Source organism: Zhongshania borealis, assembly GCF_039539625.1.
Lineage (GTDB): Bacteria > Pseudomonadota > Gammaproteobacteria > Pseudomonadales > Spongiibacteraceae > Spongiibacter > Spongiibacter borealis.
In genome coordinates this window covers 56,627-171,969 of record NZ_BAABDM010000005.1, presented here as the reverse complement: position 1 = coordinate 171,969, position 115,343 = coordinate 56,627, and the positions used below count along the sequence as shown (strand labels likewise).

91 protein-coding genes (2 of these 91 running past the window's edge) are annotated in these 115,343 nt (G+C 49.4%); 34 read left to right on the top strand and 57 right to left on the bottom strand.

What is annotated here, in order from left to right; translation table 11 throughout:
• From ABD836_RS13845 to ABD836_RS13835, 3 genes are all read right to left on the bottom strand, one after another.
• Positions 1-215, bottom strand: the start of a protein-coding gene (locus ABD836_RS13845) for an acyl-CoA dehydrogenase family protein (RefSeq protein ID WP_344936970.1). Its footprint begins 931 nt before the window's first position; only the first 215 of its 1,146 coding nucleotides appear in the window; the start codon lies at positions 213-215; its stop codon lies off the left edge, out of view.
• Positions 216-272: 57 nt separating this feature from the next.
• Positions 273-1,049, bottom strand: a complete 777-nt coding sequence (locus tag ABD836_RS13840; protein WP_344936968.1) for an enoyl-CoA hydratase/isomerase family protein — start codon at positions 1,047-1,049, stop codon at positions 273-275.
• A gap of 334 nt (positions 1,050-1,383) precedes the next feature.
• The gene (locus ABD836_RS13835) at positions 1,384-1,677 is read right to left on the bottom strand and encodes a hypothetical protein (RefSeq protein WP_344936966.1); all 294 of its coding nucleotides are present in this window, start codon (positions 1,675-1,677) and stop codon (positions 1,384-1,386) included.
• A gap of 781 nt (positions 1,678-2,458) precedes the next feature.
• On the opposite strand from ABD836_RS13835, the gene ABD836_RS13830 reads away from it, so the two are divergent.
• Both ABD836_RS13830 and ABD836_RS13825 read left to right on the top strand, forming a co-directional pair.
• Positions 2,459-3,088: a hypothetical protein gene (locus ABD836_RS13830; protein ID WP_344936964.1), complete on the top strand. Its 630-nt coding sequence runs from the start codon at positions 2,459-2,461 to the stop codon at positions 3,086-3,088.
• Between the two features lie 416 nt (positions 3,089-3,504).
• The gene (locus tag ABD836_RS13825) at positions 3,505-4,905 is read left to right on the top strand and encodes a hypothetical protein (protein ID WP_344936962.1); all 1,401 of its coding nucleotides are present in this window, start codon (positions 3,505-3,507) and stop codon (positions 4,903-4,905) included.
• 207 nt (positions 4,906-5,112) lie between these two features.
• Here the strand turns inward: ABD836_RS13825 and ABD836_RS13820 are convergent, their stop codons facing one another.
• Positions 5,113-6,072 carry a DMT family transporter gene (locus ABD836_RS13820; protein WP_344936960.1) on the bottom strand — a complete coding sequence of 320 codons (960 nt, stop codon included), beginning with the start codon at positions 6,070-6,072 and terminating at the stop codon, positions 5,113-5,115.
• Positions 6,073-6,271: 199 nt separating this feature from the next.
• Between ABD836_RS13820 and ABD836_RS13815 the strand changes: the two genes are divergently transcribed.
• Positions 6,272-6,556, top strand: a complete 285-nt coding sequence (locus tag ABD836_RS13815) for a SemiSWEET family sugar transporter (protein WP_344936958.1) — start codon at positions 6,272-6,274, stop codon at positions 6,554-6,556.
• 348 nt (positions 6,557-6,904) lie between these two features.
• Positions 6,905-8,350: a coniferyl aldehyde dehydrogenase gene (locus ABD836_RS13810; RefSeq protein WP_344936956.1), complete on the top strand. Its 1,446-nt coding sequence runs from the start codon at positions 6,905-6,907 to the stop codon at positions 8,348-8,350.
• A gap of 396 nt (positions 8,351-8,746) precedes the next feature.
• Here ABD836_RS13810 and ABD836_RS13805 read toward each other — a convergent pair whose 3' ends face one another.
• The 3 genes from ABD836_RS13805 to ABD836_RS13795 form a co-directional block, all read right to left on the bottom strand.
• Entirely contained in the window at positions 8,747-9,949 is a 1,203-nt protein-coding gene (locus ABD836_RS13805) for an acyl-CoA dehydrogenase family protein (RefSeq protein WP_344936953.1), read from the bottom strand.
• Between the two features lie 50 nt (positions 9,950-9,999).
• The gene (locus ABD836_RS13800) at positions 10,000-11,124 is read right to left on the bottom strand and encodes an acyl-CoA dehydrogenase family protein (RefSeq protein WP_344936951.1); all 1,125 of its coding nucleotides are present in this window, start codon (positions 11,122-11,124) and stop codon (positions 10,000-10,002) included.
• A gap of 68 nt (positions 11,125-11,192) precedes the next feature.
• Complete coding sequence (locus ABD836_RS13795; protein ID WP_344936949.1) at positions 11,193-12,140, bottom strand: NAD(P)H-dependent flavin oxidoreductase; 948 nt, start codon at positions 12,138-12,140, stop codon at positions 11,193-11,195.
• Between the two features lie 709 nt (positions 12,141-12,849).
• On the opposite strand from ABD836_RS13795, the gene ABD836_RS13790 reads away from it, so the two are divergent.
• From ABD836_RS13790 to ABD836_RS13775, 4 genes are all read left to right on the top strand, one after another.
• A complete protein-coding gene (locus tag ABD836_RS13790; protein ID WP_344936947.1) occupies positions 12,850-13,791 on the top strand; it encodes a hypothetical protein in 942 nt (313 codons plus the stop codon).
• A gap of 137 nt (positions 13,792-13,928) precedes the next feature.
• Positions 13,929-14,327 carry a cupin domain-containing protein gene (locus tag ABD836_RS13785; protein ID WP_344936945.1) on the top strand — a complete coding sequence of 133 codons (399 nt, stop codon included), beginning with the start codon at positions 13,929-13,931 and terminating at the stop codon, positions 14,325-14,327.
• A gap of 120 nt (positions 14,328-14,447) precedes the next feature.
• Positions 14,448-14,855 (top strand): DUF4267 domain-containing protein, encoded by a 408-nt coding sequence (locus ABD836_RS13780; RefSeq protein WP_344936942.1) that lies wholly within the window; start codon positions 14,448-14,450, stop codon positions 14,853-14,855.
• 37 nt (positions 14,856-14,892) lie between these two features.
• Complete coding sequence (locus ABD836_RS13775) at positions 14,893-15,168, top strand: putative quinol monooxygenase (protein WP_344936940.1); 276 nt, start codon at positions 14,893-14,895, stop codon at positions 15,166-15,168.
• 17 nt (positions 15,169-15,185) lie between these two features.
• On the opposite strand, the gene ABD836_RS13770 is transcribed toward ABD836_RS13775, so the two are convergent.
• Both ABD836_RS13770 and ABD836_RS13765 read right to left on the bottom strand, forming a co-directional pair.
• Positions 15,186-15,449, bottom strand: coding sequence for a hypothetical protein (locus ABD836_RS13770; protein WP_344936936.1), 264 nt, complete (start codon positions 15,447-15,449; stop codon positions 15,186-15,188).
• The gene (locus tag ABD836_RS13765; protein WP_344936934.1) at positions 15,446-17,722 is read right to left on the bottom strand and encodes a molybdopterin-containing oxidoreductase family protein; all 2,277 of its coding nucleotides are present in this window, start codon (positions 17,720-17,722) and stop codon (positions 15,446-15,448) included. Before ABD836_RS13765 ends, ABD836_RS13770 begins: the two co-directional genes overlap by 4 nt.
• 148 nt (positions 17,723-17,870) lie before the next feature.
• On the opposite strand from ABD836_RS13765, the gene ABD836_RS13760 reads away from it, so the two are divergent.
• The 4 genes from ABD836_RS13760 to ABD836_RS13745 all read left to right on the top strand — a co-directional run bounded on the left by ABD836_RS13760 (position 17,871) and on the right by ABD836_RS13745 (position 21,761).
• Positions 17,871-18,356 carry a winged helix-turn-helix transcriptional regulator gene (locus ABD836_RS13760; protein WP_344936932.1) on the top strand — a complete coding sequence of 162 codons (486 nt, stop codon included), beginning with the start codon at positions 17,871-17,873 and terminating at the stop codon, positions 18,354-18,356.
• A gap of 245 nt (positions 18,357-18,601) precedes the next feature.
• On the top strand, positions 18,602-19,744 hold the full coding sequence (locus ABD836_RS13755; RefSeq protein WP_344936930.1) for a zinc-binding dehydrogenase: 1,143 nt from the start codon (positions 18,602-18,604) through the stop codon (positions 19,742-19,744).
• A 291-nt stretch (positions 19,745-20,035) separates the two neighbouring features.
• Positions 20,036-21,343, top strand: coding sequence for a spinster family MFS transporter (locus ABD836_RS13750; RefSeq protein ID WP_344936928.1), 1,308 nt, complete (start codon positions 20,036-20,038; stop codon positions 21,341-21,343).
• A gap of 196 nt (positions 21,344-21,539) precedes the next feature.
• Positions 21,540-21,761, top strand: a complete 222-nt coding sequence (locus tag ABD836_RS13745) for a hypothetical protein (RefSeq protein WP_344936926.1) — start codon at positions 21,540-21,542, stop codon at positions 21,759-21,761.
• Between the two features lie 91 nt (positions 21,762-21,852).
• Here ABD836_RS13745 and ABD836_RS13740 read toward each other — a convergent pair whose 3' ends face one another.
• From ABD836_RS13740 to ABD836_RS13730, 3 genes are all read right to left on the bottom strand, one after another.
• Positions 21,853-22,230 carry a carboxymuconolactone decarboxylase family protein gene (locus ABD836_RS13740; RefSeq protein WP_344936924.1) on the bottom strand — a complete coding sequence of 126 codons (378 nt, stop codon included), beginning with the start codon at positions 22,228-22,230 and terminating at the stop codon, positions 21,853-21,855.
• 215 nt (positions 22,231-22,445) lie between these two features.
• The gene (locus ABD836_RS13735; protein ID WP_344936922.1) at positions 22,446-23,678 is read right to left on the bottom strand and encodes an NADH:flavin oxidoreductase/NADH oxidase family protein; all 1,233 of its coding nucleotides are present in this window, start codon (positions 23,676-23,678) and stop codon (positions 22,446-22,448) included.
• Positions 23,679-23,776: 98 nt separating this feature from the next.
• Positions 23,777-24,661 carry a fatty acid desaturase family protein gene (locus ABD836_RS13730; RefSeq protein ID WP_344936919.1) on the bottom strand — a complete coding sequence of 295 codons (885 nt, stop codon included), beginning with the start codon at positions 24,659-24,661 and terminating at the stop codon, positions 23,777-23,779.
• Between the two features lie 145 nt (positions 24,662-24,806).
• Between ABD836_RS13730 and ABD836_RS13725 the strand changes: the two genes are divergently transcribed.
• Positions 24,807-25,826 carry an AraC family transcriptional regulator gene (locus ABD836_RS13725; protein WP_344936918.1) on the top strand — a complete coding sequence of 340 codons (1,020 nt, stop codon included), beginning with the start codon at positions 24,807-24,809 and terminating at the stop codon, positions 25,824-25,826.
• Positions 25,827-25,850: 24 nt separating this feature from the next.
• Here the strand turns inward: ABD836_RS13725 and ABD836_RS13720 are convergent, their stop codons facing one another.
• Positions 25,851-26,276 carry a hypothetical protein gene (locus ABD836_RS13720; protein WP_344936916.1) on the bottom strand — a complete coding sequence of 142 codons (426 nt, stop codon included), beginning with the start codon at positions 26,274-26,276 and terminating at the stop codon, positions 25,851-25,853.
• 170 nt (positions 26,277-26,446) lie between these two features.
• Positions 26,447-28,951: a TonB-dependent receptor gene (locus tag ABD836_RS13715; protein WP_344936914.1), complete on the bottom strand. Its 2,505-nt coding sequence runs from the start codon at positions 28,949-28,951 to the stop codon at positions 26,447-26,449.
• A gap of 458 nt (positions 28,952-29,409) precedes the next feature.
• Here ABD836_RS13715 and ABD836_RS13710 point away from each other — a divergent pair, with 458 nt between their 5' ends.
• Entirely contained in the window at positions 29,410-30,447 is a 1,038-nt protein-coding gene (locus ABD836_RS13710) for a helix-turn-helix domain-containing protein (protein WP_344936912.1), read from the top strand.
• 153 nt (positions 30,448-30,600) lie between these two features.
• On the opposite strand, the gene ABD836_RS13705 is transcribed toward ABD836_RS13710, so the two are convergent.
• The 3 genes from ABD836_RS13705 to ABD836_RS13695 all read right to left on the bottom strand — a co-directional run bounded on the left by ABD836_RS13705 (position 30,601) and on the right by ABD836_RS13695 (position 35,253).
• On the bottom strand, positions 30,601-31,878 hold the full coding sequence (locus tag ABD836_RS13705; RefSeq protein WP_344936911.1) for a cytochrome P450: 1,278 nt from the start codon (positions 31,876-31,878) through the stop codon (positions 30,601-30,603).
• A gap of 27 nt (positions 31,879-31,905) precedes the next feature.
• Complete coding sequence (locus ABD836_RS13700; RefSeq protein WP_344936909.1) at positions 31,906-32,226, bottom strand: 2Fe-2S iron-sulfur cluster-binding protein; 321 nt, start codon at positions 32,224-32,226, stop codon at positions 31,906-31,908.
• Between the two features lie 300 nt (positions 32,227-32,526).
• Positions 32,527-35,253 (bottom strand): winged helix-turn-helix domain-containing protein, encoded by a 2,727-nt coding sequence (locus tag ABD836_RS13695; protein WP_344936908.1) that lies wholly within the window; start codon positions 35,251-35,253, stop codon positions 32,527-32,529.
• Between the two features lie 226 nt (positions 35,254-35,479).
• Here ABD836_RS13695 and ABD836_RS13690 point away from each other — a divergent pair, with 226 nt between their 5' ends.
• The 4 genes from ABD836_RS13690 to ABD836_RS13675 all read left to right on the top strand — a co-directional run bounded on the left by ABD836_RS13690 (position 35,480) and on the right by ABD836_RS13675 (position 41,034).
• Positions 35,480-35,968 (top strand): styrene oxide isomerase, encoded by a 489-nt coding sequence (locus ABD836_RS13690; RefSeq protein WP_344936906.1) that lies wholly within the window; start codon positions 35,480-35,482, stop codon positions 35,966-35,968.
• Between the two features lie 39 nt (positions 35,969-36,007).
• Positions 36,008-37,453, top strand: a complete 1,446-nt coding sequence (locus ABD836_RS13685; RefSeq protein WP_344936904.1) for a coniferyl aldehyde dehydrogenase — start codon at positions 36,008-36,010, stop codon at positions 37,451-37,453.
• A gap of 83 nt (positions 37,454-37,536) precedes the next feature.
• On the top strand, positions 37,537-40,047 hold the full coding sequence (locus ABD836_RS13680; protein ID WP_344936902.1) for a TonB-dependent receptor: 2,511 nt from the start codon (positions 37,537-37,539) through the stop codon (positions 40,045-40,047).
• Positions 40,048-40,110: 63 nt separating this feature from the next.
• Positions 40,111-41,034, top strand: a complete 924-nt coding sequence (locus ABD836_RS13675; protein ID WP_344936900.1) for a metal-dependent hydrolase — start codon at positions 40,111-40,113, stop codon at positions 41,032-41,034.
• A gap of 331 nt (positions 41,035-41,365) precedes the next feature.
• Here ABD836_RS13675 and ABD836_RS13670 read toward each other — a convergent pair whose 3' ends face one another.
• The 8 genes from ABD836_RS13670 to ABD836_RS13635 form a co-directional block, all read right to left on the bottom strand.
• Positions 41,366-41,704, bottom strand: a complete 339-nt coding sequence (locus ABD836_RS13670; RefSeq protein ID WP_344936898.1) for a hypothetical protein — start codon at positions 41,702-41,704, stop codon at positions 41,366-41,368.
• A gap of 338 nt (positions 41,705-42,042) precedes the next feature.
• Entirely contained in the window at positions 42,043-42,468 is a 426-nt protein-coding gene (locus tag ABD836_RS13665; RefSeq protein WP_344936896.1) for a hypothetical protein, read from the bottom strand.
• A gap of 112 nt (positions 42,469-42,580) precedes the next feature.
• Complete coding sequence (locus tag ABD836_RS13660; protein ID WP_344936894.1) at positions 42,581-44,947, bottom strand: TonB-dependent receptor; 2,367 nt, start codon at positions 44,945-44,947, stop codon at positions 42,581-42,583.
• A gap of 406 nt (positions 44,948-45,353) precedes the next feature.
• A complete protein-coding gene (locus ABD836_RS13655) occupies positions 45,354-46,229 on the bottom strand; it encodes an enoyl-CoA hydratase-related protein (RefSeq protein ID WP_344936892.1) in 876 nt (291 codons plus the stop codon).
• Positions 46,230-46,266: 37 nt separating this feature from the next.
• Entirely contained in the window at positions 46,267-46,665 is a 399-nt protein-coding gene (locus ABD836_RS13650) for a hypothetical protein (protein WP_344936890.1), read from the bottom strand.
• Positions 46,666-46,823: 158 nt separating this feature from the next.
• Positions 46,824-49,325: a TonB-dependent receptor gene (locus ABD836_RS13645; RefSeq protein WP_344936888.1), complete on the bottom strand. Its 2,502-nt coding sequence runs from the start codon at positions 49,323-49,325 to the stop codon at positions 46,824-46,826.
• A 68-nt stretch (positions 49,326-49,393) separates the two neighbouring features.
• A complete protein-coding gene (locus ABD836_RS13640) occupies positions 49,394-50,269 on the bottom strand; it encodes a metal-dependent hydrolase (protein WP_344936886.1) in 876 nt (291 codons plus the stop codon).
• A 161-nt stretch (positions 50,270-50,430) separates the two neighbouring features.
• Positions 50,431-53,148: a LuxR C-terminal-related transcriptional regulator gene (locus ABD836_RS13635; protein WP_344936884.1), complete on the bottom strand. Its 2,718-nt coding sequence runs from the start codon at positions 53,146-53,148 to the stop codon at positions 50,431-50,433.
• A gap of 425 nt (positions 53,149-53,573) precedes the next feature.
• Between ABD836_RS13635 and ABD836_RS13630 the strand changes: the two genes are divergently transcribed.
• The 7 genes from ABD836_RS13630 (at position 53,574) to ABD836_RS13600 (ending at position 62,402) form a co-directional block, all read left to right on the top strand.
• Positions 53,574-54,692 carry an NAD(P)-dependent alcohol dehydrogenase gene (locus ABD836_RS13630; protein WP_344936882.1) on the top strand — a complete coding sequence of 373 codons (1,119 nt, stop codon included), beginning with the start codon at positions 53,574-53,576 and terminating at the stop codon, positions 54,690-54,692.
• A 71-nt stretch (positions 54,693-54,763) separates the two neighbouring features.
• Positions 54,764-56,410, top strand: coding sequence for a long-chain-fatty-acid--CoA ligase (locus ABD836_RS13625; protein ID WP_344936880.1), 1,647 nt, complete (start codon positions 54,764-54,766; stop codon positions 56,408-56,410).
• A complete protein-coding gene (locus ABD836_RS13620; RefSeq protein WP_344936878.1) occupies positions 56,401-57,834 on the top strand; it encodes an aldehyde dehydrogenase family protein in 1,434 nt (477 codons plus the stop codon). Before ABD836_RS13625 ends, ABD836_RS13620 begins: the two co-directional genes overlap by 10 nt.
• Positions 57,835-58,072: 238 nt before the next feature.
• A complete protein-coding gene (locus ABD836_RS13615) occupies positions 58,073-58,957 on the top strand; it encodes a metal-dependent hydrolase (protein ID WP_344936876.1) in 885 nt (294 codons plus the stop codon).
• Entirely contained in the window at positions 58,954-59,442 is a 489-nt protein-coding gene (locus ABD836_RS13610) for a styrene oxide isomerase (RefSeq protein ID WP_344936874.1), read from the top strand. The genes ABD836_RS13615 and ABD836_RS13610 overlap by 4 nt, the downstream gene beginning before the upstream one ends.
• Positions 59,443-59,697: 255 nt before the next feature.
• A complete protein-coding gene (locus ABD836_RS13605; RefSeq protein ID WP_344936872.1) occupies positions 59,698-60,738 on the top strand; it encodes a helix-turn-helix domain-containing protein in 1,041 nt (346 codons plus the stop codon).
• Between the two features lie 86 nt (positions 60,739-60,824).
• Complete coding sequence (locus tag ABD836_RS13600; protein WP_344936869.1) at positions 60,825-62,402, top strand: hypothetical protein; 1,578 nt, start codon at positions 60,825-60,827, stop codon at positions 62,400-62,402.
• A gap of 158 nt (positions 62,403-62,560) precedes the next feature.
• On the opposite strand, the gene ABD836_RS13595 is transcribed toward ABD836_RS13600, so the two are convergent.
• The 3 genes from ABD836_RS13595 to ABD836_RS13585 form a co-directional block, all read right to left on the bottom strand.
• The gene (locus ABD836_RS13595; RefSeq protein ID WP_344936867.1) at positions 62,561-62,995 is read right to left on the bottom strand and encodes a PaaI family thioesterase; all 435 of its coding nucleotides are present in this window, start codon (positions 62,993-62,995) and stop codon (positions 62,561-62,563) included.
• A 317-nt stretch (positions 62,996-63,312) separates the two neighbouring features.
• Positions 63,313-64,545 carry an iron-containing alcohol dehydrogenase gene (locus ABD836_RS13590; RefSeq protein ID WP_344936864.1) on the bottom strand — a complete coding sequence of 411 codons (1,233 nt, stop codon included), beginning with the start codon at positions 64,543-64,545 and terminating at the stop codon, positions 63,313-63,315.
• A gap of 75 nt (positions 64,546-64,620) precedes the next feature.
• Positions 64,621-66,174: a long-chain-fatty-acid--CoA ligase gene (locus ABD836_RS13585; RefSeq protein WP_344936861.1), complete on the bottom strand. Its 1,554-nt coding sequence runs from the start codon at positions 66,172-66,174 to the stop codon at positions 64,621-64,623.
• Positions 66,175-66,320: 146 nt separating this feature from the next.
• Between ABD836_RS13585 and ABD836_RS13580 the strand changes: the two genes are divergently transcribed.
• Together ABD836_RS13580 and ABD836_RS13575 are read left to right on the top strand one after the other, a co-directional pair.
• Positions 66,321-67,868 (top strand): cytochrome P450, encoded by a 1,548-nt coding sequence (locus tag ABD836_RS13580; RefSeq protein WP_344936859.1) that lies wholly within the window; start codon positions 66,321-66,323, stop codon positions 67,866-67,868.
• Positions 67,869-67,951: 83 nt separating this feature from the next.
• Entirely contained in the window at positions 67,952-68,395 is a 444-nt protein-coding gene (locus ABD836_RS13575) for a PaaI family thioesterase (protein ID WP_344936857.1), read from the top strand.
• A gap of 47 nt (positions 68,396-68,442) precedes the next feature.
• Here ABD836_RS13575 and ABD836_RS13570 read toward each other — a convergent pair whose 3' ends face one another.
• The 7 genes from ABD836_RS13570 to ABD836_RS13540 form a co-directional block, all read right to left on the bottom strand.
• A complete protein-coding gene (locus ABD836_RS13570; protein WP_344936855.1) occupies positions 68,443-70,815 on the bottom strand; it encodes a TonB-dependent receptor in 2,373 nt (790 codons plus the stop codon).
• Between the two features lie 309 nt (positions 70,816-71,124).
• Positions 71,125-72,780, bottom strand: coding sequence for a glucose-6-phosphate isomerase (pgi, locus tag ABD836_RS13565; protein ID WP_344936853.1), 1,656 nt, complete (start codon positions 72,778-72,780; stop codon positions 71,125-71,127).
• Positions 72,781-72,850: 70 nt separating this feature from the next.
• The gene (locus ABD836_RS13560; protein ID WP_344936851.1) at positions 72,851-73,771 is read right to left on the bottom strand and encodes a carbohydrate kinase family protein; all 921 of its coding nucleotides are present in this window, start codon (positions 73,769-73,771) and stop codon (positions 72,851-72,853) included.
• Between the two features lie 4 nt (positions 73,772-73,775).
• The gene (locus ABD836_RS13555; protein ID WP_344936850.1) at positions 73,776-75,314 is read right to left on the bottom strand and encodes a mannitol dehydrogenase family protein; all 1,539 of its coding nucleotides are present in this window, start codon (positions 75,312-75,314) and stop codon (positions 73,776-73,778) included.
• 75 nt (positions 75,315-75,389) lie between these two features.
• Positions 75,390-77,105 (bottom strand): purine-cytosine permease family protein, encoded by a 1,716-nt coding sequence (locus ABD836_RS13550; protein WP_344936848.1) that lies wholly within the window; start codon positions 77,103-77,105, stop codon positions 75,390-75,392.
• A gap of 160 nt (positions 77,106-77,265) precedes the next feature.
• Positions 77,266-78,225, bottom strand: a complete 960-nt coding sequence (locus ABD836_RS13545) for a sugar-binding transcriptional regulator (RefSeq protein ID WP_344936846.1) — start codon at positions 78,223-78,225, stop codon at positions 77,266-77,268.
• A gap of 57 nt (positions 78,226-78,282) precedes the next feature.
• Positions 78,283-78,954 (bottom strand): HAD family hydrolase, encoded by a 672-nt coding sequence (locus ABD836_RS13540; RefSeq protein ID WP_344936843.1) that lies wholly within the window; start codon positions 78,952-78,954, stop codon positions 78,283-78,285.
• Positions 78,955-79,464: 510 nt separating this feature from the next.
• Here ABD836_RS13540 and ABD836_RS13535 point away from each other — a divergent pair.
• Positions 79,465-80,736, top strand: coding sequence for a hypothetical protein (locus tag ABD836_RS13535; protein WP_344936840.1), 1,272 nt, complete (start codon positions 79,465-79,467; stop codon positions 80,734-80,736).
• Positions 80,737-81,009: 273 nt separating this feature from the next.
• Entirely contained in the window at positions 81,010-81,762 is a 753-nt protein-coding gene (locus ABD836_RS13530) for a FadR/GntR family transcriptional regulator (RefSeq protein WP_344936838.1), read from the top strand.
• A 121-nt stretch (positions 81,763-81,883) separates the two neighbouring features.
• Here the strand turns inward: ABD836_RS13530 and ABD836_RS13525 are convergent, their stop codons facing one another.
• The 7 genes from ABD836_RS13525 to ABD836_RS13495 form a co-directional block, all read right to left on the bottom strand.
• Positions 81,884-82,837: a sugar kinase gene (locus tag ABD836_RS13525; RefSeq protein ID WP_344936835.1), complete on the bottom strand. Its 954-nt coding sequence runs from the start codon at positions 82,835-82,837 to the stop codon at positions 81,884-81,886.
• 12 nt (positions 82,838-82,849) lie between these two features.
• Entirely contained in the window at positions 82,850-83,602 is a 753-nt protein-coding gene (locus tag ABD836_RS13520) for an SDR family NAD(P)-dependent oxidoreductase (RefSeq protein WP_344936832.1), read from the bottom strand.
• Positions 83,603-83,730: 128 nt separating this feature from the next.
• Complete coding sequence (locus tag ABD836_RS13515) at positions 83,731-85,014, bottom strand: MFS transporter (RefSeq protein WP_344936829.1); 1,284 nt, start codon at positions 85,012-85,014, stop codon at positions 83,731-83,733.
• Between the two features lie 10 nt (positions 85,015-85,024).
• Positions 85,025-85,372, bottom strand: coding sequence for a cupin domain-containing protein (locus ABD836_RS13510; RefSeq protein WP_344936826.1), 348 nt, complete (start codon positions 85,370-85,372; stop codon positions 85,025-85,027).
• Complete coding sequence (locus ABD836_RS13505; protein WP_344936824.1) at positions 85,359-87,548, bottom strand: alginate lyase family protein; 2,190 nt, start codon at positions 87,546-87,548, stop codon at positions 85,359-85,361. The genes ABD836_RS13510 and ABD836_RS13505 overlap by 14 nt, the downstream gene beginning before the upstream one ends.
• A complete protein-coding gene (locus tag ABD836_RS13500) occupies positions 87,541-89,757 on the bottom strand; it encodes a polysaccharide lyase 6 family protein (RefSeq protein WP_344936822.1) in 2,217 nt (738 codons plus the stop codon). Before ABD836_RS13500 ends, ABD836_RS13505 begins: the two co-directional genes overlap by 8 nt.
• Positions 89,758-89,845: 88 nt before the next feature.
• A complete protein-coding gene (locus tag ABD836_RS13495) occupies positions 89,846-92,887 on the bottom strand; it encodes a TonB-dependent receptor (RefSeq protein ID WP_344936819.1) in 3,042 nt (1,013 codons plus the stop codon).
• A gap of 716 nt (positions 92,888-93,603) precedes the next feature.
• On the opposite strand from ABD836_RS13495, the gene ABD836_RS13490 reads away from it, so the two are divergent.
• A complete protein-coding gene (locus tag ABD836_RS13490) occupies positions 93,604-94,557 on the top strand; it encodes a polysaccharide lyase family 7 protein (protein WP_344936816.1) in 954 nt (317 codons plus the stop codon).
• A 195-nt stretch (positions 94,558-94,752) separates the two neighbouring features.
• Positions 94,753-95,160, top strand: coding sequence for a methylglyoxal synthase (locus tag ABD836_RS13485; RefSeq protein ID WP_344936812.1), 408 nt, complete (start codon positions 94,753-94,755; stop codon positions 95,158-95,160).
• 108 nt (positions 95,161-95,268) lie between these two features.
• On the opposite strand, the gene pyk is transcribed toward ABD836_RS13485, so the two are convergent.
• Together pyk and gap are read right to left on the bottom strand one after the other, a co-directional pair.
• A complete protein-coding gene (pyk, locus tag ABD836_RS13480) occupies positions 95,269-96,717 on the bottom strand; it encodes a pyruvate kinase (protein ID WP_344936809.1) in 1,449 nt (482 codons plus the stop codon).
• Positions 96,714-97,757, bottom strand: a complete 1,044-nt coding sequence (gene gap, locus ABD836_RS13475) for a type I glyceraldehyde-3-phosphate dehydrogenase (RefSeq protein ID WP_344936807.1) — start codon at positions 97,755-97,757, stop codon at positions 96,714-96,716. Before gap ends, pyk begins: the two co-directional genes overlap by 4 nt.
• Positions 97,758-97,990: 233 nt before the next feature.
• On the opposite strand from gap, the gene ABD836_RS13470 reads away from it, so the two are divergent.
• Complete coding sequence (locus tag ABD836_RS13470) at positions 97,991-98,872, top strand: SIS domain-containing protein (RefSeq protein WP_344936805.1); 882 nt, start codon at positions 97,991-97,993, stop codon at positions 98,870-98,872.
• Between the two features lies 1 nt (position 98,873).
• Here ABD836_RS13470 and ABD836_RS13465 read toward each other — a convergent pair whose 3' ends face one another.
• The 4 genes from ABD836_RS13465 to edd form a co-directional block, all read right to left on the bottom strand.
• Positions 98,874-99,503 carry a bifunctional 4-hydroxy-2-oxoglutarate aldolase/2-dehydro-3-deoxy-phosphogluconate aldolase gene (locus ABD836_RS13465; RefSeq protein WP_344936803.1) on the bottom strand — a complete coding sequence of 210 codons (630 nt, stop codon included), beginning with the start codon at positions 99,501-99,503 and terminating at the stop codon, positions 98,874-98,876.
• A 90-nt stretch (positions 99,504-99,593) separates the two neighbouring features.
• Positions 99,594-100,298, bottom strand: a complete 705-nt coding sequence (gene pgl, locus ABD836_RS13460) for a 6-phosphogluconolactonase (RefSeq protein ID WP_344936801.1) — start codon at positions 100,296-100,298, stop codon at positions 99,594-99,596.
• Entirely contained in the window at positions 100,298-101,767 is a 1,470-nt protein-coding gene (gene zwf / locus ABD836_RS13455) for a glucose-6-phosphate dehydrogenase (RefSeq protein ID WP_344936799.1), read from the bottom strand. The genes pgl and zwf overlap by 1 nt, the downstream gene beginning before the upstream one ends.
• 98 nt (positions 101,768-101,865) lie before the next feature.
• Positions 101,866-103,671, bottom strand: coding sequence for a phosphogluconate dehydratase (gene edd, locus ABD836_RS13450; RefSeq protein WP_344936797.1), 1,806 nt, complete (start codon positions 103,669-103,671; stop codon positions 101,866-101,868).
• A 457-nt stretch (positions 103,672-104,128) separates the two neighbouring features.
• Between edd and ABD836_RS13445 the strand changes: the two genes are divergently transcribed.
• A complete protein-coding gene (locus tag ABD836_RS13445) occupies positions 104,129-104,920 on the top strand; it encodes an enoyl-CoA hydratase/isomerase family protein (RefSeq protein WP_344936795.1) in 792 nt (263 codons plus the stop codon).
• A gap of 69 nt (positions 104,921-104,989) precedes the next feature.
• On the opposite strand, the gene ABD836_RS13440 is transcribed toward ABD836_RS13445, so the two are convergent.
• The 7 genes from ABD836_RS13440 to ABD836_RS13410 all read right to left on the bottom strand — a co-directional run bounded on the left by ABD836_RS13440 (position 104,990) and on the right by ABD836_RS13410 (position 112,553).
• Complete coding sequence (locus tag ABD836_RS13440) at positions 104,990-105,841, bottom strand: universal stress protein (RefSeq protein ID WP_344936793.1); 852 nt, start codon at positions 105,839-105,841, stop codon at positions 104,990-104,992.
• Complete coding sequence (locus tag ABD836_RS13435) at positions 105,841-107,334, bottom strand: SulP family inorganic anion transporter (RefSeq protein ID WP_344936790.1); 1,494 nt, start codon at positions 107,332-107,334, stop codon at positions 105,841-105,843. The genes ABD836_RS13440 and ABD836_RS13435 overlap by 1 nt, the downstream gene beginning before the upstream one ends.
• Before the next feature lie 652 nt (positions 107,335-107,986).
• Entirely contained in the window at positions 107,987-108,808 is an 822-nt protein-coding gene (locus ABD836_RS13430; RefSeq protein WP_344936787.1) for a polysaccharide pyruvyl transferase family protein, read from the bottom strand.
• A 273-nt stretch (positions 108,809-109,081) separates the two neighbouring features.
• On the bottom strand, positions 109,082-109,999 hold the full coding sequence (gene rfbD / locus ABD836_RS13425) for a dTDP-4-dehydrorhamnose reductase (protein WP_344936784.1): 918 nt from the start codon (positions 109,997-109,999) through the stop codon (positions 109,082-109,084).
• Positions 109,996-110,535: a dTDP-4-dehydrorhamnose 3,5-epimerase gene (gene rfbC, locus ABD836_RS13420; RefSeq protein WP_344936782.1), complete on the bottom strand. Its 540-nt coding sequence runs from the start codon at positions 110,533-110,535 to the stop codon at positions 109,996-109,998. Before rfbC ends, rfbD begins: the two co-directional genes overlap by 4 nt.
• 67 nt (positions 110,536-110,602) lie before the next feature.
• Entirely contained in the window at positions 110,603-111,685 is a 1,083-nt protein-coding gene (gene rfbB, locus ABD836_RS13415) for a dTDP-glucose 4,6-dehydratase (RefSeq protein ID WP_344936779.1), read from the bottom strand.
• 67 nt (positions 111,686-111,752) lie between these two features.
• Positions 111,753-112,553, bottom strand: a complete 801-nt coding sequence (locus ABD836_RS13410; protein ID WP_344936777.1) for a glycosyltransferase family 25 protein — start codon at positions 112,551-112,553, stop codon at positions 111,753-111,755.
• Positions 112,554-112,843: 290 nt separating this feature from the next.
• On the opposite strand from ABD836_RS13410, the gene ABD836_RS13405 reads away from it, so the two are divergent.
• Entirely contained in the window at positions 112,844-113,983 is a 1,140-nt protein-coding gene (locus ABD836_RS13405) for a glycosyltransferase family 4 protein (protein ID WP_344936775.1), read from the top strand.
• Between the two features lie 37 nt (positions 113,984-114,020).
• Here ABD836_RS13405 and ABD836_RS13400 read toward each other — a convergent pair whose 3' ends face one another.
• Together ABD836_RS13400 and ABD836_RS13395 are read right to left on the bottom strand one after the other, a co-directional pair.
• A complete protein-coding gene (locus ABD836_RS13400; protein ID WP_344936773.1) occupies positions 114,021-114,716 on the bottom strand; it encodes a YrbL family protein in 696 nt (231 codons plus the stop codon).
• On the bottom strand, positions 114,713-115,343 hold the 3' portion of the coding sequence (locus tag ABD836_RS13395; protein ID WP_344936771.1) for a glycosyltransferase family protein. 413 nt of this gene lie beyond the right edge of the window; the window shows 631 of its 1,044 coding nt (coding positions 414-1,044); its start codon lies off the right edge, out of view; its stop codon occupies positions 114,713-114,715. Before ABD836_RS13395 ends, ABD836_RS13400 begins: the two co-directional genes overlap by 4 nt.

Sequence of the window (115,343 nt, the reverse complement as noted above, 5' to 3'; positions counted from 1 at the left end):
ATCATCATGCAAACGTCTACTTCTGCACCAGCAGTACCATATTGTTCCGGCATATCAACCAGCAGCAGCCCAGCGTCACCCATGGTCCGCCAAAACGCTTTTGGCATGATATGTTCGCGCTCCCAGTCATCATAGACAGGCACCACTTCCTGATTTAGGAAGCGCACCACCATGTCACGAAACATCTCAAGTTCTTCACTATTTACAGCGGCCATTATTATTTACCTCAATATTTTTCATTAAATCAACAGTACGCACCAGCAATAAACCGGCTAGCGAAACTCGGCAAGACGCGCGGCAGTATCGAGAATATCGGTGTACTCGGCTGACAACTCTTTATCCAGCGCCTCATCAATCGGGTATCCCTGCTGTGCCATTCGATACAAATCTTTCATCGCCGCGACGGCCCCGCGGGAATTTCCGGCAATTTGAGCAGCGCGAGCAGCAACTAACTCGTCCAACTCGTCAGGTCCGGCAACGGAACTGTTAGCGATACCGAGCTGCACGGCTTCGTCGCCTTTAACCACTCGCGCAGTATAGGAAAGCTCCTTAGCTTTGCGAATACCGATGGCTTGGGACAAGGTCTGAGACATACCCCAGGTCGGCCGCAGACCAAATCGAGTATGAGTGTCACCAAATCTTGTGGTGTCGGTGGTATAGATAAAATCACAGTGCAGCGCCAGCTCTAACGCACCGGTAAAGCAGGCGCCGTGAACCTTAGCAATCACCGGCACCCGGCTATTGCGAATAGCTTGATAGGCTTGCTTGGCCGGGCCGTCAAAAAGATCCCCGATGCGCCCAAACGCCGGCTCGATATCCTGCAGTACTTTGAGATCCACACCGGCAGAGAATGCGCGCCCCGCGCCCTGCAATACAATCACTGAAACTGATTCATCAGCACTGGCTTTGTCGACTAACGACGCAACACCAGCGAGCATTTCTGGGTGCAGGGCATTCATGGCTTCTGGCCGATTAAAACTGATGCTCAAAACGCCATTATTCGATTCGGTTAACAACTTCTCAGTCACTTTTTGATAATGTGTGCTCATGATATTTATTCCAATTTTATTGTTACCAATTCTGCTGGTGATTTGAAAAATTATTCAGCAAATGACTGGCAGTGGTCGATCAACGCGGAGCCATTCCACGCGTTAATTCAAAAAAATCAACAACCCCCTTGAGGATTATCCAACCTGTTTAAGCAGAGTAACCTCTGCATTTTAACTCGCCCATTTTTCAGCATGTATTTGGCCATACTAGAGATGCCGTTCAGGCGCCTGAGGCCTTACTAGGCACTAAATAACGTTAATATTCAGCTGCGGGCAACATAACACCATTGATGTCATTTTCAAGCGCCCAGCGCAAACCTGCCCTATTCCCCCATCACTCCCATATCCCCAATTGTTCCAAATCGAGAGATCTAAAATCCGGTACCCATTCGCGTAGCGCCAAGTATAAATCTTTTGCTTTATGGATAGGGATCGGCTCCATCGACATCGCTCGCTGCATAAACCACAACGGTGCCGTGTTGAAGTCGAAATCAACGAGATAGCACCCAGAGTAGTAATACCCCGAAGCCTCCCCCGGATCGAGGAGCATATACCCCGGATCGATTTCAACGAAACCACGACTCGTACCTTCCCGATAAATGTGCCAAATCAATAGCGTTACTAACATCGTCATCTCCTTTGTATCATGACGATATCAACGTAACGCTTTGAAAAACGCCGTCAAATTAGCGTGCATTCTGGCGCTGAGCCACAAATGACGGGGCCTAACTACATTCATTCAGCAGTCAAACAGGCCTCTCAGACTGGGCAACAGAACGAGAACATCTCAATAAGGATTGCTTAAAGCCGAATTGGTTAACAATTGCTTCGGCCGGATCTCGGATAGAGCGCCCAGATTAACTAAGAGTAAGACGCCTAAAATTCGAAATCCTCGGCTAAAAGTTAGATCAGTACGCTTATTTATCGATTGCAAGTATAACTATTGACCTGATCACATTCACTATGCTCATACACTGGCTATATGGTCAGCCGCGTATTGAATCACCCATCTCTTCAACTCCGGATAGTTATTTCCCTATGAGTTCCGTATTCTTCGGTGGCAAGGAAGGCGTGCGAAAACTTTGGGAGTCGCTGAGCTATTTAATTACAACCCCACATTGCGATTCTTCCTAAACAATACCATGGCCATAATAGCGGTAGCCAGGGTATGATCTCATGGCCTAAAAGATGGCGAATGAGCAACAATTCCGGCTGAGAGATTTCAACCCCAACCATCTTTCTAAATGGGGAAAAGCTTCCCCGGAGTCCGCAGGTCGTCTCAGCAATAGCGTTTGCTGTACCACTCGCGCGCATGAAGAATGGGCATCAACTGTGGTTAAATACTCAGTACACAAAATATGGAACTTCGCGACTAATACGCACTACAAACACACAAGGAAGGTGTGACTATGAAAAAGGATTTTATTCGACTTACATTTCTATTCTTACTATTTATCAGTGCAGCGAATGCACTGAACTGGAAGGACTTCATAACCGTCAACGGTAGGCCCCTTTCGCAATCAGACGAGGAGCCCGAAGTTCCCACGGTGGAAGGCGAGAAAATTAATGAGATGCCTTCGCCAGCTAGGCTAACCAAACACTATTGCTATACACTAACGTACAGTGATCGCCCCGATAGTCGCGACCCGCGCTGGTGTGAGGGAATGACGCTGGAAGGTGGGCAATGGCACGACGTACCCGATATAACGACCACGATTCCGGTCCGAGTTGATCTGTCTTACGTTCGTGCCAAGCGCTTTTTGAAGTTTGAAGACCCAGACGATCAGGCGACAAATGCGAATAGCAGATACAACAGTAACACGCACGAATGGGATGGAATCCAAGGCACGTATTACCGCGTAAAGGGCACTTACGGTGGACCTCGTACCAAAGATCCAATTCTCTGGCGTGCACCGTATGAAGTAGAGTTTGAGGCGGTTAGCGAAAAAGAAACCAAAGTGATCTTAAAATATAGAGTGTACGGCCGAGACGTCGAACCCAGCCTATTTCGCCACCAGCTAATGGATGCATTACAGTAGGCGTGAAGCGAGCATTGAAGTCGGGGCGGTGTACACTTTCATATTCAACATGATATGCCCAAGTAATTATCAACATAACCCGCCCCGCTGACGATTAAAATTGCCGACAATATATCGCGCGGAAAATTATTTCGTCGTGAAGGCCAATATTCAAACGCCCCCATTCAACCTAAGAATAATTTGGTTTCACACAACCAAACAGCTGTAGAGCCCACCATGTTTATGACTACCTAATTGAAAATCAACATGGCACTTTCAAAGATTAGCCTATTGCACAATCAGATCGCTCAAACTCTGGAATCATCCTAGCCCATAAACTACTATACTCTAGCCTTACCTGCGCGAGCAGTGAAGTGCAATATTGCGTAAACGGAAAGACTCTAATGATTTATGGATAAACAGAATACGGAGTATTTATGTACAGAAAGATGAATAACATTATGCGTGGCCTCACTTATTGTATAGTCATGACACTAACTCTCACCGCGTGTGGAGGAGGAAATAGTAATAACAATGCATCAGCCCCAGGAATAGATGAGACTGATGGATGGACCCCAGCTAGCACATTAACAGGAGTTTTTTTTGATTCGCCTGTTCAGGGGCTGACCTACGAAACGAATACGACCAACGGCATCACTAATGCCAACGGGGAGTTCACTTACCAGGCCGGTGAGTACATCAGTTTCAAACTCTATGGCAATTTGATTGGTACTGTAGCAGCGGGCGACATCATTACCCCGATGGACCTACAAAATGAAACCCACAATCAAGATTACTTCCTCAACATTACACGCTTGTTTTTGACCCTGGATACTGACGGGGATACAACAACGCTGCAACTGCCCAATGCGGAAAATTCCATCATTGATTTCGACCAAAAAACCGAAGACTTTGAAATTGATCCAGCTGTCACTAGCTTCGTGCAGGCCAATGCCAACACTTCCTTAGTAGGCGCTGCCGATGCCCGTGCGCACTTGGCGATATCGATCAGTAACAACGCCGGTGACTATGTAATCAATCTCGACGGGAAAAGCGCTGTCAGCTTATTGAGAAGTAGTAGATGCCTACACTCAGTCGGTGGCCTATCATATGAATTCAGCCCAACAACCGTCTCTGGCGAAATCGCGGACATATGGAACGAAACATGCGGATTGGAGGCCACACCAACACCATTTTCTGAAGCATACGATAATCGCGCGGATGCTTGGTATAACTGCGAGAATGCACCAATCTGCACCTATGAAGAATTAAACCGAACATACAGCGGCCTAGACGCTGATAATCGCGAAGTTGAAGTCCTAATTTCACATCGAAAGGGGTCGAATGGCATTCTCGTCGTAAAACAGTTTGTCGCTACCGGCCGTGAAAGTAGAGAGTTAATCGCATTTTCTCACGAGAGTGTTATGGATTTTAATGGCCGAACAGCACAAAGCATCATAACCTCCTCCAAATGCAACCCTGATAAAACGCAAGCTGGTTACACTTACCAAATTGAAAAAACAACCGTAGACTTCAGCGGAACCGACGGTTTTAACTCATATGGCGGCTATGACAACTGCACTCTAGCCCCAACGGAGACAGGGACTATAGATCTTACAAAAATTGGAGTTAGCCATAGCTTTCCGTTCGACTGCAACGACGACACAACCTGCACATTCACAGACCTTAATAAAGTTGTCACGGGCATAGATCCGGATGATCGACCGTTTGTTATTCGACGCCTGCACGTTACTGGCAGTATCTACATCACTCAAATAAAGGAATCGAAACGATCTGGTAGCCAGTCTTTTTCCGAAACAATCATATCTCTCCATTAACTCGGCATAACCATTTTTTAGATTGACTCTGCTCTGATTTCTCACGCGAGATCAGAGCATGAGACCTATTGCATATCACTCCATTAACCAACATCCAACTTAGGTATAGATCACGAATTAGACCGAACATGCGAGAGGCAAAAATCGTATAGGTTAATTACCCTCGATGAATACGCCGATATCGAAGCAGACCTAGAAAAACTCCAATCACGACCGCAGAACCTGCCGTAAAAACTGCTGTACCGCGCGCCCCCGATTTACGATCAACGCCAGAAAAATCAACAGGCAACCCACTAATTGTATTGCAGACATACTTTCCTTAAACCACATGGCCGCGATCAACGCTGTCCACACGGGCTCAAGCACCATAATGACCACACCATTGCTATAGGGAGAAAGACTCTGAGCATAGGTTTGTATATAAAAGCGCATCGCCGTGCCAATGGTGGCAGAAAGCATCACCCACAACCAAACCATTGGCGCTGAAACCAACGCTCCAACTTCCCACTTTTCCGTCAGCGCTGAGAATATTCCCGTAACGATACCGACAACCATCAGTACCAAGGTAGTCAGCAGGAGCACCGGTACTTGTGGCGTATTCCGTGTTAAGCCATCCCGCGCTGTTTGCGAAATTGGGTTTGCCGCGCGGGCATTGAGATTAAAATAGACCGCAAAGAGGCTTGCTGCTGACAGCAAAAGCAACTGAGCGCCCTCTAATTTCAGTTCTTGATTGAGCGACAACAGTGCAAGACCACAGCAGGCTATTGGCAACGCGAGCCAGGTGCTCTGCGGAACGGCCTCTTTAAAGACTATTCGCGCAATAACGGGCACCAGCACAACCGCCAAGCTAACTAAGAACGCGGCCTCACCCACATGGTTCGACGCCGCGAGTCCAAGGACCCATAAACTCATCGCAAAACCGAACACAACACCAACCTTGGCGCAGCGCCAAAGGATGGCAGAACTAAGCACACGTAACTGCTTTCGCGCCACCAGTGCCAACAATGCGGCGGCAATAAGAAAACGCGCCGACATAAACAACAGCGGCGGCATAATGGCCACAGCTTCCTTGGAAAAAATCCAGCTTATCGCCGCAAGCAAAGTAACCACAACGAAGAGCAGGTCTGCAGACATTGTGCCTTTAAAATCGGCGCGCATACGTTTCATAATCTACTGTTTAATCCCTGTAAAAAGGTGGGCCATTTCGCGCAATTCTGTTGACCTATAAATCGCCCATAGCGTGTCAGGCTTTTATTCCTACACAACATACTGCGCTTTGGCAAAAAGCCTGTAAATATGTCGCGATTCAGGGGCCGGATGGTGAGAAACTGGGATTTAATCAGCTTCTTTAATCAGGAACCAAATCTTGGACAACACCATTTCGGTCATTGGCATGGCGGCCGCTGCCTGCACAATCATTTCTTTCGTGCCGCAGGTCGTACATATACTAAAAAGCAAAGATACCGCCGGTATCTCAATTACCATGTACTCTATATTTACTTTCGGTGTATTACTCTGGATTATCTATGGCTTTGCTATCGGAGATATGCCGGTATTAGCAGCCAACCTAGCAACCCTAATACTAACACTTTGCGTACTGACCCTGACCCTTACCCGCCGGTTCGGCGCAGATCGCCGCCCAAAAGGCTAAAGCAGCCTAGAGGGAAGGATCTCGCCTGGGTGACCTAGCAAACGACGTATAGGTGCCCCCCAACCACCAGCAATTACCCGATTTTTCGGAACTTAGTGCAATATTTCGCGATTTTCTCGCATTTCTGTATTATTCACCAGATAGGCCAAAACACAGCATAGGCACCAATTAGCCTGCTTGCGTGTTACATTGCCTATCGGCGCTTAAAATCGCAATAAGACGAATTCAGGCCTAGTGGTATATCCGAGAAACGGCAGGGCTATGATCGAACTCGCTGGCACCGCAGTAATTGCTAGTCGCTCAGAGATCAGGCCCAGTTGATCATAATCAGAACGGGGGTTTAATAGCATGAACAGTAGTGTTGAGATATCCGAACATATTGAGCAAAAAACGATCCTGCAAACCGCATTCGATGCACAGCGAAAAGCCTATCTCGCCGCACCCGTGCCAGATTTCGCACAGCGCAAACAAGACCTGCTCGCCCTGAAGCGCATGATTAACGAAAACCGCGACGCAATAGTCGCGGCAATCTCCGAGGATTACGGCAATCGCTCGCGCCACGAAAGCTTGTTCGCCGAGATCATCACAGTCACCGACGGCATAAACGGCATCATCAAGAAAATGAAGGGTTGGATGAAGGTCCAGCGTCGCCACGTTGACATCATGATGTTCCCTGGCGCCAAAAACCGCGTTATTCCCCAGCCACTGGGCGTAACCGGCCTGATCATCCCTTGGAATTTCCCCATTAATCTAAGCATGACGCAAATTACCGCCGCCTTTGCCGCTGGTAACCGCGTTATGGTGAAGATGTCTGAAAACTCCATTGCGCTCACCCGCCTGCTCATTTCTTTGGTGCCGAATTATTTCCCGCCCGAAAAGTTAATGTTCTTTGAAGAAACCGGCCAAGTCGGCATTGAGTTTTCAACACTGCCCTTTGATTTACTTGTGTTTACTGGGTCAGGGCAAACCGGTCGTGCAGTCATGGCCGCAGCGGCCAAAAATCTTACCCCTGTGGTACTCGAGTTAGGCGGCAAAGCACCTGCGATTGTCGACCCCGATTACCCGCTAGAAAAAGCGGTTGATCGCATTTTATTTATCAAACAGTTCAACGCCGGGCAGATCTGTACCAACGTCGATTATGTGTTTGTTCACGAAAACAAAATTGAAGAATTTGTAAGCGCGGCACAAACCTGGGTGAACAAACATTGCCCAGATATAAACAGCCCTGACTACACCTCGATTATTGATAATCGCTCCTTGCAGCGTCTTGAAAGCACACTCGAAGACGCGCGCAGCAAAGGCGCGCGAGTGATCAATTTACACGGTGAGCAAACTAGCGACCCCGCAACACGCAAAATGCCGCTGCACTTGGTATTAGATACCAGCGCCGACATGAACATTCGTAGCCGCGAGACCTTTGGGCCATTACTCTTGGTCATACCTTACAAAGAACCCGCCGACGTCATTAACTATGTAAACGCCCACGATCGCCCTCTAGCGATTTATCCGTTTACCAATAAGCGGGCACTGCAGGATCTGTATATTGAGCGCATTATGTCTGGTGGCGTAACGGTGAACGACGCACTCTTCCATGTTGCCCAGCACGACATTCCGTTTGGTGGCGTTGGTCCTAGCGGCATGGGTCATTATCACGGCTACGAAGGTTTCGTAACGTTCTCTAAATTGCGTCCAATATTCTATCAAGCGTCGTTTTCGCCCATGCGCTTCTTGCGTCCGCCCTACGGAAAATTTGCCACGCAATTTTTCGACTTTATGGTGAAATTTAAAAGCTGATAGCTAAGTACTTATAATTTCCGCATACATACAGAGAATCTATTTTATTGATTACATCTTGATGTGATGGCGCCAATTAAGGCGCCATTTTTTTTGATTATTTAATTCCAATCTTGTCGCCTAAATCAACATTACACCCAGAACAAACCCTGAGTGCATTCCCAGCGATGCCGTTTCAGTACTCAAACGTTGAATTTGCGCAGTAAACTCTCTATTTTTTCGGCCTTCCAATAAAAGGCGAGTGGAATAGCCACCGTCACCATCACTAAACCGCAGGCTAAGAGTGCATTTAACATCGGCATATATCTCCTCTGTTTAGGGCTCGTGCCAAAAAATCCACAATCCAAGCTCATCATAGCGCTAAGTCCATCTACCCGAAAGAGCGACGCTCGAACGCTACTTCAACTCACTGGAGTTTTTGCCCAAAATCTGCCGCGCAATAATCAATTGCTGTATTTGCTGGGTGCCTTCGTAAATATCGATAATTTTCGAATCCCGCGCAAACTTCTCCAGCAACTCCGCTTGGCTATAGCCCAACTGCCCGCAAATCTCGACGCATTTTAAGCTTACTTCGTTGCCCATACGGCCCGCTTTCGCCTTCGACATAGAAGCGTTCATAGAGTTTGGCTGACGGTTATCGGCCATCCACGCGGCTTTCAATACCAGTAGACGGGCAGACTCCCAGTCGGCCTCTAGGCCATAGAGATCGTTTTCAATGGCAGAGAGCTGATGGTAGTTCTTGCTGTAGTCCAGTGTTAGGCCCTGTTCTTTCAGCAAGTCTAGTGTTAAATCTAAGGCCGCACGGGCCAAACCAACCGCCTGCGCGGCAACGATGGGCCGCGTGTTATCAAAGGTTTGCATTACCCCGCCAAAGGCCTTTTTGCGCGCTTCAGCGGTCTTGGCGATTTCAGGGTTGCCAAGCAAGTTAGCCTTGGGCACCCGGCAATTTTCAAACACGATCTGCGCCGTGTCGGATGCGCGAATCCCGAGCTTATGCTCTACCCGCGTTACTGTCATGCCCGGCGTCCCCTTGGGCACAAAAAAGGATTTAATGGCAGCCTTGCCCATCGTGGTATCAAGTGATGCCCACACCACAACTTGGCGGCAGCGGTAGCCATCCGTTACGAATATTTTTTCACCGTTAAGCACCCACTCCTCACCGTCTAGCGTTGCCGTAGTTTTAATATTCGCGGAATCCGAACCACAACCCGGCTCGGTGATCGCCATGGCGGCAAACAGCTCGCCCCACTCCGCTTTTTGTTCATCGCTGGCAACGGCCTCAACAGCCGCATTACCAAGACCGATGGTAGGCATGGCCAGAAACAATCCCACATCACCCCAGCACATTGCTTCGGTGGCTACCGTCATCCGCATATTATTGCCGTTGCGATTGCCCTCTGGTTTGCTGGCGCCCTCCTTCTTGCTTGACGATGATCGGCCTGCTTTTAACAGTGCACCTAGTTCCACCAATTCCTCGGGCAGTTCTTTTTGCTCCAAAGAGTCGTACTTACGGGAAATCGGCCGCAAACCGCCCTCTGAAAATTGGCGCATCAGTCCGGTTAAATCTTGTAAATCTTTAGGGAGTTCTAAATTAATCACGCGGTATTCCTTTTTATAATTAGGCAGGTCATGAACTCAATAAGTCCGACTCAAGCAACCACTAAACCAGTGAGAATGGCGAGCGCCCGTAAATTCCGGTACCACAATTCAACGGGGTGCTCTCGCGTAAAACCGTGCCCGCCCAATAACTGCACGCCATCGGTACCTATTTTCATACCCACCTTGACCGCTTGTCGGTGTGCAAGATACGCCATTCGACTGCAATCCAAGCCCTGCTCGGCTTGCGACGCCGCGCGATACACCATTAAGCGCAAACCCTCTAGCTCCGTGGCCATGTCGGCGACCATAAACGCGACTGACTGGCGATGTGAGATCGGCTCACCGAAAGCAACGCGCTCATTTACGTAGTCTTTTACGTAGTCCAATACCGACTGGCAGGTGCCCACCGCCAGCGCTGCCGTTGCGATACGGCTTAGCGACAGAAATTGCTCAAGATCAAAATCATCCCTTAACACGGCGTCGGCGGGTAGGGCGACATCGCTAAAGTTTGCGGCATACAGTGGCAACGGCCGCAGCCCCATATATTGCTCACGCGTAAAACTGCAACCCGCCAGCGACGGCGCCAATAAAAACCCGCGGGTTCCCAAAGACTCACCGGCAGTGCTCACCGCCTTAGCAAAAACCAGCAGAAGCTGGGCCTCAGGTCCAAAGGGCAGCAGACTCTTTTTACCGGACAAATGCCAAGTCCCATCAGGCTGCTGCTGCGCCGTCGCACTTAGATTTGCCGGATCACAGCTAAGGCCAGGCTCCAGTAAGGCGATCGCCGCCGGTGCAAATTGATCAAGTAATAAGGTGTCCGCCACGCGAGTTTGCTGAGCGCTAGTGCCCCATTTCATCACAGTGTTGATCACCGCGAGTGGGGCGAGAACCGCCAACGCCATCGACATATCACCCTGAGCGAGATCTTCAATCGTCAGGGTATTGGATATCGGCTGGTGGCCGGCGCCCACACCGCCAAGCGCCTCCGGCACGGGCATAAAATTTAAGCCCAGCTCTACCGTTTTTTGTAGGAAATCATCCGGCAAGCTCGCCGCCTCATCTGCCGCGCGCGCTTTGGGCGCCATTTCCTCTGCTGCGAAGCGACGCATTACTTCGCGCGTCATGAACTCTTCTTCAGTGGGCGTTAAATCAAACATCGGTGCAGATTCGCTCATTACTTAACCTCGGCGGCGCCCCTTTATACGGGGCTATTATTGTTAAAAACACTGCGCCTGCGATGGCACTAGCGCAAGTATTGGGTACTCAGCTGCTTCATGATCTGGTGAAATTCGGTCATCGTCTCACTCAAAATGGCTTGTGCGGTTTTAACACTGTCGATGCGGCCGGCCACCTGACCAGACAATGGAATTGCCGCTTCCATGTCACCACCAAAATACAATTCATTCACCCCAGCAAAATGCTCCATGGCATTAAATTTACCCAGCGGTAAAAGTTGCTCGGTACGCTGGGTTCTTAGCGCACGCAGGGCTGGACGCGATGCTTGATTAAGAAAAACCGTATCAGTTTCTTTGGCACTAACAACCGCATTTTTCCAATTGTCGTGAACCGGCGACTCAGCGCATGCCAACATCCGGGTACCCATTTGCACGCCCTCGGCGCCCATGGCAAAAGCACCGGCCATCGACGCGCCATCAGATATGCCACCAGCGGCGATTATCGGCACATCTACCCGGCTGCGTATCAGCGGCAGCAATACCATTGTTGATACCGGACTGGGATTTTTAAAACCACCACCCTCCCCGCCTTCAACTACTAGGCCATCCACCCCCGCATCGATGGCTTTAAGCGCCATATCGAGTGTTGGCACCACGTGAAAGACGGTAATACCCGCCTCTTGAAATGCCTTGGTACACACATTTGGGCTGCCCGACGACGTGGTCACAAACTTAATGCCCTGCTCGATCACAAAATCGACAATATTCGTGCCCTTCACATAAGACAAAGCGACATTCATCCCAAAGGGCTTGCTGGTGAGTTCGCGCATTTTGGCCACTTCAATTTTTATATTATCGAGTTCTCCTGACGAGGTTTCGATGATGCCCAGCCCACCCGCGTTACTCACCGCTGCAGCCAAATGTGCCCGCGCGATCCAGCCCATTGGCGCCTGAATAATCGGGTACTCGGTGCCGGTCATCTCGGTAACACGGTTTTTTATTGCCAAGTCATTCATACAAAACTCCAATGATTTTAATTCTAGACGCACTCAAGACTCAGTAAACAACGTTTCACAATCTGTGCAATTCAGTACGCAGCCAACTCGCGCAATAGTTTCACTAAAAACACGGTCACCACTGATTACAACGACTGCTTCGGGCGCGTTTACTGACCAAGCTCAGCACGAGCCTCTACCTTATTCGATTGCGCTTTTCATACCAAAAGCCAGAGCAAGCCTAGCCAATCAAAATTGTATTGTCACTACTAATGACAAATTATATTTCACGCAGAGCGAGTACACACCCCAAAGCGCTAGAACGCGACCTAGGCGAGCGCCGGAACTACCCCGGATCAATCACGCAAGGAAAGCTTTGTAAGTTTTAAATCGATATTCGCCCACAAACTAGCCAAATCGTCAGAAAAACGAAATCTCCCCTTTTTCAGTAGCCAGAGGCTCACTACCACGGATTGCGTGGCGCCAACTTATTGATTATTAATGCGGCAGGTATATGATCAATAGAAAGGGAATTCAAAATTGATAGAGGGAGCTTGCCTTGTTAACACCGCCAACTAATTCCTCGGTATCAACTAAACCCATTGAAAAATATGGCTCATTCCATTTCCGTCCAAAATTCATTTCTGTGATAGGAGGCCAAAATGATATGTGGCCTCTGTCCTCATAATAAGCTGTGATTGTCTGACAACGAGAATCTTCGAAGGTCTATATGAAGGAAAGAATTTTTAACTGCTTTCTCTACACTGACGGTGAAAGAATTAGCCAGCTCGGTGTTGCAGTGCATGAAATGGATGGCTCTGATGAAGAAAAAATGGAATTCCTTAGAAGATCCGTGTCTAGCGACTGCTTAATAGCAGATATTGCCAACGTGCAGTCATGTATGATTGGTACTTCCGATGGCATATTTAAGTACTCGTCCTACATGGCGTTGGTGAGGGCGGGGCGAAGTATGGAGGTTTTTGAGGAGTTTTTCGCTCGCCATGATGCTCCTGAAAGCCCACTTTGCTGCATTACTCCAATTGTAAATGGTGAGGCGCAGATAGATGTCGCGCACGGGTATGAGCCATTCTATGTGAGCTCATTCGAAGATCATCCCAAACTCGGCAAGGGTAAGATGGCAGATTACCTGGAGTCTTACATCACGCCAGATGGCTTTGATATGCCTCGACTGCTAAACGACGATTACTTTATAGCAATAAAGCTACTTTTTAACGCAAAGCAATATGTTTCATGTATGAAGCTTCTTGTCTCATTCATCGATACGATCGCATATCTTGAGCTTGGTGATGTTAGTGGAAATTTCGTCCAATGGCTAAAAAAGTATGCATCAGTTGAAAAACTGGGGATTACCGAGCAGCAACTGTGGGAGCTCCGGAATTCAGTTCTTCACATGTCAAATTTGGATTCCAGAAAAGTTCTTTACGGAAAAGAAAAGAGAATTAGCTTTTGTGTCGCGAGAAGTGGATACATTCCAAATCCCGACCTAGACACTCAATACTTCAATTTTAAAGATTTAATAGATGAAATAGCACAGGCATTATCTCTGTGGATTAAGACATTCCAAGAAAGTCCCAACAAGATGCTTGTCTTTATCGAGCGCTATGACCGAATAATATCTGATTCAAGAAACGCTATTACGCATGCTACATGAAAACACCCTAACAATACGTGCCAGTCGGACAGTTTGTTCCGTGGCTGTTTTGTACTGATCGCTACGCTAGCGCGAAGCACCACTCCACAAACTGCCACCGAACTCTTCGTTAAACGTTTCGAGGGAACCACAGATCAATGAGCGTAAAGATCGGAAATATCCAAAACAAGTTCATCGTACACTCCCAGAATAAGGACGCGTTTATAGAGAAAAATGACAAAACTCTCTACGAACGCATTGGGCAGAAATACGAGGGATTTCGTGGCCACGACCTAATCGCTGGCTACGAATTCACTTCAGACTGGAACACATGGGAGGTTCATCCCAAAGGGGATGAAATCGTCTTACTGCTATCTGGAAAAATCACTTTCGTGCTAAGGCTACCGGATGGAGAAGAATCAATCACACTAGACGAACCAGGCTCATATATCATTGTGCCCAAGGGCATATGGCATACAGCAAAAATCAATGTAAAAAGTAAGCTGCTGTTCATTACCCCTGGCGAAGGCACGCAAAACAAAGAAGAGCCCGAATAAAAAGAAAGTTTAACAAGGCGCAGCGCTGAGCACGCTCGCGTGCAAGACTCGCTACTGTGTGGTTCACTTGTGCGCCAAGCCTTGGATTTCGCCGCAGCTCAACACCTTGAATGGAATAATATGAATAAGACATATAGTAAAGTGGGAGCCGTATTGGTTTTGATAATGGCTCTCCTGCAGGGTTTTTATGCCATTTTTTCTTACCTAGATCCTGCGGCATTCTCCGTCGTGAGAGGCACTGAGTTATTCGCAGCGAAGGATTCAGATTGGGTACAAATATATGGTTCACGAACGTTGTTTATTACGCTAGTTCTAGGGTATTTGCTATATGCTCGAAACTATTCAGCATTAATGTGGTGCGCCTTGTTTGGTACAGTCATGCCAATTACAGATGGGTTTCTTGCTTATGAAGCACAGGCACCATTTAGCGTTGTGCTTAAACATATCGCTACAATTGTATTTCTATTAGTTACTTTCACTATTTTAAAGGTCGCTATAAGTCAAAAATATAACGAGACCAAGCACTAGGATGCTCGCGACGTTATGCATCTAGAAGAGTAATTACATGGCAATAATCGTTGCAGGAAAATTAAAGTTAAAACGTGGCACGCGGGAAGAATTTATCAAAAAGTCGCTTGAGGCTGTATCGAAAGCAAGAATGCTCGATGCATGCGAAGATTTTTCCGTTTCACCAGATCCTCTTGATGAGAACAGGGTAAATATTTTCGAGAAATGGATTGCACGCGGCCCATTGGATGAATTCAGAAATTCCGGCCCAGACAATGATTCATTTTCTCTGGTAGAAGATTTTGATGTGAAAGAATATGAGATCAACTCATAACACCTGAGCCAACTTCGCTATTTTTCCGCCGCGCTCCATACCTGATGACCACCCTCACCCCGCTGGTAGCGATCAAGCTCGTCTGGATCAAAGCCCTCATTGCCGTCGACAATCGGGTCACGCATAAAGTCTTCGTGGGGCGCACGCCGAGACACGCGGTCTACGATCAAACGGCAGAGACGATCTAATAATGATCGATTGCGCGAGGCGCGGTCTGCCAGCCAGATAAGGAGCTTAGCTGCACGCTCCCGCTTTCTCTCAGCTCTACTGAGTTTGCTCATAATGTGGCCTCTGTAGGAGCTGGGTTGGCGGCGCCCCCAGTAGGGTCTTTTACAATACGGCAGGGCACGCCTTTTAGGTGGGGTATGCCCTGCTCGCGGTCTAGATAATCTTCGTCGTCGCGACACAGTTGCGCGTCGCTGTATTGCAGCGCTCCCGATAGATGACCGGCGCCCTTCTGCATTTCTGGCTTCCACCAGCCGTGAGGTACGCGCACTAAGCCGTTGGGCATGGCTTCTTTAATGGCGACTTGCGCTGAAATTTTTCCTGTTTGGTTTTCAATAATGACCCACTCGTTTTCTTGAAGCTGATAGTCCTTTGCGGTATCTGGGCTCACAAAGATCATGGGCTCTGGAGCGCGCTGGCGCATTTCTGGCACCTGCCGTTGGGCAGTTTGAAAATAGCCGTCTTCACGTACGCCGGTAAACATTTGTAGCGGGTAATTGGGGTCGACTGGCGGATCTTCACGAAAGTAAGGCAGCGGATCAAAGCCAAGGTCTTCGAGAATAGAGGACTTTAATTCCACCTTGCCGCTCGGCGTGGCAAAGCCGGTTTTTAAGTACTTGCGAAACTCCGGCATATCGAAATAAATCTCCGTGGTTTCCGACAATTCTTTAAAGCTCATGCCAGTTGCTTTCAAACGGTCGTCATAGAAATCGGTTAGCGACGCCCACGGCACCAACTCCGGTCTACCCAAGGCATTGGCGATGCGTTTCCAGAACTCCCAGGTACTCAGCGCCTCGCCGGGGGGCTCCATCGACTGTTCTGAAGGACGGTAAGCCGACATCCAGCCAAAGGCATCGGTTAACCAAGGTCGTTCCAGCCAACTGTCGCCAGGCAATACATAATCGGCTAGCTGAGCGGTTGGGGTCATATGGTGCTCGTGGGCAACAATGAGATCCTGATTCATCATGGCTTTGATAATGAGCGGCATATTGGCGTAGCTCATTACGGTGTTATTGCCCATGGTAAAAAAGGCCTTTACTGGATAACTGCCCTCACCCGCCATGGCCCGGAAGGTGGCCGACGGATTGGCCATGTAACAGCCGGTAATTTGATTGGGGTATTCATGCCCCCACACGCGCTTAAGCGGTTCGCGCAGCGCCTCTTGCCCACGGTAGGTAAATGCGGGGTGGGTATCAGCGCCGAGCTGTTTGGCCTTTTGTGCCTCAGACAAAACTTCGTGCATTTCAATGGTCGATTCCGGTACCACGTCGGGATGAAAACCCTGCAGGGTTTCACCACCGGCAACATCAATGTAGCCGCACACGGCGCGCAAAATACCTTGCAGACGAATCGCCGAGGTACTATTGCGCTGCATGTCGGTGATTGGCGTCCAGGGAATAATCGACGGGCCGGAGTTCGCATACATGCGCGCCGCCTTAGCGATCATCTCTGGCTCACAACCCGTAAGCTTGGCGACGCGATCTAAGGGAAACTCATCTACGCGCTTACGCAATTCTTCAAAGCCCACCGTCCAGTTGGCCACAAAATCTTTGTCGTACAGACCTTCATCAAAAATGACTTTTAACCAGCCAAACATCATGGCGGCGTCGCTGCCCGCTTTTAAGGGCAACCAAATATCCGCGCGCTCTGCGCTCGAACTCTTGCGTGGATCACACACAATTAGCTTGGCGCCGCGCTGCTGTGCCGAGCGAATATAGTTATACAGCGGTGTCCAGCTGTGGCGCCGAGGATTGTGGCCCATAAGCACGATGCAATTGGTGTTATTAAAGTCCCCCATCGGGAACCAGCCATAGGTAAGCCGGTTAATGGCTGCAGTATTACCTGCACACAGGGCAACCCCACTGATCCAGTTTGGCGAGCCAACATGGTTCATGATCCGACGACCAAGACCGTGGTCTGTGGCGGTATTCCACTGACTGGTGGATACCGCCCACGCCTCGGGGCCGTGCTCATCAATCACTTTTTTCAGTCGCTGGCCAATATCGCTCATGGCCTCGTCCCAGCTAACCCGCTCCCACTTGCCAGAACCGCGTTCACCGACGCGCTTCATTGGGTGCAAAATGCGGTCTGGGTGGGCAAAAGCTTTGGGCGCAATAATGCCTTTCATGCAAATATTGTCGCGAAAGATAGGGTTATCTGAAGAGCGAACTTTAACAACGCGACCCTGCTTGCTTTCTGTTACCACGCTACAGGCGATATCGCAGGTCGCGCAGATAGTGCGCTTAACGGTGACACCGTCCTTAGCGGGACGCAGCTTATGCTTGGCATTGGCTATCGCACTTGGGTCAAAGGGGACGGGGGCAGGCATGGCACTCTCCAAAAGCAAATATTCTTGTGACTTTATTAGTTAGTCCAAAAACTGGACTTATTGATTAAAGTTAGTACAAAAAATGGACTTTGTATATACTTTGTGGCGAACTACCCAGAAATAAGCGGGATTATTAGAGGCAAATTAAATGCAATGGGAAGAGCTCGGCGCACAGCAATGTTCAGTTGCACGCAGCTCGGTCGTTCTAGGCGATCGCTGGACGCTTGTGATTCTTAGTGACTGCTTTCTGGGGGTACGGCGCTTTGAGGATCTGCAGACACGTCTACAGGTGTCACGCACAACATTGACCCAGCGCTTAAAAAAACTGGAGGCGCACAATGTATTGGAGCGCCGCGCTTACCAAAGCAATCCAGCGCGTTATGAATACCGTCTAACTGAAAAGGGTCGCGACCTGTATCCGGTAATTTCGACCCTGCTTAACTGGGGCGACAAATACTATTCCGATGCCGCTGGGCCACCGATTCTGCGCCAACATCAATCTTGTGGTCACGACATTCAGCCGATTCTTTGCTGCCCGGACTGCGGCGAGCCAATTGATCCCCGCCAAGTAAGTGCTCGCAAACGTCCAGACGCACCCGGTTTTGCCGAGGTCACCCGCGGCCCCGCCCGCTAATCTTAGCCCCACCCCCGCAGTAACGACTTAGACTATTTTACGGGGGTAGCGGCATGGCGCGGGCATCTAGCGCTATTCCCTGCGTTTACCCCCAAATCAGCTATTCTTCTTAGCAGCCACCGCGCCGAGCAAAAATTAGGCGGCGCCTTCGTGAGCCAATTCAATAGCATTTGTTATTTCTGTAACGCTAGAGTTACACTGACAGATACGATTACAAAAATCCAAATTTCGGGGAGAAACAAGGGATGAACAACGAAACACCTAGCACAGGTCTGCAATTACGATCACTGGTCACAGAAGACGGTCAGCTGAAGCTACTTCTAAAATCTGCACCTGTACCCGAGCCCGGCGAAAATGAAGTAGTCGTGCGCATTGAGGCCACGCCAATCAACCCCTCTGACCAAGCCATCTTGATTATGCCGGCAGATGTCTCTACAGGTGAAACCAGTGGCAGCGGCGCCGATACAACGTACACCGCTAAATTACGCAGCGGCATGGAAAGCCGTGTTAAACCCCGTATCGGCAAACCATTGGCGATGGGCAACGAAGGCGCAGGCACAGTCGTTAAAGCCGGCAGTAGCGCAGCGGCACAGGCACTGCTCGGTAAAACCGTTGCGGTAATGGACGGCGCGCTTTACTGCCAGTATCGCAAGGTCAATGTAATGCAGTGCATGCCACAGAACGAAGGCACCACAGCCAGAGAAGCCGCGTCGTGCTTTGTAAATCCGCTCACCGCCTTGGGCTTTGTTGAAACCATGCGCGCGGAAGGCTTTAAAGCGATTATTCATACCGCCGCCGCGTCGAACTTGGGTCAGATGCTCAACCGAATTTGCCAAAGCGATGGCATCGACTTAATCAATATTGTGCGCAAACAAGAGCAGGTCGACATTCTCAAAGCCATGGGCGCGAAATACATCTGCAATTCCAGCGATGCGAGCTTCATGGATGATCTGACCGCGGCCATTGAAGAAACCGGTGCCTACGTTGCCTTTGATGCGACTGGTGGCGGCGACCTCGGTAGCCGTATTCTCAGTTGCATGGAACGCGCCGCGCTAAAAGGCACCGAAGAACTGCCCGGCCCCTATGGCTCCACGACCTTTAAGCAGCTGTATATCTACGGCGGCCTCGATTTATCGCCAACCATTATTAATCGTAACTTTGGTTTTAGCTGGGGTATTAACGCCTGGCTCCTTACCCCCTTCACTCAGAAGGCCGGTATGGAAAAAATGATGGAGTTGCGCCAGCGCGTTGCCAATGAACTGCGCACTACTTTTGCCAGCCATTACAGCGACGAGATTTCACTGACCGAAGCCCTAGACAAAGATATTGTTGCGGCCTATAGCCAGCAGGCCACGGGCAGAAAATTCCTCATCAACCCTTCAAAGTAAAATAGACCACGGGTAAGAGACTACCCGCGCAGCCAAGATGAACACCTTGGCTGCGCGGGTCGCTAGCGTGGTTTAAATAAGCAGCTTAGCGATCGCTATCTACAGCAATAAATTCAGGAGCGTGGCGTCAATACTATTATTGCCGCCACGTCTCACCACTAAAACTAATGGCTAACACGCCAGCCAATAAGGATATTCTAGGTCAGTATAAACAGCGCTCGATTTAAGGCAGCCCCCTAGCCTTCAGCGCAATAAAACGCAGATAACAATAAATAGCGAGAACCGACTGATATGAGTGCTGAACACAACGCCAGTAACAATGCCAAGTCGCCAGAATCTACGCCGACCGGCGCCGCCTATTACGCATTAGGTGTATTGACCATTGTTTATAGTTTTAACTTTATCGACCGGCAATTACTCGCCATTTTACAAGAATCCATAAAAGCCGATTTAGGCTTAAAAGACTCTCACTTGGGATTGCTAACAGGCTTCGCCTTTGCCGCCTTTTATGTCACTGCGGGCATTCCCATTGCACGCTGGGCCGATCGCGCCAACCGCCGCAATATCGTCGCCTTGGCGGTATTCATCTGGAGCTTTATGACCAGTATCAGCGGCTTAGCCCAAAATTTTGTTCAGCTCCTGCTTGCCCGTATTGGCGTAGGCGTTGGCGAAGCCGGCGGCAGCCCCCCTTCGCACTCCATGATTTCCGATATTTTTCCGCCACAGAAACGCGCAACCGCAATGGGGCTTTACTCCTCGGGCGTGAATATCGGCATTCTCTTTGGCTTTTTACTCGGCGGCTGGCTCAACGAGTTTTTTGGCTGGCGAGTGGCGTTTGTGGTTGTGGGGATGCCCGGCATATTGCTGGCTATTGTCGTCAGGTTTACGCTATCTGAGCCAAAGCGTGGCCAGTCTGAAGCGCGGGTCGCCAGCACCACCCAACCGTCGCTTACCGAGGTGCTGTCCGTGCTCTGGACCCGGCCCTCATTTCGCTTTTTATCCATGGGCGCCGCGCTCAACGCCTTTGCAGGCTACGCAACCGCCAACTGGACCGCCTCCTTCATGATCCGCAGCCATGGCATGACCACCGGTGAACTCGGCACGTGGCTAGCCGTAATACTGGGCTTAGGCGGCGCAGTAGGGGTAATTGCTGGTGGGTACATCTCAGACAAGCTCGGCCGAAGCGATAAGCGCTGGTATATGTGGATGCCCACACTCGCGCTGATTGTAGGCCTGCCATTTACCGTAGCGGCCTTTACGGTTGATGAAAAATATACCGCCTTAATGTGTTTAATCATCCCCGGAATAGTGATGAACAGCTATCTCGGCAATGTTATCGCCATGACCCACGGCCTAGTTGGTTTGAGCATGCGCGCTACGGCTTCTGCAGTGCTTTTCTTTATCATCAATATTATTGGCTTGGGCTTGGGACCTTGGAGTGTTGGTATTCTCAGCGACGTGCTGACGCCGACCTTAGGAGCATCGGCACTCGGCATGGCGCTGTTTTATATTGTGCCGCCAATCATGGTGCTATCAGCACTGTGTTTTTACTGTGCTTCGCGCAAGCTACAGAAGGACTTATCTTTGGTACCCGATTGATTGCCGCTGCCCCACAGGCCTTGCAAGAGTGTTACAATGCGTTTGCAAGGCTAGGGTGCCGCTATGACACAAATAGCGCTTTAGCCGTGTTTTAGCATTGACAAAATCCGCCACTGTTTTCCAGCCCAAAATAGACTACAGTTGGCCTCCGGCTCCAGCAGCAAAGGAATAATTGACGATCATGGAACACAAAGACATGAACACAGTCACTGAACAAAAGCCCCTCAGCGTCTTCGAAACGTTTAAGCAGGGTATTTCTTTGTTATTTGCGCTACAAAATCAGTCTGGCCGCAAAAGACTCATGGACCTAGCCGAATCAAACCCGATGCCAATCATTTTTGCTGGCGTTTCGGCCATGGGGATCTTTTTCATGGTTTGCTTTCTGACATCGCAGCTAGCGCTCAAACTCCTAGGCTAATACTGAAAACTCTTCACCAATTGCGTAAGCCGCAACGATAAAAAGCGCCCGACCTAGCAATACTAGTGGGCGCCCCAGCGTAATAAAGTAATCAATCCCCGTAGCTATCGACAACTTCTCGCGCAACCCGCATGGCCGACAAGGCCGCTGGGTAGCCGCAGTACGCCGCCGCATGCATAATGATTTCGCGAATTTCTTCAGGACTAACGCCATTATTGAGTGCGCCCCGCACATGTCCTTTAAGCTCACCGTGGGCCTGCAAGGCAATAAGCATAGAGACGGTAACAATGCTGCGGGTTTTACGATCTAGGCCGTCCCGCGTCCACACACCGCCCCAAGCGTGTTCCATGGCAGCCTCTTGCAGCGGCATATCAAAGGCGTTGGCATTACCCAGTGAAGTATCAACATGGGCGCTACCCATGACTTCGCGGCGAATAGTCTCGCCGACTTTTTGATCATCAATACTCATAAAAGCCCACTATTAATAATTGTGTCTGTATACGAATGAACAGCCGATGGCAAAGCCATGACATTAGAGGGGAGTCTTGCTCGTTAGCAGAATCGACGGCTGGGTTTGAGCGCCTATTTTACGTCAATGCCTGCCAGTTAACTATTCCAAGAAGAAAATTGTACGCTCACGAGCCAATCGCATCTGCGCGATTAACTCGTGAAGACACCCGCGGGCTACACGCGCCGTTTTTGAAAAGCCAGCGCACCTAAAGAGGCGAAGGTTTTTAAAACAGATACCCACTCCGACAGATTCGGCTTTGGCGATTTACCTTTACCAATACGCTCAAGTTGGTGCTCATACCAGGTAATATCCAGCATGGTCATTGCGTCTAAGGCTTTGATGCCAGTGCTAAGCACCGGTAGCTGAATTGAATGTTTGTCGCTCGCGATCAGTTTATTGGCAAGGGCCGGATCTAAGGCCAGTGGCCTTGCGATACCGATCATATCTGCCGCGCCAGAAGCAATTGCGCTATTCATTGCGCTGGCGGAGCGGAAGCCGCCGGTAACAACCAGTGGCACATTCATTATTTTTTGCGCTTTCTCAGCGTAATCTAAGAAGTAGGCTTCGCGCTTAAGCGTGCTTTCACTCGCGCCACTGCCAACCATACTGGGGTTTTCGTAGTTGCCGCCAGAGATCTCGATTAAATCAATGCCCTCGTTCTGCAAGGCCTGAATAACCTCGATCGAGTCAGACTCATCAAAACCACCTTTTTGGAAATCAGCCGAGTTCAACTTTACGCCAACAGGAAAACTATCTCCTACCGCGGCGCGTATCGCGCGATAAATCTCCATTAAAAAGCGCATGCGGTTTTCAAGACTACCGCCCCACTGATCGTCGCGGCGATTATGATGCGGCGATAAAAACTGATTGACCAAGTAACCGTGCGCGCTGTGAATTTGCACGCCATTAAAGCCACATTCCTTCGCTTTGGCGCTTACCCAAGCGAAACGTTCAATGATGGCCAGAATCTCAGCCTCGGTTAAGGCCCGCGGGCATTTAAAGCCACTTTCCAGGCCATTGCCAAGTGGTACTGCCGACGGTGCGAGCGGCTCTTTACTCAAAAAACTCGGTATTTGCTTACCGGGGTGATTCAGCTGCATCCAGACTTGCGCGCCATTTTCTGTACTGGCATCAGCCCAGGCCTTAAATTTAGCGATATCTGATTTTTCGTCCAGCACCACATTACGCGGCTCACCCAGGGCATTGCGGTCTACCATTACATTGCCGGTAACCAGCAAGCCCGTGCCGCCTTTTGCCCACGCCCGATAAAGATGTATTAACTCATTAGTGGGCGCGTTATCGCGATCTGCTAACTGCTCGCTCATTGCAGATTTAAAAAGACGATTTTTTATATTCGCTTTGTTATTTACATCGAGTTGACTGGCTATCGTTGTTATTGAAGTCAAAATGAATTCCCTTGTATTTAGATCCAAAAATACTGATGTGTAATCAATGAGGGTATTGACTCAAAATACAAGCCAGCCCCTCAAAAAAATAGCGCCACTCACACCTTCACCGGCGCCCTACTCCAAATACCAAGAATAGGCGTCCCGTGCGCGCGCAGTATTGGCTCAATTTGCCGATGCAGCGCGTGGTAGCGATAAAACGGTACGCGAGGAAAGAGGTGATGAATAGAGTGCAAATTCTGCCCTAGCCAAAACCACTCCAGGGGCCGCATCCAGATCGGCATAATAAGACTGCTGGTGTTTTGGTAACGCTGGGTATTGTCGTAGGGAAAGTGGGGGCGATAGGCAAACCAATACGCAGTAAAGAAACCACCAAAGAAATAGCCCACTAACACCACGGTCGCAATGCCTGGCTGGTCTATTAGCGCAATGGTTAACACCCGCCAGCCCAGCGACACACAAAGTTCAGCACAGTAAATAATGCGTTCTTTGAGCTGCGCTGAGTGCCAGTTATTTTTCGCGAAGAAGCCGTTTTGAGTGTAGAAGAATCTCAGCGTTGTTAGGAATACGCTGGGCAGCCCATGGCGCATACCACTAATGAGAAAGTCAGGGTCCTTACCTTCGATATTTGTAAAGCGATGGTGCGTAAAGTGCTCATGCTTATGCGATGCAAACGGCACCCCTATAATCGGCGCGACAAGGTAGCCGCACCAATCATTTACCCAGCGCAAATTTGCTTTATTACCGTGGATATTGCCATGTACTGCCTCATGCAGCGGCGTATACGACATATAGGTCAATACACTCACCAGTGGTGTGGCCAGCCATACCGAAATCAAGCCATTGGCAAAGGCCGCTATGCACAACACAAAAAGGCTGCAGACTAGCAGCGTTAGTATAATGGTAGGCCATGCGACCTTGCCCATATGGTTTATTGCAGCACCTAGCGCCTGCTTGTTTAAATCTTTTAGTTCTTCCTGCATAGTCGTTACCGTGCCACAATTGACATATTGAATTATTTAACCGTACATTACTTTAGCGCTGACGCGCTGCAAATAACACGACACTTATGTCCTTTCGTGCCGCACTTATGGCCATATCCGCAAACAATCAAATCAGGCTCTAGAAATGGGGGAAATTAGTAATACACTTCGACCCGTCGCCATTAGTAAAGTCATGATAAATTTTGCGGCCAATCACGGTGTAGACCTAGAAACCTGTTTATTTGGTACTGATATCTCTGAGCACAGTCTGAATGACGGTGGCGCGCTCATTGAACGCGAACAAGAAATGCAGCTCATTGAAAACCTAATGCTCGCGCTGCCCAATATCCCCGCGCTCGGTTTTAAAATCGGTCTCTGCTACAACATAGCAACCTTTGGTATTTGGGGTTTTTCACTACGAACTTGCCGAACCCTGCGCGAGGCGCTGAACACCGCCTTGCGCTTTTTGCCGCTGAGTACTGCGTATTGCGAGATTAACTCCTTTGAGCAGGACGGCTATTTTGGTTTACGCATGAATCCGCAATTTATTCCCGCCCACCTGCGCCAATTTTTATTAGAGCGGGATATGGCAGCGAGCATTGCCCTAGCCAAAGAATTGAGCCTAAACGAAATCCAGACGGTGGAAACAGAATTCACCGGCCCCGCATTAGAGGATGCGAGCTATATCGAATCAGTGTGCGGTACCCCGCCACGCTACCACAGCACCTACAATGCCATTCGCATCCCCCTAAAATTCGTCGACAAGCCTCAGCCAACCTACGACGCCAATCTCGCCCGTCTTTTAACCGACCAATGTGCACGACAGCTACGCCAGCGCCAATCTGGCGGGATAACGGATCGTGTTAGGCAGCAAATTCTGGGGGACCTCGGGCTAATGGCATCCTTAGACGATGTCGCCGCCGCAATGGCCATTTCTAGCCGTACGCTGCGCCGCAAACTCGATACTGAAAACACCAGCTTTCGCGCGGTGGTTGAGGAAGAACGAAAGCAAATGGCGTTTCAGCTACTCACTGACAGCGATATGAAAATTGACGAACTGGCGGCGCATTTAGGCTATACCGATACCAGCAGCTTTACCCGCGCGTTTAGACGCTGGAGCGACTGCTCGCCTAGAGACTACCGCCAATCTGCAAATTCAAGCTAAACGCCAAACTGAGAAACCTTAGCGCTAAAACGGCAAAACTGCACCCAAGCCCAAGAAGTTCAACGTTGGGCCACCATTTAATAGCATGTCTACAACGCCTAGATCGCCACTACCAATCAACGGCAAACCACCGTGAAGATTATTATTCGCGACGACCACCGTCAGCACACCAGAAGCCAACATAAGGGCACCGTCAATATCACGTATTACAGGAATACCGCGGCCATCAATAAGGGGCAAGCCACCAATTATTGGCAGATCACTTAGGATCGGCACACCGGAGTTAACCAATAGGCCATCGCCCAAGCCACTGCCCAGCAACGGCAAATCATTCAGCGCACCTAGGCCCCCAGCACTACCAATAAGCGGCAGTTCCAATGCCTGTGCAGTGCCAGCAAATCCCAATACAACACCGGCTACGAGTGAGCTTATTTTAAATTTACTTTTCATATTATTCTCCGCGCTATGGTTTATTAACATTATTTTAAAGCTGTAAATTTAGACTCAGCTGCATCAGCGGCTAAGTCTAAATTAAGAGTAAAAAAGTCGGAATGGGTATGCATACCCATCCCGACAAGCGATGCCCTGGGCTGTGGGCAGATGCACATTAATCGCAAAAATCAGAAACGATAGGTCACTTCGATACCATAGGTTCTTGGCGAGCCCTGCTGGAAGTAATCAAAGCCAAAGCCTGCCTGCAGATTAATCGCATAGCCGTCATATTTAGTTTCGGTTAGATTCTTACCCCAGATGGCCACACTGTAGTTCTCGTCACTGCCAAACCAAGTGAATCGGGCGTTATACAATCCATAAGCATCTTGGCGTATATGGTCATAGCCGATCTTATCGTTATAGGCGCTATACCACTGATCGTCTTGATAGTTGCCATTCAGATTCATACTCAGATTTCCGTAGTTGTTGGCAAGAATTTCGTAATCTATTGAGATATTCGCGCTAATCTTAGGCGCAGAAATTAACTCGTTACCCGCGAGATCAACAACGTCGTCGTCGTTATTTACCGTCTGCACATTAGAAAGCTCAAGTTCTGTGTATTCGCTTTTCAAAATACCGAGGCCAAGCTGCACGGTCAGTTTTTCGGTAAGTGCAAAATACATTTCAGATTCAAACCCGAATATTTTTGAGCCACCGGCATTCTCTAAAAAGTTAGAAACACCAACAACATTAATAAACTGCTGATTGGTATAGTCGTAATAGAAAAACGCACTGTTTATACGAGCGCGGCGATCCCATAGGTCTGCCTTAAAGCCAAGCTCATAGGCATCAAGAAACTCTGGCGCAGCATAAGCATCTTCAAACTCGCGCTCTTCGTAATAGACACCCGCATTAAAGTTACCCGCTCTAAAGCCGCGGCTATAGCTGGTATACACCATCAGCTCGTCATTGAAGCGATAGTCGAGGCCAATTTTCCCAGTCCATTCCTGCTCGTGAGCACTTAGCGGCGTGGCGGAATCAGTGGTATAGGGGCCGTGGGTATAGCCGGTCTGCGCGGTTAGCAGCAGCTCATCGAGACCAATATTACCACTGAGTAATTCAGCCAATAGCAGGCCCGGCTCAATTGGGCTTTGACCGCCAACATTGGCAGGGATAAAGATATTATCGACGCCGGTGGTATTGCCCGGCACATAGGTACCGCGCGGCGTGCCGTCGTAACCTAATCTCGAAATATTTAAATAACTAAGATCGATTTGGTCATCGGTGTAGCGAATACCAAAGTCCATACCGAGGTTCGCGGTAATATTCCAGCGCAGCTGAGAATAGAGTGCGTAGCTGGTTTTTTCGGTATCCATTTTTTGGTCGAGCACACCAAAATCGAGCAAGTATGGGTAATATCCGGTTACGCCCGGAAACGTAGCGGCTGCTCGGGTGTCTGGTGGCGTCTCATAGAGCCGATACATATTGTGCAACTGCATATCTTCGGTGGCGTAATAGGCGCCGGCGATCAAATCAAAATCGTCCTTGAAGGTCGTTGAAAACCGTAAGTCCTGGCTAAATGCCTGGGTTTCCACTGCCCAATTGATTTCGAGTAGCTCGTCGGGGCTACCGTCAACATTCTGGGCTTGTTCGTAATCTGACTGTGCAAGTGAGGTTATGGCAGTCAGCGTATAACTGTCGCCAATGTATTCAATCTTATTCACCAGTAGGTCAGAATTAACGACAAGTGCACCGGTAAAGTTATCTTCAACCTCGTAGTAATCTAGGTTTTTTGCCGGACGGGAATACCCCGTGTTGTCGATATAGCCGTTATTTGGCTTGTCGTTATAGGTTCCCACACCGGAGGTTTCTAAGGCGGTCACCAGTTCAGGATTTTTGGAGAGGTCGCCGCGTGGTTCATTGCGGCTCGGGCTACCTAAAGCGTCATTTCGCGCCTTAGAGTACTTTAATACCATACTGGTCGAATCGGACAACGCCCAGTTCACAACCAGTCGCGCGGCCTGAAAGTCTTGCTGGGATAAATCGGGCCCGCCCAAGGCATTTTCAAAATAGCCATCGCGCCGCAAATAGGAATAGGCCAAGCGCGCCGCTAAGGTATCTTCCAGTAACGTGCCTTCAACCCCATAGTCACCAGAGTGGCCGCCGTAATTACGTATACCCTGTTTGGCGTTATAGGCGGTGGTTTCACCAATTTGCGGGGTCTTGGTAACAATATTGATGGCGCCACCCGTGGTGTTCTTACCGTATAAAGTGCCCTGCGGGCCACGCAAAACTTCAAGACGCTCTACGTCAAAAAAGCTCATGCCGTGGGTGTATACCGCGCCTAGATAGGCTTCATCGTTATACACCCCAATCGGGCTCGCCTGGTTAGAACTGTAGTCAGACATGCTAACGCCACGAATAGAGAATATGGGCTGCACATCGCCGTAGGGGCCACTGACCTGCATATTGGGTACTTGTGCTGAAATATCATTGGCACTGGAGAAACCAAATTTTTCCAGCTGGTTTTCCGACATACCGGTGATTGCAATTGGGGTATCTTGGGTGCTCGCCGATACTTTCTGGGCGGTAACCATTACTTCTTCTAATTGAGGAGCCGCGACCGCAGCACTAGAGACAACAAAAAGACCTGCATAAATCGCCGAACCGGCCTTACTCCGTTTCATTAACATTATTAATTGTCCTCGCTAAAGCATATTGGAATTGTTATATGCGTGCAGCGTAGCCGAATGTTCTTATTATTTGCGGTCAGAAACATTCAAAAAAGGACAGCGATGCGCTTCTTAGCGGCGTTATGTGACCGAGTTCCGCTGTCACCTCAAAATCGGGGACCTCGCGCAGACTAGGTTTCCGATCTCAGCCGAACGTGCTTCTCGGATATTTGCTGACGCAGCATATTTTGAAGCGAAGATCACCCAGCACCCCATGTTAGTGAACACTTGCACTCACACAAACCACCTAGTTACCCTCCACTAGCACCATATCAGCTGCTAATCACGATGATTTCGGGAAGCCTGTAGACTGAATTCAGTACCCACGGTATATTCACCAGGGCGGCGTAGGCTTATATGAGAGAGAATAATAAGCGCCAGCGCGACCCAGCTCATTCATTTCATATAGATAGACAGCGATGACAAGTGAATCGGAAGCGACACCGTCCTTTCAAACACCGATTTTTCCGATTGCCTTACTGGATTTGGCAGAGAACTTTTACACCTGCCGAAAGCTAAACAAATCGGCCTTGTATCAACGCTGCAAGATATCACCCGAGCAGGTTTCCCGCAGCGAACTTCATATTAGTGGATGGCAGTTACGCGAAACGCTGCGCTGCTGTAAAGATATTGCCCGCCCCGGTTCACCGCTGTCAGTTCAGCTCGCCGACTATATACCGATCACCGTGCCAGGAGGAATGTTTGGGCTGGCGTCGTTTACAGCAAAAGATATTCATCAAGCATTGGAAGTGATGATCGAGTTTGCTCACACCGTGATGCCAGCTTATCGTTTCGAGCGCCTAGATGTAGGTGGACGATGCCATATCATTATAAAACCGGCTATGGACTTTGGGGATGTTCAGTTTTTATTGGATGAGGCGGTTTGCGGCTATTTTTTGAATCTACGGCACTTCGCGCAATTCAGTGATCCACCAATTCAAGTGCATCACAGCCATGAACCGCTGGGCGAAATAGCCGATTATGAGAGCTACTTTAAAGCGAAGTTTCTGTTCTCCAAAAAAACAATGGAAGTTATTTTCGAAAAACACCATCTTGGCCAACCACTTTACACCCACAATCTGTCGACCTTTAACGAGGTGTACTGCAATTTAAAAAGCACCTCACACTCTGTGTCCAACGTATCGACAAGCAGCAAAGTAAAGAAATACCTTCAGCTGCGTTTGGCAAATAGCCAATCGACCAGCATTTGCCAAATCGCCGAGCAAATGAACATCTCTGAGCGCACACTGGCTCGGCGCCTACACAATGAAGAAAGTTCGTTTGCGGAAATAAAACAGCAGGTGTCGGTAGATTACGCCAAGCTCCTACTGGAAAGCACCGAATACCCTATATGCAAGATTGCCCATATTTGCGGCTACAATAGCGACTCTAATTTTTCCCGCGCCTTCAAAGGCTCGACTGGGCAAACGCCAAAGCAATTCCGCAGCGCGCAGTAGCGCTATACACCTCGCTGCCGCCAATCACTATCGTTATCGACACGCGTTTTGCCCACAAAAAAGCCCACCAAAATCACCGTGCGTTTCTTCCAAATGAAGATATGCGCACAATGAATCAGCAGGCCTATTCAGCGAAGCAATGTTGAGTAAAGCTTATTTCGCCTTAGGAGTAAGTTTCACCTGCATTGAGCTATAACCAAACACAAAGTTTGAGTGCACCCGCTCTGGCTCCTCCATTACTTTAATATCATCGAAGCGCTTAAGAATTTCTTCCCAAGTGATTCGCAACTGCATCTCACCCAGGCGATTGCCCATGCAACGATGAATACCAAAACCAAAGGACAAGTGGTGCCGTGCTTTTGCGCGATCAATAATGACCTGATCTGGATTTTCAATCACGCGTTCATCGCGATTGCCTGAGATATACCACATCACGACTTTGTCGCCTTTCTTAATCAGCTTGCCACCCAACTCGGTATCGCACGTAGCGACCCGACGCATATGCGCCAAAGGGGTTTGCCAACGGATAATTTCCGACACCATGTTGGGGATAAGTTTTGGATTGGCGCGCAACTTATCAAATTCTTTGGGAAACTGATTCATAGCAAGCACACTGCCGCTAATCGAGTTTCGCGTAGTGTCATTACCGCCCACAATAAGCAAAGCCAAATTACCCATGAATTCAGCCGGACGCGTCATCATGTCACGGGTGTCTTCATTGGATTCCATTAAGCTGATCAAATCGAAACCAATCGGATTACCTGCCAAGCGCGACGCGGATTTTTGCTCCCACAGCGCCCCAAATGAGTTAACCATGTCATGTAAGGCGGCGAAACGTTCTTCCTGCGAGGCATTACCACCAGACAGCTCCGGCGCCCCGGTAGCCATATCTGACCAATACACCAGTTTATGGCGTTCCTCATAGGGAAAGTCGAAAATGGTCGCCAGCATTTGTGAGGTCAGCTCCATAGACACACTGGAAACCCAGTCAAAACTTCTGTCTACGGGCAGATTATCGAGAATTGCGCCAATGCGTTCGCGGATTAAGTCTTCCATCGCCGCTAAATTTCGCGGCGCCACCACCGACTGAACCGCTGCGCGCTGTTCATCGTGCTTAGGCGGGTCCATGGAAATGAAATTAGAGACCGGAATGCTATCATCTGGGTCGCCGATCATAATGAAGGGCTCAGACGAGAACACTTCATGATTGGTATCAACTGCGACAATATCTTCAAACCGGGTTATTGACCAAAAAGGACCGAACGGGCTTTCTTTCTGATAGTGGACCGGATCTTCATCACGGACTCGGCGAAAATAATCGCCCCAACGGTTCTGAGAATACAAATAGGGGTCGCTAAGATTGATGCTCTCTAGCGGCAAACTATAGGGATCGGGTAGTGGCGCATTTTCCTGCAAGGCTGCATTTGTCATAGCAATTACTCCAATTTTTATTTGGTCTTACATTTGGAATTCGGGGATTTCCACAATCATGCCGCTCATTTCCGGCTCAATTGTAATTTGGCAGGCCAGCCGCGAACTCTCGTCGTTTTCAGGCGTCATTTCCAACATAAGGGCTTCGCTCTCACCGGGGCTACCCACTTTGCTCAACCACTCTTGAGCAACGCGCACGTGACAGGTGCCACAAGCACAAGAACCACCACAGTCGGCATCGATGCCCGGTATAGCGTTGTCGATAGCCACCTGCATAAGATTGGTGCCCTGCTGAGCACTAACAGAATGGCGTTCACCGTTATGCTCAACAAACGTTAGATCAATCACAGCGTTACTCCTTATTGTATTTTCTTGTCGCGGTTTGCATTTTTATTAGATTAGCGGTGATGGGCCTATCATTTATGGACGAATGCTATTCATTACAAGACAAGTTCCTCCCCGTTTTGAGCCCCAGGCACCGCTACAAAGTCATTCAACAACAGCAGATGTAGTTATAGCCCAGAATGGCACCTAGCGCGCTTATACGTGCCAACACGGAGAAAACAACAGAGACAAGGTGCAACAGAAATACCGAACAACCTAGACATACCGCGGTATTGCACTGTAATCAAATCGGTAGGAATCAGGCTAAATAAGATTATTATTCCGCGCATAAGCAACCGCGGCAGTTCTATTTTTAACACCCAATTTGTCAAAGATATTGTGCACATGCCATTTAGCGGTCGACAGGCTGATATGTAATTCTTCTGCGAGTGCCTTATTACCTAGCCCGGTTCCAATCAGACGCAGAATTTCTAGCTGACGATCAGTTAACGGCTCAACAAGCTCCGGCGACGGCGACGAATCGACGCCACACTGAGCAGTGCCACCGAGCATGCTCGTTAATTGCGAAACAAACTGAGCTTTAGTATTCAGCTCACCATCGCGGGTACTGCCAAGTCGCCCGAGAATGGGCAAAAGCCTAGCGCCAACTCGATACAATGGGTATATATGCATTTCAGCCATGGCAGCACTGACCGCGTGATCAAGCTCACGGATGGCCTCTGCCTCTTTCGCCAATTGCCAGAGCGCCAGTGATTTCATTGCGCGCAACTGCTGCGCTAACGTTAAGCGCCCCTCACGCTGCGCCCTGCGCAAAAGGACATTGATTAGTTTAAGCGCCTCCTCGCTACGCTGCTCAGCGAGACTAAGACGCACTGCCGTCAAATCTATGCATTCCACAATGGCGGACTCATGCCGACGATCAATGAGTGCATTATCACGGTTTAATATATCGGTCCGTCGCGCAGTATCTCGCGCTGCGGAAACATCGCCGCAATGTAGCTGCAGCTCAATCTCCTCGGCGATAAAGGCAAAATACAATCGGGGTATATCGAGGGTTAGCGCAAGATCCTGCCCCTGCTGCAAGACATGCCACGCCGCGGCGTACTCGCCAATCCACAGCCGGTAGCGCGCTTCGCTACGCCGCGCGATGAGCAGGGGTTCTGGCGAATTCGAAATAGTCGTAATAACACGACTATCAATCAGCTCCCGCTCTAAGTGATCAAAATCACAGCGCTGGCAGTCAACTTCAGCCCGGGCAAGCGCGGCTAGCGCGGCTACCTGACCGCCGCCCAGCACCTCGCCCACGGTCTGCTCGGCGCGGTGTGCACTCGCTTGCGCCAACTGAATCCGGCCAAGCTCAATATTGCTCATGCACGCCACAAAATCACCCCAAACAGCGGCATAAGCGCTCTCACCTTTACGGCCATACACATAAGCATCGCCAGCTGCACTTAGCGCAAGACTTAAGTTCTGCTGTAGGTAATGGCAAAACGCAGTCGCCACTGACGCCGAGGCCACTAACATATGCTCATCGCGAGGAAGTGCTTTTAGCAAAGCTATAGACGCCGCATTACAAGCCTCAAAATCTTCTAAACATGCCAAGCTTATGCAGCGGATAACATTAGAAAGATGTACAAGAGACAGCACCTCCTCAGCGCTTAACGCCCATGAGCTTGCGGCAGAATCTGCCAATAGCGCTTCAAATTCCGCGCATATCGCCACCGCAATACCAACACCGTCACGGGTAAAGGCCCGGGACCAAGCGTGATGCAATAATATTTCCGGGCGACGATATTGATATTCCTTTGGCAGTTTCTGCATCCATTCAAAAATAATTGAATGGTTACCCTCACCAATAGCAATACGCTTGGCATGTTCGGCAATCAAGTCGGTCGCTTTTTCAAAATACGCCGCATCCAAACAATACTGTATGGCCTCAAGCACCAAGCCTTCGCTAATACACCAGTCTGCCGCGTACTCGCAGATTTCTTGCTTTTGCGCGGGATCTATTTTTATTAATTGGCTAAGCAAATATTCAGAAAAAAGGTGGTGATAACGATACCAACGGCCCTCGCGGTCCAGCGGAATAATAAACAAATTGTCGGCTTCTAATTGTGCCAAGCGGCCGTGGCCGTCATGCCCGCCGGTGACCACATTGCACAATTCTGCAGAAAAACGGTTAAGTGGCGCAGTGCGCAATAAAAAATGCTGCGTCGCCGCGTCTTGTAAACCGTATACCGCCTCGAACAAATATTCTTGTAAGTTTCGGTCCCGCGCAGAGAAGCCGCGAATAATCTCCTCCTTGTTACGGTCAGACCGACTAATCGTCATTCCTGCTAACTGCAGGCCCACCATCCAACCTTCAGTTCGTTCGTGCAGGAGTTGCACCGCATGCATAGAGAGCTCAACGTTATGCTGCTCCTTCATGAATTGCATGGTTTCTTGTACGCTGAGATTAAGATCACTCTGCGCGACTTCGAAAATACCGCCGGCAATTCTGAGGCGACTTAAATCTAACGGTAACTTAGCCCGCGAGGCGATAACCGTGCGCAAACTCGCCGGTGCATAGGCGATAAATTGCGCCCAGAAATGCAATATATCGGGGTGTTTCAACACGTGAAAGTCGTCAACAAACAAGGCGAAACGCAGTTCAGTGGCGGCGATATACTGAATAATAGAATCGAAAAAAGGCTTTAAATCTGCCGAGGCATTTGACTTCACGAACGCCAGACTTCGCTCAGCAAAGGGCTTGTCTATCGTGCGCAGTACCGAGGCGATATACAGGGCAAAGCGCGCGGGATCATCATCACTGCTTTCAAGATTCAACCAACTGCAGGCGAAGCCCTCCAAACGGTAGCGCTCATGAAGCTCCACCAGCAATGTCGATTTACCGGAACCCGCTGGCGCCACCACACTCACAATGTGCATGGAGTCAGCCTCGTGGGCCACCCGCTTAGTAATCCCCCCTCTATTCATCCGTTTTTGACGAATATACGGCGGATTTAGTTTTGTCTCGATAATATCCGTCAATTCAATCCCAGCTTGCTATATTTTTTTAGGGCCTATTTCACGGCAATCCAAGCCTGCTTATTCTCCTCGCCAGCCCAATACGTCAAACCGTACTAAAGATTGGTTCGCATGCACCAGCACTCTACTACGCTTATGCTCTAACTGATCATATTCGGCGAATACACCGTACCGCCTATATTTAGGCTACGTTTAGCTAACGCCAGTAATAATAACAGAGGAAAACATAATGCGAGCTTTCTACTCCAATCGATTAATCAAACACGGCCTCACAGCAATGCTGGTCGGACTTTTAGGCGGCTTTTTACTGGCCTTCTCCATGGTCGGCGGCGCGTCCATAAGCCCCATTCCGGTGTTCTTTCAATTCGAACTGCCAGGGCCTAGCTCGGGCTGGCGAATACTCCACGTTGGCACCCTAATGAATGGGATTATGGCACTGGCCATTGGCCTTGTTATGCGCACTGTCTACATATCCGACGTTCGTGCGCGCCGTATATTCCTCAGCTTCGCCATCGCCATTTGGGGTAATTTCAGCTTTTACTTATTTGGCATGTTCGCGCCGAATCACGGTTTAAGCATCGAAGCAAACCGCCTCGGCGAGGCAAGTCTCGCTGGCGCCATGGCGTATATTCCAGCCATTCTTGCTGCCGTCACCTCGATCTGGGCAACTGCGGTTTTACTGCTATCTGAGCCAGAGTATGAGTCATCTGGTAAATAGCGGGAAAAGCTAAATTACGCCGATCTGAGCGAGGATATTATGAGCAACACCATAGAAGATACAGATAAGACCGTGACCACCAGTGACTTCGAGGCCATCTTCCAGTCGCAAAAAACTGCCTATGCAAATAGCCGCTACCCTGAATATCAGGATCGGCAGTACAAATTGAAGACCCTTGAAGATCTGCTATTAAGTCACCGCGATGCAATTATCGCGGCCTTAAACGCCGATTTTGGGCATCGCAGCCCGGACGAAACACGCCTGGCCGAAATCAGCGGCAGTGTCATCCATATTCGCTATGCCCGTAAACACCTAGCCAAATGGATGCTCCCCCAGCGCCGCGGCACATCGATTTGGTTTTTACCGGGCAGTAATCGAATTCAAGCCCAACCTGTTGGTGTGGTGGGCATTATGGCGCCCTGGAACTACCCAATTAATCTTGCCGTTGCGCCACTTGCATCTGCGCTAGCCGCGGGCAACCGCGTGATGATCAAGATGTCGGAATACACTCCCGAATCCACCAAGCTTCTCAAGACCATTCTTGCCAAGGCATTTGACGAGTCCGAAGTTGCCGTCGTCGGCGGCGCTGCCGAAGCGGCTTCGCAATTTGCTGAGTTGCCCTTTGACCACCTGCTGTTCACCGGTTCAAGCAACGTTGGACGTAAGGTCATGGCCGCCGCAGCGCCGAACCTAACCCCCTTAACCCTAGAATTAGGTGGCAAAAGCCCGGTAATTATCGCCAAAGACTACCCAATGGAGGTCGCCGCCAGCCGGATCAGCTTCGGTAAATTATTTAATGCCGGCCAAACCTGCGTGGCGCCCGATTACATATTACTGCCCAGAGGCAAGATCGACGACTTCGTCACCTGGATGGGCCGAAAATACGTAGACCTGCTGCCGACGGGGGCCAGCTCAGAAGATTACACCGCGATCATTGACCAGCGTAATGCCAATCGCCTGACCGCCATACTCGACGACGCTGCCGCCAAAGGCGCAACCATCATTCCGCTAGAGCAAGCCAGCGATACCAATAAGGCACGGCGTAAATTTCCGCTAACACTGGTACTCAATCCTCCCAGCGACAGCCGAATTATGCAGGAAGAAATTTTCGGCCCCTTGCTACCGGTTATTGAAACCGACGGGCTCGACGACTGCATCAGCCGTATCAATGCGGGCGACCGACCACTGGCGCTTTACTACTTTAGCAACTCACAATCAGAGCAAGACCGCCTATTGCGGCAAACCCACTCTGGCGGCGTTACGGTGAACGATGTATTGCTGCAATACCTGCAGGTCGCGCAACCCTTCGGTGGCACTGGCAATAGTGGCTTTGGAAGCTATCATGGTTGGGAGGGCTTCCGCACGTTCTCCCACATGAAACCCGTATTTACACAGCGAGGATTTGGCGATTTTACCGGCCTGAAATTACTCAACCCACCGTATGGGCCGATTGCTCGCCGGTTAATTACAATGATGGGGGGCTAAGCACCGCAAAAACGACCTACAGTAAAAAATGCGCTAATCGTAATAATTAAAATAACATTCTAATTAGGGTGAAAATAAAAATTATGACTGTATCTCAACGTCCCAAACTATCCTTATCCGTATTGGCCATCGCCGTATTGGCGGCGGCTAATGCGGCGCAATCCAAACAGCTAGAAGAAGTCATTGTGACGGCCCAGAAAACCTCGGCGAGTACCCAAGATACGCCAATCGCGATAACCGGTATGACCGCCGATTCTCTGGAAAAATTTGGTTTCCAAAATGCCAATGACATCTCGGCGCAAGTGCCTAATATGCAAGTAAGCGGTCCCTACGGAGATGTTCAGCCGATTTTCTCTATACGCGGTGTAAGCATGTCGGACTACAGTTCAAACCAAGCCAGCCCTATTGGCGTATACACCGACGAAATGTATATGGGCGCAACTTACACCCATGGCATGAACTTCTTTGATGTCGAGCGACTGGAAGTGCTGCGTGGACCGCAGGGCACCCTCTACGGCAAAAATACCACCGGCGGTGCGGTCAACATCATTACCAATACGGCCAATGTCGGCGATGACTTTGGCTTTAATATGAAAGCGGGGCTCGGCAATTATGGCGCGACGACGGGCGAATTCGGTGTTGAAGACACGCTTATCGACGATGTCTTAGCGGTTCGCCTCGGCTACTCCTCGTCGCGCAATGACGGCTACGTTAAAAACGCCCTTGGTGGCCCCAATCTATCTCAGCTGGATTTTCAGGGTGCCCGCCTCTCTCTTGAGTGGGTTCCTGCGGCATCCACTATCGTCACATTTAAATACACCAACAGCGGCAACGACTCCCGTGCGAATGCCTCACGCAATGAACCACGCGGGAACCTCGAAAATGACCCGGTCGCGGTCACCGCGCTTGAAACCGGCGGCGTGGGCGTGTCTAGCCACCCTGATAATGGCTATATCGATAACACCGGCTATTCACGGCCTGCACAGAACCTAGACCGGCACGAGGTACAAGACGACTATACCGGCGCGCTTATTGTTGACAATGAGCAGGGAATTTTGCGCGTTGACCATGTCACCGACAACTACACATTCACCAGCACCACCAGTTATAGCGAAGCTGATTACAGTCAAAAGCAAAATACAGACGGTGGCCCCGACGGCTTGCTACATATTCGCTGGGCTGTAGAAACCGACGCATTCAGTCAAGACCTCCGAGTGGCCGGTGACTTCGGCGGCCCCGTTAGTTTTATTACCGGTCTCTATTTCGCCACTGAATTTCAGGACATGCACAATATTTATGAAATTTACGAAACGCCACCGGACCTTCGCGTTGCGGTAACCTTCCCTGGCGCCGCTGCGTTCTACCCATTCTTGCTTGATTTTGGTGGCGTCGACCAAAAAATGATTACCGACAAAACCAGCTATGCGGCGTACACGCAGTTTCGCTTCGATGCCAGCGATAAACTGGGCTTCGACGTCGGCCTGCGTTATACCGTTGACGAAGTCGATCTTGAATACCTAAACGTGTCGCGCTTCAACTATGACGGCGAACCGATCGGCACATGGGTGCCCGGCAATACCACCGGTGCCGACGAACCCTTTATCGCACCGAGCGTTGGCGGCCGCGGCCCACTGGAAGTTGTGCAACTCATCGGCGATATATTAAATGGCAGTGTCGACGCCAATGACCTTGCTCCCTCAGGGCAGCCCGCCGGTTATACCCACGGCCCCTATACCACTGACTCAGCGCCACAACAGTCCGCTAAAGAGCAAGAGGTCACCGGCAAGCTTGGCGTCGACTACACCGTCAATGACGACCTCATGCTCTATGCGAGCTATAGCAAAGGCTATCGCGCCGGCAACTTCAATGGCGGCGTGTATTATGAAGTCCGGGATTTCGAAAACTCCTATGCCGAACCGGAGTTTATCGACTCCTATGAATTGGGGTTTAAATCTGACTTGCTCGATGGCTCCGCGCGCCTCAATGCCGCCTTATTTTTCTACGATTACAGCAACCAGCAATTTATCAATGTGGTTGGCGTGTCCAACTTTCTTGAAAATGCCGGTGGCTCCACAATATTAGGCGCCGAGGCGGAATTCACCATGGCACTCTCTGAGCGACTTATGGTGAATATTGGCTTAGGTCTATTAAAAACCGAATACACAGAACTCGAACTCTCGGATACGCGCACGCTGAACAATCCAGACGACACGGTTGACTTGTCCGGCAACGAGCTAATTTCAGCGCCGCAAGTTAGCGGTAATATCTCAGTAGACTACGCTGTTTTACGACTTAATAGTGGCGACCTCTCGTTAAACATCAACGCCAACTATCAGAGCCGACAGTGGTACAGCGCCTACAACGACGACGCGAGCTACGAGCATATCAAGCAAGACGCCTACGCACTGGTCAACACGCGACTTAGCTGGCGCTCTGCCGACGACACCTACTCAATATCGCTTTGGGCCAAAAACCTAGCTGACCAAGAATACGACGGCTACGCCATCAATTTACAAGCAGGCTTTGGCTTCGACTATTTTCAACAGGGGCCGCCAAGAAGTTACGGCCTAGAACTTACTTATCGCTATAACTAAGCGGCAAAATAGTGGCGAGCCTTCCAGCTCGCCATTTATAGGCACTCGCAGCAGGGAGATGTTATGAACTACACCAGCGCAACAGAAACAGACACACACCCCATGGACAATTTCCCAGTACGACGACTGGCGTTCAATTTCGACAATATTCAACTAAAAGACCCCTTATGGAGTCGATCGAGTCGCCAGTTTTCAATGTTCATAAACGCACTTGGCGTGCATGTGCCACACTTTGAGCGTTATCTGGTAAAAACCATGCTGGAAGCGAAAGATAAAATAAGCGATGAAAAATTAAAGCATGATATGGCGGCCATCACCGGCCAAGAAGCTCAACACGCTAAGAACTTTCTGCACTGCAACAAGTGGCTGGCAAAGCGATACCCCAAAATTGCCAAACTAGACGACGGCGCTCGCAAGTTTTTTGATTCGCACATCAAGTCCGACTCACTCAAACGTAAAGTAGGGTATACCGCTGGCTACGAAACATTCACCTTTTTGGCCGGCCTCATTGTGCTAGAAAATTACGATCACTGGATGAAAGACAGCGATCCCGTCATGAAAGCACTATGGGTATGGCATCAAGTTGAAGAGGTCGAACACGGCGCCGTGGCCTTTGAAGTATACAAAGACCTTTACGGTGACGACGAGTGGTACCGCAAGTGGATGGTACTCGCAGCACTTGTCCACATCGCCAGTGAAACGATTAAGTGTTACACCACAATGACGGTAGTAGAAGGCTACTGGCGTAATCCCTTACGCGGCATAAAAGAAATGGGATTTTGCGGCTATTTGCTAGTTCGCTTTCTAATAAGTGCACTGCCGGTGTTTAAACGAAATTACCACCCTCGCAGTCACAAGCTGGTTACCGGCAAAAAAACCTCGATCCAAATCGCCTGGCGCCGCTACGAGAAAGCCGGTGGCGATGTACTATCTATCAACCATGACAAAATGGCTGAAATACTCGGCGTGGCCAAGCCGACATCATAGACTTATGAGCACATCTAATACATAAGTAAAAGCAGCCAGACAGTGAGTCATGGCTGCTCGATTTTCAATAATGATCTCGATCGCATCATCTGATTCGCCGCTGGATATTTCATCCTGCCGATTCATCCAAAAACGGTTCACGCTACATCGAATAAGAGGCCGCCGCTTTTAAAACAAGAAAATGAGCTTTCATTCTGGTAACAAACAGGCCATAACAAATGCTGACTCAGATGAAACTCAGTAGATTTATCCACCACCTTAACGATCAAACTAAAGGGCCGACTTAACCGGCCCTAGCAAGGAAAACGATTGGCTTCAGTGATTAGATTCACTACCGCGCATGAACACCTAGGAGTAGTTTTTTCGGATCGCCTCCAGCCTTGTATGTTGCAAATAGGATATACGGGAAACTGAACATTCCGCCCATAACAATACTGAGAAACCCAAATACATACGCTTTAGTGCCAGCCGCTTCGCGCCAAACAACCCATGTAGCAAGTAAGAACAAGTGGATCAAAAAATCTATATCAAACTGACTCCGCCACCCAAGCGCGAGTACGTCTTCTATAGCGACCGCCGGCCAGTTCAGTCCTTGGCCTAATGAAGCTATAACCGTAATTACGTATATCGCTACAGTCGAGACGAGCAAAAATGTTCTTAGAATTTTCATTATATCTACCCCTTGAATAACAGCGTATTTTTAGAGGAAATTATAACTTTTAACGACCTTAATAACACACGATTTGTGCCGCTGATTATTATCAGATCAAGGGGAAACATAAACCGTAAACATTACTTCCTCGGCTATTTGTCCTGAGAGAAGAATAAAGCGAATTCCGCTCCGACAACACATAAAAACAAGCTACCGGCAGCCATGAACTGACCACCAGTAAAGAGGCCAGGTCCAGATCGCTTGGCCCAGCAAAGCCGATTAAGTCAGGCTTGAAATCGCAAAAAGCCTATTTGCAGTCAAATTCTTGCGCTCTGACCAAATTTTTTATCAGCAAACTAAATAGGACTTACCGTCAATAAATCAACCGGAGATCCTACTCCGGAATGATATTGCTCTGCATCCAAGCCTGAAACGCTGCCAACAAAATCAATCAAAATATAAATTCGGCTAGACAGTAATTCAGACACGACTTCCCCTGAAGACCCAAAAGCCGACAATGACCCAGGATCGATGGGTAGCATTTCAATGCTGGGCGAGCCGTTACTTAAAGCCGAAAGACTACCCCAAACCGCCAAGGAATCCACAGGCAGCGTATCTAAGCCAAAACTAGGTATATTACCAGCGGCCATACTAGTCAACAGACCACCGGCTTGATTTATCACCCCCATTACGGGAACCCCCACCCCCGCCGAAGACTCAGCAAAACCAAAAGACGGCAACACCATTATTCCAGCTAAAACCATTTTCTTAATATTATTCATAACAGTTAAACCCTCATATTAATTTTTAGAATATATTTTTATCAACATCACTTTAGAATTGATAATTGTAGACATCGCATTATTACTAAAACTAACCCCCTAACTGCGTACATTAAAACTCGTATTTTAGCTTCAGACCGTAGGTTTTAGGATCACCAAAATTACCGTGCACACCGTAGTCATTTTCAGTTAACTGAGCATAATACTGCTCATCTTTGATGTTGTTTATGTAAGCACTCAGTGTTAATCCCTGAGGCTCATAAATCCAACTAATTCGAGCATCAAAGAGCTCATACTGGGGCTGTCTCGCGCGAGGATTATTCGACGCTGTAAAGAAGTAGCTATCTTTAAACGCGTAGCCTACGCCAATTTCCAGATCACCAAATTCACCCATGCCAATAAACTGATTGATCGACACGTTAGAACTGAATTTTGGTGAGCGTGGCACTTCGTTGCCAGAAAAGTCCCGCGCGGCAAAACCGAGTCGAGACGATGGGCCGTAGTAAAGTCCGGTTTCTTCGTCATAACCACGCCCTTCAAGAAATTCGGCGTATTCCGACTCGATATAGCTCGCGCCACCAGAGATCGCTAGACCCGGATTAAGGTTCGGAAGTGGCTGATAAAGCAAATCTAGCTCAACGCCTTCGGTAACTGTTTCACCGGCGTTATAGAAGGTAACAATGGCACCCGAAGTTAAGCCTGCAATAGCGGTAATATCGTCGTCGGTAACCGTCTTAAAAATAGCAGCATTGAGACGAAGCGTGCCATCCAAAAGCTCTGACTTCACCCCTAACTCCACCGCAGTTGTCGCTGACTTATCAACAGCATCCGGCTCAGAGAAGAAATTCAATATATTATAGGTTTGGCTCTTGTATCCGCGAGACCAAGACGTATAAATCTGAATATCGTCATTTACGTAATATTGAAGCGCAAAGCGTGGGGCTATTGACTGATCTTCTAACTCAGGCACATCAAACACCGCAATATTAATATTCCTACTTTTATCATCGCCGGCAAAATACGATTTTGGCGGCGTACCAAATGCGGGGTTAATCGCGTCGAAGTAGTTACCGACTAAGCCTCGTGTCTCTTCCTGATAGCGCACACCAAACGTTGCGTTAAGCCGATCAGTAAACGCAAAGTTTGTCTCGGCAAATACAGAATCAGATTCAATGGTGATTTTTCCACCCGTTTCTAGATAAACCGGCTGAGATACCAAATTAGTGAGTAAGTTACCTAATAACGCAGGAACCCCTACCGCGTCGGTAACCAAGCTGGTTGCCAAAGCCGGCGATAGCTCATAGAAAAACCGATCAAAGCCGCCGCCACCTTCCAAGTGATAGTAGCCAGCAAGCCACGACAAGCGATCGGACATCCAACTTTCTGAGTTCGAACTAAATTGCAGTTCATAGGTTTCTTGATCTATGGGTTCGTCGTAGGTAAAAAAGCTCGTCCGCTGCTCATCGCTGCCATCGTAATCAGTCACTGCTTCAGACGTATGCAAATGCTGATCAGAGTAAATAAACTTCATGTCGACAGGCCCAGCGGTGCCCTTAACGATAAGCCCCAGCAGTTCTGATTCTGACCTTACCAGCCCGTATTTGTCGTTCTCAGCAATACGGTCAGGCGTTGAGGCCTCGCCCGTCGTCAGACCTGTAGCGACTATGTTCTCATTGCGAATTGCATCAACAATTTGCGAGTCGGACTTTTGGGCAATACCGGTTATGCTGAAATTTTCACCAATGTACTGAGTCAGCTTGAGACGATAGCTTTCGGTGAAGTCTTCACGCGTGTCTGAATGGCTCACACCCTGCACTTCTGTACCGCCAGTGGGTTCGCGCTGATTTGCATAATAGGCAAAGCTCACCCCAAGACTGTCTGTGAGGGCTGCGGCGACATAGGCCTGCGCATAACGGTCGTCGTAGTTACCGACGCCATATGTCAAAGCGCCTTCGTAGCCTTCTGCAGGAACGGCCTTAGAAACAATACTGATAGCGCCGCCCGTTGCACTGCGACCATACAAGGTGCCCTGAGGCCCTTTCAACACTTCGATACGCTCTATAGGACCAATCGAATCCTGCGAGCCGTGGCCAGATGCCAGGTTAATATCATCAACGTAGGTCGCAATACTGGGCTCGGAATTAGGTAGGAAGGACTCACTACCAATACCACGCAAGTAGATAACGGTATAGCCGTACATCTTAGTAAACGTCAGTCCAGGAGTGATTTTTTGCAAATCCGCCGTCGTCTCAACACCGAGCGCCTCCAGTTTCTCACCACTCATTGCTAGCATCGTGATGGGGACATCTTGTGAGTTTTCTTCTCTTTTCTGGGCGGTCACCACCACTTCTTCGAGTAGTCTGCTGTTGGCCTGCGCGAAATTGGGCACGGCCAGAATACTGAGAACTACGCCTAAGGACTGCGCCGCTGCATACGGCTTTAACACTCGCGCTTGCGAACCATTATTTTTTGTAGTCATTAATTTCATTGGGGGTCAATTTCCGTGTTTCGACGCATTATTTCGGATCAAACCGATGCATAAGTGAAAACAATCAATTCACGATACAGACTAGGGCCTACACGGGTGATACAACCCCTCGCTTTTAGTGGTAGTAACTTCCACCATAATCGGTAGTCAATCCAGTGGTGTGAAACAACCGAATCTTATTCGACACAGAATTCACCATAGAAATATCGCCATAAGGCCCGGCGACGGCGAAGTCCGACGGAAATTAACTAAGGACTTAATGAAATCGTTATTTTGAGTGAATATTGATGGCGGAGATGCCGATACTAAGTACTAGCTACCTCAAATCCTTACGTGGGGAGCGGCAATACCACTGCAGTATTGCCGCATTTTATCTATAGACTGCTCTACTATGAGACTAAATGATTTCGCGAACGCCGTCGTCGGCAATGCCGAACAGATTCCGATCATCTGCCATTGGCGCGTGAGTCGGCGTGGCTTTCTTTGCCTTGGCCGCAAAGCATTCGTTAATATCGTCGCCGGGGAAAGCGCCAGATTGCCACGCGGCGGTATAACGCAAGCTCGCCTCAACGCCATGCTTTTGAGTGAATTTAATCAATTCCTTTGCGCCGCGAACCGCTACCGGCGAACGCTTAGCAATACGCTCAGCCAAGCCGATCGCCATCTCACTAAGCTCCTCAGCATTCTCGGCAACACGGGATACAAAGCCAATATCTTTGGCCTCATCGCCACTCAATGACCGGCAATCCATCAGCCAATCGGCAACCACCCCGTAAGGCAACATCACCGCCAAACGCTGCACAGTGCCAAGATCTGGAACAAAACCCAGGTCCATTTCAAGTGGCGTTAAGCTCGCATTTTTTTCTGCCAGGCGAATATCCGCAGCGCAGACCAAATCCAAAGCGCCACCGATACAAGCACCTTGTATTGCTGCTACCACAGGCAATGGGCTGTTCTCGATACATGAAATAGAATCTTGAATCGATAATACGGTACGCCGCATATAATCGGCCTTACGTGACACATCTAGATCTTGCGCTACTGATTTAAACGCGGTTAAAACTGACAGATCGATACCGGCGCTAAACATGCTTCCTTCAGAGCGAATCAAGATACAGCGCACGTCGTTTCGTGACTCAGCGTATCTCACCGCCAATGGAAGCTCTCGCCAGAACTCCCGAGTTAGGCAATTTCGTTTTTCTGGCCGATCAAGAACGATATGGCCGACCAGTGATTCGACCTCAAATCTAAAATTAAAAAACTCGGGAATCATCTCTACCTCTCATTAGTAACGATACACATCAATTTATCTAGGGGAGTATTAAATCTAATCCGACGAAATCTAAGCTAGGTCCGCCATTTAAGAGCATATCAACAACCGGAAGAAGCAAGTCCGCATCGAGTGGCCGCGCGCCCGTTAAGTTAGGATTCGATAAAACAACTGGAATTAATCCATTTACAATAAGTAGTCCACCGTCAAGATCACCGACCACCGGCAGACCGCGACCGTCAATCACTGGCAAACTACCGAGTATCGATAAGTCACCAAGAAGCGGCAGGCCGTCCAACGGTGCGCTCGGCATACCAAGTGAGCCACCGCCCAAATCTAGACTTCCAATGATCGGCAGATCGATAGCAAGCGATACATTCGCTACGCAAGTCGCACAAGCAATCACTGCAAATTTCTTAATTTCTCTAAAATTCATCATTCTCTCCTAATCTTATTATCTAAATAGAATCACGCTTAAAAAATAGCAATACCACGCAGTGGTAAAAAGGCCGGGAACCCCAACTGCTTAGAGCTCCCGGCAAAAGCAAACTACTCAAGAGACGCTTTCTAAAACACTGCACTTATCGCCCAGTATTTTTAGTACCGATACGTTACCTCTAAGCCATATGTGCGTGGTGAACCCTGCTGGTAGTAGTCAAAACCAAATGCCGCTTGCAGGTTGATGGCGTAACCATCGTATTCGGTTTCCGTTAGGTTTTTACCCCACAAGGCGACAGTCAAACTGCCGTCATCGCTGTACCAAGATAGACGGCCATTAATAAGGGCGTAGGCATCTTGGCGAATATGCTCGTAACCATTCTTGTCGTTATAAGCGCTATACCACTGTTCGTCTTGGTAATTGCCGTTTAAGTTCATACTCAAGTAACCATTGTCAGTTTCGAGAATGGTGTAATCTATTGACACGTTCGCGCTGATCTTTGGGGCGGAGATCAGTTCGTTACCTGCTAAATCAACAACATCGTCATCGTTATTGATTGTTTCAACGTTAGCCAAAACAAGCTCGGTATACTCAGACGTTAGAAGACCGAGACCAACTTGCACCGTAAGGTCCTTAGTCACCGCAAAGGCCATTTCCGATTCAACACCATAGATCTTCGATCCACCGGCGTTCTCGAGGAAGTTAGACACACCAACAACATTAATAAACTGCTGGTTGGTGTAATCGTAATAGAACGCGGCAGCGTTAATTCGCACACGCTGATCGAAGAGATCAGACTTCATGCCGATCTCATAGGCATCAAGAAATTCCGGTGCGGCGTAGGCATCATCAAATTCTCGCTCTTCATAATACACACCAGCATTAAAGCTACCGGCCCTGAAACCGCGACTGTAAGCACCGTACACCATCAGATCATCACTAAAGCGATAGTCTAAACCGATCTTGCCCGTCCACTCGCGCTCGTTCGCTTCCAGCGGCGTAACAGAATCTTGAGTATATGGCCCATGGGTGTATCCCGTTTGTGTCGTCAACAACACGTCTTCTAAACCAAGACGCCCACTCAACAAACCTGAGACTAACTCGCCAATCTCTAACGGGCTTTGTCCTGCAACGTTTACGGGAACGAAGATATTATCAACACCGGTTGTATTACCCGGCGTATATGTTCCTCTTGGGCTGCCGTCATAACCAACTCGCGAAACATTCAAGTAAGTAAGGTCAACACGGTCATGGGTGTAGCGAATACCGATATCCATGCCTAAGCGGGCAGATATATTCCAGCGCATTTGCGAGTACAGGGCGTAACTGGTTTTCTCAGTGTCCATCTTCTGATCGATAGCGCCGTAATCAAGTAAGTATGGGTAGTAACCTGTCACACCTGGGAAAGTCGCTGCCGCACGAATATCGGGCGGGGTCTCGTAGATGCTATACACATTATTTAGCTGCATATCTTCGGTCGCATAATAGGCACCGGCGATAAGATCAAAATCTTCAGCAAAGGTCGTGGCGAAGCGCAAATCTTGGCTAAAGGCTTGAGTATCCACCGACCAATTAATATGCAACAAACTGTCTGGGCCGCCATCAACATCTTGGAGCTGCCGATAAGACGAATCCGCAAAGGAAGTGATCGCCGTCAGGGTAAACGCATCATCAACATATTCAATTTTGTTGACCAGCATATCGGATTCTACAATTAGCTCACCCGTGCCGTTATCTTGTACTTCAAAGCGATCCAAGTTTTGTGCCGGGCGAGAATAGCCGGTGTTATCGATATAGCCATTATTGGGGTGACTACTCACCCCCACCCCACTAGTACCAATCACCGTCGCCAACTCAGGATTTTTAGACAGATCACCGCGCGGTTCATTGCGCGCAGGGCTGGCAAGCGCGTCGTTGCGCGCTGAGGTGTATTTAAAGACCATATTCGTTTGGTCAGTTAAATTAAAATTTAAGACCAAACGCGCCGCCTGAAAATCCTGCTGGGACAAATCCGCGCCACCCAGCTGATTCTCATAGAAACCATCGCGCCGAGAGTAGGAATAAAATAGGCGGGCCGCCATAACGTCTTCGATTACTGTGCCTTCCACCCCATAGTCGCCGGTATGGCCGTTGTAATTCCTAAGCCCCTGCTTGGCAGTAAAACCAAAATCATCACCTATCTGCGGTGTTTTGGTGACAATATTGATTGCGCCACCCGTGGTGTTTTTGCCGTAAAGAGTTCCCTGCGGTCCGCGCAAAACCTCGAGCCGCTCAACGTCGAAAAAACTCATGCCATGGGTGTATACCGCGCCCATATAGGCCTCGTCGGCATAGACACCAATGGGGCTTGCCTGATTCGAGCTGTAGTCAGACATACTGACGCCGCGAATAGAAAAAATAGGCTGTACTTCACCGTAGGGACCACTGACCTGCATATTAGGCACTTGGGCGACAATGTCGTTGGCGTTGGAGAAACCGAACTTTTCCAATGCCCCTGACGACATACCGGTGATAGCGATCGGTGTATCCTGTGTACTAGCGGATACCTTTTGCGCCGTAACAATGACCTCTTCAAGCTGCTGAGCAACACTTAGTGACGACATCATTAGCAGCGATACTGCAGGTACCGCTTTAAAAACCTTATATCTACTTATAGTCATTATTAAAATATCCCAATTTTTATGTTATTTTGAATAAACAATAAATTTACACAGAATACTAAGCGTCCCTACACACCTCCTTTCGGCTGCATAAGATTATTTGTATCTAAATAAACAAAATCACCTTTACTTTCTTCATACTCTTTAATCCACTCATCGCTCCACTCGGGGTCTTTAATGTCGAGTGGGTGGTGCCATGGAATAAAACTGTGTATCAATTCTTTTGCAACCCCAAACAAAAACCCACCGCTATACCTCATAAGATTAACGCGGCTTTTAAAGCTAGCCCAATGACCATCTTTTTTCATCATGGCGATATATGCTTTTCGGCTGTATTTCATGACATGTAAAGCCGCAAAAATAGTGCCGTATATGCGATAGAAATAGCCACCGTACAGATCTTCATACGCATCAAAAGCCGCGCACTTATGTTCTATCTCTTCCACAAAATGCCATAGCACAAGTGACGCAACGCGGGTATCTGAGCCTGCGAACAAATATTCGCGATTGTTAATCAACCAATGTCCAAGTGCTAGCGCCATAGACTCAAAGCCCGCGGCGTAGGCCAAGTTAAACTTGGGGCTTCGCTGTCGATCAAACAATTCAAAATCCCTTGCCATCTCTTCTTCAATCACTGCGAGTTCTTCGTAGCCACTTGCCTTTAGCACATCGTTAAATTTTTTGTGCTGCTGATAATGCTGCGCCTCTTGGCCAATATACTTCTTAACTTCTTCAATCAAACGCTCGTTTGTAAAATTTGGCAGTGCCTTGCGCATGGTGCGAATTAAATAAGGCTCGAGGTAGGGCATTGCCAACGACGCGCCATTCACCATATAACTCCATTCCGGCCGCAATGGGTTCCATTTAACATTGATGTCATCATCAAAACTAAAGGGCATACGCCGAACAATAAGCTCAGGTCGTATAGAATTATCTGCTGCCATCGGAAATCCCTATTCAAATATTACGATGCAGCAACTGTATCTCCGCCAGCGGTATTAGTTACCACCAAAACCCGCCATCACGGCCGCCATTGATTCTGGTAGTAAAACAAAACCGGCCAATTCATACCCGCATTAAACTCTCCTAAGTAAGCGCGATGCATTCAAATCAATCTTAGTTGCCGTGCAATATTTACCGCCGACGTTCGATTGCTTGCATGCAATTTTCCGTAGAGATTTTTTAAATGCCAAGCAATGGTGTTTTCGCTAAGTGACATTGCCTGCGCTATTTCGCGATTTTTCAAACCTTCACCAAGATAGCGCAGCAATGCCGTGTCTTTCGCGCTGAGCTGCTCAACGGCATCCATGTCACCGGCTTGCACTAATGCCCCGACCTCTGGCACCGCAAAGCGATTTTTCAAACGCGATATATAAGCCGCGTCTCCAGACCAAGTCACACTTTCCTGCATTGAATCCCATGCTTTAAGCGCTTTGCACAGCATTGCGATCAGTTCATCACCGAGTCCGCAGAAACTGCGTAATAACATACCCTCGGACGCGAGGCCGATGGCCTGAGCCGCTTTCCGCAATGCTGTTTTATGCTTGCCGCTCTGCTCGTAGCTTACGGCCTCCAACATGGTTATTTTTACTAGCTCAAGTACTCGGCTCGCCCGCTGCGCCTTTTCAGCCAGCTCGGCGAGTACGGTCAAGGCTTGCTTGTTAACGCCCTGACGCTGCTCTAGCAACACCACACTAATACCTCGGTGATACTCGATATCTGACCAAACCAGCGCAATGCTTCCGCGCTGGGAGCGGATCTCAGCCAACTTATCAAGCTCTGCAACTATTGCAGTAACCGCACCGATATTATTTTGCCTAAGCAGTAAGATCACCCGCTCGCCCAGCATACTGGCAATCACCCGGTCATAACCTTCCCGACAACCGTAAGACTCGCCCTGCGCCAGAATATCTAATGCAACTTCCAGCGCGCCTTCATCCGCAGCAATCCGCGCCGACGTGAGGTAAGCCGCAATTATCGGTTCTACCGTTACGGATTCTTTTTCCAACACAGCATGCAGCGGCAAGTAACGTTTTGCCTCGTCGAGCTCACCCCATTCATAGTGAATCTCTGACAGCAGTGCATCGGCAACTGAAAACCGCATCAGAGGATCATCGACCATCGTCGCGGCAATACGCATGGAATGCTCATACTCTGCCCTCGCTTGCCGCAGACGGCCATCGAGACGATAAGCCATACCGCGAAATATTCGTCGATACGCCAAGGCCAGCAAGTTCATTTGATCGCCGCCCGACTCTACTTTCACTGCAAGTCGATGGGCCTCGTCGTGATGGCCACTGCTAAACAGTGCATACACCAAACACGCGGTCTGAACATTTCTAAAAATATTTGATGCGTCAATATCTTGAGGACTGTAGCGCTCACAAAGCTCAACCAGCTCATCGTAACGTCCACGACACACTTTAATTACGCAGTTCAGCGCATCCAACTCGAGCTCAATATCATGTTCTTCGGATTCCCGAAGGGAGGCGGCGCCAGCAGAATCGATTTCACTGAGGTAATGGGCCGCAGCCTCACGCGCGCCCTGAAGGGCATAGCTCCAGCTCAATGTCAGCAGTAACTTAGGGCGTGTTTTTACAATGTCTACCGGAAGCTGTGCAATCCAACCAGCTGCCGGAAGCAGCTGATTGTGGGTCATTATTTCCAGACGGAAAAACTCAATTGCGCGAACAACCTTCTGCCAACTCTGCGACTCAAGCGCGTGGAAAATTGCCTCTTGGTAGTTCCCTTCTTCGTAGCTGCAATCGAATGCTAGCGCGTGTATTTCTGTAATTCGCTGAGGCGCGATCTCTGCAGAATGGGCCCTGAGAAAGCGCAAGAACAACTGGTGAAAACGGTGCGCTTTGTCTGTATCCAACGGAAATAGAAATTGGTTATAGCCGAGCGACTCCGCCACAACGCTGCGACAGTCGATGTGCAAGTAGTCGCACAACGCTTCCGTGATGACATTGAGCTGAGCCAGCTCCAGCAAGCACATCCAGCGCTGCGGACTGCAATCAGCGTGCACCTCAGTCTCAAAATAGGCCCGGCAAGCATCAACAAAACGCTTATGCTCAAGCACTTCAGGCTTAAAGAGGCTATCGAGTTCAACGCTCTCGCAGTATAGATTGAGCGCGAGCGGCCAGGCGTCGATCTGCGAGAGTAATAAGTTAACTTGATCCCCCGGCAGCTCAATACCATAACGCCGTTTCATCAGGCTTGAGGCCTCAAGTAAACTCAAACGAAACGCTTCCTGCGGAATATGGCAAAGCTGGCCGTAGGGTCGGAGGCGCTCGAAACAAGGCGGCAAAATAGCGCGACTGGCAAACACAAACTTTATCTGTTGATGGGTATTTTCAACAATATCGGCCAACATCGCCAGCGCGTCGGCGTCCATTGCATGCTCAAGATTATCAAGAAACAAAACGGCATCTTGCTTAGCGGTGTGCAGCTCATTAATCAGTATTGATACAACAACACTAAGCTCAACACTATCACTGGCCGACATCAAGGCTTCAGCGGCTCGCCCCGCACCCGGTATGGCATGCTGCGTGGCCTGCGCAATCGCTTTTAATAACATGCGCGGCTCACTATGCTCAGCCGAAAGTGCAAACCACGCAACGCTCTGCTGCTCAGCGACCAGTTCATAGAGTTGGGTCATGACACAGGATTTGCCGTAGCCCGGCGCAGCCTCAAGATAAACCAACTTTTTAGGCGACTTAAACAAGGCGTTTAAGGCATCTTGGCCGCACTCGCGGCTTACAAGTTGCGCGGTGTCCAGCAAGGGCCGAAAATGTGAAAGCGTCGCCACTGAGCTCTGCATCGTGTTGTTCCACTGTAATTATTATTGCCGCTAAGGCTTGAACGGTCGATATCTGCCATCAGCAAGCCGTCGAATCAGTAGCGGAAAGAATCCAACTTCAACGCACCAGCGCAATACCGGCACCCATTGGGTCTTTTGGTGGAAATTAACCTGTTTACCACACATCAAGTACCACCATTTATGGTGGTTTATGCTACCACCATTATCGGTGGCCAGTAAGCTCAGGCATCCAAGCACCCTTCACCTCTAGTTTTCACATCGCTACCAATTGCTATCCCTTACGCAAAACACGTGGTAGCAGGCAACTACCATTGCGACCACAAGCCATTATTTCTAGTGGTCACCACCTGCATCTGTTCTGGTGGTGCCTAACAAGCGGCACTCTCTTACTGTGGTCTCAGAATTTTAAAAATAGCGAGATAAGCATGTCTGAGTCATTTACCGCGACGGCCGCTGTAGCACATTCGGGTGTCGAGCAATTTACATTACAAGCCATTGAATTTGCGCCACTGCAAGGCGACGAAGTTATCGTCGAGATCCACGGCGTGGGCATTTGCCACACCGATGTTGTGGTGAAAGCTGAAGTGACAGAGTTCCCTTTCCCGGCGATACTTGGCCACGAAGGCGCGGGCATTGTTACCCGAGTCGGCAGCGGTGTTAACCGGGTAAAAGCCGGCGATCACGTTATTGTCTCATTCGGCTCATGCGGCGACTGCGCCAGTTGTTCGGCCGATCAGCCCTCTTATTGCCACCACATGCCAGAGCTTAATTACTTTGGTCTACGCGCTGACGGCAGCCCTGCCATTACCAGCGAAGGCAAGGTCATTCACTCCCATTTTTTTGGCCAATCATCCTTTGCTAGCCACGCACTCAGCAATGAACGCAATCTGATCGTTATCGACAAAGACTTACCCTTAGAGCTGATGGGCCCAATAGGTTGCGGCATTCAAACTGGCGCGGGGGCGGTGATGCGCTCACTAAACGCCCAAGCGGATCAATCTATTTTGATCGCCGGTGGCGGCGCGGTCGGCTTGAGCGCGGTCATGGCCGCAGCCATTCGCAACTGCAAACAAATTATAGTTATGGAACCCAACGCCGCGCGCCGCAAACTGGCGCTGGAACTTGGCGCGACCCATGTAATTGATCCCACTGAATCGCCAGACCTCGCTGAGTTTATTCAGCAGCTTAGCCCAGCCGGCGTCGATCTTTGTGTTGATACCACCGGTATTCCCCCGGTTATTAGCGCTTTACTCGCTGCATTAGCGCCCCGCGGCACACTGGGCATTGTCGGCATTACCCCGCCGGATACGCCACCGCCCGGCGATCTAACAATGATCATGCAGCGCGGCCTAACCATAAAAGGCATCATGATTGGCGACACCGACTTGGCGGAATTTATCGGCGAACTGTTGCAATACTATCGAGCGGGCAGCTTCCCCATCGACAAATTAGTAACACGCTACCCTCTCAGCGCGATCAATGAAGCGATGAAAGATCATATGGCCGGCGACTGTATAAAAGCGGTACTGCTACCTCGCACTTAGGCATCGCGCGCAATGGCTTTTGCAATTAAATATTTATCTTTATTCACTATACGTATTCACAAGGAGACACCATGCAAGGGTTAATGATGGACGCACCTCTGCTGACCTCGACGATTCTTGATCATGCCGAGCGCTGGCATGGCGAACAAAAAATCGTATCCCGCCTACACGACGGCAGCATTCATTCCTATACGTATAGCGATGCGCATACCCGCACAAAGAAAATGGCTGCTGCACTCACCGCCCTCGGCGTTGAGCAAGGCGACCGGGTAGGCACCCTAGCGTGGAATAATTTCCGCCATTTTGAACTGTATTTTGCGATCTCCGGCATGGGTGCGGTAACTCACACCATTAACCCGCGCCTATTTGAGGAGCAAGTTACCTATATCATCAATCACGCCAGCAACAAGGTGTTATTTGTTGACCTAAGTTTTGTCGGCCTCGTTGAAAAAGTCATTGGCAACTGCCCCAAGGTAGAAAAAATCATCGTTCTGTGCGAGCAAAACGAAATGCCAACAGACAGCCCAATAGCGGATCTAATTTGTTATGAAGCACTCATCGCGGCGCAAACCGGCGACTACGTCTGGCCAGAGTTTGAGGAGCGAACCGCCGCGGCACTGTGTTACACCTCCGGCACAACCGGCAACCCCAAGGGCGTTTTATATTCTCACCGCTCCACGGTATTGCAAACCATGGCCACCGTCGCGCCCGACGTGCTTAATATCTCGGCCTGCGACAGCCTGCTGCCGATTGTGCCCATGTACCACGTAAACGCCTGGTGCCAGCCATTTGCCGCCGCCTTAGTCGGTGCAAAATTGGTCCTTCCCGGTGGCGGTATGGACGCCGCGAGTATTTATGAGCTCATGGAAACCGAAGGCGTTACCCTCTCTGCTGGCGTACCCACCATCTGGTTAATGCTGCTGCGCTACCTTGCTGAGAACAACAGCAAACTCACTACTGTCAGCCGCGTTTCCGTCGGCGGCTCCGCCTGCCCACTCAGTATTATCCGCGACTTCGATACCAAGTACGGCGTTAATGTAATTCAAGCCTGGGGCATGACCGAAACCAGCCCCCTCGGCACCGTTGTTGCGCCGAAACCCGAGCACGCCAAACTCGACGCCGAGACTCGCTACCAAGTTCAATCGACCCAAGGCCGCCCAGTATTCGGGGTGGATATTCGCATTGTTGATGACAACGGTACTGAGCTCGCCAGAGACGGTGTGATGTCTGGGCACCTGCAAGTGCGCGGCTATTGGGTATGCAGTGAATATTTCAATGTGGACATGGACAGCCCGCTGGAAAATGGCTGGTTCCCTACCGGCGACATCGCCAGCATCTCCACTAGCGGATTTTTACGTATCACAGACCGCGCAAAAGACTTGATTAAATCAGGCGGCGAATGGATTAGCTCCATTGAATTGGAAAATGCGGCGACATCCTTAGCTGGCGTCACCGAAGCCGCCGTGATCGGCGTCAGTCACCCGCGCTGGGATGAGCGCCCCTTAATGCTCATCATCGCCAACGACAGCACACTAAGCAAACACGATATTCTTGCGCACCTTCAGGACAAGTTCGCCAAATGGTGGCTGCCAGAGGATGTACTGTTTGTTGACGACATTCCCCACACCGCAACGGGAAAAATTTCCAAACTTAATTTGCGTCAACAGTATCAAGATCACTTTATGCAAAATAACAACGAGGAATCCACATGCGCGTAATCGACAAGTTTTTTATCAATGGCGAATGGGCGACGCCGAATGGCACAAACACCATTGATGTCATTAACCCAGCCAACGCCAGCGTCTACGGCCGCATACCTCAAGGTACCGCAGCAGATGTAAACAGTGCAGTCGCTGCAGCAAAAGCCGCTTTTCCTTCTTGGTCTAAAACACCAACCGCCGAGCGCTCCGCACTGATTCGTGCCATTGCCCTAAAAATGCAGGAGCGAATCCCCGAAATCGCAGAAACCATCGTGGCCGAACAAGGCTCGCCGATTGGTTTTGCTAGCCAAGTACAAGCAGGTCTGCCCTCATTGGTAATGGAGTCCTTCGCGGATTACACCTTTGAAATGGATCACGTAGAGCAAGTTGATCACTCTATGGTAGTTCGCGAAGCCATCGGCGTGTGCGGACTCATCGTACCGTGGAATTACCCACTGCAACTGCTGGTAACCAAAGTTGCGCCCGCACTTGCCGCAGGCTGCACCATTGTTATTAAGCCCTCGGAAGTTACGCCGTTTAATGCCTTTATGCTGGCAGAAATAGTCCACGCGGCGGGATTACCGCCCGGCGTACTGAACCTCGTTACGGGTTACGGCGCCGACGTTGGCGAAGCACTCTGCCGACACCCAGACGTCGACATGATTTCCTTCACAGGTTCTACTGCTATAGGCAAACGAATCTTAGCCATGGGCGCTGATGACGTTAAACGCGTCTGTGTTGAGCTCGGCGGAAAATCTGCAACCGTTGTCTTAGAAGACGCCGACATCACCGCCGCCATGACCGGCAATGTCGTTCAGGTGATGTCCAATAGCGGACAAACCTGTTTCGCCCTCAGCCGCGTATTTGTCCCGGCAAGTCGCTACGACGACGCGGTAGCCGCCGCAAAAGCCGTTGCAGAATCTTTAGTGGTCGGCGACCCATCAAATGAAGCTACTCAAATTGGACCGCTGGTATCACTGGCCCAACGCGAACGCGTACTTGGCTACATAGCAAAAGGCATTCAGGAAGGCGCGCGCATGGTAACCGGGGGCGGTGACATGCCAGAGGAACTCCGCCAAGGCTTTTATGTAAAACCCACCGTGTTTGCCGATGTACGCAACGACATGGTTATTGCGCGGGAAGAAATCTTTGGGCCTGTCATCTGCTTAATACCCTACAACACCGTAGATGAAGCGGTAGCCATGGCCAATGACAGCCCCTATGGTCTGGCTGCCTCGGTATGGTCAGCTGACACAGACAAAGCCGTCGCTGTTTCACGACGCTTAATCGCCGGCCAAGTGTTTATAAACGACGCCGAATTTAATATGCGCGCGCCCTTTGGCGGTTTCAAACAATCGGGCAATGGTCGCGAGCTCGGTTCAGAAGGGCTACGTGAATACTTTGAACTCAAAGCCATACACATGCCGACAGCAAGCGCATAATTTTTCCGCCTAGGGTCTTGCCTATGCACCTTCCCTGCCAGCGCCCACTATCGGCGCTGGCAGGTTTTTTCAACACGCACAACAAAGTTCAGAGCATGAGCTAAAATGTTCAACAGGACGCTAAAACCTCATTCCACCGAATATGGTAGTTAGACAAATACGGCAATTCTGGTGGTACTAAGCCAGCACAGTATTTTTATAGTAAAGGCTCAAGAGTCTTTACTGCGCGGAGAGCGCCATGACCACATATAAAAATGAAAAAAGTACATTAGTCGTTAGGCGCATGCCATTTAGTTTTGACAATAACATCAATGTTCACTGGAACGCTGCCCGCCCCGAGTGGAGCTATATGGTTAACGGTGCCTCTTTGGTAATGCCCTATCTTGAGCCCTACTTAATTCGCACGATGAAGCAGGTACTGCCAAAGCTCACAGACCCGGCGCTCATCCAAGAAGTAAAAGACTATATTGGCCAAGAAGCACAGCACTACCAACAGCACAGAAAATTTAACGATATCATCAAGTCGAAGGGTTACGATGAAATCAGTGTGCTAGAACAGCAAATGCTCGACGAGTACACCCACTTTGAGAAAACCAAAAGCTTAAAATTTAATCTTGCCTATGCTGCCGGCTTTGAGTCTATGGCCTTAACCGTTGGCCACTGGTTGATCAAAAATCGTGACTACCTCTTTGGCGGGTCCGACTCACGGGTTGCGTCCTTGATACTTTGGCATTTTGTGGAAGAACTCGAACACAAGTGCGCCGCTTACGACGCCTACCAAGCGGCCTACGGCAACTATTGGAGCCGCCTATACGGAACATTGTTCGCCGCATTACATGTTATGAAGTTTAGTCGCCGCGGCTATATTTTCATGATGAAAAAAGACGGTGCCTGGCGCAACACCCGCAATCGCCTCAATATTATCAAATACAACCTACGGTTTATCACCGGCGTATTACCAAAACTCATCCACTCCCTACTTCCGAGCCATCACCCAACAGATATCGACGACCCGCAGTGGAGTAAAGATTGGGTTGCAGTCCACGAAAAAAATAACGCAGAGCTAGCTCACTTAGACACAAATAACTTGTTGACACCTATGGGTGCGGGATTTAAAAAATGAATGAAGAAATGCTAAAACACCAACGCTTTTTGGTTATCAACGGCACAATGATTTTACTTGCGGCATTTATCCTCGGCTTTGGATTTTTGTTCTTTATTACCGGCGAAATAAGCCTTTGGCCCATTCCAGGTAAAATTGAGTACCAAATGCCAGGCACCTACGATGCATGGCGTATGGCGCACATGGAAGGCATCGTTAACGGACTCATGCTCTGGCTGATTGCGGCGCTGCTACCGGTATTCTCAAGCTTTGTAAAAAATATAAAATGGCTTGTCATCATACCGCCTATCATCTCTTGGTCGATTGTCATCGCCTCAAGCTTTGACCCGCTATTTCCTGAGGCGCGCGGACTATTATTTGATGCCAGTACAAATCTAATGAATGACATCGCCTTCCTTATTTTCTACCCCGGCGTTCTGCTTAGCTTTGTCTTTGTAATCGGGATTCTTGTTGCCGCACGGCGGCACGCGAAGAAGGCGTCATAGCTCGCAGCACGATTACCAAGCCTCACTGACCTTTAAATAACAACTTATTCCCCGCGCCTAGGCACCATAACTAATTTAACAATAACTAGGCGCGCGGCCACCTAAATTGTCACCCCTCCTGCTGTATCTCGGTAAAAACCAAGATAGCGAAAATACCCTTCAGTGATACCGAAACCTTGTCCCGCCACAACTTCCTGAGTACTATCCTTAGCTCTCAGGGACTTTTATCATTTATGGCCACATCGTGTATTCATTGTGCAATTAATTGAATTAGAACAGCTCGGCGGCCGCCTAATAAAGATGCTCAGGCACTTGCTGCAGGAGCGCTACCCAGAGGTCGACTGCGCAGAGCTGGGCCGGCGCTGTAATCTTAGCGAGGAGTGGTGGCTCGCCCAGGGCCACAATAAACTGGTAAGCGCCTTGATGCTGCTAACCTCGGCTCGCGACTTTGGTGCGCCAGCGATTGCGCTGGAACTAGGCGATTTAGCTGAACTCAGTGATTTGGGCCTGCTCGGCTACGCCATGCTCACCGCTGCCAATTGCGAGCAAGCCACCAACATCAGCTGCCACGCCTTTAGTGATGCCAGTTTTTTAGTGCGGGCCCGTCTTGAGCGCGCAGAGCAAAACGGCCTTATTTGCTTTCAACTTACCGAGAATGCGCTACCTATCGAGCAACCCATTATGGAGTTGTGCAGTGTCGCGGCATGGCGTTATGTGCAAGGCATATTACCCGAGGGCCGCACGGCGGTGCCTGATTACGTGACGCTCAGTTGCAGTGCGCCAGATCACGCCGCTCGATATAGCGAGTTACTGGGCTGCCCGGTGCATTTTAATTCGACGCGCAATACCATTGCCCTCCCACTGCACTGGCTAGAGCGCCCTATCCCCAGCGGTAATGAGCAACAACTCATTGCCTGTTCGCACCACGTTCAGCAAATACTCGGCGAGAGTTACCGTAGTACCGGCATCGTGCCCCAGGTAAAACGTCTGCTCATGGCTCGCCCGCAAGACTGCGGTTTTAAATTAGAAAACACCGCCAAGTTACTGCGCTTAAGCCCCCGCAGCCTGCGCCGCTATTTAGAACAAGCGGGCAGTAGTTTTCGGCAGATCTGTCTTGATGTACGCATGGAGCTGGCTCGCGAGTATCTTTACAACACGCGCATGAGCCTAAAGGAAATCGCGTATCAACTGGGGTACAAGCACCCTAGCAATTTCAACCGCGCGTTTACTGATTACTACAAGAGCTCACCACTGGCCATGCGCCGCGCTCACTACGCGTCATTTCAGCAAGTTTAAGCGGCCTTGGCATAGCGCGACATATTTGGCGCCAAGCGCCCTACTGTTCTCCCGCACAAGCGCCCAAAATATCTGCTTTAGCCGTTTTGTGGCCACGGCTATGTGCTAGGCATTTTGGAAAGAGTTTACGTATAAACACAGCTGACAACACACCTATCCTCGTCGGCGTAAGCCAACGCACCTATCGCGATACCGGTAACGTAGAACGCACGCCCACCGACGCCCTGCACGATGTGTTAGAGCTGGCGCTGCAAAACAGCGGCCGTGGCGAGGCGCTGCGCGGCGTCATCGACGCCTTATGCACCGAACCCAGCTTGCTAGAAGTGTCAGCCGAGCTCGGCGCCTTAATCAGCCGCTTTCCCGGACCGGAGCTTGCCAAGCGCCTCGGACTTAAATCCGCCGATTGTTTAAAAGCCCCAGACGGTGGCAACGGTCCGCAGATGCTAATAAACCATTTCGCCAAAGAGCTACACAGCGGCCAGCGCCGCGCAGTGGCCATTTATGGCGGCGAACTCACCGCCAGCTTTAAAAATTTGCTTGGCGGCGGGGGCGACATCAGCCATTGGCGGCGAGGCGCCGAGGGCGGAACCTTACAGCCTTGGCCCGACCGCGCGGGCACGCACGCCGAAGAACTTCGCCACAATTTGTGGCTGCCGACGAATATGTACGCGCTGTTTGAAAACGCCCTGCGTCACCGCTATGGCCACAGCTTGAGCGAACACCAAGCCCATATGGGTAAAATCATGCAGGGCCTTAGCGATACCGCTGCCGCAAATCCAGATGCTTGGTCTTACCAACGACCGCGCAGTGCAGAGCAATTGGTAAGCTTTGCCGAGCGCAGCCCCTGCCTCGTCCTGCCGTATAACAAATACCTCTGCGCCCAAATGAATATAGACATGGCCGCCGCCGTCATTATGACCACGGTGGGTACCGCGCGGGACCTTGGCATCAACGAAGATCAATGGATTTATCTCAACGGCTGCGCCGATGTAAACGAAGTCTGGTACGTGGCCGAACGCAGTGACATATCGCGCTCCCGCGCCCTCGCTCTTGGCGGAGAAACTGCACTGGCGCGCGCGGGCTGCAGCATGGATGATATTGCCCTCATGGATATCTACAGCTGCTTCCCCTGTGCAGTGGAAATGGCCTGTGAATCACTCGGTGTAGACCCTTTCGGTCATCGTCCCCTCAGCCTCACCGGCGGACTGCCCTACTTTGGTGGTCCCGGTCACGGCTATAGCTTACATGCGGTAGCGACATTAGTTGAGCAACTGCGGGAGCGCCCAAACGACAAGGGCCTTATTACTGCCAACGGCTGGTATATGACCAAAGAATCGATTGGCGTTTACAGCGCAACACCAAGCCACACCCAGTGGGAACGCGGCGACGATGCGCCACTGCAAGCGCAAATAGATGGCCAAACCCACCCGAGCATTGACGACAAACCCAGTGGCAACGGTCGTGTCGATAGCTTCACCGTGGTTTGCGACAGCAACGGTCCCCAGCAGGGCATTATTATCGGTAGCCTAGACAACGGCGCCCGCTTCCTTGCTCACACCGAACGAGACGACGCCCTGTTTACGCATCTAATGAGCGAAGACATTATTGGTCAACGCGGTGTGGTAAGCAGCAGCGAAGAGCACAATTTATTCCGATTCAATTAATGCATAGAAAACAAATAAGGGCCGGATTTGAGTGAAATGCGGGCGCTAGAAAATTCTGATTAATCTTGAATTCGCTAGCTTCTTCTCACACTCAATAAGCAACAGAAAACCACGGCTTATGCTACTCAACTAGGAAGTAACGCGGGGCAATGAGCTTGTTATACATAACCCGCTGCGTCGACTAACGGTAACTTACCTCTTACAAATATTCCGTTGCCGCGGCCAATCTCTCTATCTTTAGCATCATAAACTACAGCCTCTGCAATAAATTGAGAGTTATTCTTGTTTACCACCTTTCCAATCGCTTTCATTTTTCCGGAAGCTACTGGTCTCGTGATATACGTAGTAAAAGATGTCGTTAATACAAAGAATTCTTCTTCCAATGAATTCGCCGCAAAGAAAGCCGCGTCATCTAGCATTTTAAAATAGACAGAACCATGCACACCGCCAGCAGAGTGATGGTATTTCTCTGACAACTCAATCTCAATGACTGCCTCGCCCTCGGAAACCTCCATGACTGGCTCATAGATTTTATTAACTGGCGCCGCGGCATACATGCTTTCAAGGCGACTAAAATGTGTCGGTTTTGTCATTCAGACGATTCCTTATTTGTTAAATTCACAACAGATTTATTTAGGAGACTAGCGCTTCCTAGCACCTTGGCCGCCCTATCAACGTACGGATTTCGACATCAGCTAAAAGTCAAAGAAATTCAATTTTAATCAAACGTCTTCTAATGGATAAGGCGATCGAATCTGCACTTCAGCTGTAGCGGGCCTAGTTGCTTTATACGCCTGCAAGGCGAGTAAGCAACGTTATAGCGGAATATAATCGGTGGGGTTGGGGCTAGGCTGATGCCGTTTAGGCAGTCGAAAAATTTCCTTTCCAACTGCCTACGCCCCGACAAACGCTATGCAAGCGCTGCTGCACTTTCGCTGCTGCTTAACAAGGTTCGCAAGATTGTTTGGCATTCATTACGGCTCATCAAGATAGCAACGGGATAGCCAGCGCCTTCCTTAACTGCTGCAGCTGCTATGGCAGGAATATCTTCTTCGCGCAAGGTATCCAACTGCTCAGGAATGCCTAGGCGTCGATTTAAGTCGGCAACGGCCTCAATGAATTTATCAGCGGCTTGTTGATCGCTGTCGCTGCTACCGGCAACCTCAATCAGGCGCCCGAGTTTAGCCAATGGCGCCTGCGCAGCCTTCGCCATAAAGCGCAGCACTTCTGGCATAACAAGCGCATTCGCCAAGCCGTGTGGCGTGCTGTAATAACGACCTAATTGATGCGCGATAGCATGTACATTGCCCACCCCCGCGTCATTGATCGCCATTCCTGAGTAGTAAGCGGCAATCGCCATTTGCTCTCTGGCGACTGCGTCGCTACCGTCGCGATAGGCGCGGGGCAGGTGTTCAAAAATCATTTTTACTGACGCGTAACCATAGCCGTCACTGGTGTCGGTACCCCAAAGACTGATGTAGGTTTCAATGGCATGGGTGAGCGCATCCATTCCGGTTGCGGCCGTTATGGCGGCGGGCATACCAAGGAGTAGATCGGCATCCAGCGCAACCGCTTTTGGCAGCATTTTGGGGTCGGCAATAAAGCATTTTTCGTGGGTCTTTTCCTCAGAAATAACCGCTGCAATCGTTGCCTCTGAACCAGTGCCTGATGTTGTTGGCAATACGAACAGCGGCAGTGGCGCCTGCTTAACTTTAAAATAGCCAACTAATTTCTTTGCGTCGCGGCCGTTAGTAGCGGCAGATGCGATAGTTTTAGCGCAGTCTATTGATGAACCGCCACCAATCGCCAATACCGCATCGCAGTCGTACTGGGCCTGCAGAGCCAAGCCAGCGTCGACCATACCAAAAGTCGGGTCAGGCAGAATGCCGTCATAAATAGTGCAGCTGACACCTTCCTCGGTGAGTACGTCTACCGCGCGAGCAACGATACCCAAACTAACCAGAGGCTTGTCGCTCACCACCAGTACTTTGCGAATGCCCTGGCGCGCCATATGACGACAAAGCTGTGCAGTGCTGCCTTGGCCAGTAAATGCCATATAAGCCAACGACGGCATCAATTTAAAAGGAATAGCGATCAACGCCAAATAGCTGCGCTGTAAGAGGGTTCTAAAAAACTTACTCATTGTAAACTCCATTTGGTCAACGACCGAAAATCACGTCAAGTGTTGCGATAACACGCGCTGCGCGCGTGCCTAAGGCTACGCTGTCTCGCCTTGGTATTTGGGTACGATGCTTGCCCGCAGTTCTTTCTTCAAAATTTTACCGCTGGGGTTTCTCGGCAGTGCTGTCACGTATTCCAAGAGCTTGGGCGTTTTAAAACCAGCCAGCGTCTCGCGGCAGTGACTAATCAATTCGTCAACGGTGATCTCGCCTTGGTCGCCCGCCACCAATACCGCTAAAGGCACCTCGCCCCATTTCGCATCAGGAACACCAATCACCGCAACATCAGCGATTTTAGGGTGGCTCATGAGTACGTTCTCGATTTCTGCTGGGTAGATGTTTTCACCACCGGAAATAATCAAATCCTTTACGCGATCTTTTATAAACAGATAACCGTCGTCATCGAGATAGCCCGCATCGCCGGTGTGCAACCAACCGTCGACTAAGGTCTTAGCGGTGGCTTCTTCGCACTTCCAATAGCCTTTCATAACCTGGGGGCCACGACCCAAAATTTCGCCTACTTCGCCGGTAGCTAGGGTATTGCCCTTGTCGTCGACTATACGCAGTTCAGTGCCAAACACCGCACGACCACAGGAGCGCAGCAATTCTGGCTTACCTTGCAGGGCGCGCATATGGTCTTCATTAGTGAGAAAGGTCAACGCCGTAGTGGATTCAGTTTGGCCGTAACCCTGATAGAACTCGCAGTCGAACACGTCTAAGCAGCGCTTAAGCAAGTCCACCGAGATCGGTGACGCGCCGTAGTTTATCCACCGCAGATTACTAAAGTCGTATTTCTCAATATCGGGCACACAGGCCAAAGAGAATTGCAGCATAACGGGAACGACCGAGACATAGGTAATATTGTCGTTAGCCATGGTATCGATCATGCCCACCGGATCGTAATCGCGATGTAAAACCAGATCGCAGCCGTAGTAAATTGCCATTAAGGCGCCGACTAAACCAAGCGCGTGAAACGTTGGCGCAATGATTAACGCGCGGTCGCCAGCGCGGGGCGCGCGGCCCGTAGTAATTGGTGCCTGGATACTATTGCAGATCAAATTGCGGTGCGTGAGCAAAGTTCCTTTGGGCAAGCCCGTGGTGCCGCTGGTGTACATTTGGAACAATACATCGTCACCCTGAATATGCACCGGCGCCGGTTCTGCCGTTTCGACTAGCCAGTCATTTAAACTCGGCGCGCCATCGACATCACCAACAATGGCGATCTGTTCAATACCGGCCAGATAACTGCCTATTAGCGGGCTAAATTCCGCGTCAACAAACAGCAAGCGTGCGTCGGCATTTTCGGCGATAAAACCAACCTCATCGGCAGTTAATCGATAGTTTATGCCTACAGGCACCACCCCCGCCCGGGCGCAACCCAAGAAGATCAGCAGGTTATCCAAGGAGTTTTTTGCCAAAATGGCTACTCGATCATCCTTGTTAATACCGCGCGCCTGCAAACTGGCGGCGACCCGGCCCAATTTGTGCCAAGCCTGCGCATACGTCAGTTTCTGGTCTGCATCGCTGCCAAAAGACGCCTCAGGCCGCATTTTTACTTGAAAGGCGAGGTAATCAACAAAACTGTCAAACATTTACTTATTCCTCTTTTTATCGTCGGGCGGGTCGCGGTAGGGCCAAGTTGCAGGAAAACTGCGCTGGCAATGAATACACAACAAACCATTTACGAGCATAGACTATCAGTGTCACCTAAAAGGACTTAGTCCTGAGGCGCCGCTTGTTGGCAGCGCCCGACCCCACCCGCAAAGCGATCACCTCTTTTTATCGTGAAAACCACCCCTTAGAACGCCACTGGCACCCACCGACCACCACCGTCGCCTGCCGACTAGACCACGCGGGGCCTGCTGCCATAGTGTGCTCACTAGAATTCGCCGCCCAGCTTTGGCCACGACCAGCAACGAGGAAAACCATGAGCAGTCCGAGCACTGATTACGAAGACTATCCCCGCCGCGCGACCCGTAAGATTAAACATATTCCCGGCAGCAGCGGCCTGCCCTTGTTTGGCCAGACGTTTAGCTTTTTACGCAACTACAAGGCCCTGACCGCCGAGCGCTATAAAAAACACGGCCAAATCTCGCGCGGCAATACTTTGTTCCAACACAGCCTCACCCTGCTCGGGCCAGAGGCCAATGAAATTGTACTTAAGAACAGCGAAGGCCAATTTTCTAGCCGACTAGCATGGAACCCTTTGCTCGACCGCCTGTTCCCCAACGGTTTAATGCTTAAGGATGCCGATGCCCACCGCTATGATCGTAAGATCCTGCAGGGGGCATTTAAGAAAAGCGCCATTGAAGGTTATTTAGACACCATGAACCCCCACCTTGAAAGCGGGCTAAAAGCCTGGCCCCAAGGCAAGGAGTTTCATTTCCAGCACGCGGTTAAGCAATTACTGCTAGAAGTCGCCGCTGAAGTTTTTCTTGGTGTCGAAATGGGCGATGAAGCCGCCGAGGTGAATCAGGCCTTTGTCGATGCCATGCAAGCATCAATGGCGGTGGTCAAGCTCGACATACCCGGCACACTTTGGCACCGAGGCTTACGCGGCCGCCAAAAACTCGAAGACTTTGTAATGGCGCATATCGACGCCAAGCGCAGCGGCCAAGGCCGCGATATTTTCTCGCAGATATGCCACGCCACTGACGAAGATGGCAATCAATTTTCTGATGAAGCCGTTCGCGACCACATTATCTTTTTACTTTTTGCCGCCCACGACACCACCACCAGCACGCTGTGCTCAATCGTTTACGCCTTAGCCAAAAACCCCGAATGGCAGCAGCGCCTGCGCGAGGAATTTAAGGCCGTTGGCAAAGCTCAATTAGAATACGACGACCTTGGTCAATTAGACGACACCAAGCTGGTATTTAAAGAAGCACTGCGCATGTACCCGCCTGTGCCGGGTATTCCCCGACGCACCGTAAAAGACATGGAGCTGTTTGGCTACCAGATCCCCAAAAACACCGCCGTCGCAATCTCGCCGTTATTTACCCACTATATGGAAGAGTACTGGACCGAACCCAACCGCTTTGACCCTGAGCGCTTTTCCAAAGCCCGCGCCGAAGACAAGAAGCACTTTTTCCAGTGGGTGCCTTTTGGTGGTGGCGCGCACAAATGCTTAGGGCTTAATTTTGCTGAAGTGCAAACCAAGCTATTCCTATTTCACCTTTTGACGCGCTATCAAATAAAGGTGAAGGATGGCTATGAAATGCCGCGCACGTGGGTGCCGCTGATTTTTCCTGCGGACGGTTTGCCAGTGAGTTTCGACGCTCTCTAGTACATATTGCTCTTTAAACGAAGCGCGGCGCTCGGCAACGGGTGCCGCTTTTTATTGCCACACTATATTGCGAGTAAAACACCATGACTAAGGACTTTTTCCCGGAGTGCAGTGAATCCGACTGGCAGATTATGCCGATGGTCGCCGGCCGCTCTTTTGATGCCAAAATGGGACCGTTTGAATTTCGTAAAACGGCCGAGGGCAAAGCACAAGCCCGATTCAAGACCGATGACGACTGCCGAAATATTCAGTACGGCTTACACGGCGGCTATCTCGCCGCCTGTGCCGAACAAGCATTTTACTTACCCCTCTACACCGACCGCTGCGTTGCACTGGGCCGGGTAGTAACCATCGATTTTAATATGCAATTTCTGCAAGGCGGCGACATTGGCAAAGACCTTATTGCCGACATAGAACTGATGAAAGAAACCGGCCGCATGGGCTTTACCCGAGGCACGCTAAGCCAAGGCGGCCAAGCATTGTGCAGCTTTAGCGCAACATTGCGCAAGCTCCCTCCCCAGGCATAAAAAAGCCCAGCACGAAGGCTGGGCAAAAAAACAAACAAGCGCTTTACTTAAAAACGTAACAAACCTTCAACAGCAACACTGCGCGGTGCATCGGTAGCCGCGAAGTGCGCGCCTACAAATAATGGCACGTCGTTACCACTTGAGCGGGTTATTTCATTGGTCAGGTTCTTACCAATCAACGCCACTTCCCAACCCTGACCAAAGTGCAGCAGTGACAGGCGGCCATTGATTTTGTAATAAGCCTCCTGCAAATCTGACTCATCACGGTCTTGGGTGTAAAAGTACTCGTCGCTGAAATTCAAATCCAGCTGCAAACGCAATTCCATCGCATCGCCCACCGGCTGAACATACTGGCTGGTTAAGCTCGCTGACACTTCGGGAGCGTAGTCTGTGCCTTCGCCAGACAGGTCCTGACGGCAGTCAGGGTTGCCCGCACGGTAGGCCGCGTCAGTTTGTTCCGCATTACACGGACCGTTGGTGAACGAGGTAAAGTAAGAATCTAGCCATGCCATTGAGGCACCAAGGGTTAAGCGCTCGTTCAATGCCCAACGCAAATCTGCCTCTACACCCTGCGTGATCGATTCCGCCGCATTACCCGCTACATAGCCTGTTAAGGTGAAGTTACTGACCTGACGATCCATGAACTCCGTGTAAAACAAGGCGGCATTAAAGGTTGCTGCGCCATCGAGCAAGGTGGTTTTTACACCAAGCTCAAAGGTATCGGCCTCTTCATCTTCATAGGTAAAGGCGTCTTGGCTTGCGGTTGTGTCACTGGCGTTAAAACCACCGTCCTTAAAGCCTTTAGCGTAACGGAAATAACTCATCACATCTTCGGCTGCATACCATTGCAGGTTGAAGGCCGGCGACACATTGGCGACTTTGCGCGAATTGTTAATATTGTGGTTTTCAGAGTTATTCAAGGCACCAGCAATAATCGCATATAGCGGATTAACGGTGCGCTCTCTAGAACGAAATTCAGCCACATCTAAATATTTGGTGGCAACTTTTTCATCCTGCCCCCAACGAAGACCAAACGTCGCGCTGAGCGTCTCGGTGATATTCCATGTTGCCTGACCAAACACGGCAACGCTGTCAGTGGTCTGATCAAACTCAGTATACGTGGCCAGCTGTGTTGGCAGTGATATGGTTAAACCGGGAATCGGCAATGTGCTTGGTATGCCCAGTGCGGCAAAGTCCAAGTTAAGCCACAGCGTACTGTTCAGCTCTTGGGTGTGCGCGTACACACCAGCGATAAAGTCCACGCGCTCACCAGCGCTACCCGCAATGCGGAATTCCTGGCTGAACTGGGTAAAGTCCTCGGTATTCTCGGTGCCGATAAACTCAAGGTCAGTAAAATCCGCGTCGAGGTTAAAGGTGAAATCAAAATGCGAGTAACCCGTGATACTTGTCAGCGTCATGGTATCCGACACTTCATAATCTAGCGTGAATACTGCTGCATCACTGTTGTTCTGGGTAAATGCCGGCTGCCACGCAAACTGTCTATCAGACTTGCGGCCGTCAAGCTTACCGTCTTCGCGAGGATCGATTTCATCTTCTAAGTTAAACGACAACAGCGGTAGCGGCAGCGAAATAGGCAGATCAATTGGCAGCGCGATATTAGACTGGTACAGGTTAAATGTACCGGTATTATCGGTGAGCTGGAAGGTTGTGCCTTTTAAGCCAAAATCAGACTGTTCGAGCTTTAGATTCACATCCAGTTTATCGCTCGCGTCCCAACGCAGTGCCAAGCGCAGCGATTCATCAGCGCGCTGGGCCTCGTCGCGGTCGAGAATAAAGTTCTCAACGTAGCCGTCTTCCACTAAGCGCTTATAGGCAGCGCGCACAGCAAAGCTATCACCCAATGGCACATTCAGTACGCCGGTGAACTCTTTACCACCAACCTCAGGGTTGTACTGGTAGCTCACCTCACCACCAAGCTCTTGGTTCGGGCGGCTCGTACTAATATTTACCGCACCTGCGATGGTGTTCTTACCAAAAAGTGTGCCCTGCGGCCCCTTCAGGACCTCAACCAAAGCAATATCAAGAAAAGGAGCCTGAAATTGCTGGCCGCGACCGGCGTAGATGCCATCAATAAACATACCGACCGATTGCTCAAAACCGCGGTTATCGCCCGAGCCAACCCCGCGAATATAGACCGCGTTACCCTGACCAGTAACCGCCATTTTAAAATTAGGAACATACGCGGTAAGTTCTTCAATACGCTGTAAACCGGCATCACGTATTTTGGCGCCGTCGACGGCCGCCACGGCGATGGGTACATCCTGCAAGCTTTGCTGCTGTTTCTGCGCCGTAACAATTACTTCTTCTAATTGCGCGCGGGGTGCATTATCTGCGGCAAGTGCGGCGGAAGGCAAAATCGCTAACGTTAGCGCACGGCCCCATAGTCTACGGTTAATCATGGTCGATCCTTCTTGGTATTATTCAACAGCATAGTGACGCAAAGTCACATCGGGGGATTGTTTGGAGATGCCAGCTGTGTCGCCGCACGACATAAGTGCAGGCAATCTACGCCAAGGAGTGTGGGCAGACGCACGAGAAAATACAAATAAGCTTATATGACAGCACGCTAATACACAGCGCTGCTAAATTGTTACAAAAAGTAGGGGTGACTGCGGGCTGCGTATTCCACGCCAGTTTTCTTATTGGCGCTCAAGCGGCCCGAGCATTCGGGACCGCCGCTACGAAAGAATCGAATGAAAGGACGCTCTTCAGCTCTGCCGCAAACGTGCCAGCAGTGCATTCGTTGACGGGTCGTGTTCGGCGGCACGGGCGTTCGGGTCAAGCATTTCGCTCAAGATTTGCGAGGCCAGCTGCTTACCTAATTCCACGCCCCACTGGTCAAAAGAATTAAGCCCCCAGATTACGCCCTGACAAAACACCTTGTGCTCGTACAGTGCCACGATACTGCCAAGCACCTTCGGGCTTAGCTCCGGCATGAGCAAGAAATTGCTCGGGCGATTTCCCAGCATGGTTTTATGCGCGACCAGTAAGTCGAGCTCTTCTGCTGGCAGGGAGGATTTCGCCAATTCGACGCGAAGCTGCTGCGCCGATTTACCGCACATCAAGGCCTCGGCTTGCGCCACGGCATTGGCCATGAGTATTTGGTGCTGCTCAGCATGCGCTGGCGCCTCGTGCGCAGTGGGAACCAAGAAATCACAGGGAATAAGATCTTGGCCCTGATGAATTAACTGGTAAAAAGCGTGCTGGCCATTGGTACCCGGCTCACCCCAGATGACAGGTCCAGTTGCCCAGCCGGATGCCGTACCGTCTTTTTTAATAGACTTGCCATTGCTCTCCATATCCAATTGCTGCAGATACGCGGGCAAACGCGCCAACCGCTGGCTATAGGGCAATACCGCGTGGCTTTGCGCATTGAAAAATTGTCGATACCAAATACCGAGTACCGCCATAATCACCGGCATATTCTCCCGCAATGGCGCGGAGCGGAAGTGATCGTCCATTTCCTCGGCGCCGGCCAGCAGCTCATCAAAGCCTTCTGGCCCGATCGCCATCGCAATTGGCAGCCCGACCGCAGACCACAGCGAGTAACGGCCGCCCACCCAATCCCAGAAACAAAAAATCTGATCCTCGGGGTAGCCTAGCGCCTTGGCCGCATCGGGCCGGGCAGTAACCGCCAGCATATGCTGGCGCCAGGCCGTATCGTCTGCCGCCAAACCCAATCCAGAAATTAACCACTGCCTCGCTAACGACGCATTCGCCAAGGTCTCTTGGGTGGTAAAGGTTTTAGAGGCAACAATAATCAACGTCGTCGCCGGGTTTAAGTCAGTCAGAATGTCGCTGATCAGCACTGGGTCGACATTGGACACAAAGTGCAACGTTGGTCCGGTACGGGCATAGGGCGCCAGTGCCTGACTCAGCATTGCGGGCCCCAGGTCTGAGCCGCCAATACCAATATTAATAACATCGCTAATCGCTTTGCCGCTAGCGCCACGCAATTTACCGCTGCGCACTGCGTGCGCACAATCAGCAACGCGCCGGCGCTGCTCACGGATACCGGGCATAACATCAGCGCCTTCGGCCATAACGGCATCTGAGCCGTTGTAGCGCAGCGCGGTATGCAACACGGCGCGCCCTTCGGTATTATTAATGGCCTCGCCGGTAAACATCGCATCCCGCGCGGCACCCAGCCCGGAAGCCTCCGCAAGACCAAAAAGATTCTCCAGCGCGCCATCATCTATACGGTTTTTGGAATAATCGAGAAGCAAATTCGCTGCAGACAGCGAATAACGCGCGACTCGCTGCGCGTCGGCGGCAAATAAATCGCGCATATGCACGGGCTGCAAGCGCGTGTAATCTTGCTGAAGCAGCGGTAAAAAAGACATATTTGATAACGAAACTGACATAACGTAATTTCCTATAGCGTTAAACTTAGCCGCAGCCTCTTATAATTAAAAATACTCGCAGGCCTGGCTACTACGCAGGATTCATAAACTGCTGAACATCTTCGATTGAAAATTGCGGCGTTGCACCGTGACTCTGTGCAACCATCGCGCCAACAGCACAGGCAAAATCAATAGCGTACTGCGCGTCTTCGGTACTGCATAGCTGATAAATCAACGACCCTAAAAAAGAATCACCGGCACCAACGGTATCAACAACATCGATTACATAACCTGAATTATAGTAATTTTTATCGCCCACTTTCAGCTGCGCGCCGTGTGGCCCTTTGGTGACGCATATATAGGTGGTATTCGTTTTATCGGCTATAAACTCAATATACTCATCTAAGGAGTCAAACTCGACCCCCAGCGCCCCGGCAATTTCATACAGTTCATCATCATTGAGTTTTATGCAGTCAGCGACGTTCATAAGCTCAAGCAAGGTATCGAGGTGATAATGCGGTTTACGCAAGTTCACGTCAAAAACATTGAACTTAGCGACCTCAATGAGCTTGCGCAGGGTTTGCAATGATACGTGGCTGCGTCCAACCAAGCTACCAAATACAAAGATATCACACGATGAAACGCGCTCAATAAGCGCCGGTGTTAGCGCAATATTATCCCAGGCGGTATCGGCAACAATCTCGTACGACGCCGAACCGCTCGCGTCCAAGCTCACCTCAACAACGCTGGTTTTCTTGCTTGGGCTTACTGCAACAAAGTCACGCGCCAAGCCGCGCGCGGTCATATCATTGAGTAATTCTTCGCCTAAGGCATCGGCACCTACGGCGCTTAGCATCTCCGCGTCTACGCCCAAGCCCTTTAAGCGCAGGCATACATTAAGCGGCGCGCCACCTAGGCGCTTACCGCTCGCAAAATAATCCCACAGCACTTCGCCAAAACAACTGACGGAAATTTTCTCAGCCGGTTTATTGATTGAAAACACACCTGACATCAGATCACACCCCGGCTACGAGCTTACGCTTAGAAGCAAGCACACTATTCATAACGTTCTTAATATCGCTAGGCGAGGAATACAACGCATCAATTGAGGTGGTATAGGCCTCGGTAAACTCAGTGCACTCAATCAAATTAGCAAACAAACTCCGAATCTTCAAAAACGACAGCTTATCCACGGCGGTTTTACGCGCGTAGGCCGCTAATTCCGTTTCCATTGCGTCTTGAATCTCTATTGCCATTTGCGCTTGGTTTACCCCTTTATCACTGTAATAACACCATGCAGCAACGACCAAAATGGCTAACGATGTGTCGCGCCCGGCCTCAATATTCTCAAAAATGGATGACAGTAAAAATTTCGGTAACTTGGCGGAGCTCTCTGAACAAATACGAACAAGACTGTCTTTAATATTCGGATTCGCAAACCGCTCAATTAACGTGTCTTTATAGTCTTCCAAATCAATACCGCTGAGCTCATCCAGCAAAGGCGTGACTTCTAAATCCATAAATGCGCGCAAATACTGTGCAAAACACGCATCAGACACGGTTTCGTCAATCGTTTCATAGCCATAAATAGAACCAAGCAAACCCAATACCGAATGCCCAGCGTTCAATAGCCTAATCTTCATTTTTTCAAAAGGCGTAACATCGCTGACAAACTGAGCCCCAACTCGATCCCAATTCGGTCGGCCGCTGCAAAAATCATCCTCAATAACCCATTGCGTAAAGGACTCACAGGTAATCGGCCACAGATCGATTGCCTGAAAGGTGTTTTCTACATAATCAATGTCTGTCTTGCTTGTTACTGGCGTAATACGATCCACCATGGCATTCGGAAAAGACACATTGTCTTCTATCCATTGACTTAAGACAGGGTCTTGCCGCTTAGCCAATATCGTAATTATCTTCCGGGTAATCGCGCCATTGTGTTGAATATTGTCGCAAGATTGCACTGTAAAGGCGGCCATACCGCTGGTCATACGCTTTTTCAGCGCCGCAATAATATAGGCGAATGCGGTTATCGGATCATCGGGGTGCTGAATATCGTGACGAACATCCTCATTATCAAAATCGAAATCGCCTGTCTCGGAATCGAGATGATAACCGCCCTCGGTAATGGTAAGAGAGACAATTTTGGTATCACTATGCGCCAATTTATCGATTACTTTCTGCTTATCCTCCGGCGCGAAAATAAAATCGATCATTGAACCGATAATTTTATTGTCGATCTTGCCGTTTGGATGACGCACCACCAAGGAATAGAGGTAGTCTTGTTTTACGAGGATGTCTCGTAAGTCACGATTACACTCCAACAAGCCAACGCCACAGATACCCCAATGCTCAGAACCCGGCGACTTCAATAACTCATTAAGATACGCGGCCTGATGCGAGCGATGAAAGCCACCAACACCAATATGAACGATACCCGCCTTAAGCAAGCTACGGTCATACGCGGGAACATCAATATGACTAGGCAAACTTGCCAAAATTGACGAGTTCAAAAAGCCCTTATTCACTTGTCCGTGCGGTGCAGTATTCATATTCTACGCTCTACAAATTGGTTGATAACTAACAATAATATTGTGCACTAATGCGGCGTAATAGCGCCGCACGCGTTAACTATTTAGCTTTTTCTGACGACGCAATGAAGTATATGCACTACCAAAATAGGCAATGGTGAAAATAAAGCAATAAGTCTCAAACTGAGATTTGTTGACGCTGTATATCTCCATATTAGAACTGAAGAACATGACCTGGCAGGCGAATCCAGCAATAATCAGCAGCGACACTACGGATATCGCGTTTAACACCTTACTAACTGTGCTGGTATCAACCACAAAGTCTTGGTCGTGAACAGCCTGGGCATCCTGAAATGCAACTATCTGTTTTTGTTCAAGCTCTTCCGCCGCGATCTCTACACTGTAGTTTTTGTCCGCGCCATATTTTTTAGCCAACAAGGTATACGTAACAATGGTAAACATCCATGTAGGGATAAATAGATAGTAGAACGACATTACATCGAGCGCGTTCAATCCAAAACCAAAAATAAGCGCCAATGCCCAAGAGCCAATCGCCGGTACACTGCGGGAAATGTTCTGATACTTCGCCCAATAGCGAGTTAAGCCAATTTTAGGGAACAAAACATGCTCAGCAAACACAATCCCGCCGACAGGAACCACCAACAGACCGGCATACGTCAACAGCGGCAACATCTGTGAGAATACAAAGGGGAAACAGGCGATAATAACCGTAACAACCCCCACAACCGCGGTGGTTTTTTCTCGCGAATGATTAGTAAAAATAGACTGCGCAGCCAAGCCAGCGCGATACAGGTTTGCGTTAGCAGTAGTCCAGCCCGCAATAATAATAATGACAAAACCCGTTAAGCCCAGTGCGTGATAGGCAACATCGCCGGGATCTAAAGTCGTAATCGTCGTTTTTAGAAGAACTGCCGCGCCAGCGCCCATAATACCAGCGGAAATCCACGCAATATAATGTCCGAAAAACATGCCTACGCCCGACAACAAACCGTAGCGCTTGCGCTTGGCAAAGCGAAATATCGCCATATCAATCAAGCCAAAATGCGTAATTGAGTTCGCCGCCCAGGCAAAGCCAATCACTTCTAACAGCCCTATACCCTTCTCGCCACTGCCAGTAACGCCGGTCCATATAGAGCTATCGCCTATCGCAATAAAATCGGACCAATTAGTCACAGCAGTATCGCCTAACACATGGAAGGACAACCCGGGGAACAAGTTGAATGAGCCCGCGATAAAAATAACAAACAGCCAGGGCGCGCAGATCTTAGAAAAGTCGGCCACGGTCGAGAAGCCGTACATCGCAACGAGTACAACAATAGAGCCCATAGCAATAACAATAAGGACAAACCAAAAGCTGCTAGGATACCAATTGAGCTGTGCGGGTATATTAAACAGAAATCGAACAGCAGTAGACGACACCGTGATCATTGCCGCCGATATCACCGAGAAAATAGCGACGTTAGCCCAGTTATAAAGCTTGGTCATCGAGTTGCCGGCGATTTTGTTCAAGTAGTTGTACAAACTCAGTCGCGTTTCTACCGCAATTGGAGCCGTTAACAACCACCACGAACACATGGCAAGTAAGTTACCAATTAACAAACCGAGCAAAATATCTTTTGTCGCAGCACCTAAAGCAACAAAGGTCGCACCAATAACAAACTCGGTCGCAGCAACATGCTCACCAGCATATAGCCCAGCGAAATGCTTCCAACCATGCAACTTATTGTTTGCTACGGGTAATTGTTCTTCATTCACGCCACTAAATTTTTTATTAATTAGATTGCCGGCCATTTTATGCCTTCCTATTCACCAGATATCATTATCGCAACGCGGATACATGACATTATTTTTAAGATAAAAATCGACAGTGCTGAAACGGCAACCACTTCGCCAATAAAGCTTAGCCAAGTCGTAACAAACATAGCACATCGATCTCCCGATACGACTACTTCTAAGCTAAATTGAGTAACACTTTTGCCGTGTATTCATTCGTAATAAGGGAATTAATCAGCCTCCCTTTCAGGGCGGCATGAATAGCTACAGCTTTATTTTCTCCGGCAGCAATTCCATACACCGGCTTTGCAGAATTTACCGTTAACGGCGCACTAACCACTCTTTTATTAGTTTCGTTCTTAAGCAGTTTGCCGTTGCCGTCATACAGCCAACTGATGATTTCACCTTTCGCACCGTCATTCACAACGACATCTAACTCATCGCCGCTTATGAAGCCATCTAAAAGCAACGGTGAATTTTCGCTTATCTGACCTACGCCCACAAAGGTCACGTCCGCTTGTTCGATTAAACTAAGAATACTCTTTACTGGTTGTAGACTATGGAGCATCTTCTTTTCTTGCACAGATGATGCGATAACAGGGAGGGGCATGGGGTAATGCTTGGCATTAACGCGATTAGCCATGGAGACAACAATATCAAATGCCGATGCAGCGCCATCTGACATCATATTACCCAGCATGGAAACTAACTTATGGTGTTGGCATTGCATCGCTGGCAACTCATCGATACAGGCTTTTAAGGCCCGGCCGGTACCAAATGCCAGTATTTGTGGTTTCTCAGATTTGAGGTAGCGTTCTAGTATTGCGGCGCCACACTGGGCAAGTCCATGACTCCCATTGGGTGAAGCAGGGTCACTGGGAACGACTTCACAATCAAGCATAGAGAACTTTTCTTTAAGCTCTTGAGCTAATTCCATGCATTGAGAAACAGGATGTTCTAGCCGCACTTTCACCAAGCCTTCGCTAACGGCCAGTGCGACTAAGCGTTGCGCCGACTGTCGAGACACTTCAAGTTTTTGCGCAATTTCGTCTTGAGTATTCTTGGCTACGTAATAGAGCCAGGCTGCGCGAGCCGCATCGTCCAGACGTTTTAATTCAGAGTTCGACTTATTATCCATTGTGATACCCTAACCATTATTTTTGTACTTGCACTTATCTTATGCAGTGTCGATTAATCAGCGGTTGATTACTGGCAGCAGATCCGCGAAATTTTTCCAGTGTTGTAACACCGGCACATCCGGAAACGCCTCTAATACCGTTGATGAAGAACCGGAAAGATGACGACCGCCGGTATAATGAATTACCTGCATACCCGCTGACGAGGCTGCAGTAACGCCGGCAAGACTGTCCTCAATAACTAAACACTCGTTCGGCAAAACGCCCATTTCTCTTGCAGCATGCAGGAACAAATCTGGCGCAGGCTTACCTAACTTTACCTCCTCAGCGGTAAATACCTTGGCAGCAAAAAATTGCGCCAAACCACTAACACGAAGTGCTTCGCTGGTACGTTCGGGGCTACTGCTTGTCGCCACACAAAATTCCAACTTAAGTCCGGCCAGCAATGCTTCAATGCCCTCAGTCGGCTGCAGTTCGCGTCTAAATTGCTCAAGCAGAACTGCGCGATATTCAGACTCAAAGGCGGTCGGTAAACTGACATCGAAATTATCTAATATCTTTTCTCGGACCGACTTGAAGCTACAACCAAGGAAGTGACGTTGAACATACTGAATATCTATATCGACACTCAGCTCGCGCAATGTTTCAATTAGTACCGTGGCGCTAATAATTTCGCTATCAATCAATACGCCATCGCAATCGAAAATAATCAGCTTTGTATTTTTATTCATTGCCATACCTATAACTTCTCGCGTCGACAGCAACACAAACAAGGTGTTGCTACGATCAATAAAGCTCGCCAAGCGAAAGTCATCTGATACCGCCGTAACTTCACACCATTCTCAGCTCGATACACGCTGAGCATTAGCTCATTTAATGAGCACATTCCCACAGCCAAGCCATAATGTCAATCTCTTCGCCACCGCAAAACATCGATCTTTGGCTCACCGAAGGCCCCTGGCTGTATTGCCCTCCACCTAGGCAAGGACACAAGCAAGCCAACACAAATAACTTAAACTATTGATATATATAATTTTATCTATCCCCCTCGAAATAAGCAGAAGATTGCACTCAGCACAAAACTTGACGATCAACGCCCGTATTGAGAATATGCCCAACAAGTGAGCGAACGCCCATATCGGTTAACTCAACCAGAATGCCACGAGTTTTCGCTCACTACATCTGCACCAAGTAACAATAATCAGACCTGCAAAGCCAGGCAAAACAGCAAGGTAATTACCATGAAAAACAGAAGCATAAACCCACTAATCAACAGCTTTTTCACCCTAGGAATTTCCTGTATAACACTGGTTAATCAGGCAAATTCCGCAGAATTCTTTGATGACAAAGTCCACGCAAAATTAATGTTCATGCAGGGTTTTCAAGCAATAGAGGCAAATTCAGGTGCCTTTGCAATAAGCAATACCGATATGGCACCGGGCTTTCAGCGGCTACGCTTTAACATTGAGTTAGCGGTTAAAATTCACGACTACGTTACTGCCTACGCTGACCTCGGCGAGGAACCAAACGATTTTGGTACTGACGACCAATTTGAAATTTCACAAGATCTAGGATACATCGATCTCGACATTTTTGGTCTAGCGGGACGCGCGCAACAAGATCAAAGCTGGCTTTTTAGAGCAGGAAATATCGTATCCACGGTATTTGATTACCGTGGATACTCCGACGGCGCCGCCGTACAAAGCAACCCTCTCATTGGCAACTCCCCTATCGATTTTGTAACGGCAGAATCTGGCATTCAAAGTTTGTGGTCACATAAGGTGTCCGGTTCGGGCATCACGCAAGTGAACGCCGACATTGGCTTTACAGTACCAACGTTCTTTGAAGACTACAGTGGTGACCGGGGTTTCAACACCTTTGGTCGTCTTTCGCTTAACACCGATTTCGGCTTAGATTTAGGCCTAGGCTGGTTTATCAGCAGCCTAGGTGATCAAGTCGCCAATCGCGCCTTTACTGACGTACAGACCGCCGGTCTAATTCAAGGTGATGGCGACAACTATAATTTTGCGGCGTCGGGCGCAAGCTCCCGCGACACCCACGCCGGTTTGCTGCCAGGCTTAGACGCGAGCATTTTGCAAATCAACGCCCACTACCAAGCCAGCCCAAATACCGCGTTTAGAGCGTGGGCCGGTATTGCGAAAGATGACTTTAGTTTCGTCGACGGCAATGGAGAGCAAACCGTCGCTAGCCAAGCAGTTGCCTACCAAGAGCTCGAGAGCGAGATTAACTACTATGTCATAGAGGCAACGCAATACATCAAGCCCAATCACCTGTACATCGCATCACGCTATAGCTCCGTTACTAACAAGAGTAGCGCTATTTCTGGCAACAAAGACCTTAGCCGTATTCAACTCGGCCTAGGTTGGTGGCTAACGCAAAACACCTTGTTTAAAACAGAATACGTTAAACAAGCCGAAGGAAATGCCTCTGCCGGGCAAATCGGCGCTGACTGGGATGGGCTAACGGCAGAGCTATCAGTGATTTTCGACTAAGCGCCCTTTGCGTCTGCCTTAACCAGATCGTTAACGCGATACCGTAACCCCACCATACTGTGCGGCGCGCTGAGCCGAGTTAAGGCGCCGCACAGTGCCTGCTGTGCTATTCAATCAAAAGAATATAGTTCCCACCTCCTCCTGTATCACTAATCCGTCTAAACATCCGCCTGTAAGCATAGGCATTTAGCTGTTGTTGCAGTAGAATTGATCAGATAGCTTTTACGTAACAGATGGCTTTGTTCGGCCTACCAACATTTACAGGATATACCGATGAGTGCGCGACGCCTTTATCTAAACGTAGTCGATGAAGTGAACACCTTAATCAGCTCCGGCGACTACCCGCCTGGCAGCCGCTTACCCCCCGAGCGCGACTTAGCCGAGCGCTTCGGTGTCAGCCGCTTGACGATTCGCGAAGCCATAATCGCACTGGAAGTGCTGGGTAAAGTGAAGGTAAAAACAGGGTCCGGCGTTTACGTTAAAGAACCCACGCAGAATGCAGCGTCGCACTTAGCATCAATTGGCCCATTTGAATTGACCCAGGCTCGCGCGGTTATTGAGGGCGAAGCCGCTGCAATCGCGGCCAGCATGATTACCCCAGCGCAGCTTGAAGAACTTAAGCAGTCTCTTGATCTCATGGCACAAGAGAACGCGGCCGGCGACTTGGCTGCAAAAGAAGCCGACCGGCGCTTCCACCTGATTATCTCGCAGGCAACCAATAACGACGCCTTGCTCATGACAATTAAGCACCTCTGGGAAATACGAGAAACCTCGGCTCGCGTAAAGAATGCCTACGAAGGTGTTTGTAATCTCGATGGTAAAGACCGCCTGCAAGAGCACAAAGCCATTTACGATGCGCTCAAAGCTCACGACGCCGCGGCTGCCCGCAAAGCGATGCACAAACATTTTGCGCGCTTGATTGACGCCTTACTACACGTCAGCGAAGCCCAAGCGATAGAGGAAGCACGTAAAGAAGCACTAAAAAGTCGTCAGCAATTCTCGCTCAATCACCTTGTCGGCAGCTAGCGGCAAGCAATAACAGGATAAACGGTACGCAATAAAAAAGGCCGCAAGCGGCCCAAACCTAGGGGGGATAAATCTTCCAATTCGGATCTAAATTAGATCCAGATACTCGTAAACAAACTTCTTACATCGCGCCGCCAAGCTCGGCGGTTACGCTGCGCGGCACTATCGCGCCAGGGTACTGAATGACCAATGCAGCAAGACTGTGCGCAAACTTCGCCGCAGCATTGACATCACATCCAGCAATCCTTTTTGCCAAATAACCGGCATTGAATGAATCGCCAGCAGAGGTTGTGTCTACCGGCTGCACACGGATTGCAGGCACCGTTAAGCTCCCTTCATCTGTAACAATCGCGCAACCTTCAGCGCCAAGCTTTAAAACCAATTCGCCTATGCCTGCGCCACGCAAGCGGCTGACATGGCTATCTAAACTATCTTCACCAAACAATGCGGTCTCGTCATCCAAGGTCAGCAAGGCCAAATCACAGCGCCGATAAACCTGTGTAAAAAGCGATTTAGCTTGATCAGCATCGCCCCAAAGTCGCGGCCGATAATTACTGTCAAACGCAACCTTACCGCCCGCTGCGCGGTAGCTATCCAGAAAAGCAAGTAAACTAGCCCGAGCTAGCGGAGGCAGAATAGCTAGCGATATGCCAGTAAAATAAAGCCAAGGGTATTCACCTAAGGCGGTAAAAAGGCTGCTGGCTTGCTGCTCATCATCGAGTATTTTGCGCGCGGGCGAGCTTTCTCGCCAATAGCTAAAACTACGCTCACCCACACTGTCTGTCGAGATCATGTACAAGCCAGGAGAGCTGTTTGGCGCTCGCGCGACGCGCTCACAACCAACACCTTCCAGCACCCACTGCTTCACTAGCCAGTCGCTCAAAGTATCGTCACCGACGGCACTAACAAAATCGACACCGACGTTTAGGCGAGCTAAATACACTGCGGTATTTAGCACATCACCGCCAAACGACAAATTCGCAGGCAAGCTGGATTTACCCAATTCGCAGCCGCCAGATGCCAACGACACTTCCAGCATGCACTCGCCGATGACGGCTACCGAAGCCTTATTCATAATAGCAGCGCCCTACGAGAAGTACGTGCCGCCATTGACGTCAACATTGGCGCCAGTGACATAAGAGGCGTCATCCGATGCCAAGTAAACCGCTAGCTTACCAACCTCTGCTGACAGACCTTCACGTTTTAGCGCAGCGCCGCCCGCTACTTTCTCGCGAACTTCTGGCTTTGTGAACGTGTCGTGGAAACCGGTATCGATCATTCCGGGGCAAATAGCGTTAACGCGTATACGCGGGCCCAGCTCTTTTGCCAGCGCACGAGTGAAGGTCATTACAGCACCTTTAGACGCGGCATATGCCGCAGCGCCAGGGCCACCACCGTCGCGACCAGCTTGTGACGCAAACGTTACAATCGCACCGCCATCACGCATAAGTGGCAGTGCAGCTTTAGTGACCATAAACAGTGACGTTACATTCAGATCCATCACCGACTGCCAAAACTCGACATCCATCTCTGCCATATTTTTGCGTGCAACCAAACCACCAGAAACATGCATAACAATATCCAGCGCGCCAAACCGCTCGGTTACCGCCGCCATCACAATATCCACATCAGCCGCTTTAGTCAGATCGGCTTTCACTGCCAGGGCTTCACCACCTGCGGCTTCAATTTCAGCGCATGCAGCTTCTGCACCTGCCGCGCTGGCCATATAGGTTAAAACGACTTTTGCGCCAGCTGCTGCACTTTCGACTGCGCATGCACGTCCGATGTCACGGCCGCCACCTGTTACTAACACTACCTTTCCATTCAATTTATCTGACATATCCTTAACCTCTTACGTCTGTTCAAATACCCCAGTCATCGGCACAGGGCTGCGATGACGACCCATAACTCAATATACTTTCATCTGACCACATGGTCAACCAATAGATCTGACCATACTGCAGAAATTTACTTCTTCGGCTGAACTGGACCAATTTTCCGCGCCAAGAACATCACCGGAATAATTGCCAGCGGCACCAATGCTGCCCCCATAACAAAGAAGGGCACATAAGATTCCTTCGTCATTACCGGCACCAACCAAATAGTTATCAACACACCAACAACGGCTGCGGTTCCGCCTAGCCCTGCGAGTGAGCCAACAGACTTCCCAGAATAAAAATCACTTGGCAATGTTTGAATATTGCCGATCGCAACCTGAAAACCGAACAAGATCACCGCTATTAGAAGCACTGCAATTAGCGGAGTACTTGCTACGGCGGTAAACAACAAGGCCGGCAACATCACAAACGCACCTAGCAATATCGCCGTTTTGCGGGCTGCGTTAATACTCCAGCCTTGGCGAATTAAGCGCCCAGATAGCCAGCCGCCGAAAATACTGCCAATCGCAGCGCCAACGTAGGGCACCCACGCAAACATGCCGATTTGCTTTACGTCGAAGCCAAATTGGTCAGCGAGATAGAGTGGCAACCAGGAAACAAATAACCACCAAACGGGATCTAGGAAGAACCGAGATAAAATCACCGCCCAAGTTTCACGGTAACGCAACATTTCCAACCAACCCGGCGCAAAATCATTGTCGACGCTAACTTCATCATCAACTTTGTCTTTCCGCTGGCCAGACAGAATAAACTCACGCTCCTCGTCGGTAATCCAGGGGTGCGCGTCTGGGCCGGCTTTATAAATAATGTACCAAGGCACCATCCAAATCACACCGAGCACACCAATCATGATGAAGGTTGCCTTCCAACCGATCCAAACATAGAACAGTGCGACCAAGGGCGCAGAAACGACCGCACCAATAGAGGCGCCAGAGTTGAAGATACCTTGCGCCAATGCGCGCTCACGCACTGGGAACCACTCGGCATTTGCCTTGGTTGCCCCCGGCCAGTTACCTGCTTCGCCAAGACCAAGAAAGAATCGCACCGCAGCCAAAGACGTCGCCGTGCTCGCCAAGGAGTGCAACGCTATTGAAATCGACCAAATGCCAATCGACAGCAAGAAGCCGAAGCGCGTACCAAGCACATCGAATATCTTTCCAAATAGAGATTGGCCTATCGCGTAAGACACCATAAAGAAGCTAAGCACCAGCGCGTAGTCTTCTTTACCTAAGCCCATTTCTTCTGACATTCCCGGCCACATGACCGCGAGGGCATTTCTATCGATATAGTTAATGACCGTTGCCAGCGCAACCATACTGACAATAGTCCAACGTAATCCCTTCACTGCTTTCATATAACCGCCCTCAGTTTTCGTCAGATAGAAAGTCTTCACGCACAGGGCTGAAGCTGTCTATCACTTCGCCGGCACTCAAACATTCCATGCCGTGCATTACACCTGGAACAGCATAATAGCTATCACCAGCGCCTAATATTCTTTCATCACCATCTACCGTTACCGCAAAACTACCGCTCAATACATGTGTTATTTGCGCATGCGGATGACTATGTAACGCACCTTTGCTACCGCTCTCAAACGCGATCCTCGCCATTAACAAACTAGGCTCATACGCTAGTATCTGACGACTAATACCGCCGCCTAAATCTTCCGTGACAATGTCACAGCGGTGACTGAATTTCTTACTTGCCGTCATTACTGCTTTCCTCAAATATGGCCAAATGCCCGCGCCATTGATAACGCTTACCGTTAAATGCGAGCGTGTGTTGCTGATCTGGGTCTACACTATCTGCCTTAGCGACGACGATGCGAGCGCCACCATCGAGTTCAACCAGCACTAACGATAAGTCTTTGTCGACATGATGTTCTAGGCCGCGCACCTGACTAGTAGGCTGTTTGGTGTACTCGCGCACGCCGTTGTACTCACCATGACTCTCTAACACAGAAACAAAGTGGGTATCTTTACGCCCCGTCTGACGAAGCACCAAGGCATTTTCGCGGCGTAAGTTAAATTCAGGATCATTCGCCCCCAGCTCCGCAAACAGGATCTGACTGTCTTTCGGAAGTAGGGTATTCAGACTATAAAATCTATTGCCTTTCAACCAAGTGACTTGCGCTGCGCTGCCATTCACGGGCAGCCAGCCCTTCTTCCACAGGTGCTGATAACCGTGCTTCTTTCCCAGCGTTTCCATTGTGTTTAATGCGACTTTAGGCTGCTCAGATATATACGTGAGCTGTCCGGCGTAATGTAAAGGAAGGTCATATTGGTGCTTAGTGCTTGAGCGAATTGTCATCAAGTCCAATACTAAAGGGCTATCCAATAGCGCGGTCTGAATCAGCCCCATGGTCCGTTCAAAGCTAACGCCGGGATAAGCATTGGCTTCTACAACGGAAACAGCATTAAGTTTATCCGAGAAAACGCTAACCTTGGCACTGCTCTCTGATGCCTTCCCGAGTTTGCCGTTAAAGTGACTACGCTCATCGACAACCAAGGTATTGTGGGCGATCGACTGCTTAGCCCAGGTATTATTTTCAGGAAGATAAACACCGCCACGTTTGGTAACCACATTTAGATACCGCGCTGCGCCGTAATCCGAAACTATCTCGTTACCGTGATCGTAATACAGCCAACCAAGTCGATCGAAGTGTCCGTGACCCATGCCCTGACCTGCCGCTTTTACGACTAGCGCCGATTTAGCATCATCACTGCGCAAAACAGCCACACCACCCTCGTCACCGTTTGCGCCGTCACGAAACAGCATGCTTGAGTAATCAAACGGCTGCTGCTGTTGTGCCGCAATCGCTTGCGCAACAAGTAAACCATCTCCGCTAACAATCACTTGCTGCTGATTAGCCGCAACGCTCAACAAGCCCTTGTCTTTTGTTAAGGCGTAAGCGATATCAACACCATAAACAAGTTCAATGGTATCGAGGCCTTTATCTTTGATTGCATCGTTTAGCGGGAAAAACAAATTGTTATAACTAAGATTAATACAGGCATAAATCGCTTTGAGCAGCACACCATCGCGGTACTTAAAAATATCCCATTGCGGCTGAACTCGATCCAATGCGCGGGCAAACACCACAAAAGGCATTAGGGCATAACGTTGATAGTAGGGACCTTCGGTATAATAACCATCCGGCGAGAACAGCGCCTCGATCTGCTTCAAAAATCCACTGTGACCGTCTTTAGCACTGCCTTTCAACGCTATATCAACGTACTCCTGATTGCCCAACACCAAGCCAGTCATACCTACCGCCGCGGCGGCCCAGGTCCCATGATTATGCACCTTATTAAAGGTCTCACTCGAGTCGACTGATAAATACTTTACATAGGGGTTCAGCAAATTCCTTGCGATAAGTTCTTTCTGCTCCGGGGTCAGCACATCCTGCAATTGGTCATAGCCCTGAATGACATAGACCAACCAAACCGCATCGTTGAGTATCTGCCAAAATAATTTTCCAGGCGCCTGGTGCTTATGCTCGGGATGGGGGCCTATCTTGGGATATAGATCCGCATAACGCAGTAGCAGTGCTACCGCAAAATCGGCATACCGCTGCTCGCCGGTCACCTGATAAAGCGTTGCCGCCTCGTAAATCGCCTGCCCATTCTTTTTGTGGCGTTCATGGGTGTAACCGCCGCCAGCATCCCGAGGCACAGGCACGTCCATATCGATAGACATAAAGGCATTCAGCCCCTCCGCCATCGCTTCAACGCTCTTGGCCAACAACGGCAGTTCAGCGACTTGTTGCGATATACCCTTAGCCTCGACTGAATTAAGCAGTAAGCCAGATGTCGGTGCTGTCGCCCACAATTGTGCAGATGACAACACGAGCGCGCCCAGTAGAATTGACCTTAAAATATTACTCACCAACTAAATACTCCTTCGCATCTACCGGTTCGCCCTTATAGCTCACCACCGGCACAATTTTCCCAAACTTGTTATTGTATAAGCGATATACCGGCTCACCGACACTCGCACTTATTGCAATACCGCCAGTCTCTACAAATTTATTATTTTCCAAGGAAAGCAGCTGCACACCATGGAGAGTCAATGCCGCGCGCGCCTCATTACGCTTACTGAGACCAACCCCTTCAAATTGGCTAGCTGATATCGATACATGGGGGCCAAAGGTACTTTCGTCAGTGCCACCGCGATAGACCGCGGCTATTCGGCCACCAATTGAACGCATAGAGGTATTCTCTATCGTCAAATAATCAGCATTAAAGATCCCCAGGTCATCCTGCTCGCTATCTAAGCGCAGAACGTCGCCACTAACATTACTGAACTCACTATTGCGAATGCGTATCTCATCCGCCATGGTCGATTTGGCCGCCCGGAGAAAGCTATAGGAATGATTGACGTCTAAATTTTTAACATTTACACCATCAAGTAGCAGGCGGTAGTTATTCAACATGCCGAAACGCGAGGTGCGAACAACAGTATTACCGGCAGAATCGTCACTGGCCGAACCGTCAATGGTCAGGGCGGCCAAACGTAAACTGCCGCCGTCCTGAATTTCAAATAGGGCGTTGCGGGTAAACCTTATAACGGTTTCGCCTTTTCCGGCACCAACGATGGCAAGGGGCGATGCCAGCTCGAGCACTCGATTCACAGTGTACTCGCCCGGCAACAGCGTCAAAATATCGCCTGGCGCAGCTCCTGCGACTGCATGTTCAAGAGACTGATAACCTAAAGATACGCTTTGCTCTCGGCCCTGATCCAATCTGGCCCGCAAATCACCCTTAGGGTACCAATCAACACCGACCTCAGCGGGATCCAAAATCCGAGTAATACTACTGCCGACCTCACCCCCTTTATCTGCTATCAGATCGCCTCGGCGAATCGTTTCGGCAGGTTCAGTACCCAAATCAATCGCCAAGGCCTTACCACTTAATCCATTACCACTAAATTCAATACCACTAATATCATCGAATGCGGTCACCCCTAGGGTATCTCCACGCGTCGCGACAAAAAGGTTACTACGAAACAAGGTACTTTCCGGCGCCTGACTGCGCTCAGAATCAGCACCCGCGGCCAATAAGATATTATCGACATTAACAAGAGTATTATTTTCGACAATGACATTTTTAACCGGATGATAACGATTGATTGGCGAGTTCGGTACGCCATTCATCACCACAAATCCACCACCAAACCGTGTTCCGGTAAGGTTTTCCAAGTAATTATTACGAATTTGATGGTCGGCATTTATTACCCGAATACCACCGGTATGATCCTTGCCGTTACCGATAAACGCATTGCCCTCAACAATATTGCCATTGCCATGTCGCAGCGTAAGTGTGCCAGCAGACTCCAAGAACAAGTTATTGCGGATGATGTTACTACCGGATTTTATCGATACAATTTCAACTTCACCGTTGCATCGGTCAAAAATATTATTCTCTACGATCGTATTTGAATCAGACAGAGAATAATGGCTCGTACCAATACGCAAGGTCTCGCCGCCATTGGACCCGAGAACGGGTCGCGGACCGAAGTAATTGTGATCGATGCGATGGAAATTCTGCTGACTTTTTTCATCGTTCAAGCGAACAGCGAAGGTTACGCCTTTGTTCATTTTTCCAACAAGATGATTATGATCAAATCTATTATGTTGGCCAAATAGCATAACCCAGCTATCAGACTCAAAGCGGTCTGGCTTATTAAAACTATCAATTACCACTCCTGTAACACGGGAATGGTAAGCGAGATTTTTTGAATCTTTCTGAAAGCTGATAACACTCCCGGTTGGTGAATAGCCATCTTTGAAGACTAAACCTTGCACCTGCAAGTACTCGCCAGTGAGCACAAGATTAGAACGACCACTAATAATCACTTTTCCGGGAGTTTCAGCCTTTAGGGTTATAACGCCATCTTCACTACCCCGTGCTTGAAAGACAATTTCAATGTCGCGCCATACACCATTACGCATTGAAATAGTTTGCCCAGCTTCGGCGGTAGATATAGCACTCTGCAATTGATCCTTGTTAGACACAAGAATTTCAACATTATTTCCCGAACATCCTGCACACAGGAAATAGAATGCAAATACAAAAAAGAGTTTAAATTTGCTCATGAACCGCGCTCTCAGAAAGCGAACAATTTTCTTATGTGTCGAAGAATAAAATATGGCGGACACAGTGGCCCGCCATATCACTGCCTAATTAAAATTTAAGCGTTACACCCGCAAACATACGAGGACCGTAATCATTAACTTCACCTAAATTATCTTCAGTAAAGTAATACTGTTTCTTAGGCTCACTAAACAAATTTATTGCCTCAAACTTAACAGTGACGTTATCAGACACCTTATACGAGGCCCGCGCTTCCCAAACACCAGCCTCGTCTACATAGCGAAGGCGAGTGCCATTGCTTGTATAGGGCTGAAAATACATGCTGCGGTACTTATAGATCGCCGCCACATCAAAGCCGCCAATCTGGTAATAAACCTGACCAGAGAACACATGCTTAGAGAATCCGGGGATGCTCGCTGGAGCGACAATGCCAATAGTTTCCTGGGTACGAACACCATTTACGTCGGTGGTGTAGGTGTCACCGTAAAGACTGTCTTCAAACTCAAAATCCGTATCTGAGTAGTTGTAGCCACTTTTAACACCGATGCCGTTGTCCCAGCGATAGGATCCCGTAAACTCAATACCGTATAAGTTACTGGTGTCGTCAGTAGTAACCGAATTGGTGATTGGCAATGCGATATTTTCACCATTCACCACAAAATTTTCGATTACTGTTTGCTGCTCAAATCCACCAATAAATTTCTTGTAGTACAAACCAGCAGACAAGATAGTATCCTCATTTGGGTACCACTCTAACGACAGATCAACGTTCCAAGAAGTCAATGGTTCGCTATCTGGATTACCTGACCCGTTAACCCCAGTAACCAAATCAGCGACTGACGTTGGTGTACCTGTATCATCTGTGTCGAAGGTTCTGCTGTAGCCCATGTCACTTGGATTGGCGCGCGACATACCACGGAAGATACCGCCGCGAATAATAACGTCATCATCATAATCCCAGACAAAGTTCACACTCGGTAAAAATTTGGTATAGCTCGCGCCACTACTAATACGCTCCACCTCGCCATTAACCGGCTCAAGACGCAAACCCTCTCCGTCGTCTGGATCAGTAATTACCTCATATGCCTCACGATAGCCTACCGAAGTCACCTCAGTTCTCACCACTCGCAAGCCAAAATTCCCGTGCAATCCGCGGCCCAGAAAATTGGTTTCGTAGTCAGCCATAACGTATGCCGCAAAGGTATCTTCAGTCACATCAATGGTGCCAGCGCTTTGCTCAGTTACGCTCGGATACGCAAGAGATTCACCGTCAATTTCAGCCAAGGCATTAGCAATACATTTGTTATCAAACGCGGCGTAGCTGCTGCCCGTGCCCTGCGCAATTGCGTCACCATTGGCATCAACATTGGTAATTAGGTTTCCGCCGTTCATCGACTCGAGAAAATCGGACTCTGGGAAAGAAATGGCGCAGCTATCAATAATCGATAAACCGTTACTAAGAACCGTATCGCCACTGACACTGCCGCCGTACTCTGTACGGGAACCGTTACCCTGATTGCCGCCTAAACGCAGATACGTCAGGGAGGACGACCTAACACCGCCTTTTACAGCGGGAAAGAAATCGTTATCTAATGCGTAATCGAAATCTAAACGCAATGCCTTCGCCACATTCTCGACGACATTTTCGCGATCGACTCGAGCGCGAAAATTTCCATCAAAATTATCATGATCCGTAACATCATAATCCTGGACAGTGAAGGTAGGAATATTAGAGCCCATAGTCCACGTAACGGGCACACGATCACCCTGACTACGAATACTCATTTGCAATTCTTCGCGGGTTGTCTTGGAATACGAAGCATCAAACTCGACGCGCAGACGATCGGTCACCGTGTGCGCAATATTAATCCCACCACCCTTATAATCTTCTTCACGCGAATAGCTTTCACCCTGCGAATCAACTCGTGAGTTACCCTCCCAGTGCTGAATGGCACCGGTATCGCTAGTCACCAAACTCGGGCCGGTAACACCGGGCGTCGCACGCTTCTGCTCGAATATAAGGTCATGACGCTCCTCAGCCTGAAGGCGCTCAGAAACCTCGACATCTAAATTAATATCCCAAGCGTCATTAGGCTGAAACTGCAATGCTAGGAAATAGGCGTCGCGCTCTTCAGAAGTCTCGTTCTGACGAAAACTGCGACTACTGCCAGTCCACGCGTAGGGCGTTCCATCGCTATATGCTTTGCCTGTGTTTGGGTCTATTTCCGTGTTATAACCTTGGTTACTCGAGCCACTTACTTGGTCTTCACAATCACCCTCAGAGCTACGGTAAAATCCCTCATTGGTATTGCTTGGATCATTAAGACAGGCAAATAGTGAGCTCCCGGTAGGGCTAGAGCTGCGATATTCCGCCTCTGACTGAGTCATCGAGCTCTGCTGCACGCCAATAGACCAACCCAGTGCAGCGCCATTTTCAAACTCAAACTGATCCAGGTAGCTTGCCGTACCGCGAAAGCCCAACTCATTTTGTAGGGAGTTATCGACATTCGCCTCGTCAGGATTGTAATTAAACTTGGTATCGATCTGAAAACGGCGCTTGTCGTAACTCAGCGGCTTCAAGGTTTCCAGGGCAATGACACCGGCAACGCCACCCTCGACAATACTCGCGTCCTGAGTTTTGTGAATCGCAATTTTGCTCATTAATTCGGAGGGAAACTGGGAGAAGTTAACCGAGCGGTCGCCACTACCATTGGTCGCTTCACGACCATTAAACGTTGTGGCACTAAGATAGGGGCCTAAGCCACGAATAGATATTTCAGTCGCACCGCCATTTTCCCGGTGAGATGCTGCACCGGTAATTGACTCAAGTGCCTCACCAATAGATAGCGCCGGAAGCTGACCAATTTCTGAAGCAGACAAACCTTCAACGATAGATGTTGCGTCACGCTTTATTCCGATCTGGTCTTGAATAACTTTACGCGTACCAACTACAACAACCTCCTCTACAACTTTTGCCGAAGCGCCCTGCGCATTCGCTATTCCAGATGCAAAAGGATTCGCCACACTCGCAAAGAGAATCGCTTTAATACAAACAGCTAACGGCCGCAGCTTAAATACAGCAGCCCCACGAGCCTCCGACTTTAAAAACTGATTACTTGACGGTGTAGTCATTATGAAATCTCCACTCTTATGATTATCTTCATCGCGAAAGACTATACTTAAGTCAGATATTTAGGTCAACCAATCAATCTGACATTAACCCGGACACTACGCTACAAATCTTACAAACCTCCACAACAAAACAAATAATCGTTATTAAACAATAAGATAAATAAAAATTACGCGTTCGAAATCAGCAGTAGGCGACAAAAATCGAACCAGAACACCCATCTCGGCATACTAAATTGATCAACGGCAACATTAAATAACAGCCCCGAAACGGTGCAATAACCCAGAAATTGATCTGACCAATTTCTGGGTTGGAGCGAAAATAAACATAGCAGATCGCGCTTATATCTTTCTGATATTAAAAGGGAAAACTGCCTTAAACCTGCCGCTTGCCTCGCCTTAAAAAAGGGTAGTTGAAGATTTCTAACATTACCCATAAAAACAAGTGAAATTTATTTCTTAGATTTTTTTACTTCATAGCCACGCTTTTTTATGTAATCTAATATCAAGAAACGGACAATACTGAGCAATAAATGCCAGCCTAGTAATTAAGCTCCGCCACAAACCTGAGCACCAAAATTTCAGATAATTTAGATCAACCGCTACCTAGCCGTGCTAATAATTCCTATATACGTAGTTATTTCATGGCAGACGAATCTGAAATTTTGACAAGTCAATTTGTAACAATAGTTCATCGCTCAACCGTCATTAGGCATACCATGAAAAAGAAGTATTTCGAAAAAGGCTTCACAACGACATTCTTACTCTTTGTAAGTACAGCTTGCATGCAAGCCCAACAACAGAGCCTTCCCACTACGCCAGATAGGAACGATACATTTGCAAGCTATCCTGCATCTAGTGTAACTAAGGACGATGATCGCACCGGGGGCAGCCCAACAGTCCCGCCCTCAGGGAACTTTGATCTCAGCCAATGGAAGCTAACGCTACCCGTAAGCAAGACTAGCTACTTTGGTAGCGGCGGGTCTTCCACCGCAGAGATTCTCCCAGGTGAAAATTGCAATGTTTCAGGCTTCACTGGCGACCCATTAGATGATGGCTACGAAGACAGTAATTATTTTTATACTAGCTCCGATGGCACAATGGTTTTCGAAACACCACTTAGCGGTGGCGCGTCTACAATTTCATCAAGTTATGTGCGCAGTGAGTTACGTGAATTGTACGACTGGAGCCCCTGCGAAGGTGATGGCGCGGCGAATTGGTCACCGAGCGGTACTCATGTTCTTTCCGGCACTCTAAAAGTCGTCGATTACTACGCGGCAGATCCGCAAACGGTTGTCGGACAAATACACGCTAAAAATTCTGACAAGGCGCTTCTCAAACTGCAATGGGACGGCCCCACCAAGGACATTCGCGCCATTGTTAATGCGAACCCCACTAGCGGCAATCCCTTTAGCATTGATTTCGGCCTAATCCCGGGAACCGATGAGTGGAGTTATGTCATTACGCTCGACGACGGCACCATGACGATAGCAGTCACCTACAATGGTACGACGGTAACCGAATCTGTTACCTTCGGTTCCGGTAGCATGAGCTCAGACTGGAACAATCATGCCTACTATTTTAAGGCGGGTAATTACGCCCAGGCCGACAAAAACAGCGGTGGCAACTTTGAAGTGCGCTTCTCTGCCCTGAACACCAGCCACAGCAACTGATAACCCAAAATTATTATCAAAGATTAAACCGCGAATTAGGTTCGCGGTTTTTTTATATCAGTACTTCAAAAAAAATGATTTTTATTCCCACTATTATTGTTAATTTCAACCCTCAAGCTAAAGGTGCATGATAATATTAACTAGCTATTTACCACACTGAAGAATTTAAAACCAATAACATAACTGAGGCCAAGCATGACAAAAACTCTTGCACTAGTTGCCCATGATCACAAAAAATCTGAGCTAATTCGCTGGGCTATCGAACACAAAGCCGAACTCCAAAAACACCGACTCGTCGCCACTGGAACAACGGGTGGCCTGCTTCAAAAAGCATTAACCCTTGAGGTAAAACGGTTCCAAAGTGGACCGCTTGGTGGCGACCAACAGATCGGCGCCTTAATCGCGGAGGGAGAGCTAGATTGTTTGATCTTTTTTTGGGACCCACTTAATCCCGCACCCCACGACCCTGACGTTAAGGCATTACTACGACTGTGCTCAGTATGGAATTTACCCGTAGCCTGCAATACGGCAACGGCCGACATGCTGATAACATCACCTTTATTTTTCGAAGGAAACTACCAGCGTAAAATGCCTGAGTTTTAAATTTTTGCGGGCAGTCACGTCGATTTCCACAATAAATTCATGCAAAAAAAATCGCGCTATAAGCGCGATTTAAAGCCTGGGAAGGTACTACTAACAGAACAAAATTTACTACCCTAAACGGCCACCAACAGTCACTATTTTAAGCGTATTAGTACCGCCATGAACGTTGTTGTAATCTCCTTTTGAAAGAATCACCCAATCGCCTTCGGCAACAAATTCCCGTCGTTGCAATTCAGCAACCACGCTCTCGTTCATTTTCTCCGCTGGCACATCAGCAATCTGGTAGCTTATCGGCATCACATTACGATACAAGGCGACGCGGCTTTCCGTTTTTGCATTCGGCGTAAAAGCAAACACCGGCGTATCGGAACAAATCCGGCTCATTAGCAATGGCGTATTACCGGTTTCCGTCAAGCTGATAATCGCAGCCACCCCCTGCATGTGGTTGGCAACATACATCGCTGCCATCGCAACCGATTCATCTGCGGCTACAAAATTCTCATTAAGACGGTGAGACGACATGCGGGCATCAGGGTGTTTTTCTGCGCCGCGAATAACACGATCCATCGCGGCAACCGCCTCAACAGGAAAACGCCCGGCGGCAGTCTCACCAGAAAGCATAACGGCATCCGTGCCATCGAGAACGGCGTTGGCAACATCGAACACTTCAGCACGGGTTGGCAGTGGACTGTCTACCATGCTTTCCATCATCTGCGTCGCGGTGATCACCACTTTTTGTAGCGCGCGACTACGGCTAATTAAATGCTTTTGCACGCCAATCAATGCCGCATCACCAATCTCAACACCGAGATCACCACGGGCAACCATCACTACATCCGAGGCGCGAATGATGTCGTCCAATAAGTCGTGATCCTGAACGGCCTCGGCGCGCTCAATTTTACTAACAATACCGGCATTACCACCGGCCTCAACAAGTGCTTTGCGCGCGCGATGCAAGTCGTCAGGGCTACGTACAAACGATACCGCAAGATAATCCACGTCTATTTCAGCGGCAAGAAGTATGTCGGCAAAATCTTTTTCAGTAAGTGCGCTTGCTGCTAGACCACCACCCTCAAGATTAATCCCTTTGTTGTTCGACAAGGTGCCACCGACAACGACCCGAGTAACAATTTTAGAAGCAATTTTATCTTCAACTTCTAAAACTAAGCGGCCATCATCCAACAGTAAACGATCACCGATCGAAACCTCATCAGGGAGACTGGTATAGTCCAGGCCAACGGCTTCGACGCTGCCTCCATCACTTGGCAGACTCGCATCCAGGCAAAAGATATGTCCGTTTTCGAGCTCAACTGGGCCATCGGCAAAACGCGCGATGCGCACTTTTGGCCCCTGTAAATCGCCGAGAACAGCAACACTGCGCCGGTGCTTTTTAGCAAGTGCGCGCACTTCTTCGGCGCGACGGCGATGGTCGTCGGCGCAGCCGTGGGAGAAATTAAGGCGAACGACATTAGCGCCAGCGAGCACCAATTTTTCGAGTACACCCTCGCCGTCAGTGGCGGGCCCTAAGGTGGCAACAATCTTTGTACGACGAATCATGCGGCGTGACTTCCTGCGCCATTTGCGGCGGGTTTTGCGGCAGCCATAAGCGCCAAGCAATTATCGAGCATTCTGTTAGAGAAGCCCCACTCATTGTCGTACCATGCCATGACCTTCACCATGCGACCATTTACTTTAGTTTGCGCAGCGTCGAATATTGACGATGCTGGCTGGTGATTAAAGTCGATCGACACCAATGGCTCTTCGTTGTAAACCAAGATACCGCTCATCGGGCCGTCTGCCGCCGCTTTGATAAGACTATTTATTTCTGCCACCGACGTGTCGCGGCTTGCCAAAAAGTTAAAATCAACTAATGACACATTAATGGTGGGCACCCGTACCGCCATACCATCTAATTTACCTGCTAACTCAGGTAGCACCAGACCGACCGCTTGCGCTGCACCGGTCTTTGACGGAATCATCGACTGACCCGCTGCGCGAGCCCGATAGACATCACTGTGATAAACGTCATGTAGATTTTGATCATTTGTAAAGGCATGAATAGTCGTCATTGATCCCTGCTCAATGCCAAGACCATCGTTTAGCACTTTGGCAACTGGAGCGAGACAATTTGTTGTACAGGATGCGTTGGAAATGACTTGGCTGTGCTCATTCAGCACTTGTTGATTCACACCAAATACCACCGTTGCATCGACACCACTACCCGGCGCAGAGACAATCACTTTGCTCGCACCAGCCGTTAAATGCGCCGAGGCTTTATCGCGAGAGGTGAATAAACCGGTGCATTCAAACACCACGTCGATCCCCAATTCTGCCCAGGGTAAATCCGCAGGATTCCGTTCTGCGAAGGTGCGAATCCGATCACCATTCACTATCAAGGCATTATCTTCAGTTTCGACAGTGCCCGAGAAACGACCATGCACTGAGTCGTATCGCGTTAGGTGGGCATTCATGGCGTTATCAGCCAAGTCATTAATTGCTATTAGCTCTATAGAGTCACTGTAACCCGACTCATATAGCGCTCTGAGAATATTGCGACCTATGCGGCCATATCCGTTGATTGCAGCGCGAATCTTCATAGCCATTACCCTTGCTTACTATGGTTGTGTTATTTAATTACAAGATAGCACTTTATAAAGATACTTAAAACAGTATTATGTAATAAAATTACAAGACATACTCCGCGTGCCCCTGGAAATTTGGCGTGAATATCACCAGCTTGTTGAAAGTATGGGAGTTTCGGGTAATGCTGCGCTGCTTGGCCCCAAAATATCGTCGCGGCGAATGACCGCCATAGAACGGAATACAGATAATGAACATCCTGCACCTAATCAAAGTTCAGCGCGATCAGCTCAGCAAGGCTGAGGCCAAGCTTGCAGATGAGATTTTGGCCGCGCCAGATGAAGCGGTTAACATGCCAACCGCTGAACTTGCCCGGCGTGCTGGCGTCAGCGACCCCATGGTGTCGCGCTTTTGCCGCAGCTTAGGGTGCAACAGTTTCCCAGAATTCAAGGTCCAACTTGCGACCGCTCTAGCACACCGAGCGAGCTTTATAAGTGAATCGGTATCCAAAGGAGACTCAGCGCATACGGTTATTGAAAAGCGAATCAATGCTAACCAAGCGGCATTAGAGTATTTACGCAGCCATCTCGACGTGCACACGGTAGATGCGGCAGTGAAGGCCATGAGCCAGGCGAGGCAGATCATTATTGCGGGCATGGGTGGCGCTGCAGCCATCGCCCAAGACGCACAACACAAATTGTTTCGCCTAGGCATTCCAACGGTTGCCTACGACGATCACTTAATGATGCGCATGGCTGCCGCAGGCGCCAACCCGAAAGACTGCTTTTTAGTATTTTCCGTCACCGGCCGGACCTCGGCGATGATCGAAATCGCGGAACTGGTAAAGCAAAGTCAGGCCACACTAATCGTGATTACCAACCCAGAATCGCCCTTAGCTGAATTGGCCGATATCACTATTACGTCGGGTGATGAACTTGAGGACACTACGATTTACGTACCGATGACCACCAGAATTATGATCCTGACCATCATCGATATCATTGCCACCGCGCTGGCGCTGGCGCAAGGGCCAACGATTGAAGCTCAACTTAAGAAAGTTAAACACAGCCTCGATGGCACCAAACTCGAGCTCCCGCCAGAAGGCAAGAACTCGAAAACGACCAAAAACTAACTTAGCTTACCGCCAAGTCCGCCGCCAAACGCGATAAACGCTCAATTTCTTGCCAGTCGCCGGCGGCAATAGCGGCCTTATCCAACATCCACGTTCCGCCCACACACGCAACGCTCGGCAGACTTAAATAGTCCATCGCATTGCCAGGATTTACGCCGCCTGTTGGACAAAACAGCAACTGCGGTAAGGGCCCGAGTATTGACTTTAACATTGGCACACCGCCAGCCGCTTCGGCGGGGAAAAACTTAAGGTGACGCTGGCCGCGCTCAAGCAGCAACATCGCCTCGCTTGGGCTATTTACACCCGGCAACAAGGGAATTTGTTCAGCCTGTGCTGCGTCGAGCAACGATGGCGTGCAACCAGGGCTTACCAAAAATTCTGCACCGGCTGCCTTTGCGTTGCGCACATCTTCGGCGGTAATGACCGTCCCAGCACCCACTACCGCACCCGGCAATGCCTTGCTTATCGCGCTAATAGCACCCAGACCAAATTCAGTTCTCAGAGTTACCTCAAGCACTTTAAGGCCACCGTTATAAAGCGCTGTCGCCAAGGGTACCGCGTCTTCCGCTCGGTCAATGACAATGACAGGAATCACCGGGCACATGGTCATTATTTCATCTAAATTTCGCATTATTGTTTCCCTATATATTGTTTTGAAAATAAAGCGTTATTCCTAAATACGCTTAAAGCTAAAGTACCGCAGGTAAGGATTGCGACTACTTCAAGGAGCCCAGTAGACGTCCAGCTCTGCCTGCAACATTGCGCTTACTGGTGTAGCACCAAAGTCTTGACTCGTTTTTGCTGCACTGTAAACGTCGCGCTTGTCAGCGCCGGTAATAAGTAAAATGCGTTTCCGTGCCTGAGTTAGGTAATACTGCGTTAAGGTCATGCGCTCAGTATGCGACCCCGTCACCTCGCTTGGGTGCGCTTGAATCGCCGCGCAACGTGCCGCTGTCGCAAGCGACATCGCCACATCTAAACCCACAGCGTTGGGGAACAAAGACGCGGTATGGCCGTCACTCCCCATCCCTAACAAGCACACATCAGCATGACCCGGCAGATCCGCATAGCGCGCTTCACAATTGGCGAGCCCCAACGCGGCCGAGGGCTCATCGGTTTTCATCGCGATAAATTTGGCGGCCGCTGCACGAGCGCGCAAAAGATGCCGACGAATAAAAGCCTCGTTGCTTGCTGCGTGATCGAGCGAGACCCATCGCTCGTCAACAAGGGCGACAACAACCTTAGACCAATCGAGCTCGCGCTCAGCAAGCGCCTCATATACCGCGAGCGGACTGCTTCCGCCGGAAACCAAAAAACTCGCCTGCCCACGCTCAGCAATGGCATCGCTTAACAGCTTGCTAATTTGATCAACCAGCGCCGCCACCAAATCGACTCGATTCTCAAAAAAGATTTCTGTCGGTGACATTAGCGCTGCTCCCCAGCGTTAAACCATTTAAAACCGTCCTCGGCCAATAACTCATCAGATTCCTCAGGCCCCCAGGTTCCCGCGCGGTATAAATGCGGCTCCTGCCCACCGGTTTGCCACGCATCAATAATGGGATCGATCCACGCCCACGCATGTGCCACCTCATCACGATGAATAAACAGGCTGGAGTTGGCAGATACGGCGTCGAGAATTAAACGCTTATAGGCATCGCTTTTAAATTGCTTATACGTGTCTGAAAAATTCAAATTTAAGTTTGCCGGCTGCAGACGCATATCCAAAGTATCGAGATCTTTGGCCATCATCGTTAACTGAATACTTTCTTCAGGCTGCAAACGAATTACTAAGCGGTTTGGAGCCAAGTTCCCAGCGTCACGATCGTAGACTCGGTGGGACACTTCTTTATATTGAATAACGATTTCCGCGCAACGCTGTTTCATGCGCTTGCCGGTCCGTAAATAAAACGGCACTCGCGCCCAGCGCCAGTTATCAATGTAAGCACGCAGGGCTACAAAGGTTTCAGTATTGCTTTGCGCTTCATCCAACTCTTCAAGGTAACCGGGAACCAAGCTTCCTTTGTGATTGCCGGCGACATACTGACCTCTCACGGTATGACGCTTTACTTCGTCGCCACTCATCGGCCGCAATGATTCCAGCACTTTCACCTTCTCAGCGCGAATGCTGTTGGCATTCATCTTGTGCGGTGACTCCATCGCCACCAAGCACAACAGCTGCAAAAGATGATTCTGCACCATATCGCGCAGCGCACCAGCTTCGTTATAAAAGCCTGCACGGCCTTCTAAACCAACAGTTTCAGAAATACTAATTTGCACATGATCAATGGATTTCGCATCCCACAACTGCTCAAAGATGACGTTGGTAAAACGCAGCGCCATTAGATTCTGAACGGTTTCTTTGCCTAGGTAATGATCAATCCGATAAATCGCCGATTCATCAAAATAACGGGCAATTTCCTCATTTATCGCATTGGCGCTTGCAGCGTTATAGCCCAAGGGTTTTTCAACCACCACTCGGCTGTTTTCGTTGACCAAATTGTATTTGGATAAATGCTGGCAACAAACGCCGAATATCGCTGGCGGGATCGCAAGGTAATAAACTCGCACACGCTGACTGTATTCGTTGAGTAAATCAGCGATTGCCTGCCAACGCTCGCCCGACTCGGCAATATCAAGGTCAACTGGGTATACGTGTTCGGCGAAAGCTGTCGCAGCTTCTGCCTTGTATTCACCCTCCGCCAAATGTTCTTGCAAGGCTTTGTCGACATTTGGAAGATATGCAGACTTCTCCTGCTCATTTCGACAACAGGCTATTACTCTCGAGCTTGCCGGTAATTTTTCCTCGCAATAACTGCGATAGAGTGCGGGAATGATCTTGCGAAACGCAAGGTCGCCAGCACCGCCAAAAATGACAATATCAAAGGGCTCAGTCATACCGCTTCCTAATATAGCTAAGGCCATTCCCCAACGCGCAAGAAACAGCCAATAATTGAATTTTTATTTCCCCCACTAAATCGGGGCCATTACTTTAATTAGATTACCGAGGCACCACTTTCCGCATCGCTAACGGATCGTCTAAAGCAAGCAAACATCTCACGGCCCATACCCTGCTCATGGCCGCCAGTGTACTGCGCTGGATCGCGCGCGAGCGCGGCTGAATCCAGCACCCGCAACACACTCCGTTCGGCGTCAAACTCAATCATGTCGCCATCTTGCAAACGTGCAATTGGCCCACCATCAAGGGCTTCTGGGATTAAGTGAATTGCCGCAGGCACCTTCCCTGACGCGCCGGACATCCGACCGTCCGTAACAAGGGCAACTTTAAAGCCGCGGTCTTGCAGCACACCAAGCAATGGCGTCAGCTTGTGCAGCTCAGGCATACCGTTAGCTTTAGGTCCTTGAAAGCGCACAACAGCAATAAAGTCGCGATTAAGCTCACCAGAATCGAAACGCGCTTTAATCTCATCCTGATCGTTAAAAATAATCGCCGGTGCCTGTATCACGCGATACTCGGGCTTTACCGCTGAAATTTTTATAACGGAGCGACCGAGATTCCCCTGCAGTAGCCGCAACCCACCTTCTTTGCTAAAGGGCTGCTCGCAGTTAGCAATAACGTCCGAGTCGAGACTGGTCGTTGGACCTTGCTGCCATACTAATTCGCCACTTTCACTTAGGAAGGGTTCATCACAATAGCGGCGCAGGCCGCCCTTGCCAGCAACCGTATTCACGTCGTTGTGCAGCAAGCCATTATCCAAAAGTTCTTTTATTAATAGCGGCATACCGCCCGCGGCTTGGAAGTGATTTACATCCGCCAAACCATTCGGGTAAATCCGGCACAACAGTGGCACAACCTCGGAGAGCTCAGCCATATCTTGCCAATTAATAATCACACCAGCAGCGCGTGCGATAGCGACCAAATGAATAGTGTGATTGGTTGAACCACCTGTCGCTAACAAGCCAATAATGCCGTTAACAATACTTTTTTCATCTATCATTTCGCCAAGGGGCATATAATCGGCCGACAGCGGCGACAATTGATTTAGGGTCGCAACAGACTTGCGCGTCATCGCCTCGCGCATAGCCGTACCTGGATTAATGAAAGAGCTGCCCGGTAACTGCATACCCATTATTTCCATCAACATTTGATTACTATTGGCAGTACCATAAAAGGTGCAGGTGCCAGCACTGTGGTAAGACTCGCTTTCGGCCTTCAGCAATTCTTTGCGGCCAACTTTACCTTCAGCGTAAAGCTGACGAATACGGGCTTTCTCAGCGTTTGGCAGGCCTGACTCCATCGGGCCGGCGGGTACAAATATGCAGGGCAAGTGTCCGAAGGCCAGTGCGCCTATCGCCAAACCTGGAACTATTTTGTCGCAAACACCCAGGCATAAAACGCCGTCAAACATATCGTGGGAAAGCGCAACACCCGTTGCCATGGCAATGTTATCGCGGCTAAATAGCGATAACTCCATGCCCTCGCGGCCCTGTGTGACACCGTCGCACATTGCGGGTACGCCGCCAGCAAACTGCGCCACAGCGCCAATCGCCCGAGCGGCTTCTTTAATCTGCGCAGGATAATCTTGAAAGGGCTGATGAGCCGACAGCATGTCGTTATAAGAAGACACAATAGCGAAGTTTGCCGCGCGATCAACGGCTAGGGCAGACTTATCATGAGCATCGGATGCCGCGAAACCATGCGCCAAATTACCGCAAGACAAGCGGGCGCGCGACACACCAGGACGATGGGCATGACGAATTTTTTCTAAGTATGCCCGACGGCTATCGACACTACGATCGACCACTCTTTGTGTAACTTTGCTTATGACTTCATGAACCACGTTATTATTCCTCGCTGAATAGGCATTAACGAGCAGGCAATCTAGCTTTACCGACAGTTAATTAGCTTAGTTAAATATTATGCACAAATAAGCAGGCAAAACATAGAGTTTCTGTAATTAAATTACAAAGAATCTATGTTAGCCGTTACCATTGCAATCATGCCCCCTCCCCCTAGACGGATCAACAAGCGTATTTCCCGAACAACAAAACACCCCACACACCCTCAAAAGTAACATCATTCGTAGCGCTTTTACGCCAAGCGACCAGCTCGCCACAATGCATTGCTATTTAAACTATCGACAAGGCATTCTCAGGCGAACACCTGACGCGGTATTTCCAGCGAACAAAATTATAAACTCGAATAAGCCTAGCGTAAGATTCGCGTTACTACCGGCTATATCGCCGAAAAATCCGTATAATTAGCCCGTATATTCCAACTGCCAACAGGAAGCCCTGATGACTGACGCGCAATCAATTCAATACCAATTACAGAGCAATGGCGTTGCCACCATCACACTGGACCGACCCGACATTCATAATGCCTTCGACGACACAATTATTGCAGCATTAACCAGCGCTTTTAGGCAGGCCGGCGAGGACCCTGCAGTACGTATCCTCGTCTTGGCCGCAAACGGTAAGAGCTTTTGCGCCGGTGGTGACCTGAACTGGATGCGCAGAATGGCTGGATACAATTACGAGGAAAACCTTCGCGACGCGAATACGCTGGCAGAGATGCTGCGCACTCTTAACTATTTACCCAAACCCACTATCGCGCGCGTCCAAGGCCCAGCCTACGGCGGCGGTGTTGGTTTGGTTGCCTGCTGTGATATGGCGGTCGCAACGCCGGAATCCGTATTTTGCCTCAGCGAGGTAAAAGTCGGTTTAATGCCAGCGACAATCGGTCCCTACGTGGTCCGCGCAATTGGTCAGCGGGCAGCACGCCGCTACTTCACCACCGCCGAGGTAATCAGTGCGGATACCGCATTTAAGTTGGGATTGGTTTCGGAGTTAGTTGAAAGTGATGAGCTCGATGCTAGCGTAGAAAAACTGATCAAGGGCTTACTTCGCAATGGCCCCCAAGCTGTCGCCGAAGCCAAACGCCTTGTGTTAGATGTCGCCGATGGCGAAATTAATGCTGAGATGATTGCCGATACCAGCCAACGCATTGCCCACACCCGCGGCTCCGCTGAAGGCAAGGAAGGGCTTACTGCATTTTTAGAAAAGCGTAAACCCGGTTGGATTCAATAGATAGCGATCCAGCCACTAATCCTAGTACCGTCTGCAGCGTCACTACCCGAAGGTAGCGACGCGTCCTACTTAACGTAGCAACAATAACGGCTGCTGTGTTTTCTGTAGCATTTTCGCAGTAAAACTACCCAGCAACATGCCTCGCAAGGGATGGTGGCTGTAGGCGCCCATCACCGTTAAATCAATACCTTGTTCAGCTTGGTATTGGCATAACTGTTCGTCACTGCGGCCTTTAGGCAAGTGTACAAGCTGATGCGCAACCGCGCCGCGCTCCAAACTCGTCGACGCTTCAGCCAGTATGGCTTCTGCGCCCTGATCGTCACCCACATACACTAAATGGCAAGGGATATCGCGCAGTGCCGGGCTCGACACCACCATTTCCAAGGCCTTGCGTGAAGCCTCTTGCCCATCGTAAGCAAGCATGATTTTTTGCGGCGTTGAAAAAGCCTTGTTTACGACTAACACCGGCTTGTGCAGCGAGCGGATTACTGTTTCAAGATGGGCACCAAGCTGACCGTCTCGATGCTCTTCACCACGCACTCCCATAACAAGAACACGAATATCTTGCTCCTGCTCGATTAGCGTTTCCTGCAGACTGCCATTACGCTGCCAAACCTCAATGTCGGCCACGCCTCCAGCTTCTACTCGCTGCCGTGCGGCATCGAGCATCAACTTGCCCTTTTCCAGCAATAGGCGGCTACGATGCTGTTCAACTTTAATAAGCTCCTCAAGCAATTCTTCTTGGCTGCCAAGACCAAGACTACCGCTGAGATCCGAGAGCGGGGCTTGCGGGCGATGCTCAATATTGTGCAAAAGCTTTACCGGCGCGCCGGTTTTTCCTGCTAGCCAAGCCGCGTAATCGCACACGGCGGTTGTCAGGCTTGCGCCGTCAATGCACCCCAAAATGTAATTATTATTCATTAGTGCCCTCCAAGAACTTTTTCAATTTCTTCCGGCTTATCATGGACCCCAAAACGGTCGACGATGGTCTCGGTAGCGTCATTCAAACCAATTAGCTGAACATCTGCACCTTCACGACGAAACTTCAGCACGACTTTATCCAGTGCTGCAACGGCAGACACATCCCAAAAATGGGCGCGACTGAGATCAATAATCACCTTCTCATTGGCTTCTTTAAAATCGAAAAACGCGACGAACTTATCCGCTGAGTTAAAGAACACCTGACCAATCACTCGATAGTAGCGCGCGCCGGTGTCTTCATCTAACTGGCTGTCGACATACATAAAATGACTAACTTTGTTGGCGAAGAACAATGCCGCCAACAAGACCCCAACAAAGACACCAAACGCGAGGTTATGCGTCCATACCACTACGGCTACGGTCGCAATCATCACGACATTGCTCGACAGCGGATTCGATTTAATATTGCGCACCGAACCCCAATTAAAAGTGCCGATGGAAACCATAATCATCACTGCAACCAAGGCCGCCATTGGGATAATAGACACTAGGTCACTCAAGAACACCACCATGGTCAACAGCATCACGCCGGCTACCATCGTAGATAAACGCCCACGACCGCCCGACTTAACATTAATCACCGACTGGCCGATCATTGCACAACCCGCCATACCGCCTAATAAGCCTGAGAAGATATTGGCAATGCCCTGGCCCTTACATTCGCGATTTTTGTCGCTGCCGGTATCCGTTAGGTCGTCAACAATCGTCGCCGTCATCAGCGATTCCAACAAACCCACGATCGCCATCGCAGCCGAATAAGGGAAGATGATTGCCAGTGTTTCCATATTCAAGGGCACTTCTGGCCATAGGAACAATGGCAAGGTATCGGGAAGCTCACCCATGTCACCAACGGTACGAATATCCAAGCCCACCAACATGCTGAACGCAGTCAAACTCAAGATACACACCAATGGCGAAGGGATTACCTTACCCACCACCGGCAACAGAGGGAACAAATAGATAACGCCAAGACCTGCCGCCGTCATTGCATAAACATGCCAAGTAACATTAGTAAGCTCTGGCAGCTGGGCCATAAAAATCAATATCGCCAAGGCATTAACAAACCCCGTCACCACTGAGCGCGAAACAAAACTCATTAATTGGCCGAGTTTGAAATAGCCCGCGACAATTTGCAGACCGCCAGTAAGGAGGGTCGCCGCCAACAAATACTGTAAACCGTGGTCTTTTACCAAGGTTACCATCAGCAGCGCCATAGCGCCGGTTGCCGCCGAAATCATTCCTGGTCGCCCACCCACTAAGGAGGTGACCACGGCGATACAGAAAGACGCGTACAGGCCGACCTTTGGGTCGACCCCAGCAATAATAGAAAAGGCGATCGCCTCAGGGATCAGCGCAAGCGCCACCACCAAACCGGCCAAAACGTCGCCACGGACGTTACCCAGCCAGTCTTCTCTTTTCGAAACTAATAACATATGAAACTCAAATAGATAGGGATAAATGCAGAATGACCGTAATAACAGCCATCGTCTAAGCACATTTATCAGGAAGAAATTAGGCGTGCAATTATACAGATTGCTAGTGATTTCTGTAGGTATTGGGCGGAAAATGCCGCATTACTTACGAAATGATACGGAATGAATATTAATCCACGAAATGAAATTGCCTTTACAATCTGAGCAAATTTCCCCGAAATTTTCCAACCCAGCGCACCCGATCTATCGATGAGTCTTAATTTAACCGCCAATGAAGGACATGACTTTGCATCGATGTTACAGCTGGACGAAAAACCACATTAACCAATCGCGCAGCCATTTCAATAAGACGCTTATATTATTATCCGACTGGCAGCCTCTAGAGAGGTGCTTATGTAGAGCTTTACAATTAGTCCTTTGCTCGGCCTACAGTATGAGGCGGTTCACTTAAAAACGGAGCAAAAGACGACATGCTGACGACCATAATTAATGAAACCTGATACGTTCAAACCCTACACGCCTGAAATTCAACACAACGTAACCAAGTTACTTATCCTTTGACAGTTGCCAGCCTGCTACCCGCCACCTCACCCGCAGCGCCACGAAATAACTGAGGCGCTACATTAAAATTTTTCTTAAAATAAATATCTAACTACTTTTTTCGCAACGAATCTGGAAAACTCGCAATCAACCCATCTTGAAGAGAACGTAGACGCTCTAATCCGACATAAGATTTTTCTAGCTGATCTTCAATATTTTCTTTACTTACCATCCCTTCCAACAAGTCATCCTTTGTTATTTTCTGCAAAGGAATATCTAATACAGAATAATAATCTTCAAACTTATAATTTCCACCCAATATAACAACACTTCCCACATCCACCCAAACAACAGGGGTTCGGTAGCTGTGCGCCACAATAAGTGGATGCATAGCACTGGTAATCACCCCTTTAGCATTTGCTATTTTTTCTAATATGTAATCAACGTCCTGCGACAAATTACAAACCTCGACCTCCTCCCCTAACAACTTTTCAATCCTATCTATCCAAGCTTCGCACTCTTTATCATGCAAGTGAGGTGTCACTAAAAACTTCCCTGCTTTCTTATCTTTTTTGTAGGGGAATAACTTGCTACATAACAACGCAGGGTCACCTAACGCAACATCGGAATTCAGGTCAAAGCGCCCAAACGACAGTCTACCTCTCAAAGCACAGATCACAAGATTATTTTTGGAAACGCTTCCCCCATCAGAAATAATTCCTGTCCCCCACACATAAGTCGGCTTTAACATTCTAAAAAAAGCTCGCCTTAACTTAGTATTCTGAACTTTACCGAGAAGGCTTCCCGTCGAAATAATATCCGCCCTGTAAGCTTTCGCATGCACTACGTCCTGCCCAGACACTTTGGCGACAATATCTTTAGAAAGGATATCCCCAAAATTATTACCGCCCTTCATGTAATATAATTTAATCACAAAAACCTCTTAACCCTTCCGTAGCGCCGTAAATACAACAACTAAAAATGACTTTCCACTAATTCAAACTCATTATAAATACATAACGAAAGCCAACCTTGGCACCCACCATCCCTCAGATTACAAGACCTACATTACGCAACAGTCCACATAGAGCTAGTAATCAGCAATACTCACATACAAAATTGAAGAAAGCGAACCCCAGCAACAGAGAAAAATCAAGCCACTCGCATTCGTTATAAAACCGACCGAAAACGCCTAATCAGGAGCAGTTCACAGACAACTGACTAGGATACAAAGTAGTGCAACCCGCCATTTGCTTGCACCCAAACCATAATCTTCCGTAATTTTAGCTGTACTCAACACGGAAACCCCCGGTCGCTTAGCCGGGGCGGGATAAGCCTCAGTAGTGATCGCATTGACTATCGGCACTTTTGCTAGCACCCCCATACGATTGGCTTCTGCAAATATCGCCACCGCAAAGCCATGCCAGCTTACCGCTTCGTCACCTACATAGTGATATACACCGTACTTTGCATTATCCTCGCCGTCACCGTCATGCAACTGTCGCGCGATCGTAATCAAGGCCTTGGCAATATCACCCGCGTAGGTCGGGCAGCCGATTTGGTCGGCAACGACACCTAATGTGTCGCGCTCTTTTCCTAAACGCAGCATCGTCTTAAGAAAGTTATTACCGTATTCGCCAAATACCCAAGCGGTGCGCAGAATAATGTACTTAGTTGCATGACGCTGAATCGCCAATTCACCGTCGAGTTTAGTTTGGCCATATACGCCCACTGGCACCGCTGCATCGGTCTCAACATACGGTCTTTGTTGATTGCCGTCGAACACATAATCCGTCGAGACATGCAGTAACGGAATATCAAAACGGGCGCTGAGCTTAGCCAATGCAGCCGGCCCATCGACATTTACCCGCTGCGCCAATTCAGGCTCAGACTCCGCCTTATCCACTGCCGTATAGGCGGCCGCGTTGATAATCGCGGTAACAGCCTTGTCGGCAATGATCCTTTCTAGCACGACGGTATCGTTGATATCGGCGTCTTGACGGCTCAACAAGGTGTGAGGAATTACCTGAGCCACAAGTTGATCTGCCAAGCATTGCCCCAACTGGCCATTTGCGCCCGTGACCAGCAGGTGCATCTCTTCTCGTATGATTGGCTGCCCGCTCATTTCTCAAACAACTCGGCAAAGGTCGGCGCCTTACTATCTTTGTCCGACAAGGTAGGATTGTCATGTGGCCAGCTAATCGCCACGACCGGATCATTCCAAATCAAACAGCCCTCATCGCTTGGATCATAGTAGTCTGTGCATTTGTATTCAAAATCTGCAATGTCACTAAGCACTAAAAAGCCGTGAGCAAAACCCGGCGGCAACCAAAGCTGGCGCTTGTTTTCTTCTGAGAGAATAACACCTTCCCACAAACCAAAACTCGGCGAGCCTGGCCGGATATCCACGGCAACATCATATACTTCACCACTGACCACCCGTACCAATTTGCCCTGGGGCTTGGTTTTTTGGAAGTGCAAGCCACGCAGCACGCCTTTGGCTGAGCGGGAATGATTGTCCTGCACAAAGGGCAAATCAATACCCGCCAAGGCACGGTAACGATCAGCCTGAAAGGTTTCTAAAAAGAAGCCCCGCTGATCAACAAAGACTTTTGGTTCAATGATAAAACAGTCTTGAAGCTTGGATTGAATAATATTCATAGCTCTCTCAATATCACCTAGCTATCCCCGCTCACTATGAATATAGCTTTGCATCTCTTAAGCGAAATTAAACTGAATTTTCCTTTAAGCCAAAACGCTTGAGCCTATAATCACCTGACAATACACGCTGCCACCATAGCGGGTTATCTAAATACCACTGCACGGTTTTGCGGATACCCGTTTCAAACGTCTCTTGTGGCACCCAAGCTAATTCGCGCCGAATTTTACTGGCGTCAATCGCGTAGCGCACATCATGACCAGGGCGGTCTTTTACAAAGGTAATGAGGTCTTTAAAGCCTTTGCCATTCGCGCGTGAGTTGGCGTTTTCCGGGGCCAGCTCTTCCAACAATTCGCAGATGGTTTCCACCACCTCAATATTGCGCTTTTCATTATAGCCACCGATATTATAGGTCTCACCGAGCCTCCCCTCACTCACCACTTTGAATAGAGCGCGAGTGTGATCCTCCACATAAAGCCAGTCACGAATCTGCTTACCATCGCCGTAAACTGGCAACGGCTTGCCATGCAAGGCGCTGAGAATGCAATGAGGGATGAGTTTTTCAGGGAAATGGTAAGGACCATAATTATTGGCGCAGTTAGTCACAATTATCGGCAGACCAAAAGTGCGCCCCCAAGCCCTAACTAAGTGGTCGGAACTGGCTTTACTGGCCGAATAAGGCGAACTTGGCTCATAAGACGTGGTTTCCGTAAACAGATCCGCGGTGCCATGCAGGTCGCCATAGACTTCGTCAGTAGAGATGTGGTGAAAACGAAAACCCGCTTTTTTGTCGCCACTCAAGTCCTGCCAATATGCCCGCGCGGCTTCCAACATGGTATAGGTGCCAACCACATTCGTTTGAATAAAGACCCCAGGGGCATCAATAGAGCGGTCGACATGACTCTCGGCGGCCAGATGCATTACTACATCAGGTTGATGCTCGGCAAAGACCTTATTCAAGGCTGCCAAATCGCAAATATTAATTTGGGCAAACGCATAGCGCTCGCCTTGAAGCTCTACAGGGATAGACTCTAAATTACCGGCATAGGTGAGTATATCGACATTGACCACGGCAGCATCGGTGTCTGCCAAAATATGCCTAACCACCGCACTGCCAATAAATCCGGCGCCGCCGGTGATTAAATACTTCATTTTAATACCGCAAAAAGATCATAATCATGGCAGCGATTTAAGCTAGGTTCCAAGCAAAGTGGTTGAACTAATGTACCCGCTCTGTTCTGCCGACTTTTTTGCTTGGAAGCGTCGCACCGCTAAAATCACCACGGTGACAAAAACGGTAAAAGTGTCGCCTTAAACTAAACCACAGTTTCACCGGATGAAATGCCAAACGGTGCCATAAGCGTGGCGTCTCGTCATTGGTATCTGCTGCCTTTTGCACGCTGGTCTCATGTACCAATTCATGCGCAACATGCGGCTCAACCGCAAATACCTGCAAATCAAACAGGAAAAAGTGATCCATCACTTTATCTATCGGCTCATATATTTTTTGGCCGTATGTAAATAACTTTTTCATACCAGCACGGTTGAGCACATAAGCCTGAGCGCCAAGGCCGCCACGCACGGGACGCACCAAGCGATGTTCGCCGACAAGCTTATCTAAGACTACCCGCTTACGAATTCGGAGCGACATCATGCGAACCATATCAAGCTCTTTATCCAGAACCGAGCGATAGACATCGCCAAATAATGGCTCAATGACAACATCCTCTTCCATCAAGCAAATATGCTGATAGCCCTCATCATAAGCCTGCTTAGCCGCACGCAAATGGGACAAATAACATCCTAACTCACTTGCCGTTAAATGCTTGCCATGCCGCACCATTGCCAGATCATCCAGAAACCGCTCATCCCCCTCTAGCGAGGGCATACCCGCACGGCCATCTACGGCAGGAAATATCTCAGCATTTAGCCCTTGCGCCGCCAAATCGGCAATCAATTTCTGTGTATTCTCTGATGCTGGGTTTAGACTAATTACCCAACATGTACAATTTTTTGACATGGAACCCTCTATCATTCGCGCCTCTGAACCACCAACATTAAAACATGCCCTAACAGTCCACTTACCCCAATATCGAATAATCTTACCCTGAACACTGAATAATGAGGAATCGGCACAGCTTGTATGAACGCATGCTGCCGTTTATATTCACATGCGTTGGCCGAACCATTGCCCTGCCCGTAATGTGGCGATTATTGTAACATTTAAACAAGATTAGAACGCAGCAAGCCCACCAAGCGAATGCCATTGCTTGACCACCCACACCAGCCCCTGATTTGGACCGCTATCCAATGCCAAGCCACAACATCATTATCAGCACACAAAACTACCCTCCCGCCGCCGGTGGCATCCAAAATTACATGCACGAGCTTGCGAGTGCCTTACACCAGCTCGGCCATACTGTGCGCGTTATCTGTGACGCACCGTCGGCAGATGGCCAAACCGAATTTGATAAGAACCTAGCATTTCCTGTAGAACGGCTCGGCGGCCCAAAAGTCCTGCGGCGGTATCGCAAAGCGCGATTACTCCAATCTCAACTTGCAGAAGTAGAGCACGGTATCTTAATATGCGACAGCTGGAAAAGTCTTGAGCTGGTGAACACTGACAAACTGCCACACATTTGCTGTATCTGCATCGCACATGGCATGGAGTTTCCCGCCCAGCTCCAACCCAAAAAACAACAGCGAATCACTAAAACCCTATCCCGCGCCGAGCTACTTTTAGCCAATTCGGAATTCACTGCCCAAAGAGCCACACCCTATGCACCTGATTTATCCCGCGTACATGTACTTCACCCCGGCGTAACTCAGCCAATAAAGCCCTCAGCTAATGATTTGGCGGCAGCTAAAGACTGGTGCGGTCAAAACACCCCGACATTAATCACAGTGGGGCGACTAGAGGCGCGCAAGGGTCAGGACAAAATCATCGCGGCCTTACCAAAGTTACTCGAGGAGCACCCTAAGCTTAGCTACCTCATCGTAGGCAGCGGCCCCATTCAAGACGAGTTAACCGCCAGCGCCATGGCGCTCGGTGTAAGAGACAATGTTAAATTCTGCGGGCGGGTAAGTGACGGTGAGCGCTCAGCGCTACTGCAGACGGCAGACTTATTCGTTATGCCCTGCCGCGCTGTTGGCGACTCTGTTGAGGGCTTTGGCATTGTCTATATCGAAGCTGCTATGCTCGGCTTGCCAAGCTTGGCCGGCCATGCTGGCGGCGCCGGCGATGCCGTCATCGACGGCCATACAGGAACACTCTGTGATGGCGAGAGCGACAAAGAGATTTACCTAAGCATCAAAAAAATGCTCAGCAACAGTGAAGAACTAAAAGCAATGGGCCGGCGCGCTCAACACCGAGCCGAAACCGAACTGCAATGGCAGCAAGTCGCTACAAAGCTTTTAAATTACGCAACCAAAAAACCGCTAGGTGTGTAGAGTAAATTTCAGCAAGACTCGGCGTGAACACACCGCACTATTCTTGACCGCTATGAAATAAAAAGCCGTGCATACCCGGCCCCTTGCCCTGCGCCTTGTCATTTAGTAGATCAGCAATACGAAAATGTAGATTATCGACCTTGCGCTGCGCTTTTTTAAACTGCATAAAACCCGGCATAACATGGCCAGGGAATAAACCGGCGTTACCAACGCCATCAATCACCACCAAACGCTTTATTTTCACACTGCCGTCTGCGCTTAGTTCGCGCTGCACCACAACATTGTGCAAAATCAAATCACGCGACGGTACGCGAAACTTAAGCCAGTGCTCGCAGAGTTCGTCAACGGCGCTACGACAGTCTTCGTCATAGTCACCCTCCCACAGGTATTGCTTCAATGATACCGACACCTCACCGCCGCTATCGCGAATTAGCTCTGAGCTCAAACCCTTGCCCATATCGGTATCAACAAAACCGTAGCAGCGACTAATATGCGCAAAAATATTGTCGTCATAATGTCGCTGTAAATTCGTCATCACATTAAATTCGTCGAGATTATCATCAAAGCTCGACAGCGGTTTTAGATTCTTGGGAAAGCCCTTTCGGCGCCGTCGATCCTCAATACTAAAATCTGGACGGCGTACTTTGATACAGCGCATTGCATCTGCAGGGTCAACATAACACCACCTATTTCCCCCCGCCGCAAACGGCTTACTCGCTGAAAGTACAATCATGATTTATCACTGCCATCCGGGTTTATATTGCGCGCCCAAACATAGTCATGACTAAAGGGCTGAACCATTGTCGCTTCAATAATGTAACGAGAATACAGGGTCGAATTTAATTCTTCTTGGAAAAATTTGCGCGCCCGCGCAGCCCAATCCTGACGCTTAACATCGTCGTTATGGAACTCACGAATCTTGGCGATCAAATCTTGCTGATCATCAAAATACACCAAGGTTTCTGGTGGTACATATTCATCAAAGCCGCCACTGCTGTGCGCGAATTGCAGGACCCCGTTACCGCCGAGCTGCGACATGCGATCAGACGTATACCAATGATCACCCTCTTGCCGATTCAAATTGAGCGCCATTTTGGTTTTCGCTAATGCATTATCGTAATCACGCCCCCACACTGGAGCCTCGCCAAAACTACCGTAGGTTTTAAAATTCATTTCATCGTCGACAGCATCTTTAATGGCTTTCACCATTTCTAAGCGCTTGGTGAATTTAGTCGCATTACTACAAAACAATAGGTCAATTGGCAAATCGGTTTTTAACGAGTTATCTAACACTTCAACCGTCGGCTCAACCGGGTTCGGAATATAATAAAGGCGGGCCCCTAAACCAGCATAGCGCCGC

Coding starts and splice junctions, on each gene's coding strand:
- ABD836_RS13840 (WP_344936968.1), bottom strand. CDS start 1,049: ATGAGCACACATTATCAAAAAGTGACTGAGAAGTTGTTAACCGAATCG.
- ABD836_RS13835 (WP_344936966.1), bottom strand. CDS start 1,677: ATGTTAGTAACGCTATTGATTTGGCACATTTATCGGGAAGGTACGAGT.
- ABD836_RS13830 (WP_344936964.1), top strand. CDS start 2,459: ATGAAAAAGGATTTTATTCGACTTACATTTCTATTCTTACTATTTATC.
- ABD836_RS13825 (WP_344936962.1), top strand. CDS start 3,505: ATGTACAGAAAGATGAATAACATTATGCGTGGCCTCACTTATTGTATA.
- ABD836_RS13820 (WP_344936960.1), bottom strand. CDS start 6,072: ATGAAACGTATGCGCGCCGATTTTAAAGGCACAATGTCTGCAGACCTG.
- ABD836_RS13810 (WP_344936956.1), top strand. CDS start 6,905: ATGAACAGTAGTGTTGAGATATCCGAACATATTGAGCAAAAAACGATC.
- ABD836_RS13800 (WP_344936951.1), bottom strand. CDS start 11,124: ATGAGCGAATCTGCACCGATGTTTGATTTAACGCCCACTGAAGAAGAG.
- ABD836_RS13795 (WP_344936949.1), bottom strand. CDS start 12,140: ATGAATGACTTGGCAATAAAAAACCGTGTTACCGAGATGACCGGCACC.
- ABD836_RS13790 (WP_344936947.1), top strand. CDS start 12,850: ATGAAGGAAAGAATTTTTAACTGCTTTCTCTACACTGACGGTGAAAGA.
- ABD836_RS13785 (WP_344936945.1), top strand. CDS start 13,929: ATGAGCGTAAAGATCGGAAATATCCAAAACAAGTTCATCGTACACTCC.
- ABD836_RS13780 (WP_344936942.1), top strand. CDS start 14,448: ATGAATAAGACATATAGTAAAGTGGGAGCCGTATTGGTTTTGATAATG.
- ABD836_RS13775 (WP_344936940.1), top strand. CDS start 14,893: ATGGCAATAATCGTTGCAGGAAAATTAAAGTTAAAACGTGGCACGCGG.
- ABD836_RS13770 (WP_344936936.1), bottom strand. CDS start 15,449: ATGAGCAAACTCAGTAGAGCTGAGAGAAAGCGGGAGCGTGCAGCTAAG.
- ABD836_RS13765 (WP_344936934.1), bottom strand. CDS start 17,722: ATGCCTGCCCCCGTCCCCTTTGACCCAAGTGCGATAGCCAATGCCAAG.
- ABD836_RS13760 (WP_344936932.1), top strand. CDS start 17,871: ATGCAATGGGAAGAGCTCGGCGCACAGCAATGTTCAGTTGCACGCAGC.
- ABD836_RS13755 (WP_344936930.1), top strand. CDS start 18,602: ATGAACAACGAAACACCTAGCACAGGTCTGCAATTACGATCACTGGTC.
- ABD836_RS13750 (WP_344936928.1), top strand. CDS start 20,036: ATGAGTGCTGAACACAACGCCAGTAACAATGCCAAGTCGCCAGAATCT.
- ABD836_RS13745 (WP_344936926.1), top strand. CDS start 21,540: ATGAACACAGTCACTGAACAAAAGCCCCTCAGCGTCTTCGAAACGTTT.
- ABD836_RS13740 (WP_344936924.1), bottom strand. CDS start 22,230: ATGAGTATTGATGATCAAAAAGTCGGCGAGACTATTCGCCGCGAAGTC.
- ABD836_RS13730 (WP_344936919.1), bottom strand. CDS start 24,661: ATGCAGGAAGAACTAAAAGATTTAAACAAGCAGGCGCTAGGTGCTGCA.
- ABD836_RS13725 (WP_344936918.1), top strand. CDS start 24,807: ATGGGGGAAATTAGTAATACACTTCGACCCGTCGCCATTAGTAAAGTC.
- ABD836_RS13720 (WP_344936916.1), bottom strand. CDS start 26,276: ATGAAAAGTAAATTTAAAATAAGCTCACTCGTAGCCGGTGTTGTATTG.
- ABD836_RS13715 (WP_344936914.1), bottom strand. CDS start 28,951: ATGTTAATGAAACGGAGTAAGGCCGGTTCGGCGATTTATGCAGGTCTT.
- ABD836_RS13710 (WP_344936912.1), top strand. CDS start 29,410: ATGACAAGTGAATCGGAAGCGACACCGTCCTTTCAAACACCGATTTTT.
- ABD836_RS13705 (WP_344936911.1), bottom strand. CDS start 31,878: ATGACAAATGCAGCCTTGCAGGAAAATGCGCCACTACCCGATCCCTAT.
- ABD836_RS13690 (WP_344936906.1), top strand. CDS start 35,480: ATGCGAGCTTTCTACTCCAATCGATTAATCAAACACGGCCTCACAGCA.
- ABD836_RS13685 (WP_344936904.1), top strand. CDS start 36,008: ATGAGCAACACCATAGAAGATACAGATAAGACCGTGACCACCAGTGAC.
- ABD836_RS13680 (WP_344936902.1), top strand. CDS start 37,537: ATGACTGTATCTCAACGTCCCAAACTATCCTTATCCGTATTGGCCATC.
- ABD836_RS13675 (WP_344936900.1), top strand. CDS start 40,111: ATGAACTACACCAGCGCAACAGAAACAGACACACACCCCATGGACAAT.
- ABD836_RS13670 (WP_344936898.1), bottom strand. CDS start 41,704: ATGAAAATTCTAAGAACATTTTTGCTCGTCTCGACTGTAGCGATATAC.
- ABD836_RS13665 (WP_344936896.1), bottom strand. CDS start 42,468: ATGAATAATATTAAGAAAATGGTTTTAGCTGGAATAATGGTGTTGCCG.
- ABD836_RS13660 (WP_344936894.1), bottom strand. CDS start 44,947: ATGACTACAAAAAATAATGGTTCGCAAGCGCGAGTGTTAAAGCCGTAT.
- ABD836_RS13655 (WP_344936892.1), bottom strand. CDS start 46,229: ATGATTCCCGAGTTTTTTAATTTTAGATTTGAGGTCGAATCACTGGTC.
- ABD836_RS13650 (WP_344936890.1), bottom strand. CDS start 46,665: ATGATGAATTTTAGAGAAATTAAGAAATTTGCAGTGATTGCTTGTGCG.
- ABD836_RS13645 (WP_344936888.1), bottom strand. CDS start 49,325: ATGACTATAAGTAGATATAAGGTTTTTAAAGCGGTACCTGCAGTATCG.
- ABD836_RS13640 (WP_344936886.1), bottom strand. CDS start 50,269: ATGGCAGCAGATAATTCTATACGACCTGAGCTTATTGTTCGGCGTATG.
- ABD836_RS13635 (WP_344936884.1), bottom strand. CDS start 53,148: ATGCAGAGCTCAGTGGCGACGCTTTCACATTTTCGGCCCTTGCTGGAC.
- ABD836_RS13630 (WP_344936882.1), top strand. CDS start 53,574: ATGTCTGAGTCATTTACCGCGACGGCCGCTGTAGCACATTCGGGTGTC.
- ABD836_RS13625 (WP_344936880.1), top strand. CDS start 54,764: ATGCAAGGGTTAATGATGGACGCACCTCTGCTGACCTCGACGATTCTT.
- ABD836_RS13620 (WP_344936878.1), top strand. CDS start 56,401: ATGCGCGTAATCGACAAGTTTTTTATCAATGGCGAATGGGCGACGCCG.
- ABD836_RS13615 (WP_344936876.1), top strand. CDS start 58,073: ATGACCACATATAAAAATGAAAAAAGTACATTAGTCGTTAGGCGCATG.
- ABD836_RS13610 (WP_344936874.1), top strand. CDS start 58,954: ATGAATGAAGAAATGCTAAAACACCAACGCTTTTTGGTTATCAACGGC.
- ABD836_RS13595 (WP_344936867.1), bottom strand. CDS start 62,995: ATGACAAAACCGACACATTTTAGTCGCCTTGAAAGCATGTATGCCGCG.
- ABD836_RS13590 (WP_344936864.1), bottom strand. CDS start 64,545: ATGAGTAAGTTTTTTAGAACCCTCTTACAGCGCAGCTATTTGGCGTTG.
- ABD836_RS13585 (WP_344936861.1), bottom strand. CDS start 66,174: ATGTTTGACAGTTTTGTTGATTACCTCGCCTTTCAAGTAAAAATGCGG.
- ABD836_RS13575 (WP_344936857.1), top strand. CDS start 67,952: ATGACTAAGGACTTTTTCCCGGAGTGCAGTGAATCCGACTGGCAGATT.
- ABD836_RS13570 (WP_344936855.1), bottom strand. CDS start 70,815: ATGATTAACCGTAGACTATGGGGCCGTGCGCTAACGTTAGCGATTTTG.
- pgi (WP_344936853.1), bottom strand. CDS start 72,780: ATGTCAGTTTCGTTATCAAATATGTCTTTTTTACCGCTGCTTCAGCAA.
- ABD836_RS13560 (WP_344936851.1), bottom strand. CDS start 73,771: ATGTCAGGTGTGTTTTCAATCAATAAACCGGCTGAGAAAATTTCCGTC.
- ABD836_RS13555 (WP_344936850.1), bottom strand. CDS start 75,314: ATGAATACTGCACCGCACGGACAAGTGAATAAGGGCTTTTTGAACTCG.
- ABD836_RS13550 (WP_344936848.1), bottom strand. CDS start 77,105: ATGGCCGGCAATCTAATTAATAAAAAATTTAGTGGCGTGAATGAAGAA.
- ABD836_RS13545 (WP_344936846.1), bottom strand. CDS start 78,225: ATGGATAATAAGTCGAACTCTGAATTAAAACGTCTGGACGATGCGGCT.
- ABD836_RS13540 (WP_344936843.1), bottom strand. CDS start 78,954: ATGAATAAAAATACAAAGCTGATTATTTTCGATTGCGATGGCGTATTG.
- ABD836_RS13535 (WP_344936840.1), top strand. CDS start 79,465: ATGAAAAACAGAAGCATAAACCCACTAATCAACAGCTTTTTCACCCTA.
- ABD836_RS13530 (WP_344936838.1), top strand. CDS start 81,010: ATGAGTGCGCGACGCCTTTATCTAAACGTAGTCGATGAAGTGAACACC.
- ABD836_RS13525 (WP_344936835.1), bottom strand. CDS start 82,837: ATGAATAAGGCTTCGGTAGCCGTCATCGGCGAGTGCATGCTGGAAGTG.
- ABD836_RS13520 (WP_344936832.1), bottom strand. CDS start 83,602: ATGTCAGATAAATTGAATGGAAAGGTAGTGTTAGTAACAGGTGGCGGC.
- ABD836_RS13515 (WP_344936829.1), bottom strand. CDS start 85,014: ATGAAAGCAGTGAAGGGATTACGTTGGACTATTGTCAGTATGGTTGCG.
- ABD836_RS13510 (WP_344936826.1), bottom strand. CDS start 85,372: ATGACGGCAAGTAAGAAATTCAGTCACCGCTGTGACATTGTCACGGAA.
- ABD836_RS13500 (WP_344936822.1), bottom strand. CDS start 89,757: ATGAGCAAATTTAAACTCTTTTTTGTATTTGCATTCTATTTCCTGTGT.
- ABD836_RS13495 (WP_344936819.1), bottom strand. CDS start 92,887: ATGACTACACCGTCAAGTAATCAGTTTTTAAAGTCGGAGGCTCGTGGG.
- ABD836_RS13490 (WP_344936816.1), top strand. CDS start 93,604: ATGAAAAAGAAGTATTTCGAAAAAGGCTTCACAACGACATTCTTACTC.
- ABD836_RS13485 (WP_344936812.1), top strand. CDS start 94,753: ATGACAAAAACTCTTGCACTAGTTGCCCATGATCACAAAAAATCTGAG.
- pyk (WP_344936809.1), bottom strand. CDS start 96,717: ATGATTCGTCGTACAAAGATTGTTGCCACCTTAGGGCCCGCCACTGAC.
- gap (WP_344936807.1), bottom strand. CDS start 97,757: ATGAAGATTCGCGCTGCAATCAACGGATATGGCCGCATAGGTCGCAAT.
- ABD836_RS13470 (WP_344936805.1), top strand. CDS start 97,991: ATGAACATCCTGCACCTAATCAAAGTTCAGCGCGATCAGCTCAGCAAG.
- ABD836_RS13465 (WP_344936803.1), bottom strand. CDS start 99,503: ATGCGAAATTTAGATGAAATAATGACCATGTGCCCGGTGATTCCTGTC.
- pgl (WP_344936801.1), bottom strand. CDS start 100,298: ATGTCACCGACAGAAATCTTTTTTGAGAATCGAGTCGATTTGGTGGCG.
- zwf (WP_344936799.1), bottom strand. CDS start 101,767: ATGACTGAGCCCTTTGATATTGTCATTTTTGGCGGTGCTGGCGACCTT.
- ABD836_RS13445 (WP_344936795.1), top strand. CDS start 104,129: ATGACTGACGCGCAATCAATTCAATACCAATTACAGAGCAATGGCGTT.
- ABD836_RS13440 (WP_344936793.1), bottom strand. CDS start 105,841: ATGAATAATAATTACATTTTGGGGTGCATTGACGGCGCAAGCCTGACA.
- ABD836_RS13435 (WP_344936790.1), bottom strand. CDS start 107,334: ATGTTATTAGTTTCGAAAAGAGAAGACTGGCTGGGTAACGTCCGTGGC.
- rfbD (WP_344936784.1), bottom strand. CDS start 109,999: ATGAGCGGGCAGCCAATCATACGAGAAGAGATGCACCTGCTGGTCACG.
- rfbC (WP_344936782.1), bottom strand. CDS start 110,535: ATGAATATTATTCAATCCAAGCTTCAAGACTGTTTTATCATTGAACCA.
- rfbB (WP_344936779.1), bottom strand. CDS start 111,685: ATGAAGTATTTAATCACCGGCGGCGCCGGATTTATTGGCAGTGCGGTG.
- ABD836_RS13410 (WP_344936777.1), bottom strand. CDS start 112,553: ATGTCAAAAAATTGTACATGTTGGGTAATTAGTCTAAACCCAGCATCA.
- ABD836_RS13405 (WP_344936775.1), top strand. CDS start 112,844: ATGCCAAGCCACAACATCATTATCAGCACACAAAACTACCCTCCCGCC.
- ABD836_RS13400 (WP_344936773.1), bottom strand. CDS start 114,716: ATGATTGTACTTTCAGCGAGTAAGCCGTTTGCGGCGGGGGGAAATAGG.